The sequence below is a fragment of the Actinoplanes sp. NPDC051388 genome, from assembly GCF_055586225.1.
In genome coordinates this window covers 398,233-509,443 of sequence record NZ_JBVJIP010000004.1, presented here as the reverse complement: position 1 = coordinate 509,443, position 111,211 = coordinate 398,233, and the positions used below count along the sequence as shown (strand labels likewise).

Here is a 111,211-nt window from a genome sequence, read left to right as displayed (position 1 = left end):
ATCGGCACGGGCTGGCAGGGCTTCACGGCGCTGACCACCGGTGATCTGAACAGTGACGGGACCGACGACATCATCGCCCGCGCCGGGGACGGCACGCTGACGGTCTACCCCGGCAAGGGCGTGATCGCCACCGACGCGACGGTGAATGCGCCGGTGCGGATCGGCACGGGCTGGCAGGGCTTCACGGCGCTGACCACCGGTGATCTGAACAGTGACGGGACCGACGACATCATCGCCCGCGCCGGGGACGGCACCTTGACGGTCTACCCCGGCAAGGGCGTGATCGCCACCGACGCCACCGTCAACGCGCCGGTGCGGATCGGCACCGGCTGGCACGGCTTCACCGCACTGACCGTCGGCGACCTCAACGACGACACCGTCGACGACATCATCGCCCGCGCCGCCGACGGCACCCTGACCGTCTACCCCGGCAACGGCAGCATCGCCACCGACGCCTCCGTCAACGCCCCCGTGCGGATCGGCACCGGCTGGCAGGGCTTCACCGCACTCACGTGATCAACGTGGCTTGACCACCTCGAAAGAGCCGGGCGGCGATCACCGCGCCCGGCTCTTTCGTGTCCGACCATCAAACCCACGCCGCTTTGGGCCACCACCCGCACCGATACCTGCGCTGGCGTAACGCCAACGCCCGCCACCCCGACGTCCTGGCCGCCCAGCGCCGCGAACGCGCCCGCGTCGGCAGCGAACGCCAACACCGCTGGGAGGCGTTGCGTCACGGTCAGGTCGAGGCCGCGGGGCTGTGGATCTAAAGGTGTTTCCGGCCTGATCCGCCGGGCGGAGCCCGGCGAGGAAGGTGGCGTGCTGTGACGGCGACACTGGACGATGTGACCCCGAGGAAGAAGAAGCCGGAGCCGTCGGCGGAGGCCCAGGCGGCGGCAGAGTTGGTCCGGCTGGCCAAGGAACAGGGCTTGTCGTTGACCGGCCCGGACGGGCTGCTCAAGCAGTTGACCAAGACGATCCTGGAGACCGCCCTGGCCGGGCAGGCGCCGCTGCAGACGCCCGCCGCGGGAAACTACGTCCGGACCAGCACCGGGCTGCTCCAGGCCGTGCCCGGCACCAGCAGTCCAGGCCACATGTCGTTCGGGCCGAACCAGACCTTCGCTCCCGGCTCGTACAACGCAGAGTTCGTGATGCGGTCGAACAACCCGGCCGCCGGCACCCAGGTGGCCAACATCGAGGTGTACGACGCACGGACCGGCACGTCGATCGTCCCGCCGACGATCCTGACCGCCGGCAGCTTCGCCGTCGACGGCACCTACGACAGATTCATCCGTTTCACCCTGCCGTTCACGGTCTCGTCGGCCGACAACAGCCTGGAGTTCCGGGTCTGGTGGTATGGCGGCTCCAACCCGTTGGACATCGCGGAGATCCGCGTGCGATGAACCGTTGGTGACAGACATCGCCGACGGACGAAGGACCGCGACTGCGGCGGGCATCGATCAGATGCCCGCCGCTGTCCGCACTATGCGATTCGGCCACACCATCAATTGCGAGGCGATCGAGATTCACGGCATGGCGAACGTCAGTCAGGGTGACGCGGAATGAAGAGTCCGGCCCGTTTCCAGTCCAGCGTCATCCACTCTGGCAGGCCGCTACATCATTCGACGCCGGCGTATTCGACGAGCAGATCGACTACGAAGATCTCCTTCGAACTGATGAAGGCGACATCATGCGCAGGGTCGTGCCGATCGTGAAGCGGTGGCCTGCCGGAGGCTGCCGGTGAACGAGAGCCTGCGGGCGCCGTTGAGGTGTTTCGGAGTTTGTTCGATGCCAGCCTTCAGTTCATCGTCTGACGCACGGCACCGGCTCACGTCACAGCAGGGTCTCGACCTCGTCGGCAGCGGCGGATCGGCGAGCGCGTCCACAACCGACTGCAAGGTGGCGACCTGGTGGGGGTTCGGGGAAGCATTGGTCGGGGCGTTCCATCGTGTCTCGCTGAAGCCGTCGCCTGTTGAGCCGGGCCGTCGTATATCCGGCAGATGGACCGCCGTTATCTGCTAGTGGCGTCCGCCGGTCCGTTCCACGATGCAGTGTGTGGCTGAAAGAGCGCGTAGCCCCTCCCGCCCGGCGTCCGACGACCGCGCTGTCAACGACGGTGACCGTCCGGGAGCGACCTTGGTCCCCGGCGGCAATGCGGCGACGGCTCGGCTCTTCCGCTCCGCCGTCGGCCCCACGCCGGCGCCCGACGGATTCACCGACCGGCTGCCGTCCGGTGGGCGGCCGATCCCTGCTGGTGTCCGTCAGGAGCTGGAAGGCGGATTCGGCACGTCCATGGACGGCGTCCGGGTGCACACGGGGGCGACGGCGGCCGACCGGGCGGCTGATGTCTCCGCCCGCGCTTTCACCGTCGGCTCCGATGTCTACTTCGGCCAGGGCGAGTTCCGCCCCGAGTCGCCGGCCGGATATCGGCTGCTTGCTCACGAGGTCGCCCACACCCTGCAACATCACGCGGGCCCGCCGGCTCCGGCGACCAGTGCGATCTCGGTCAGCGAGCCGGAGTCACTCGCCGAGCGGGAGGCCGACGCGATCGCCGATGCTGTCGTCGCGGCCCGCGGCGCGGTGCCCGCGCTGGTTGGTGGGTACGCGCCCGCAGCGGGCGGCAACGGCGCCACCTCGCGGCTGATCGCCCGGCAGCCCGGGCCGCCTGCGGCCGCGGCGACGATCGCTCAGCTGGACGAGGCGCTCGCGCACTCGGACGTCGACGAGGACCGCGTGATCGACCTCCTCGGCCGCTTGTCGGCGCCTGACAAAGCGCGCGTTCTGGCCGGCGGCTACGCGACCCCACTGGCCGACGCCTTCAACAACGGCGAGATGGTGCGGGCGGTCAAGAATCTCGGCGCTCCGTTGTGGCAGGCTCTGGAGTGGGTCAAGGAGGCGGCGGGGAAGTGGTCGGACATCGACTACGACGAGATCGCCGGGCTGGTCCGGGCCGCCTCGCAGGCTGACCGTGACGTTCTCAAGACGACGGCGTGGCGCGACCGGTTCGTCGACATCTGCAGCAACGACACCATGTACCACGCGGTCATCGACCTGGCGTTCGACCTGGGGACAAAACTCGGCTGGATGCTCGAGGAGGGCACGAGTTATGGGGCGGTTGCGGCGGTCATCCGGATGACGCCGGCCGCCGAGCTCGCCGCGGTGGCCGCCAACACCGCTCTGATGAACAGCCTGCGGTCCGATCTCAGCAGCGACGACTATGCCACGGTCGACAAGATGCTGCGGTCCGGCCTCCTCGGCGAGAGCGACGTGGAGACCGAGTACGTGGGGAACGAGTGGCACGCATGGGCGGCGCTCACGCGCAGCGGGCTGACCCTGTCCAAACACTTCGAGTTCAAGAAGGCCGGCGGGTTGACCGACGCCCAGCTCGCCACGTTCAAGACCGATGTGCAGACCGCTGTCGCCCGGCACCTCAGCGGCAAGTGGCGCCTGCGGATAGCATCGATAGGGAGACCTCAGCAGGGCGACGGCGACTACCCGATCTCCTTCCAGATCATCGAAGGTTCCGGGTACCCCGTCACCGTGCACGCCGGGAACGGACGCGCGAGCGGCAACGAGGACAGTTCGGACTGGTACGAGCTGGGCCAGGTGGGTGACACCGCGGACACCCACATCGCTGCCCATGCCCACGAGCTGAGCCATATCATGATCGGTGCACCCGAGGAGTACACGCCCGCTCCGGGCGACACCCACGACCCCGGCCGCACCGTCACCAGTGACGACTCCATCATGGGACAGATCACCCCGGCGAACGCCCTGCGCCTGGAGATCAAGGATCGTGCCTTGTCGTTCCTGGCGTCGTGGGCGCACAGATACTTCCCCGGCAGGAGGATCTCGATCATACGATGACCGACTCGCTCAGTTTTCCGTTCCAGCACGCCGACACTGCCATCACCTACACGATCGGCGCCCCGCCCGGCGATTGGACCCACCTGCACATCGGCGCCGGCGGGGGCTTCGAGTTGCGCTCGACCGCGACGGCCGGCCGGCAGGAACACCACTTCTCCGGAACCCTGACCGCGGAACAGATCGGCCGCGTGACGGCGGAACTTCGCGACGACCGGCTCTGGGCCGTGGACCATGTCAAGAAACGGGGACCCGGCGAGACGGCGGCGCGGATCGAGTTGACCTACGCCGGTCGTTCGAAGTCGGTGGAGTTGTGGACCAGGGAGGTGGCGCTCGTGCCCGTCTTCCAGCGCGCCACCACCGTGCTGGTAGCACTGATCAACGACGTGTCCGGAGGCGTGGTCCGCGAACCGGGCCGTTGAAGGTTCGACACAACGCCTATCCGACAGCCGCGCCCCGGTGGATCCGGCTCAAAGCCCGTTTGGTTTGCCGCTGGGTCAGGGTTGCTGGCCACGGGCCGGCTGGCTCGGTGGCCGGGGTGGCGAGGATGAAGAGTCCAGGTTCGGTTTGGCTGAGGATTTCGCTGCTGACCAGGCGTTTGAGTAGAGTTTTGGGGCGGGCCGTGGTGGGTCCGCAGCGCCCGCGCTGAGTGCACCGACCGGGTGCTGATCTACAACGAGCGGCACGCTCGCAGCGTCCTTGCCGCGTACGAGCGCCACTTCAATCAGCACCGGCCACATCTGAGCGTCGACCAGCACCCGCCGAATCACGATCCGGCCATCGTCGTCTCGATCGACGCACCGGTACGGCGACGACGAGTACTCGGTGGCGTGGTCAACCAGTACTCACGAGCCGCCTGACCTGTTCAAACGAGCCGCAGGTCACAGGCCATGCGGCGAGTTTTGGCACGGCACACGATCACGGCCGGCTCAAGCGTCGGCTACGACCGATGCGCGGACTCCAGACCGATCGCACCGCTCAAGTGGTCATCGCCGGGCACGCCTTCGTGCAGAATCTGCGACGCGGCCATTACGACATCGCACTCGACAATCCGCCTGCCACAAGACTCGCCGCCGCGTTCACCGGACTCGCTCGAGCCATCTGACCAGCGGCGGCCAAGGAAGTCGTCGCGCTCGCCGAACAGACAATGCAACGGCCCCCGCGACTACCTCGACCGCCGCGCCACCCAAGGCCTGACCCGACGCGAGGCCATCCGCTGCCTCAAGCGTTACATCGCCCGCGAGATCTACCAACTGCTCCAACAACTCAGCCTCGCCACCGCCCCGTCAACGGCTTGACAAGCCATAGGGGCATCGGAGCCCTTCCAGGTGACCATCCCGATGTCAGCGCAGCCCAACGTCTGCCCGTCGAATGGCGTGGTCCGCAGTAGGCTAAGTCGTGACCACCGAAATCAACGACAGAACGCCCGCAACGGCCAAGGCCCGACGGACCCGGCGCCGTCGACGGGGCGGAGCAGATTCGATCGTCACATCGATCCTTCAGTCGGTTTCGAATCAACGACCGCCAGGTAGAACTGCATGATCAGGCGCCGGTTGTCGATGTCGTCCTGAGTCATGGTGTCGCGACCGCAAGCGACGAAGAACGCCTCATCCGGCGTCGCGCCAGAGAGAACACCACGCTCCCACAAGCCGTGCAAATATCCCTTCGCCTGGTCGGCGGCTTTCTGCCACGTGGCCTCATTGCTCTCCTCGAACAGGGTCCACCGTGTCCCCACCTCGATGGCGCGGGACACCATCAAATAGGTTCGCCTTTTCGCGAGATCACGGCGGTCCTCCTCAACGGCGCAGGTCTGCGAAGCACCGAGCGTCGAACCGACCACGCCGGTGATCAACGGGTTAATGCCCCGCCGGATCAGAACGTCGGCGTCGGGTACGGGTACGGCCACCACAGCATTTCGCACCGCCGTGCCGGCGATGCTTCTGTGCACCCCGATTTCGGCGTCGTGACGGGCGATGGCGCCGGCCACATGCCCGACCGGACTGACCGGAATCCTCTCGCCATTCGATGACCGCACCAGCACGGGCGGGTGGAAGGCCGCCGCGGAGGCGCTATCCAGATCGGGTTCATCCGGTCCTAACCCCAGAAGGGCCAGGCATTGCGCCGCCTCGCACGCCCGGACCAGGCGTTGCCGGGCCGCCCGCCGGTCGTCGGGCTGGTAACGGGGATGATCGGCGTCGGGGACACAGACCAGTCCTTCGCCGAGTGAGCGTAGGGTTTGATCGATGTCCCCGATCTGATCGTCGATCGGCGAAGCACCGTCCGCGCCGCCGGCCAACGCCCAACTGCCCCGCTCGGGTGCGGCCGGGGGAAGCGCCGTCGCCCACGCGAAAGAGACGTGATCCGATCGCACGGCGTCGGTGAGCGGATTGGGCCCATCGGGGTGAGTCGACAGATTGTCGTAGTCCTCAACTTGCCCGGACAGCGGCGACAGGATGACGCGTACGCCTCGCCGGCTCCCCTCGCCGATCTCGATCCGGAACCCGTTCGCCCAGGCGCCGCTGCTGCGCGCGGACACGATCAGTGCCTGCCCGGGATCGGTGGTCGGGATGCTGACAGATGCCACCGCAGCGCCGGCGTCCGCGGTGCGGACCACGTACGCCAATTGCCCTCCGTTCTCGAAGAACCCTTGAACCGCCGCGCCGAGGTACGAATCCGCCGGATCCAGCGGCTCCCCGAAGGCACGCCGGTAATCATCCCACTCGGTCAGCAGCATCGGCTGGTGAGAGCCGCGGCGCGTGCGCCCGATGAACACCGTCGTCGCATCGGCGACAGCCGTCGGCTCCGCCTGAATCGGAAGGACCTGATGACCTGCGGCGGCGGCCAGGTCCGACGACAGCACACTCACCGGGATGAACGCCGCCACATCAACGGACGGGTCGTTCTCCGCCTGCGCGAGGATTCCCAAGACCCGACCGTCGGGATCGAAGACGGGGCAGCCGCTGAACCCGGCCTGGAAACGGTAGCCGCCCGTACCCCGCACGCCCAGCTGCAGCCAGCCACCGACCATCGGCCCCGCACATACGATGTCGCGTTTCCACACCCCGTCGGGCCGGCCGCGGGGAAAGCCGAACAACGAGAGATCTTCGCTCGCCGCCGAAGTGGACGACAACGCCGCCGGGGTCGCGCCGGACGTGGCGGCGAGTTTGAGAAGCGCGATATCGCCGTGACCGAGCCGGGACAGGTGGGACCACACAACCACCGACGCTTCCACCGTTCCCCCGCCGGTCAGCGGAAAATCCAGGTTGATGCGCTCGCCGTGCGGCGCGTCGATCCTGTCAGGCGGCCGACCCAGCGCCGCGTTCACCACGTGCGCGCACGTCAGCACCAGATCGCCGACGACAAGGACGCCGCCGCCGACCGCACCGCCTTGCGGGTTGCGGAATCGCGCGACGCCAGGCGTCTCCGTCATCTTGCGGACTCACCGGACCACGACAACGTCACCGTGAAGTTGGCCTCGCCGGCCGTCTTGGCCAGGATGACACCTGCCTGCGCCGTCAGCTTCACTCCCACGGCCACCGTCAGCTCGTCCGGCGCCAACTGCTTGAGCCGCTCGCCGACAACGCGCAACGCCGGGATCAGTCGATCGACCGCGGCTTCGAACGATTCGGTCGCGACCGCCACCACCGCTCCCGGTTGGACGGAGGCCGGGGTGAAGCCGGCAAGCTGGTCATCACCCATCTCCACGACGATGCTCTCGCCTTCGGCGAGCGGGAATTCCACGAGGTACGCCATGCCACCATGGTCTTCTGCCGGGTGCCCGCGCGGTACCGACCGAATTGCCAACAATCATCCGCCGGTCGCTCCGGCACTGTGAGACAAGAGCACAACGGCGGCAGCGAGGGCGATGCTGGCATACATCATGGTGTGGACCTCCGTCACGCTCGAGCGAAAGACCGGGCCGGTCCGGCGCGCCTGGTCGGGTCACGTCGGACCGGCCCGCCGGGCCGTTAGTGGGTGAGGTAGCAGGACTTCGCCACGCCGGGCAGTGGGTCGCTGCCGAACGCGGCTGTGGTGCACGCGGCGGTTGAGGTGAAGCTGCGGTAGAGGTATTTGCCGCGGGCGCCGTAGGCGACGGTCTGCTGGCCGGTGAAGGTGCAGGTGCCGTTCTCGGCGGCGCAGGTGGTCCCGTAGCCGCTGGGGCTACCGGTGTGGGAGTAGCAGGCCTTCACCGTGTTGGCGATCGGGTCGCCGAAGGTGGTGTTCGTGCAGGAGACGTTTCCGATGGCCGTCGTGTAGGCGAACGCGCCGTTGGCGCCGTACGCGATGGGCTGGCCGCTCGCCGCCGGGCAGGTGCCGTTCTCCGCCGCGCACTGGGTCCAGCCGCCGGTGGGGCCGCCGGCCGGCGGCAGGTAGCAGGCTTTCGCGGTGCCGTTGAGCGGGTCACCGAACACGTTGTTGGTGCAAGCGGTGCCGCCGGTGAGCATCCGGTGGTTGAAGGCACCGTTCGCGCCGTAGGCGACCCGGCGGGTGTCGGTGAAGCCGCAGGTGTTGTTCTCCGCTGCGCACTGGGTGTAGCCGCTGGGGCCGCCGAGCGGCGCGACGTAGCACGACTTCACCAGGTTGGCGGCGGGGTCGCCGTTGAAGGCGGCGTTGGTGCAGGCGGTGCTGTCGGTGGCCGTCTTGTAGGTGTAGGTGCCGGCCCCGTAGGCAACCATGCGGGTGCCGGTGAACGAGCATTGCCCGTTTTCGGCGGCGCAGCGGGTGAATCCGGCCGGGAGGTCGCCTCCGGTCGGGGTGGGTGGCGCCGGGTTGCCCAGGCCGGTCGCGGTGAACGTGTAGGTGCCTGGGGTGACGCCGGTCAGGTACACGTACGCGTCGTCCTGGGTGCCGCCGCCGATGCCAGGTCGCGGCGTGAAGGTTCCGTTGTTCCAGACGACGGCGCCGTTGACGGAGACCGTGATGGTGCCGGTCAGCTTCGGGATGCCGATCCGGCCGGTGGTGCCGGTCGGGCTGGTGATCTGGGAGGTGAAGGTGCCCGCGGACGGATCGCGCGACCAGGCGGCGTTGATCGCGCCCTGTGGCATGGTGATGCGGCCTTCGACGCTGGTGAGGTCGCCGGGATGGGGCACGAAGCGGTACTGCCCGATGGTCGTCTCCGGCGCCGTGCCGAGGACGTCGAAGGTCAGCGCGGAGGTCGGCCCGGTCGACCAGCCGTGCGCCAGGCTCATGAACGACGGGTTGTAGGCGAGCCCGCCGTCGGCTTTGATCCCCTCCCACATCGTGCTCTTGGTGCCGATCGGGCTGTCGAGCATGTGACCCCAGGTGCGGCGGATCTGCGCTAGGGCGGTGTGGTCGTCGTTGGCGGTGAAGTGCGCGTGGACCTCCATCGAGCCGGGGAACGGGTGGATGTCGCCGTTCCACTCCGGCGTCGTCGCACCGTACGCGTTCCACCGCTGCGCGAGGCGCTGCACGATGCTGGTGTTCTTCGCCGTCGAGTCGGTGAGGCCGTACCAGACCGCCATGGAGTTGCCGTCTTGCGGGTACATCCCGCTGGTGGGGTTGTCCCGGTACATGCCGGTGGCGGCGTCCCAGAGCCGCGAGTTCGCGGCCGCCTTGAGTGTTGCGGCCCTGCTCGCGTAGGTGGCCGCCAGCGCGCCGTCTCCCTGGATCGCCGCGAGCCTGCTCGCGCCGGTGAGGGTGGCGTACATCAGGGCGTTGGCCTGGATGTTGAGCCCGCCCTGGCCGTTGCGGGCCCAGTCGGCGGTGTTCGTGACGTTCAGCAGCCCGCTGCTGTCGGTCTTGTTGATGATGTAGGTCATCGCGCGGGTGAACCTCGGCCACACGCTGTCGAGCCATGCCTTGTCGGCGGTGTAGGTGTAGTACGTCGACGTCACGTTCAGGGTCCACAGGTGGTAGGTGTCCGAGCCCCAGAGGTTGAATGGCGGGCCCGAGTAGGGCAGCTCGCCGGAGGCGTTCTGCATGTTGTAGATGGTGGTCAGGGCGTTGCGGCTGGATTCCAGCTCGTTGGTGGACGCGTACGCGGTCGGGGTTGCGATGCCCAGATCGCCCGGCCACACGTTGCGGTCCCGCTTCGCGGCGTCCGACAGCACCGCGGTGCCGACCCCGGCCACCGCGGCGTTGTTCCACAATGTCGCCGGGGCGGGCCACGCCCGGCCCTGGTTGGAGGCGATGGTGCTCATCTGCACGGTGTAGGCGCCGCCGTACCAGATGCGGTTGAGCAGGTTGTCGTTGGAGTAGAAGTAGTTCGCGTAGTCGGCTGGGTTGGCCTTGCCGGGTGCGGCGGTGAAGTTCAGCGAGACTCGGGTCAGGTCGACCCAGCCGGAGGTCCGCAGGAAGACCGTCAGGTAGCGGAATCCGCCGCGCAGGTATGGGGCCGGCATGGTGTAGGTGCCGTTCGTGGGCGCCGCGGCGGTGAGCGCGCCGTCCCCGCGCCCCTCATGAGTGGCGCTGGTGTCGCTGTCGTTGCCGACGAACAGCGACGACTCGCTGAACGCCAGCCCCAGTTGCTGGCTGCCGTTACTGGCGGCGCCGAAGTACAGGGTCGCCAGGCCGCCGACCTCTTTGCCGAAGTCGAGGGTGACCGACGAGTTCGCGCCGGTGATCCGCGTCGCGAGGCCGGACAGCACGTTCTGCGGGTTGGCGACCGTGCCGGTGGTGCGGTAGATCGCCGTCGGGCGGACCGTGCGGGACGTGGGCGACAGATTCAGCGCCTCGATCGCGCCGGGCGGCGGCGCCGCGGCCACACTTGCGGCCTGGACTGGTGCGGCACCGGCGGGCAGCAAAGCGGCCAGCACGGTGAGGCTCAACATGGTACTGATGCGGCGAATCGACACTTTACGCATACCGACTCCGGGTCCGACGAGAGGTTATAACGTTTCAGACCTTGACATCGTTGTCATTTGGTTGTCAATACATTGACCAACATCAGTTAATAATCCGAACTGTTAAACGTTCTGTCTAGTCTTGACCCCAGGCTCCGATGGGAGATATTCACGAGCGCTGATCTCCTGCTGTCCACCGAGGGATGGACGCCGTGTGCCCAGGCAAGATCCTGCTCATCGCCGCGCTGACGGCCGCGCTGGTCACGGCGCCGGCACCGGCCCGGGGGGCGAGCCGGCCGTCTCGGCCGAACCCCTGCGCATGCTCACCCTGATCACCGGAGACCGCCTGCTGGTCTCTGCCGACGGCGCCTCGGTGAGCCGGCTGTACGCGCCCGGCCGCGCCGACGTCCGCTGCTCCTCCATAACGAAGATCAACATTCCGGTCTCCACGGGATACGTCTCGCTGCAGTCGAAGGTGGTGCTCCACGATGGAGGAATGGTCGAGCAGAAGATCAGCCGGGCGTGCGCGTTAGGATAGGCGTCGGTTGGGGTCCGCCCGGCATGTACCAGCAGCGGCTTGTGCGGGGGATCGCCGTCCCGTCACGCTGGTGTTTATCGGGTGTCAATCACCTGAAGCGGGTCGACCTCAGACGACGCCGCAACCACACGCACGCGATCGGCGGATCCTCAGATCGGTGCGGTCCGGTTGTCCGCCGATGTGGCGAGGGCTGGCACCGGGCTGGCTGTCCGAGCGCGAACTCGACGTCGAGGAAACGACGCAGGACAACTACCGCAACCTGTTCCGCATGTACGTCATCCCGCACATCGGCGGCCGGCAGCTCTACAGCATCGACAAGCGCGCCATCCACGACATGTACAAAACGCTGCTGCGCGAAGGCGGCAACCGGAAGAAACCGCTGTCACCGACGACGGTGCGCACGGTGCACCGGGTCATCATGAAAGCGTTCCGGGACCCGGGCATCAATCTCGACGGGGTCCGGCAGCCCCGGCCGGCCGATCGTGAGAACCACGGTCGCAAAAGTGTCTGGACGCCGAACGAGTCCAAGACGTTCCTCAATCGTTTCGAAGCTCGAACGGGCGGCACGTCGAGAAGTGTGTCCGGTCGGTTTCATGGCCGGCTCCGGTTCAGGCGCCTCCGCCCGGCCGGGCGGAGGCGCCTCGCGGGCGAGGGGTTCGTCAGTGGATCCGGGCGAGCACCTGTGGATCGGCGTGCGTGCCGTCGCTCGCAGCGTCGTTGCCGGCCGGGCGTCCGGGTAGCACCCGGTCCAGCCATCCCGGCAGCCACCAGTTGGCCCGGCCCAGCAGCGTCATGGTCGCCGGTACCAGGACCATCCGCACCACCGTGGCGTCGATGAAGATCGCGGTGGCGAGGCCGAGCCCGAACATCTTGGCCGACGGGTCGTCGGCGATGGCGAAGGACAGGAACACCGGCCACCATGATGAGGGCTGCCGAGGTGATCGTCCGGGCGGTGCCCGAGATGCCCTGCACGATCGCCTTGTCGTTGTCGCCGGTTCGCAGGTACTCCTCCCGCACGCGGGACAGGAGGAACACCTCGTAGTCCATGGACAGGCCGAACAGGATCGCGAACAGGAACATGGGGATGAACGACACGATCGGTACCGTCGCCTCCAGTCCGATCAGCGCACCACCCCAGCCCCATTGGAACACCGCGACCATGACGCCGTAGGCCGCGCCGATGCTCAGCAGGTTGAGCAGCACCGCCTTCAGCGGTACGAGCACCGACCGGAAGGCCAGCATCAGCAGCACGAACGACAGCGCCAGCACAGCGCCGATGAAGATCGGTAGGCGTCGGCTGGTGCGACGACCCACATCGGACAAGCTGGCCGCGGCACCGCCGACGTGGGCGTTCGACGGGCCCTGCCCGACCGCGGTGGGGAGAACCTCGGCGCGCAGCCGGGCGACGGTATCGGCCGTGGCGCGCTCCTGCGGTCCGGTGGTGGGGAACACTACGAGGGTCGCGATCCCCGTGGCCTGATCGACTCGCGCCGGCGCGACCGAGGCGATGCCCGGGTCGGCGGCGACCGCTGCGGCGACCCGGCCCGCCGATCCTGGGTCGCCCGCGAGGTCGACGGCGATGATGAGAGGGCCGTTGGTGCCCGGGCCGAACCCGTCGGCGACGAGGTCGTACGCTCGGCGTTCGGTGCGGCTTTCCGGAAGCGAGCCGTCGTCGGGCAGCCCGACGCGCAGGCCGAGGACGGGCAGCGTCGCGGCTAGGAGCAGCCCGGCCGCGCCGATCGCGTACGACACCGGATGCCGGTTGACGTGTCCGATCCAGCGCCGCCAGCCGGACGCGGGCGCGGCGCCCGCCGCCGCTGCCCCGCCGCTGCCCGAGCCGACCCCGGCCGAGCAGCCGACCCAGCGTCCCGACTCGGGCCAGGCGTGGGCCGGCGGCGCCGAGGAAGGCCGGCAGCAGCGTCACCGACGCAACCACCATGATCAGCACAACGATGGAGACCGCGAGCCCGCCCATCGTCATGAACGGCACGTTCGACACCGCCCTGCCGAGGATCGACACGACGACGGTGCCGCCGGCGAAGACGACGGGTCGCCCGGCCGTGGCCACCGCTCGCCCGGCCGCCTCGTGGGGCTCGAGCCCGAGCATGAGGTACTCGCGGTGCCGGACGAGCACGAACAGCGCGTAGTCGATGCCAACCCCCAGCCCGACCATGCTGCCGAGTACCGGTGCGAATGTCGGGATCTCTGTCACCCGCGCGAGCACCGTCATCGTGGCGACGCCGACGGTGAGGCCGAAGACCGCCATACCGATCGGCAGCGCGGCGGCGGTGAGCGAGCCGAACGCCAGGATCAGGATCGCGGTCGCAGCGAGGAGGCCGATCAGCTCGCCGGTGCCGCCGCCGGTGTCGGAGAAGGCGAAGAACAGGTCCCCGCCCATCTCGATGCGTAGCGGCATCTCGCTGCGCAGCCGGTCCCCGAGGTCGACGAGGCGTCGAGGTCGTCGACCGACAGCCGGCTCTGATCGGGGTACTGCACGCGCACGACGGCGATCCGTCCGTCGGCTGACACCAGGCCGGCGCTGACGGCGGCGTCCGCGCCCCGGTCGAGCGCCTCTGCCGGGTCGCTGGTGTCGAGCACGTTCGGAAGTCGCCGTACTTCCGCCTGCAGCCGCGTCAACGCGGTACGCGGCGGGCCGCCGTCGAAGAAGGTTGCTCCGCTGTCGACGGGGGTGACGACCACCTGGGCGGTCATCCCCTCCTGGCCGGTGCCGGCCCGCTCGATCAATTCCGCGGCCCGTTGGGAGTCCAGTCCGGGAGGGCCGCTAACCGGAGCGGTTTCGGGTCGCGGTCGCGAGACAGGCGGTCGATCTTGTGCCCGCCGAGAAACATGCCCAACTCGCCGGTCTGCCCTGACCCTCTCCACCGGCATCGACTTCCCGCACGCCGCCCAGGCCATGCAGATCCGGCGCCGCCGCCGACGCCTCGACGAGCCGAAACAGTTCACGACCGAGATCGTCTACGCCATCACCGACCTACACGTCCACCAAGCCAAGCCCCACCAACTGGCCGCGTGGATCCGCGGGCACTGATCCATGTCGGCGGTCGTTGGTCGTCCGTGTCGGGCTGGCGGCATCGCTGCTCGGATGCCGCCAGCGCGATGGGTGGAGTCAGCCGGCGGCCTGCTTGATCAGGTCAGCGACGGCCTGCGGCTGGGACAGGTAGACCGAGTGGCTGGCCGCGGTTTCCGCGACGGTGGCGCCGGCCCGTTCGGCCATGGCGCGCTGGGCGGGTGGGGGGATCATCCGGTCGTCGGTGGCGACCAGGTACCAGCTGGGCTTCTGCCGCCAGGCGGGCTCGGTGACCGCGCCGGCGAGAGCGTCGAGGCCCCACGGGACCTGGGAGTCGGCCATGAACTGTGCCTCGTCGGACGGTAGGTCGCCGGCGAAGGAGGCGGCGAACTTCTCGCGGTCGAGGAACAGGAAGCCGTCCTGCGGCGGGAGGATCGGCGGCACCGGCGCGCCGGGCGGCGGGTCGGCGATCAGTGTGTTGACCGACTCGCCCTTGTCCGGGGCGAACGCGGCGATGTAGACGAGCGCGGCGACGGCAGGATGGGTTCCGGCCGCGCTGATGACCGCACCGCCGTACGAGTGGCCGACCAGCACAGTAGGCCCGTCCTGTTGCTGCAGCACCCGGCGGGTGACCTCGGCGTCGCCGTCGAGCGACAGGGTCGGGTTCTGCACGACGGTGACGGCGAATCCGTCGCGGCGTAGCAGGTGGTAGACCTTCTGCCAACCGGAGCCGTCGACGAAGCCGCCGTGCACGAGGACGACGTTTCTCGCTGTTGCCATGGTTTTCTCCCGTTCCGTTCGATGAGCGGATCTAGGGATGACGGTAGGAGCGGCGGCAGGGCGCGAGCCTCTGTCAAATGACCGGTCGATCAAGGCCGGCGAGCGCGTCGCGCAGCGCGGCCCGGGACGTGATCCCGAGCTTGGGGAAGATCTGGTACAGGTGGTAGCCGACCGTGCGGGCGGACAGGAACAGCCGTTCCCCGATCTGCTTGTTGGACAGTCCGGCCGCGGCCAGCTGGGCGATCTGCCATTGCTGCGCGGTGAGCCCGGCGTCGTGGGCGGGCCGGTCGCGGTGAACGCCGGTGGCGCGCAGCTCGTTCGCCGCCCGGATGGCCCATGGCTGGGCGCCGAGCTGGCCGAACGTGTCCGCCGCGGCGGTGAGGTGGGCGCGCGCCTCGGCCGGCGATCCGGTGCGCCGCAGGCGTTCGCCGTAGGCGAGGCGGATGCGGGCCAGATCGAAGGGCCACCTGTCGGCGTCCGGCGTGCGCAGCGCCCGTGCGAACAGGTCGGCGTGGTCGCTGTCGGCCGCGGCCATGGCGGCTGCGCCGGCGACGATGAGGGCCAGGCGGGGCGACAGCTCGTCGACGTGGGCCTGCCGGGCGGCGTCGACGTGGGCGACGGCCTCGGCGGGCCGGCCGGACCGGGCTGCCGCCTCGACCATCTCCATGATCAGCCACAGGGCGTTCGGCGCGTGGGAGGCCAGTCGTCCGGCCGGGCTGACCGCGCTCGCACACCGGTACGCGTCGTCGAAGTCGCCGTGGGACAGGGCGGTGATGGTCCGGACGTGCCAGGTGTACGCGGCCACGACGCCGATCCGGCGGGGCGCCGCCCAGCGGCTCATCTGCTCGGTCAGCGCGCGGCCGCTGGCGTGGTCGCCGCGGCTGGTGGCGACCAGGGCCCGCAGGAAGTGGCCGATCCAGCGCAGCAGCGAGTAGTCGTGCTTGTGGCTGAGCGCGAGGCCCTCGTCGGCGAGGGCCAGCACATCGTCCCACCGGCCGGTGAAATAGGCGTCGTTGCCGAGCAGGAACAGCGCCTCGATCGCGGAGGTCACCGCCCCGCCGTCCCGGCCGTGGCGCACGGCCCGCCACAGCGGCTCCCGGCAGCCGCCGATGCGGTCGAGATAGCTGGCGGCGATGGCGGTCCGCACGATGCGCGCCGGGCTGGTCTCCGTGCGCAGCCGCTCGATCGCGGCGTCCAGCCGGTCGAGCGCCGGATGGGCGAGCCGGACCGGGTCGCTGAAGGTACGGGAGAGGATCTCCAGCAGCTGCGGCGGTCGGGGTCGTAGCCGGGCAACCGCGGCGTGCAACGGCGGCCACAGCTGCTCGCGCCCGCCGAAGAACGACACCATGAGCAGGGTGTAGAGGGCCTCGATCAGCGTCTTGTCGTAGCCGTCGCCCGGATCCGGCAGGGCTTCGATCGCGCCGGTCAGCAGCCGGTACGCGTTGTCGACGTCGCCGGCCTCGTTGAGCAGGTGGTATGCGCCGGCCACCGCCCCGGCCAATGAGCCGCCGTGCTGGGGATCGGCACGGCGGGCGGCGTCCATCAGCGCGGGCACCTCCCGCAGGTCGCCGGTGACGATCGCGCCCAGGTAGGCGGCTTCGGCCAGACGGCTGGACCGGTCGGTGCCGGCCGGACTGAGGTCGGCGGCCCGCAACAGCTCGGTGATAGCGCCGACCGAGTCGCCGCGGAACAGGTTCGCGTGGGCGACCTGCTGCAACAGGGCGGCGACCTGCTCGTCCGGCCCGGTGCTCGCCTCCGCGAGGTGCCAGGCGCGGCGGGCGGGGTCGTCCCGGCGCCGCTCGGCGAGGATCTGGTGGGCGCGCCGGCGCTGCCCGGCGGTGGCAAGCTCCACGACGGCGGACCTGATCAGCGGATGCCGGAACGACAACCGGGCCGCGGCGCCGTCGACGGCGATCACCTGGGCCCGCTCGGCCGCCGCCAGGTCACCGGCCGGCAGGACGGTCAGGTCGCCGGTGCCGTCCAGGACGGCCAACAACAGCGCGTGCCGGGCCGGCTCCGGCAGGCCGCGTACGCGACCGGCGAACACGGTCTGCAGCCGCCGGGTCAGCGGCAGCGTGCCGCCGGTCCGGTCGGCGCCCTTGGATGCCAGAGCGACCGGCAGCTCCAGCAGCGCCAGCGGATTGCCCCGGGCCTCGTCCAACAACCGTCGCCGAGGGCGTAGGCCGAGCCTCGGGTACCGGCTGTCGAGCAAGGCTTCGGACGAGGCCTCGGACAGCGGCCGGAGCTCGTGCACGCGCAGGCCGGCGTCGTCGAACGAGCCCTCGTCACCGGTGCGCGCGGTGGCCAGGAAACCCACGGCGGTGCCGCCCGTGCGGCGGGCGACGAACCCGAAGACCTGCCCGCTGGCCTGATCCAGCCACGGGAGATCGTCGACGACGATGAGCACCGGGGTGATGGCGGCCGCCCGGGTGAGCAGCCGCAGCGCCGCATGGGAGATCATGATGCGGTCCGGGACCCCGCCGCCTTGCAGGCCGAGGGCGCTGCGCAGCGCCGTACGCGGCATCTCGTCCAATTCGTCGACGATTCCCAGCAGAGGAAACAGCAGCTGGTGCAGGCCGGCGAAGCTCACCCGCGCCTCGAACTGCGTGCCGGTGGCCCGCAGCAGACGAAGCCCGGCCGAGACCGCGTACGAACCGGCGTCCTCGACGAGCGCGGATTTGCCGACCCCCGCATCCCCCGAGATCAGCAGCGCGCCGCCACGCGCGGGAACCTCGTCGACGAAGGACCGGACCACCGCCCGATCGTCGTCGCGGCCCACCAGGCTCATCGCGGGCGCCGCTGGTCACGCAGCGCACGCTTGAGGACTTTACCCGCGGCCGAGACCGGCAGGGCGGCCACGAATTCGACGCTGCGTGGGATCTTGTACTCGGCCAGCCGCTCCCGGCAGAAGTCGCGCAGTTCGTCACCGGCGACGTCCGCTTCCGCGGCGCGTACCACGATCGCGTGGACCCGTTCGCCCCACAGCTCGTCCGGCAGCCCGATCACGGCACAGGCGGCCACCGCCGGATGCGCCGCCAGCGCGTTCTCCACCTCGACCGAGTAGACGTTCTCCCCACCCGTGACGATCATGTCCTTGAGGCGGTCGACGACGACCACGAAGCCGTGCTCGTCCATGCGTCCGACGTCGCCGGTGTGCATCCAGCCGTCCCGCAGTGCCGTGGCGGTCTCCTCCGGCAGCTGCCAGTAGCCGCGCATCACATGGTCGCCGTGCACGACGATCTCCCCGGCCGCACCCCGCGGCACCTCCACACCGTCGCCGTCGACGATGCGCACCCGCGCGTGCGGGGCAGCCCGCCCCGCGCAGCCCGCGAGCTCGGGCCGGTCGTGGTCCTCGGCAAGCAGCAGGGTCGCGACCGGCGCCAGCTCGGTCATCCCATACGCCTGAACGAAACCCACACCCGGGAACGCCTTGCGTGCCCGCGTCAGCAACGCCTCCGATATGGACGAACCGCCGTAGATCAGGCGGCGCAGACTCGACACGTCGAAACGATGCGCGTCCGGGTGGTCCACGAGAAGCTGAATCATTGTCGGCACCAGCAGCACGTCGGTCACCCGATGCCGCTCAACCGCCGCCAGCACGCCCTCGGCCGTGAATCCCGGCACCATCACGTGCGTGCTCGCGGTGAGCAGCCCGGCGATCCAGGTCGCGAGGTCGGCGAGGTGGAACATCGGCGCCGCGTGCAGCAGTCGGCCGCCCGGCGTGACGAACTGTCCCGTGGCGAGACTTCCCCAGGCCGACGCGAGCACGTTCGCGTGGGTCAACATGACGCCCTTGGCCCGGCCGGTGGTGCCGCCGGTGTAGAAGACACCGAAAAGATCCTCGCCACCGCGGCGGCTGTCGGCCATCGGCCGGTGGTCGGCGACCAACTCCTCGAAGGAGACGACATCGACCGGAACACGGTCCCCCATGACGACGGTGAGCGGCGGGTCCGCCAGCCCGTCGACGACGGCCACGAGACCCTCGTCGAAAATCAGGACGCGCGCGCCGCAGTCGTGCAACGCGAAACCGATCTCCGTGGCCGTCCAGCGGTGGTTGATCGGCGCCACGACGGCATCCGCCCAGGCGACCGCGAGCAGACACTCGTGGTAGCGATCCGAGTTCGTCCCTAGCAGCGCCACCCGGTCGCCGCGGCCGACCCCCGACGAGCGCAGCCCAGCGGCCAGACGCGCCACCCGGTCGGTGGACTCGGCGACCGACCGCACCCGATCCCCGAAAACCGTCAGCGGCCGCCGTTCATCCTGCTGCACCGCGGTGTGCAGCGCCTGGGTCAAATACATGCGGCGGCCCTCCCACCGCCAGCCTAGGACCGCCGTCAACGCACCCGACTTCCCGCTCGGGCGGCCCGCCACAGTCTGGCCTGTTGGACTGCGTCCCCTACGAGGTGCGGTCATGACCCGGCTTCGGCCCGTCGTCGACGCAGCAACTCAGCACCCATCGAGTAGGGCGGAAAGGCAGCTGACGATGGCAGGGCCGGGGGGACCGACCCTGCCATCGCTTTGATACGGGTCAGAATTTGCCCTGGGCGACGTCCGCGATGGTCACCCGGGTCACCTCGTAGTTGATGGTGAAATCACCGGCGGTGAACTTGATCGGCAAGCCGTTGTCGGCGTCGACCGTCAGGATCTCGTCGGTGCCTTCGTCGCTGGTGGTGGCCAGCGGACCGGCGGCAAGGGTGAGCACCGGCCGACCTCCGAGCGTGCTCTTGCCGACCTTGACCTCGGGCATCTGCCCGAGCAGCCTCAGAACTCCGGCGCGGACCGCCGGGCTGCCGGCGCCGTCCCGCAGCGCGCTCAGCGAGTTGTTCCAGACCAGATAGTCGGTCCGGTTGATCGGGTGATACGTGCCCTTGGTCAGCTTCAGCTTCTTCTTGGCCTCGGCCGACAGCGGCGGCGGCTGGGCGCCGGGAGCCTCGAAAGTCGGCTTGACCTTGGGATTCTTGGGAAGGTCGGCGACCGCCATCCGCTTCCGGGCCTCGTTCAGGTCGCCTTTGGCCGCGTACTCGGCCGCCGCGACCCCCTTCTTGCGCTCGGCCCCGCCTTCCTGCAGGCGCTTACCCTTCACCTGTGCCGGGAGGGCGCCGCGAGTCTTGGCGAAGTAGTAGTCCCCGTTGTCGGCGTGCAGGTCCCACACGTCGATCTTGGAGCCGTCCGCGAAAATCTGGTCCCGCAGCAGGAGCGTGGCATCGCCGGGGGGCGCTTCGGCGGTGGTGAGGTGGCCGACCAGTTGCAGCAGCGGAGCCTGCTCGGCCGCGCCGGACGTCGCCGGCTTCGGGGCGGCGAGGCCGGGCGCCGGAGCCTGGATCCCGGTGCCGCTGGTGGCCACGGCGACCGCCGCGACGGCGGCCACGGCGAAGGTGCCACCCGCGGTCGCGCGCCACGCCAGGCGGCGGCGCCGCAGCTGCCGTCCGCGGCTCTCGATCTGGTCGACGTCGGGCGCGTACGGCCGGTCCCCGACGATTCTGTTCATGGCCGCGCTCAGGCGGTCCTCGGTGTCGTATGACATGGTCAGATCTCTCCTCGGTGCAGAATGGACTTGAGCTTGATCAACGCCCGGCTCGTCTGGCTCTTGACGGTGCCTTCGCTGCACCCGAGGGCGGCGGCGGTCTCCCGCTCGCTGAGGCCTTCGAGATATCGCAGGACGACGGTCGCCCGCTGCCGTGCGGACAGCGACTGCAACGCCTGAAGCAGCTCAGCGCGGTTCACCACGCCGTCGGACATGTCGTCAACGGCGAAGTCGGCCAGGTTGACGTCGGGATGCGCGGTGGTGTGCCGGTTCCGGCGCCAGCTGCGGCGGGACTCGTTGATCAGGATGCGCCGCACGTACGCGGACGGGTTCTCGGCCTGTTGAACCTTGCGCCAGTGGCTGTAGGCCTTGGCCAGAGCCTCCTGCACCAGGTCGTCGGCCAGGTACCGGTCCCCGCACAGCAGGTACGCCGTGCGGTGTAACGATGCGGCGATCTCCTCGACGAAGAGCCGGAAGTCTTGCTCCGCGCCGTTCGCCGTCCCGGTCGGTCGGTGCTTCATCACGGTCGTCACACAGGGGAAGACAGATGTGCTGGCGCGAACGTTGTCAACGGGACCGCATTTTCCGGGCACAGATCGATCTCGACGACAACGTTCGCGCCAGCACGACTGTCTTCCCCAGTGCCACAACCGTAATGAACGCCCCAACCCCTAACGGAGGGTACTCATCCCATGCACTTGCGAAGACGTCCATTTTCGCTGCTGGTCGTAGGTACGACCGCTGTGCTCGCCGCGGGAACGGCGGTCGCGGTCGCCGGGACCGAGCCTTCGACGCCTGCAGCCGCACCGGTCCCGGCGTCCGTCAGACAGGCAGAGGAGAAGCCCGCCGTTGTCACTCTGATCACCGGTGACCGGGTAACGGTGTCCGCGAATGGCACCGCGTATGAGCGTGCGCCCGGCCGTGCCGGCATCAGGTCCGTAGGCTGGACCGCCGACGGTCATCAATACGTGGTTCCCACCGACGCGCTGCCGCTGATTCAGCAGGGTCGGCTGGACCCGCGGCTGTTCGATGTCACCATGCTGCGGGAGTTCGGCTATACCGGCGACACCGAATTGCCGGTGCTGGTGGCGTACCCGAAGACCGGTAAGAGTAAGGGGCCGGCGAGCGCGCGGGCTGCGATAGGCGCGACGGCTCGCCTCGACCGCGATCTCGCCGAGGTGGACCTGCTCGCGATGCGCCTGCCGCGCACCAAGCGAGCCGCACTGTGGACCAGCCTGACCAGCGGTACGGCTTCGGCTCGCGGGTTGCGCCCGGGCGTCGAGCGGGTCTATCTGGATGGCCGGCTCAAACCCGCCCTCGACGTCAGCGTTCGGCAAATCGGCGCGCCGGCGGCCTGGGAGCAGGGCCTGGACGGCACCGGCGTGACGGTGGCGGTGCTCGACTCCGGCATCGACGCCACTCACCCGGACTTCGCCGGCAAGATCGCGGCGAGCGAGAACTTCACCAGCGACCCCAGCACCGATGACCGGAGGGGGCACGGCACCCATGTCGCCTCGATCATCGCGGGAAACGGCGCTGGGTCGGACGGTAAGTACAAGGGCGTGGCGCCGGGTGCGAAGCTCGCCATCGGCAAGGTCTGCGGCGAGAGCGGTTATTGCGCGGAGTCGGACCTTCTGGCCGGCATGCAGTGGGCCGCGCAGACCGCCCCGGTTGTCAACATCAGTCTGAGCCAATACGACGACGCCGGCCTCGACCCAGTGGAGCAGGCGGTCGAGGACCTCACCGCAGAATACGGTGCCCTCTTCGTGATTGCGGCCGGCAACCGGGGCGCGCAGGGCAGCGGAACTGTCACCTCGCCGGCTACCGCGGACTCAGCACTGGCCGTCGGCGCGGTCGATGTTGACGATCAACTGGCCCTGTTCTCCGGTCAGGGCCCGCGCCAGGGCGACGGAGCGATCAAACCAGACATCACCGCCCCCGGCGTGAACATCACCGCGGCGCGGGCCACGAACGGCACGATCGGCGACCCGGCCCCCGACGGGTACGCGAACATGAGCGGCACCTCGATGGCCACCCCGCACGTGGCCGGCGCGGCCGCGATCGTCACCCAGCAGCACCCCGGCTGGACGGCGAGGCAGCGCAAGACGCTGCTCATGGGTGCCGCGAATCCGGCCGCGGGAACAGACGTGTTCGGCCAGGGCGCCGGACGCGTCGACGTGGCACGGGTAGTGCGTCAGACGGTGTCGGTCGACGAGGGCAGCATCAACTTCGGCCAGCAGTCATGGCCGCACGACGACGACGCACCGATCACCAAGACCCTCACCTACCGCAACGGCGGGACCGAGCCGGTCACCCTGACGATCGTAGTCGAGGGTGACACAGGCATCTTCTCACTGGCAGCGACCCGCCTCACGGTGACGGCCGGCGGCACCGCGACGACCACGGTCACCGCCGACACCAGCGGCGCGGGCACGGACGGGTTCAAGAGTGGCTGGGTCGTGGCCACCGCGCCCAGCGATGTCCGGATCGTGACACCGATCGTGGTCAACCGCGACGTGGAGAAATACAACGTCACGCTCCGCCACGTCGGCCGGGACGGCCAGCCCAACCTCGAGCATTGGGCCGCACTCATGCCGCTGAGCTACCGAGGCTATTCCGCCGAATTCTTCGATTACGAGTCGGAGCAAACGGTTCTGGTGCCCAAGGGAACGTACGGCCTCGGCAGCCTGATCTACGAGGCCGCCGGCTCCACCTTGCTGGCGCAGACCGAACTGGTCGTCGACCGCGACAAGACGATCACTCTGGACGCCAGACGGGGCCGGCCGGTGAAGATCACGCCTCCCCGTGCGGACGCCCGGCAGGCCAGCGCCTCGGTGAGCGCGCGTTGGATCAGCGACGCAGGTCAGATGGGTTTCACGGCAGACTCGGCAGCGCCGGGCGACCTGTTCACCGCGCAGATCGGCTCCAACCGGAGACCCGACGGGTTCTTCGGCTCTGTCAGCAGCGTGTTCGCGCAGTGGAAGAACGACGCCGAAGGCTTCCGCGACAGCCCGTACACCTACGGAACCGCATACTTCCGCAATGGTGATTTCTACACCGGATTCGACAAGAAGATCGACGCTGCGAAGCTGGCCGTAGTGAAGACCCGGTACGCCCGCGACGTGGAGGGTGCAACCGGCGAAACGTACCATTGGCCCACCCTGAACCGACTGTCCGGTTCGACCGTCGGCCTGCCGATCTCGTTGCCGTTCGAACGCACCGAATACCTCAACACCGACGGCGGGGCCACCTGGCAGAGCACATTCGAGCAGGAGATACAAACCGACCCGGAGTCTTTCCCGGAGACGTTCACCCACGCGTCCGGGCCAAAGCGGCAACTCCAGGCCAAGGCCTACCACGAGGACTGGAACCGCGGAGTGTTCGCGCCCTCGGTGGTCGGCGAGCTCGGTCTCGATCCAGCGGGCCCGGTCCGCAAGAAGAACATGATCGAGGTCTTCGTCCCGCTGTTCAGCGACGGCTCCGGGCACCTGAGCCGGTGCGGTCCCACCTACGACTCGTCCAGTTGCGGGCCTGCGGACACCGTACGGACCGCCCTCTACGCCGGCGACACGCTCCTCGGCGCGGCGAACGCCAGCAGCGGCGTGTTCGAGGTACCCGCCGAGCGAAAGGACTACCGGCTGGAGATGTCCGCCACCCGGTCCGCGCCGTTCCGGTTGAGCACCTCGGTCAGCGGTGTGTGGACCTTCTCCTCCGCGAGCGGCGACACCGTCCTGCCCCTGTCCACTGTGCGGTTCAGTCCGCGCCTGGACGACCACAACAACGCACCGCCAGGCAAGTTCACCATCCCGGTCACCGTCGAACGAGCTACCGCCTCAGCTGCCACCGCCAACCGTGCGCTCACCGCCGAGTTCTCCACCGACGACGGTAAGACGTGGCAGCCGGCCACGGTCAGAGGCACTGGCGACCGGCGGACCTTGCGCATCACCAACCCGGCGGGCGGCTTCGTGTCGCTGCGCGTCAACGTCACGGACACCGCGGGCAACACCGCCGCGGTAACCGTGATCCGGGCCTACGCGACTAAATGATCCACCGGGGCGGGTGTGCCAGGCCCGGCGCACCCGCCCCGGGATCGGCCGACGGCCGCTATCCACGGGCAGCGGCCGCAGGGAAACGAGGCGTCATCCACGCGGCGCTCGGGTGCGTAGTGGCAACGAGGATCCGGATACGGCGGCTGGCGTGCTCAATGACCCGAGAATGCGTCTTACCAGGACCGGCGCAATACTCGGCAGGTGCCGGGCTACGAACCGCTGCGGGCGAACGGTGAGCGGTGCATCTCCGGCGGCCAGTACCGGCTCGGCAGGATCATGTTGGACGTGGTCCGCTTCGGGTCGATGAGCAGCGGAAACAGCGAGTGGTTCAGGTAGCCGCCCGGCATGTGGGCACGGACCACGATGGTGCTCGTCAGATATACGTGACGCGCCCCGGCGAAGGCCTCCGGCACGGGCAGCCGCACGGTCGGCACGCGTTCCGCGCCAAGCTCGTCGGCGACCTCCTGATGGGCCCGGTCCGCCTGCGGCATGCGCTTGAGCGAGAACATCTCCTCGCCGATGGTCATCAGTCGCCGCGGTGTGGCGTCCATCGCCGGATCGAGGCTGAAGATCACGGAGGCCGGGTGGTCGTGGTCGCCCGGCTCGTGGAGCAGCTTGTTGGCCTGCACGGCGTAGCCCCACACGATCCGGCCGTCCCGGCACAGCGCGGCCTGGTCGGCCAGGATCTGGCGGTAGAAGGAGATCTTCGGCTGATGGTCGGTCACGAAGTGCGGCGGCTGGATCGTCAGGTATTCGGTGGTCCGCGCGTCCGGGAACGACCGGGGCGCCGGCCCGAACATGTCCCGGCACGCCTGCAACCGGGCCCGCATCATGCCGACCATCCCGCACTCCCGTGGAACGTCTGACTGGGTAGCCGCAGCACCACGGTGCCCGCCTCGGTGACCGCCGCGAGCCGCGTCGGACCCGGCTGGGGAGCCCACGCCACGCCGTACGCCGGCGATCCCAGGTCGATCCGATGGGGCAGGTCGTATCCGGCGGTGCGGAACGCGACGTTGTGCGCGGCGTCCACCCGTGTGCCGGTCGCCGGGTCCCACAGCCGCACGGTGCCGTCGCTGCTGGCGCTGGCGAGCACGGCCAGGGGCCCGGCCGACCCCGGCAGCCGGCCGAGCGACAGCCCCCATACCGGGCCGGTGTGCCCGGTCAGCGGTGCGCCGAACGGCTCACCGGTCAGCGCGTCCCACCGCCAGATCGTGTTGTCGTCGCTGCCGGCGGCGATCACGCACCGGCCCGCGACCTCGCCCATGACAATCGAACGGATCCGCGCGGCAGGCCCGCGCAGCGGCTGATACAGGGCCTCCCGTCCGATCAGGTCGAAGACCCCGATTCGACGCTTCCGTTCGGTGGCGATGAACACGTACACCAGTCTGCCGTCGGGCAGCGTTCCGGTCAGGCACGGCGGTTTCCAGTTCGGGTTCGCGTCGCCGGCCTGGCGCAGATTGTCCGGCGCCCATGCCCGCTGACCGTCCGCTCCGGCGGTGAGCAGCGCCGGCTCGCTGCCCACCAGTTCGAACCGTACGTCGACGACCGCCTCGGTGTGCCCGGTCAGCGGCGGCGCGAGCGGGGCGCCCGTGTCCGGATCCCACAGCCGCACCGTGCCGTCCTGGCCGCCGGTGGCCAGGAACGGGCGCGCGCGTCGGACGCCGTAGCCCACCGCGTACACGTCGCCGGTGTGCGTTGCCGGCGTGACCCGGGAGTCGAGATCCAGCCGGCGCACCCCGTCCCGCCCGTGCGCCAGCACGGTCCGGCCCTCGACGCGGCCGACGGCGAGGCTGGTGACCGCGGCGGTGTGCCGGATCGGCGCGCCGAGGGCGGCGCCGCCGGCCGGATCCCACAGCCGCACCATGTTGTCGGCGCCGCCGCTGACCAGGATCGGCCGGCCGGCCACCTCGGTCAGGGCCAGGGTCAGGACCGCGTCGGCGTGCCCGGCCAGCGGCGAGCCGGCGGGTTGCCCGGTGTCGGCGTGGTGAATCCGGATCAGTTGCCCGTCGGCGGAGACGATCACCGGCCGGCCGGCGACCTCGCCGCACGCCAACGCGGACACCCGACCGCCGTCGCGGTGCAGGTGCCCGACCGACTGCCCGGTGAGCAGATCCCACACCGCCACCACCCCGTCGTCGCCGCCGGACACGACGACGGGTCGGCCGCCGACGGCGATGACGGCCAGCGCCCGGATCCGCCCGGTGTGCCCGCCGATCGGCTCGCCGACCGGCCCGCCGGTGGCCAGATTCCACCGCCGGATGACGCCGTCGGCGCCGCCGGAGACGAGCAGGGTTTGGCCGCTCAGGTCGCCGACGGCCAGCGCGCGCACTGGCCCGCGATGCCCGCCGAGCGGGCCGCCGAGCGGGGTGCCGCTTGCCGGGTCCCACACCCGCAGCGTCCCGGCCAGGTCCCCGGTGACGATCACGGACCGGCCGTCGACCTCGGCGAACGCGAGCGCCAGCACCCCTTCGGCGCCAGGGCCGAGGTGACCAGCGCGGTCGAAGCCGAGCGGCGCCCCGGTGGCCGCGTCCCACACGTGGACCCCGCCGACCCCGCCGCCGTCGCGGATGACGGTGTGCGCGATCGCCGCCACCAGCGGTCGGCCGTCGACCTGGCCGAACGCCAGCGCCCCGACGTGCCCGACCGGGCCGTGGAGGGCGGTATCGGGCAGCGGGCCGCGCCACACCGCCCAGTCCGCCATCCAGGCCAGGCGCCGGCCGGTCGTGGCCGCCGTCGCGGCGATCGCGTCCGCCAGCCCGTCGGCGCCCGCGCACCGTGCGGCGAGGTGCAGGTACGCCGGATGGTGTTCCTCCGGTACTTCAGCGACCCGATCCTTGACCTGGCGATACACGCCCGTGACGGCGTCGCCGGCCGGGTCGCGCGGCTGCGTCGGCGCCCCGCCGAGGATCCGCGCCACCGCACGTCCCGCGTCGGCCACCGAGCTGTCGGCCGCAGCCTCTTCGAACGGGGACACCTCGAAATAGTGGTCCTCGAGCAACCCGGCGAGCCCGTCGGCGTACCCGTCGCCGTCGGTGTGCATCCGCCACCGGCCATCGGTGCGGTACAGGTCGAACACGTCCACGGCGTACTCCGTGGTGAGCCAGGTCAGCGCGAACCCGGCGACCTGGACCCCGCGGTGGTCGGCGACGCGCACCACCGGCGCCGGCAGCTTGCCGAACGGCGGGCCGTCGGTCGGCAGGTCCACGGCCACCATGATCTTGTTAACCTCGGCCGGCAGCCAGTCCAGGTCGATCTCCAACCGCCAGGGCTCACCCGGCGACGGCCGACGGCTGCGCACCCCCGGCGCCTGCGACCCCCGTACGCCGCCGTGAGCCAACTCTTGGCGACGGGTCCGCCGGAAGGTCAGGGCACTCAGCGCCGCGCCGGGCGGGCCGTCCACTGTCACCTCGAGCCGGCGGGCGGGCGGCTCGTAGTGGCTCCCTCGGGACAGATCAATGGGCACGACAACAACTACGCAGCAACGACAGGTACCGTTCACCACCCTCCCGAATTGGCGGATCTCGACGTAGCATCCGGCGGATGATCCCTACCGTTGAGGGCGCGGCGACGAAGCTGCGGTCCACCGAGCCGGCGACCCGAATCGACGGCGCGCGCGCCCTGGCCGACCTGGTCCGCGCCCACGGCCTGGACGCGCTGCCCGCGCTGCTCGCCTCCATCGACGCGGCCGCCACCGAGTTTCCTGGCGAGGGCAGGCAACCCGTCAAGGACCAGCCCCGCCCGTACGCGCTGTACGAGCCGCTGCACGAAGGGTGGCGGGCCGCCGCGACGGGTGACGCCGAGGTGGCCCACGAGTGGTACGCGGCGCTGCTGGACCGGGTCGAGTCGGCCGACCCGACGACCACCGCGCGGTTGCTGCACGTGCTGACCCAGGACCCGTGGACCAGCCCGAGCGGCCAGGGCTCGCCGTACGGCCCGTTGCTGGCGCCCCACGCCCAGCGGATGCTCGGGTTGCTGCGCCGGTTCGCGGAGGCGGGGATGATCGAAGCCTCGGCGCGCCTGCTGTTGGCGGTCCGCCAGCAGGCGACCCGGCAGGACCCGATCATGGCGGAGTTGGCCGAGCTGGCCCCGGCCCTACTCGCCCTGGACGCCGCCGGCGACCCGGACGACATGATCGAGCTGATCCTCGAGCGGCACCCCGACCCGCTCGGCGGGCTGGCCGCGCTGCTCGGCGCGCTGCCGCACTCGGGCCGCAACGGCCGGGCCGACTATCCGGCCGAGGTGCGGACGCTGCTGGTCACCACCGGCCGGGTGGACCTGCCGGCGCTGGCCGCCCGGCTGCGCCCGCACGCCGAGCGCTGGACCGACGAACAGCTACACATGTTCGTCGAGGACGTGCTGTTCGACACCGATGAGGGCCTGTCGACGGCGGACGCCAACGACCGGCCGCCGCTGGCGGTGGCGCTGCGCCGAGCCCCCGCCACCCGGGCGATCCCGGAGATGCTGCTCGGCCTCGGCCGGAGCACCTCCGTGCTGCGCAGGCTGGCGACGACGCTGGCCGACGCGCTCACACCGATGCCGGCCGCCGAGCCGCCCCGCGACCCAGGGGTGGAGTTCGCCGACGACAACTTCAAGTTCGTCGTCATCAACCACCTCATGTACGAGAGGTCGGTACTCACCCCGGAGTTCGACCGGGACGAGTTCCTCAAGAACTTCGACGCGTACGAGATCGAGGACAACGGATACTGCGAGGAGGTCGCCGACTGGTTCCGGGCGCTGCCGCTGACGCCGGCGCACCTGGCGCTGGTCACCGAGCTGGACATTGACGCGACCCTGGAGATCTGGTCGCAGATCGACGAAGGTTGGGGCGGCGAGGAGGACTACTTCAACCCGGAGACGTACGTCGACGTGGCGCTCCTGCCAAACCTGGAAAAGATCATGGTCGACTGCATGTCCGACGAGGACACCGACCTGTCGGCCCTGACCGCGCTGCGCCAACGCGGCGTCCAGGTGACGATCGAGGACTGATCAGAGGGTGGTCCGAGAAACTCACTTTTCAGGTCGAAGTAGCTAGCTGTAGCGACCAGGACCGTTGTTGACGCGGCTGATGGGTGGCTGGCCTCCGAAGCACCTCGACGCCGGGAATGACCGGTCGTGTCCCGGCGTCGAGGCGACGGGGGACACCCTGAGTTCCGGGACCGAGAACCACAACTCAAACTGCGGACGTTGGCGCCCGAACCTGAGCATAACGGCCGGGGCCCGTGCGACCGGAGTTCCGCCGCGGAGCTTCATTCTGGTCAGACCGCGGCGGCGGCGGCGACCTTCCAGCTGCCGCCGTCCCGGCGCATGGTGAGCACGACGCGGTTCTGATCCACCTTCTCACCGCTGATCTTGGCGTTGCGGCGGTACTGGTTGAGATAGACCAGCACGGTCACGGTCTCGCCGGAGATGTCCTCTACGCCGACTGCCGAGACTTGCGCCTGCACGATCGCTTGTTCGCTGGTGGCGAGTGGTTTGAGCCCGGCGGTCATCTTGACGTATTCGCCGGCGAACTGTCCGGTGGTGTAGCGGCTGCCGTTGGCCACGGCGGCGTCGAAACTGCGGTAGTCGTAGGAGAAGATCGCTTGCGCGGCGGTGCTGGCGTCGGTGAGGCAGGACCGGGCGGCCGCGGCCCGGGCGGCGGTGGCGTCGCGTTGTTGCCAGGCCCAGCCGCCGGCGCCGGCGGCGAGCAGCAGGGCGACGGCGAGGATCAGGGCCAGCCGGCGTAGCCGCCGCACCGGTGCGGGGAGAGCGGCGCGATCCGGGCGGGGGGAGTCCGGTGACGGGCCGGACGGTTCCGCGGCGGTGCGGCGCGACGGAAGCCGGAGTGGGGGTTTTCTCATCGGCTTCATCCGACGAATTGGAGTTGGGAGACGAGCCAGCGATCACTGTGCTGGTCTCTGGCCAGACCGACCCGGATCCGGTAGTGCGACAGCCGCCCGTTGGGCGCGCCTTTGTTCTTGACCGTGGCGTCGACGGCGACCAGGATGACGGCGCTGCGGGTGTCCCCGGAGACCAGCCCGGTGCGTAGGACAGTGCCCTGAGCGGCGACCTTGTTCTCCACGACGGCGGTGCGCACCTGGGCGGCGCCGCGGGTGAACTCCTCCCGGAAGTCGCCGGTGGCGCTGCCGGCGATCCGCTCGATGTCGTTGTCCACGGTGGCCGCACTGATCGACAGGAAGTCGACGGCGGCTTGCCGCGCGGCGGCCAGCGCCTGCTGGTGGGCGGTTTCGACCTGCCGCTTGTCGCGCAGGTCGCGTCCGATCAGCCCGGCGCCCACCAGGACGGCCGCGAGCAGCACACACAGGGCGGCGACCACCCGCCGCCACCGCCGGATCAGCCGGGCGGAGGCCGACGGATCCGCAGGGGACACGGGGGTCGCGCCGGTCGCGGGCGTGGGCTGCGGCGGTGCGTCTGACCGGGAGAGCAGCGTGGCGCCTCGGCGTGTCGCCGTGCGCCGCCGGACGCTGCGCGACACGGCCGGCCGCGCGGCGGCGGCGCCGCGTCCGGCGCCGGATTCCGGTTCTGCCATGGCTACCCTTCCATCGGGGCCGGTCTCAGGGTGCGAGACCGGCGAGAAGAAGCTGCTTCCAGGACTGGGCTCCGGCCGTCGCGTACTGGCCGCCGGTGCCGCCGAACTGCATCGGTTGCCCATCCGTGCCGGTGACCAGGCCGGTGCCCGGGTCGTACCCGGCGACCGCGGGCGCCGGCTCGGCGGCCGGCCCCGGCGAGCGCGCGCCGGGCCGGGGCGCATTGCGCTCGCTGCGTACTCCTGACCCGGCCGCCAGTTCGGCGTCGGTGCAGGTCTGCCGCCCCGTTTGGCGGTACTGGCAGGGTGGCGGATCGTTGAGGTTGACCACGAGTCCGAAGTGCACGGTGCCGTCGCCGGGCGCCACCGTGAAGCCGCCGGCCACCACGACCGGGTAGGTCACCAGGATCTGCTCGATGCCGGGCAGCCGGCGTACGGCGACGTCGTTGACCGTGATCAGGTTTCCCAGCAGCGTGCCCACCGTGGGGTCCAGGCCCCGCAGCAGCGCGGTCAGCTCGGTGGCCGCGGGCGGCCCCGCGGTCAGCAGCCGGCGCAGGTCCGGATCGGAGGCGCGCAGCGTGCCGCTGAGCCGGGCCAGCGCGGACGCCCAGCGGCGCAGTTGCGCCGACTGCTCGGCCTGGGTGGTCAGCACGGGTTCCGCGTCGTCGATGAGGGCCAGCGTCTGCGGCAGATACCTCTCGCCGCTGTCCAGCAGCGCGTCGGAGGAGTCGAGCAACACCTGCAGCGCCTCGGTGTTGCCCTCGAACGCGATGCCCAGCTCGGTGATCACCACGTTGAGGTTCTGTCCGTCGACCGAGCGCACCAGCTGGTCCAGGTTGGCCAGCAGCACCTCCACCGGCAGCGGGGTGCCGGTCCGGGCGGCCGGGATCACCGAGCCGTCGCGCAGGTACGGGCCGGTGTCGCGTTCCGGGCGCAGGTCCACGTACTGTTCGCCGACGGCCGAGCGCAATCCCACCACCGCGCGCAGGTCGGCGGGCACCCGGACGTCCCGGGGCAGGGTCAGGTCGACCCGCACGCCGGCGGCGGTGAGCCGGACGTCGGTGACTCGGCCGGCCGGCAGGCCACGGTAGGTGACCGGGGCGTTGACGAAGATCCCGCCGCCGCGCGCGAAGTCGGCGTGCACCACGTACTCCCGCCGGCCGAGACCCACGTAGGTGAGCCCGACGTAGCTGATGCCGAGAGCGCTGACCAGCAGGAACGCCAGCACCTGAAGCTTGGCCAGCCGGGTGAGGATCATGGCGGATCACATCCGGTGAGCAGGCCGATCGGCCCGCAGTCGCGGGTGGGCAGCGGCAACGGCAGTTCCGGCAGCCCGGGGAGCCCGGGGAGGCTGACCGAAATGCTGGGCAGCGGCACGCCGGGCACCTCCGGAAGGCCCGGCACGCCCGGCACGCCCGGCAGGCCGGGGATCGGCGGTGTGGCGGTCGGGGCGGGCGCCGATGGGGTGGCCGGCGTCCCGGGAGCGTCGGGAGACGCCGGGACCGACGGCTCCATCGCGCCGGTGTCCGGGTCGACCAGGAGGTTGGACAGCACCAGGGCGGCGTCCAGGTCCAGCGTCGCGTACAGGTTGACGAAGTTCGCCGAGATCGCGCCGCGCACGTTCGGCGGGAACGGGTAGGCGAGCATGAAGTTCAGCGCGTCCGGCAGGTCGTCGCCGGCGCGGACCAGCTGGGTCAGGATCGGCCGCAGGTCGGCGAGGGTGGCCAGGGTGGCGTCCCGGCTGGCGTTGACCACGCGGGTGCCCACGGTGGACAGCTCGCTCAGCGCGGTCAGCGCGTCGGTGAGCTGTTCCCGCTGGCCGGCCAGCACGTGCAGGCCCGGGTCCAGCGTGTCCAGGGCGGCGCCGATGGTCTGCCGCTGGGCGGCGAGCCGCCCGGACAGCGCGTCCAGCGCGTCGATCGCCCGGGTGATGTCGGCCTTCTGCGCGTCCAGCCCGCCGATGAACGTGTCCAATTGCTTCAACAGGTCGACGACCGCGGCGGAACGGCCCTGCAGCGCCTTGCCCAGTTCCACGTTGATGGTGCGCAGCTGGGCGAGCCCGCCGTTGTTCAGCAGCAGGCCGAGGGCGGCCAGCACCTCTTCCACCTCGGCGGTGCGGGTGGTGCGTTCCAGCGGGATGAGCGCGCCGCCCGCCAGGCTGCCGTGCGCGGGCTCGCCGACCGGCGACGCGAGCGAGACGAACTTCTCGCCGAGCAGGCTGCTCTGGCGCAGCTCGGCGGTGGCGTTGGCGGGCAGCCGCACGCCCCGGTCGACGCGCATCCGGACCCGGGCCCGCCACCCTTCGGCCAGCCAGATCTTCTGCACGCTGCCCACGGCGACGTCGTTGACCCGCACCGCGGCCCGGGGCACCAGGTCGAGCACGTCGGCGAACTCGGCGGTCACCTCGTAGGAATCCTCGCCCGCGGCGCAACCGCCGGTGGCCGCCACGATCAGCAGGACCGCTGCCAGCACGCGGGCCCTCATGGTTTCCTCCTCGGCAGGATGCCGCCCAGCGTGGGGTCGCTGGAGGACGTGGCCGCGGCCGCGGTGGGTGGCTTCTTCGTCACTGCCGGCGCCGGGGGCAGCCCGATCAGCCTGCGCAGGGCGTCCGGCAGCGGCAGCCCGCGCTTGTCCAGGTCGTACGCCAGGGCCCGGCAGACCTCCGGCACCTGCGCCACCGGCACCAGTCCGGCCAGCAGCGAGCACACGTAGGTGGCCGGGCCGTTCGGGCCGAGGGCATCGTCGCGGGTGTCGAGGGTGCCCGATCTCGGGTTGTAGGCCAGGTTCAGGTTCGACAGCGCCAGCGGGGCCACGTCGAGCACCTCGGTCAGCGCCTGCTGCTGGCGGACCAGCACGGTGGTCACGTCGGTGAGCGCGGCCACGTCCTGGATCAGCAGCTCCCGGTTCTCCCGGATGAACGTGCCCACCTGCGCCAGCGCGACGGACAGGCTGCGCAGGGTCGCGGCCAGCTCGGGGCCTTCGGCGGCCAGCTGCTCGCCGGCGTCGGCCAGCCGGTTGTTGAACTGCCGCACCAGCCGGTCGCTCTCGGCGAGCATGGTGGTGAACTGCTGCAGGTCGGCGACCGTGCCGAAGAGGTCGTCGCGCCCCTCGGCCAGGGTCGCCAGCGTCCGGCTCGCGCCGTCCAGGGTGTCGTGCAGCTCCTGCCCGTTGCCGTCGAGGTTGGCGGCGCCGGTGTCGATCAGGTCGCGCAGCGCGCCGTCGCGGTTGGCGCCGTCCGGGCCGAGCGCCCGGTTGAAGTCGTCCAGCGCCCGGTAGACCTCGTCCAGCTCCAGCGGCGCCGCGGTGCGGGAGGCGGGCAGGTCGGCGTTGTCCGGCAGCACCGGCCCGCCGGCGTACGCGGGACTCAGCTGCACGTACCGGTCGCTGACCACGCTGGGCGGGATGATCAACGCCTGCACGTCGGCGGGGATCGGCTGGCCGGCGTCGTACTCCATCGCCACCCGCACTGTGCCGCCCTGCGGGGTGACCTCGGTGACCCGTCCGATGTGTACGCCCAGCACCCGCACGTCGGAGCCGGCCGCGATGCCGACCACGCTGGTGAAGTGCGCGACCAGCCGGCGGGCCGGCGTCCGGTTCCCGAGCACGACGAAACCGGTCACGCCGGCCAGCACCAGCACGAGCACCGCGGCCGTCAGCCGTCGCCGGGCGCTCATCGCACCGGCCCCGGCTGGAACGGCTGGACCAGCCCGTCGAGGTACGAGTCGAACCAGCGCCCGTTGCCCAGCACGTTGGTGAACGCCTGTAGGAACGGCGCCATCGTCTCGATCGTGTCGCTGAGGTTGTCCCGGTTGCGTTGCAGCACGGTCAGGGCGCCCCGCAGCTCGCGCAGCGCCGGCGTCAGCCGGGCCCGATTGTCGGTGACCAGGCCGGACAACTGGTTGGCCAGCGCGGTGGTGGTGACCAGCAGCTGGTGGACGGCGTCCCGCCGCTTGATCACCTCGGCGAGCAGCAGGTCGCCGTCCGCGATCAGCTTGCGGAACTCCTCGTCGCGCTGGGCGAGCACACCGCTCACCCCGTGGGCGTGGCGCAGCAGGTCGCGCAGCTGCGCGTCCCGGTCGGCCAAGGATCGGGTGAGCCGCGACAGCGCGTCCAGCGAGGTGCGGACGTTGTCCGGGGTGTCGGCGAACGCCTCGGACAGGGCGTTGAACGCGGTGGCCAGCTGTTTGGTGTCGATCTGCTGGAACGTGTCGGCCAGCCCGGTCACCGCCTGCACGACGTCGAACGGCGACGCGGTGCGCGACAGCGGGATCTGGCCGTCGTCGGGCATCCGCCCGGTGCCCTGCGGGGTCAGCGCCAGGAATTTCTGCCCGAGCACGGTCTTGATCCGGATGGTCGCGCCGGTTTCGTCGCCGAGGCGCACGCCGTCGTCGTCCACCGAGAAGGAGACTCGGACGTAGGTCGCGCCGGACGCGGCGGCCAGCTTCACCGCGGTCACCTTGCCGACCTTGACCCCGGCGACGCGGACCTCGTTGCCGGGCGCCAGGCCGCTCGCGTCCCGGAACGCAGCGTGATAGGTGGCCCCGCCGAACAGCCGGGTCAGATCCTCCAGGTGGAACGCGCCGTAGATCAGCAACACCGCCACGGCCAGCGCGACGGCGCCGATCGGCGCCGGGTTGCGCTCCCGCAGCGGTTTCCAGCGCCGGCTCATCGCGTGCCCGCCGTCCGGCACCGGGCCTGGTCGGAGCTGAACGGCCCGACCGTCCGGCTGCCCGCCACGGGCAGCACGATGTGCCCGTCGAAGTCGCAGAGGAAGAAGTTGAACCAGGAACCGTCCGAGGCAGTGCCGGTCAGATCGCGGAACTGCCCGGGCAGCCGGGTCAGGGTCTGATCCAGCACCGCCTGGTTGTCCGCCAGCGTGCCGCTGAGCCGGCCCAGCTGGTCGATGTCGGCGCGCAGGTCGGGCCGGGCGTCCCGGAGCAGCCCGGCGGTGGCGCTGGTGACGCCGGAGATGTTGGTGACCGCGTCGCCGATCGCGACCCGGTCGGCGGCCAGGCCGGAGACGAGCTGCTGAAGTGCGGCCACGCTCCCGGAGAGCTGGTCGCGGCGGTCGTCCAGGGTGGCCAGCACGGTGGTCAGGTTGGTGATCACCCGGTTGATCACCGCCTCCCGGTCGGCGAGGGCCGCGGTCAGCGAGGCGGTGTGGGCCAGCAGGCCGGAGACGGTGCCCGCCTCGCCTTGAAAGACCTGGATGATTTCGTACGCCAGGGTGTTGACGTCGTCCGGGCTCAGCGCGGTGAACAGCGGCCCGAACCCGTTGAACAGCACGGTCAGGTCCAGCGCCGGGGTGGTCTGCGCGAGCGGGATCAGCCCGTCACGCTCCAGGCCGGGCGCGCTGCCGGCCTGATGGGTCAGCGCCACATACCGCTGGCCGACCAGGTTGCGGTAGCGGATGGTGGCGTGCACGTTGGCCGGCACCGGGATGGACTCGTCCACGGTGAAGGCGAGTTCCGCGGTGCCGTCGCCGGCCAGCCGCACCGCGGAGACCCGGCCGACCTTGACCCCGGCGATGCGGACGTCGTCACCGGGAAGCACGGCGGTGACATCGGTGAACCGGGCCCGGTAGCCGGTGCCGCCGGCCGAGAACGCACCCAGCGCGCCGGCCAGCAGCCCGGTCAGCACGATGGTGACTGCGGCGAAGACGGACAGCTTGATCAGCGGGGACAGCACGTTGCGGGTCTGGATCGCGCTCATCGCCCGTTCACCACCGTGCCGCGCAGCACCGGGCCCCAGAACAGCGCCGCGGAATCGGGCACCAGCTCGGGCGCGCCGCCGGTGGTCTGGGCGACGAGCACGTCGATCACGCCGCGCTCCTCCGCGGTGCCGGCGTAGCCCATCGCCGCCGGCGCCATGCCGCCCTGGCCGCCGGCCGGTGGCGGGGCGGGCACGTTGCTGGGCGGCCGGGGCTCGTTGCCCGTCGAGCCGTCGCCGACGTCGCGCCCGTCGAACGGCACTCGCGGGTTCGGCAGGCCGTAGCATCGCGGGCCGCCGGTTGCGTCGTATCGCGGGTCGTCGCGTCCCGCCACGTACTTGCCGCCGTCGCGGGTGGCCTCCAGGGTGATGTGCATGCGGCCGTCGCGGAACACGTCCTCGATCCGCGGCTGGAGGGCGACCAGGCCGGCGAGCAGGCACGGGTATTCCGGGGCGTACGTCGCGAGCAGCCGCAGCACCGGCTCGCTGACCTTGCCCACCTGGATGATGCGGTCGCCGTGCCGGTCCAGGAAGCCGCTCCCATACTCCGCGGCGTCGGTGGTGTCGGCCAGCAACGCGGCCAGCTGCTCCCGCTGGGTGCTCACCGTGGTCATCGTGACGGTGGCGTTGCGCAGCAGGGTGATCAGATCGTCGGCGGAGCCGTCGTACGCCTCGAGCGTGTCGGCCAGCCGCGCCAGGTCGGTGCGCAGCGTGGGGACGTGCGGGTTGAGCCGGATCAAATAGCGGTCCAGCTGCTCCAGGTTGGCGCCCAGTTGATCGCCGCGGCCCTGCAACGCCCCGGCCAGCGCGCCCAGGGTGGCGGCCAGGTGATCGGGGGCGATGGTGCGCAGCAGCGGCAGGACGTCGTCCAGCACCCGCTCCAGCTCCAGCGCGCTGCTGCTGCGGTCCTGCCCGATCACCGCGCCGTCGTCAATCGGAGCGCCCGGATTCGGCGGGACCTGCAGCGCCACGTACCGCTCGCCGAACAGGGTCTTGGGCAGCAGCCGGGCGGTGACGCCGGCGGGCACCCAGCGGGTGCTGTCCGGCCGCAAGGCCAGCCGCAGCGTGGCGGCGTCGCCGTCGGCCGAGATGTCGCGCACCTCACCGACGATCACGTCGCGCACCTTGACGTCCGCGCCGGGATTGAGCTGCAGCCCGGTGTGGTCGGTGTGCAGGGTCACCCACACCACCGAGGTGAAGGTCTTCCGGTACACCAGGGCCGCCATGGTCGCCGCGGCGAGGAGCAGCAGGACGAACGCCAGACCGGCCAGCCGCAATCGCATCGCCGTCACCCCGCGATCCGGACCGTGGTGCCGGCGCCCCAGATGGCCAGCGACAGGAAGAAGTCGATGATGTTGACCGCGACGATGGCCAGCCGGACCGCGCGGCCCACCGCCACGCCCACCCCGGCCGGGCCACCGCTCGCGGTGTAGCCGTAATAGCAGTGCACCAGCATCACCACCACGCTGAACACCAGCGCCTTGCCGAACGACCAGAGGACATCCTCCGGCGGCAGGAACAGGTGGAAGTAGTAGTCGTAGGTGCCCGGCGACTGCCCGAAGTAGACGGTAGCCATGGTGCGGGTCGCCAGGTAGCTCGACAGCAGCCCGATCACGTAGAGCGGGACGACCGCGATGAAACCGGCGATCATCCGGGTGGTGACCAGGAACGGCAGCGACGGCACCGCCATCACCTCGAGCGCGTCCACCTCCTCACTGATCCGCATGGCGCCCAGCTGCGCGGTGAATCCGCAGCCCACGGTGGCGGACAGGGCGATCGCGGCGACCAGCGGGGAGATCTCCCTGGTGTTGAAGTATGCCGAAATGAATCCGGTGAACGCGCTGCTGCCCAGCTGATTGAGCGCCTGGTAGCCCTGCAGGCCGACCTCGGTGCCGGTGAAGAAGGTCATGAAGGCGATCACGCCGACGGTGCCGCCGACAACGGCCAGCGCGCCCGAGCCGAAGCTGACCTCGGCGAGCAGCCGCACCACCTCCTTCTTGTACCGGCGCAGTACCAGTGGCACGGCCGCGACGACGCGGCCGTGGAAGGCGAGCTGGGCGCCGAGGTCGTCGAGGATCACCTCAGCTGCCCTTCTGCGGGACGACCTGGAAGTAGACGGCCGTGACCAGGAAGTTGAGCGCGAACAGCAGCATGAAGGTGATCACGACGCTCTGGTTCACCGCGTCGCCGACGCCCTTGGGCCCGCCGCCGGCGTTCAGGCCCTTGTACGACGCGACCAGTGCCGCCGCGGCCCCGAACACCAGCGCCTTGATCTCCCCGGCGACCAGATCGGCGGGCTGGCCCAGGGCCTGGAAACTGGCCAGGTACGCGCCCGGCGTGCCACCCTGCACCAGCACGTTGAAGACGTACCCACCGGCCACCCCGACCACGCTGACCAGGCCGTTGAGCAGCACCGCGACCAGCATCGAGGCGATCACCCGGGGCACCACCAGGCGCTGCACCGGGTCGATGCCGAGCACCCGCATGGCGTCGATCTCCTCGCGGATCGTGCGGGCGCCGAGATCCGCGCAGATGGCCGAGCCGCCCGCGCCGGCGATGATCAGCGCGGTCACGATCGGCCCGGACTCGCGGACCACGGCGAGCACCGACGCGGCGCCGGTGAACGACTGGGCGCCCAGTTGCCGCACCAGCGAGCCGAGCTGGAGCGCGATCACCGCGCCGAACGGGATGGACACCAGCGCGGCGGGCAGGATCGACACCGAGCTGATGAACCAGGCCTGCTGGATCAGCTCGCGCACCTGGAACGGCCTTTTCGTGAAGGCCTGCGCGGTCTGCAGGATGAACGTGACGAACTGTCCGGTGCCGGTGAGAAGTGTCATGCGGCGACCCGGCCCTCGAACGATCCGGCCGGCGGCACCACGTCGTTGTCGGCGCACCACTGGCCGGGCGTGCGTTCGGCGGCCCGGGGGCGGCCGTCCGAAGGCTGCAGCTGCACCGGGATCGGTGGCAACGGACCCAGCACCTCGCCCGACTCGGCCTCGGCCGCCAGTTCGGCCTCGTCCTTCTCCTCGGACATCCCGATCGGGCCGACCCGCTGGGCGTTGAGGAACTGCCGCACCACCGGCTCGGTGCTGGACAGCAGCATCTCCCGGGGCCCGAACATGGCCAGGTGGCCGTGGTGCAGCAGGCCGATGTTGTCCGGCACGGTCCGCGCGGTGTTGATGTCGTGCGTGACGATCAGGAAGGTCGCGCCGGTCTGCTGGTTCAGGTCGATGATCAGCTGGTTGAGGTAGGCGGTGCGGACCGGGTCGAGCCCGGAGTCCGGCTCGTCGAACAGGATGATCTCCGGATCCAGCACCAGCGCCCGGGCCAGGCCGGCCCGCTTGCGCATCCCGCCGGAGATCTCACCGGGCAGCTTGCGCTCGGCGCCGGCCAGCCCGACCATCTCGAGCTTCTCGGTGACGACCTCGCGGACCTGCGACTCCGTCTTGCGGGTGTGCTCGCGCAACGGGAACGCCACATTGTCGTAGATGTCCATCGACCCGAACAGCGCGCCATCCTGGAACAGCACGCCGAACAGCCGCCGGATGGCGTACAGATCCCGCTCGGAGAGCGTGGGCAGGTCCTGGTCGTTGATCCAGATCGAGCCGCGGTCGGGCCGCAGCAGCCCGACCAGGGTCTTGAGGAAGACCGACTTGCCGGTCCCGGACGGGCCGAGCAGCACCGAGATCTCCCCGGCGGGCAGCGTCAGCGTGACGTCCTCCCAGACGAGCTGGCGGCCGAAGTGCTTAGTCAGCCCCTCGACGGTGACGGCCACACCCACCTGGCACCTCCCCGCTACGAATCCGTCGCTGAGGTATAACACCCCAGCTCCCGCGCCGCACGTCCACTGTGCAGATTCATGATTCCTACGTGGCCGGTGGCAGCTCGCGGACGATGACCTTGCCGGTGGCGGTGCGGGGGAGTGCCGGCAGGAAGACTATGTCCCGCGGGACGCAGAACCGCGCCCGGTGCCGGCGCACGTGCTCACGCACCGCCTCGGCGCTCAGCGCCGCACCGTCGTGCAGGACCACAAAGGCGGCAAGACGCTGACCGTACGCGGCGTCCGGAACGCCGGTCACCGCGACCTCCCGCACCTCGGCCAGATCCGCCAGCAGGTTCTCCACCTGGGCCGGGAACACGTTCTCGCCGCCGGAGACGATCATGTCGTCCGCGCGGCCGTCGACGAACACGCGCCCGGCCTCGTCGAGGTGCCCGACATCCCCGGTGGCCAGCGCGCCCGCATCCCGATCGGCTCCGCCGGTGTAGCCGTCGAAGAGCATGTCGTTGCCCACGAAGAGGCCGCCCGGCCGCCCAGCGGGCAGGTTCCGGCCGTCGCCGTCCCGGACGGTGACCACGGTGCCGTGCGGAGGCCGGCCGGCGGTGCCCGGCGCGGCCCGCAGATCCGCCGGGGTGGCGATGGACGCCCAGGACACCTCGGTCGAGCCGTACAGGTTGTAGAGCACGTCGCCGAAGCGGTCCATGAACCTGGTCGCCAGCCCGCCCGGCAGCGCCGACCCGCTCACCGCCACCACCTCCAGCGCCGGCAGGTCCCGGGGCGGCAGCTCCATGATCCGTTGCAGCATCACCGGCACGGCGACCCAGCCCGCGCACTGCTGCCGGGCCAGCTCGTCCAGGGTGGCCGCCGGATCGAAGCGGCGGCGCAGCACGATGGTGGCGCGCAGCGCCAGGGCGATCTGCAGGGCGGCGAAGCCCCAGGTGTGAAAGAGCGGTGCGGTGATCATCATGCGCGTCCCGCTCCGCAGCGGGATCCGATCGATGATCGAGCAGAGCGGCCCGAACCCGGCCGGGGTGGGCCGCCGCGCGCCCTTCGGCGTGCCGGTCGTGCCCGACGTGAGCACGATGGTGCGGCTCGGCCGGCCGGGCGGCCGCAGCGGTGGCGGCGCCACGCCGGCGATCCGGTGCTCGAGCTCGGAGAGCGGCAACGCGACCTCGCCCGGGACCTCGGTGAAGTCGTCGTCGTGCACGACCAGGCGCAGTTCCTGGTCCTTCGTCAAGCGGGCGACCTGCTCGGCGGGCAGCCCGGTGTTGATCAGCACCGGGTCGGCGCCGAGCTGGGCCACGCCGACGAGCGCCTCGAGCATGCCGGCCGAGTTGCGGCACAGGATGCCGATCCGGTCGCCGGCAACGGCGGGCAGGGCGCGGGTCAGGCGCGTCGCGCGGTCCAGCAGTTCCGCGTACGTGACGGCGCGGTCGTCGTCGATCACCGCCACGCGTCCGGGATCGCGTGCCGCGGCCTGCCGCAGCTCACCGGCCAGGCCGTAACCCCACCGCCGCAGCGCGCGCAGCTGATGCGCCACGCGCAGCGGCGGCCCCGGGCTCAGCAGTCCGCGCCGGGCCATCGTGCCGGCGATGAACGCCGCCTCCATCAGCGGATGTGGACGCCGGAGATGGCCCGCGAGATGACCAGGCGCTGGATCTCCGACGTGCCCTCGAAGATCGTGTAGATCTTGGCGTCCCGGTACATCCGCTCCACCGGATGGTCGCGGACGTAACCGGCGCCGCCGAGGATCTGGACCGCCTTCTCGGTGACCCGGACACCGACCTCGCCGGCCTTCAGTTTCGACATCGAGCCCTCGGCGGCGGTGAACGGCTGCTGGTTGGCGCCCATCCACGCGGCCCGCCAGACCAGCAGCCGGGCCGCGTCGATCTCGGTACGCATGTCCGCCAGGGCGAACGCGATGGCCTGGTTCTCGATGATCGGGCGGCCGAACTGCACGCGGGTCTTCGCATACTCCAGCGCGTACTCATAGGCGGCGCGGGCGATGCCGAGAGCCTGCGCGCCGACCGCCGGCCGGGACAGCTCGAACGTCCGCATCGCGGCCTGACCGGCGGACCGCTGCCCGCCACGGGCGCGGGCCAGCCGCTCGTCGAGCGCGTCCTTGCCGCCGAGCAGGCAGCTGCCCGGCACCCGGACGGAGTCCAGGAAGACGTCGGCGGTGTGCGACGCGCGCAGGCCCAGCTTCTTGAGCTTCCTGCTGCCCTCGAGGCCGGGCGTGCCGGGCGGGATGACGAACGCCGCCTGGCCGCGTGCCCGGAGTTCGGGGTCGATCGAGGCGGTGACCACGTGCACGTTGGCGATGCCGCCGTTGGTGGCGTACGCCTTCTGCCCGGTGATCTCCCACTCGTCCTTGGCCTCGTCGTAGACCGCCCGGGTGCGCATGGCCCCGACGTCCGAGCCCGCCTCCGGCTCGGTCGTGCAGAACGCGCCCACCTTGGGGTCGGCCGCGTCGCCGAAGCACTGCGGGACCCACTCGGTGAGCTGGTCGGGCGTACCTGAGCCGTAGATCGCGGCGACCGCGAGCGAGGTGCCGGAGATCGCCATGCCGATCCCGCCGTCACCCCAGAACAGCTCCTCGTTGGCCAGTGGCAGCGACAGCCCGCTGTGATCCGACCAGGCGGTCACCAGGAACTCGAACCCGTAGAGGCCGATCTTCGCCGCCTCCTGGAGCACCGGCCACGGCGTCTCCTCGCGCTCGTCCCACTCGGCGGCGGCCGGCCGGATCACGTTCTCGGCGAAGCCGTGCACCCACTCCCGCAGGTCCGTCTGCTCTTCGTCGAGGCCCATCCAGAACTCCATGGGTTGCTCCCTTTCCGTCGAGAACGGATACCTACTGGTCGGTAACCTTAGGGCGGAGTGACCCGCCCGGCAAGATGAGGGCCGCTGCCGTCCAGCCGGAAATCCCATCCTTCGCCGGTGTGGACGGCGCTGAACGCGACCCGCGCCGGCAGCAGGATCGGCCGCTTGAAACGCACGTCCACCGTGTAGCCGCCGGGCAGGCGCCCGGTCAGCGCCGCCAGGCAGCGCGCCGCGCTCCACATGCCGTGCGCGATCGGCCGCGGGAAGCCGAACAGCCGCGCGCCCAGGCGTGAGGTGTGGATCGGGTTGCGGTCACCGGAGACCGCGGCGTAGTCGGCGCCCACCCGCGCCGGGATCCGCCAGGTGGCGGACGGTTCCGGCGCCGGTGGCGGCTCGCGCTGGTCGCTTCCCGGCCGCTGCTTCCGCAGGTACGTGGACACGCCCGTCCACACCTGCTCGCCCGCCACGGTGGCGCTCGCGATGACGTCGAACTGCCGCCCGCGGGCGTGCTCGCGCAGGTTCGCCGCTCGTACCGTGAAGTCCAGGGGTTCGTCGGCGGACAACGGACGGCGCAGCGTGATCCGGTTGGCGACATGGATCAGCCCGACCACCGGGAACGGGAAGTCGGCCGCCGACATCAGTCGCATCGCCGGCGGAAACGCCAGCACGTGCGGGTAGGTGGCGGGCAACGCGTCGGTGAGCGGGAAGCCGCACACGTGGTCATAGCGCGCGAGATGAGCGCGGTCCACCGGCACGGCCTGGTGCACCTGCACCGTCGCGGGCAGGCCGGCCGGGCGCCGCCGGGGCAGCAGGCTCAGCCCGGCCCGCAGGTAGACGGCCACCGTCACGCCCCCAGCAGGCTCTGCCCGCAGACCCGCACGACGTTGCCGGTGACCGTGGCGGACCCCGGCGCGGCGAACCAGGCGATCGTCTCGGCCACGTCGATCGGCAGGCCACCCTGGGCCATGCTGTTCATCCGGCGCCCGGCCTCGCGCAGCGTCAGCGGCATCTTCGCGGTCATCGCCGTCTCGATGAACCCGGGAGCCACCGCGTTGACCGTGATGCCGCGGCCGGCGAGCGCCGGCGCGGTCGCCTGCACCAGCCCGATGACGCCGGCCTTGCTGGTCGCGTAGTTCGTCTGCCCCCGGTTGCCGGCGATGCCGGCGATCGACGCGACCCCGACGATCCGCCCGCCGTCGTGCAGCAGCCCGCGGTCGAGCAACACCTCGTTGATCCGCTCCGGGGCGGACAGGTTCACCGCGAGCACCGAGCCCCACCCGGCCGCGTCCATCTTCGCGATCGTCCGGTCGCGGGTGATCCCGGCGTTGTGCACCAGGATGTCCAGGCCGCCCGGCAGGTGCCCGAGGAGCCGCTCGGCCGCGTCCGCTGTGGTCAGGTCGAGCTGCACCGCCCGGCCGCGGACGTCGTTGGCCACCCCGGCGAGCGCGTCCCCGGCGGCGGCCACGTCGAGGGCGATCACCGTGGCGCCGTCGCGGGCGAGCACCCGGGCGATCGCCGCGCCGATGCCCCGGGCGGCGCCGGTGACCAGGGCGGTGCGGCCGGCGAGCGGGCGGTCCCAGTCGGCCGGTTCCGGCGGTGTGCCCGCGCCGATCCGGATGACCTGGCCGCTGACATACGCCGAGCGGCCGCTCAGCAGGAACCGCAGGGTCGACTCGACGGCCGGCTCGCCACCGGACGCCACATACACCAACTGGGCGGTGATGCCGCGGCCGAACTCCTTGCCCACGCTGCGGGTCAGCCCCTCCAGCGCGCGCTGGGCGGTCGCCTCCTGCGGCGTCCCGGCGTCCTCCGGCGCGGTGCCCAGAACGATCACCCGGCCGCTGCGCAGCAGGGACCTCGCATGCGGATGGAAGAAGTCATAGAGGGCCGCCAACTGCTGCGATCCGGTGATCCCGGTGGCGTCGAAGATCAGCGCGCCGTGCAGTGGGGCGGCCGCGTCGAGCACCTCGGCGCCCGCTCCGGTCAGCACCTTGCGCACCGGTCCGGCGAGCCGCCCGCCCGCCGCCGCGCCCAGCAGGACCGGCCCGGTCGTCAGGGGATCGCCCGGCCGGTGCCGGCGCAGTGCGGGAGGATCGGGCAATCCGAGCCGCTTGACCACGGCGCGGCCCGGTCCGGAGTTGGCGAAGCTCGCATATCTGTCGCCCATCCGCGTAGCCTACTCGCGAGTAGCTTAATCCGCCGGGCGTTCCTCGGGAGGTGGAGATGCGCCGAGTCGCGATCTTGGGTGGGAACCGGATTCCCTTCGCCCGCTCCAACGGCCGCTATGCCGCCGCGTCCAACCAGGACATGCTCACCGCGGCCCTGGACGGGCTGATCGCCCGGTTCGGGCTGGCCGGCGAGCGGCTGGGCGAGGTGGTCGCGGGGGCGGTGCTCAAGCACTCCCGCGACTTCAATCTCACCCGCGAGGTGGTGCTCGGGTCCCGGCTCGACCCGCGGACGCCCGCGTACGACATCCAGCAGGCCTGCGGCACCGGCCTGGAAGCGGCGATCCTGGTCGCCAACAAGATCGCCCTCGGCCAGATCGACGCCGGCGTGGCCGGCGGGGTGGACACCACCTCGGACGCGCCGCTGCAGCTCAACGAGGACCTGCGCCGGACCCTGCTGGAGCTGAACCGGGCCCGCTCACTGGGCGCCCGGCTGCGCGCCGCCGCCCGGATCCGGCCGCAGCAGCTGGTGCGGCCCGAGATCCCGCGCAACGCCGAGCCCCGCACCGGCCTCTCCATGGGTGAGCACGCCGCGATCACCACTCGCCACTGGCAGATCGGCCGGGAGGCGCAGGACGAGCTCGCCCTCGCCTCACATCAGCGGCTGGCGGCCGCGTACCAGAGAAGTTTCTTCGACGACCTGATGACGCCCTATCTCGGGCTGACCCGCGACCAGAACCTGCGCGCCGACACCACGGCGGAGAAGCTGGCCGCGCTCGAGCCCGCCTTCGGCCGCGGGGCGGACGCCACCATGACGGCGGGCAACTCCTCTCCGCTGACCGACGGCGCGGCCACGGTGCTGCTCGCCTCCGAGGAGTGGGCCGCCGCACGGGGGCTGCCGGTGCTGGCCTTCTTCGCGGACTGCGAGACGGCGGCCGTCGACTATGTGCACGGCGACGAGGGTCTGCTGATGGCGCCGGCGTACGCGGTGCCGAGACTGCTCGCCCGCAACGGCCTGACGCTGCGGGACTTCGACTACTACGAGATTCACGAGGCGTTCGCAGCGCAGGTGCTGGCGACGCTGGCCGCCTGGGAGTCGCCCGAGTTCTGCAAGGATCGCCTCGGACTGGACGCGCCGCTGGGCGCCATCGACCGGGCCAGGCTGAACGTGACCGGATCCTCGCTCGCCGCCGGGCACCCCTTCGCGGCGACCGGCGGCCGGATCGTGGCGACCCTGGCCAAGCTGCTGGCCGAACGAGGCGCCGGCCGGGGCCTCATCTCGATCTGCGCGGCCGGTGGTCAAGGCGTCGTCGCCATCCTGACCCGTGAGTCCGCGCCCGCCCGCTAGACCCGCCGGCGCAGATCGCCCGCGCCGCGGGCGTCGACAAAGCCGGCCTCCTGAGCGTCTTCGGCGACAAGGACGCCGTCCTCGCCGCCGGCCGACCTGCTACAGCGTGACCACGGCCGGCGGCGTGTTGTGGTCCATCGGCCAAAACGACGTAGCCTCATTCAACGGCCACACCTGGCATCGCGTCGAATAACGACCCAGCGGGGAGCGGGTGCTCCCGCCGAGGACCTTCTGCTCGCTGAGCGTCGCGCGAGTCGCCGGGATTCTGCACCACGACGACGATCGGCGGGCTTTGGACGGTCGTCGTGCCGTTCACGGCGTAAGCGCGCAGTTCGTAGGAGCCATTGGCCATCACCGTCGTGTTCCAGAAGACGAACCCGCGTGTCGTCGTCGAACCCACCGGCGTGCGGTTCGGGTCCCCGACGCGGTTGACGTGGTATTCGAGCCGGGTGACCGGGGCCGGGTCCGGGACGTAGGCGGCCAGCGGCACGAACGATCCGCTCACCGTCCCGCCGTCGAGCGGCGCCCGCATCTGCAGCGTCGGCCACAGCAGTGCGCCGCGGTTGACGGCCGCCGTCGCCGCCGGGACGCCGATGGCGTCGGCCACGGCCGCCGGCAGCGGCTCGCCGCTGCGGCGTGCCGGGCTGCCGGCCTGCAACGAGAAGTCGCCGTCGACCGCGTTGACGAAGAAGGGATCCGCCGCCTGATCGAAGGCCAGGCCGTGGTCATCGGCAGCGGTGAAGAACTGCAGCGAAGCCAGGGTGGCGTGGTTGACATGGAATGGGCCGCCCTCGGCCGCCGGGCGCGGATGGAGCCACCCGGCGAAGGTTGCCGGCGTGGGCGCGCCGGCCGTGGTCAGCGTCCGGTGATAACCGTTGAAGTCCATGGCGGTGATGAAGGTGTCGGCCGGCACCCGGGCCGCCGGCGCCGTCACTCCGGTGGAGGCGTTGAACAGCCGCGTCGCCTTCGTACCCGCGGTGAGGTTGTTCTTGATCGTGATGTTGCGGGTCCGCCAGCGCTCGACGCAGCCGGGAAGAACGCAGTCGGGACGCAGCAGGTCGAACACGACCAGCTCGGCCCCGAACAGCTCTCCGGTGGAGGTGCTGCGGTTGCCGTAAAGCGTGTTGTTGTAGACCTGCACCCCGTCCGAGCCGCCGATGCTCAGCCCGGCGAGACCGTTGCCGGTCAGTACGTTGGAGGCGATGATCGCCCGCTGCGAGATCTCGATGAAGATGCCATCACGCCGGTTCGAACGGGCGATGTTGCGCGTGATGGTGGCGTCGCGGCAGTCGAGATCGCACCAGAGGCCTGCTCCGTCATTGGCGTCGAAGACATTGTCGCGGACGTTCAGCGGGGCGGTGGAGGTGATCTTCACGCCTGCCGCGCCCTCGGCGGCGCCGTCCATCTCGGTGTCGTGCAGGCCCTCGGCGTTGTTGAGGAACACCCGGTTGCCGTCGAAAGCGATCCCGGGCGCACGCGGAGTGCCGTCCGCCGCCGTGGTGCCGGTGATGTTGGCTCCGACGTAGCCGTTGACGGCCAGCAGGTTGTCGCGGATGACCGCCTGGTATGCCTTCACGGCGGTGAGGGCGGTGGCCGCCGACTGGGTGATCGTGTTGTTCTCGAAGCGGGTGTTCGAGGCGTTGACGATGAGAACCGCCCCGGCCTTCGACGGGCGTTCGGTGCTGTACGACCCGGTCTGCTGCTCGGAGGCGTAGTGCTTGAAGCCGAGCCCCCTGATGGCCGTACCGCTACCGCCGGTTCCGGTGCCCCAACCCACGATGTGCAGGGCCAGGTCGTGATTGGACGCCTCCACGGTGGCCCCGGCCGGCGAATCGCCGATGTAGAGACTGTCGGTGGCGGGGTCCACCAAGAACTTGCCGGGACCCACCTCGCCGACGCCGGCCACCTGCCGCAGTGCCGCCCCGTTGCGGAACACCATGTCCTGGGCGCCGGCCATCGGGTAGGTCGGATTCGTCAGCGCCGGATGCTTGCAGAACCGGTCGCTGCCGGCGTCGACGGGCCGCTGGCAGAAGCGGGTGGTCCACCTGGTGCGCCAGCGGGTGGCTCCGTCGGCCGTCCAGCCGGTGACCTCGACGCTGCCCTTGAGCCATACCTTCTCGGCGCGGTGCGGCTGGATGGTGACCGGGAAGTCGATGGCGTAGGCGCCGGTGGAGCCGGCGGCCGTGGCGCCTTCTTCGTAGGTGCCGCCGCGCAGCACGATGGTCGCCGGTCCGGGCCCCGCCTTGGCCACCACCAGGGCCTGTCTCAGACTGCGGAACGGCGTGGTGAGCGACCGGCCGTCGGCGGTGTCGCTTCCCGTCGTGGAGACGAAGTACACCGATCCCGCGGTCGGCACGGGGTAGTCGATGTTCTTGGGGTTCGGCTCGATGGTGGGCGCCGTGGACGCCACCTGGTCGAAGGGCGCCGTTTCGGCGAACGCCGCGGTCGTCGGCTCCCACACGGCGAGCGCCAGCACCACCGCCACCGAAGCGGGGATGAATCGAGACATGCTCATGGGTTCTCCTCTGCAGGCGGCGACGCCCCGGGCGACCCGGCTCCTCACCGCTACTCCACCGACGAAGCCTTCGATCAGCTCATCAACCACCACGCCTGTCGCCGGGGTCGATGACCTGGGTGTTGCTCACCCATCTCAGACCCCCCCAGAGCCATTTCCATCCTGGTTTGACGGCGCCGCCGATCACCGGGACGATCGCGAGGCAACTGAGAAATGCCTGGCTGTAATCGGTGGTAAGGAGGTCGTATATGCACAACACCCCGTTGACGACATCGCCGGCTATCGGCACGATGCCGATGAATTCGAAGAATGGCCGCTGGGCTCGCAGTTCTGAAAACATGGCGTCGAGTCCCACGACGTATTGCATGACGACCTCGTTGTCGACCTGAGCCTGCCTCGTGTTGACGACGACGTCGGCGATGTTGTCCAAGCACCGGGTCGGCTTGCTCTGATATCCCTCGTATAAAACGCGGTCTGAATCCATGTACATGTACGGTGCTATGTCGTTCGCCTCGCACGGCCTGTTCTCCGCGGGCACGGGCACAGTGACCTCGCCGGTCGTGCCCTCTTCCTGTGCGGCCCTGCGCCGCGCGGCGTCCTCGCCGGCCACCCTCTGCATGGCAATCTCTGCGGCAGCGCGACCTGCCTCGGAGGCCTCGGCGGCGCTCTTGCCCGCGGCGAGGGCGGACGCGGCGGCGTCGAGCGCCGCGGCGCGGGCAACGTTCGCGCTGGAACGGGCGCTGCGGGCGGACATGGCGGCTTGATTGGCGAACGAGCTCGCCCGCACGGAGGCATGTTGGGCTTGGCGGGCGGCGTCGAGCGCTGTTCGTGCTGACGCTGCCGCCTGCGCTGCGGATGCTTGGGCTCGTAGGGCGTGTCGATTGGCACGTGCGGCGTGTTGGACGGCGGTGTCGGCGTGTTGCTGGGCGGCTTGGGCGTATCCGGCGGCCTCGTCGGCGGCCCCGCGTGCGGTGGCCGCGGCTTCGGCGGCCTTGGCGGCGTCCTGGCGTGCGGTCGCGGCGGACTGGTCGGCCTTCCCGATCAGCGCATCGATCGCGGCGGCATGGGCGGCGGCATCGGCATCGCGCTGGCGGGCCTTGTGGAGATCGAATTGCAGGAACGTGCTCATCCAGGAGTCGGGGGCGGAGAGCACAGCGCTGGCGGCGGCCACCACCTCCGGGCCCTCGTCGGCGATGAGCTGGTTCAGCACCAGGCGTTGGTCATGGGTGCGGGCCCCGTACTGGTCGGTGGCGAGGAACGCCACGACGTCGGCCATCGTCCCATTGAGCGCCAGGCTCGCCCCGCGGCGCACCTCCGGCCCACCGGCGCTCATGATCTGGTTTACCCGTATCCGGTAGTCGTGCTCCTGGCCCTGGTACGCGTAGGTGCGCAGGAACTGGCGGATGGCGTCGCCGTCACCGTCGAGCGCGGCAACGGCGGCGTCGCGCTGGGCGGCGCTGTCCGTCGCATCGGCGATCATCCCGACGCTGGTCCGGTCGTCCTGCTCGTGGCCCCGGTCGAGGCCGAGCGTGACGAACATCTTCATGTCCTCGTCGCTGCCGGCGAGCGCCGATTTGGCCGCCGCGACCGTCCACGGTCCACCTCGACCGAGCAACCGTGCCGCGACCTTGCGGCCGTTGCCGATCACGACCCCTGGGTCGGCACCGGGCTGGCGAGCCTCGGTCAACAACCGCTCGGACTCTGCTTCGAGCGTTGCTTGCTGCCCGGCTCTCCACGCGGCCTCGGCCGCGGCCTGGTCGTCGGCCAGCCTGGCGTCCGCGGCCCTGGCCAGGTCCTTGGCGCTGCGTTGTGCGAGTCGCTCCGCGTCGGCTTTGCGGGCGGTGATCGCCACCTGGCGGGCCTGGTCGGCGGCGGCTTCGGCATCACCGGCGGCGCGGGCGGCTTCGTCGGCCGCCGTCTGCGCTGTCGCCGCGGCCCTCGACGCATCACCGGCGTGACGGGCCGCCTCTTCTGCTGCGGTGGCGGCGGCCTCGGCATGGGCGGCCGACTGCAGGGCGGCGGCCTTGGCCTCGCGGGCAGCCGCGGCGGCTTCGGCGGCGATGGTCTGGGTGGCACGCGCGGCGCGGGTCGCCTCGTTCGCGAACATCCGGGCTCGATCAGCCGCACGGCGGGCCTCACCCGAGCTGGCACCAGCGCCGGCGGCGGCCTGGTCGGCCCGGGCCGCGGCGTCGGCGGCCGCCGACGCGTTCTGCGACGCGCCCGCGGCCGCAAGGACGGCCCTGCCGGCCTCGTCTGCGGCGGTGCCGGCGTGCTCGGCCGCTTGTCCCGCGGTGCGTGCCAACGACGCCGCCATGCGCGCCTGCTCGGCGGACCGATTCGCCGCATCGGCCTGGCCGGCGTCCAGCGCCGCCGCGGCCGCCGCCCGGCGGGCCTGATTCGCGCTGCGACTGGCCAGCGCGGCGGCGTTCGCCGCCTGCGCCGCGGCCGCCGCGGCCTGACGGGCGGCGTTGTTGGCTGCCACGGCCGCCGCGATCGCCGTCTGCGCAGAGCGCGCCGCCCGGTTCGCCGCGTCCGCCGCCCGTCCCGCGGCCTCACCGGCCCGGTCCGCCGACGCGGCCGCCGCTCTCGTCTCGGCTTCGGCCCGCAGAGCCGCGTCCTTGGCCAGCCGAGCCGATTCCACCGCGGCGGCGGCAGCTTCCGTGGCGACCCGGGTCTGTTCCCGGGCCCGTTCCCCCGCGGCGGCCGCCTGCTCGGCGAGCTGCGCGACCGACGCCGTCTCGTGATCGCGCGCCGCGGCGACCTCCCAGCCGTTCTCGAGGAACTCGAGCACGTCCTCGTCCGAGCCGTTCAGCGCGACGCTCGCCATGCGCCGCACCTCGGGGCCACCCGTCGCCATCAGATGGTTGACGCGAATACGGTTGTCATGGCCCTGATGGACCAACAGGTCGACTTGCTGAAAGTGCCGCAGCGCCTCCACGGTCCCGGCGTTCAACGCCCGGCTGGCGGCCTCACGAACGCCAGGTCCTCCGGTCGACAGCGCCCGCACCACTCGCAAGCGCAGGTCGTGTTCCGACGGTGCCTTCCACCCGGCGTCCAGGAACGACTCGACCTCGGCAAGCGGCTTGGTCAGCACCTCCGTTGCGGCCTGCCGAACCGCCGGGCCGCCGACCGCCACCAAGGTCTCCACCTCGGCCCGCTTGTCGGCCTCCCGGGCACCCGGGAGATCCTCGGCGAAGAACGCCGCCAGGCCATCATCGGACCCGGCCAGCACCCGTTCCGCGGCCCGCCGGACCGCGGAGCCCTCCTCCTCCCACAACCTGACAACCGCCGCCCGGGCGTTGGCATCGACCGCGGCTTGTGCCCCGGCGGCGGGCGCCGACGAGATCGCGGTAACGCTCGGCAGCGCGGTGGTGAACGCCAGCGCGAACGCCATGCGGCGCCGTATCCGGCTGTCGGTAAGCAGTTTCATTCCAGTCCCTTCACGACTCGCTGCGGTCACACCAGGATTTGCTGGAGCCTCGCGGCTATTCGAGTCGCCACTTCTGGTTCCAGGGAGTGCCGGCGACGCAGTCCCAGAGCTGTAGGAGGGTGCCTTCGGCGCTGTTGGCTTCGGTGATGTCCACGCACTTGCCGGACTGCGGGTTGCGAATCGTGCCGTCGTCGCGGAGCACCCACCGCTGGCTCGCCTGCCCGTCACACCCGGCGACGAGCACGTACGTGCCGTTGTCGGACTTTTTCTGGTAAAGGTCGAGGCACATGCTCAGCTCGGGATTGCGGATCGTCCCGTCGCCGGCCACCAGCCACTTCTGCAGGCCGTTTCCGTTGCCGCACACCCGGATCCACAGCAACCTCAGGGCGTTGACTTCGGCACACTTGCCGGTCTGTGGGTTCACGAGACGGCCGTCGACCGATCGAGTCGTCCACATCTGGTTCCATCGACCGTGGCAGTCATAGAGTGTCAGGGGCGTGCCGTCGGCGGTGCCGGGGCCGACGATGTCGACGCACTTGTTGGACTGCGGGTTGCGGATCGTGCCGTCGCCGGCCGGCGTCCACACCTGATTCCAACCGCCATGACATTCCCACAGATGGAGGGGTGTGCCGTTGGTGGTGGCCGCGCCGGCGATGTCCACGCACTTGCCGGACTGCGGGTTGCGAAGCGTCCCGTCGCTGGAGAACACCCATTTCTGGTTCCAGAGGCCGTGGCAGGTCCAGGTTTGAAGTTTGGCGCCGTTGGCGGTGTCGAAGGCGGCGAGATCCAGACATTGGCCGGTGTGGGGTGTGCGGAACTCGCCGCCGTTCGACCTGAGCGTCCACAACTGGTTCCAGTCGAGGTGGCACGTGAATATCCAGAGCACGGCGCCGGGCTGCAGGTTCCGGTCCGCGATGTCCACACACTTGCCCGACTGCGGGTTGCGGACCGTGCCATCGGCGTTCGCCGTCCATCTCTGGTTCGCCGCACCGGTGCACCCGATCGCCCGGACATAGGTGCGGTCGGCGGGATTGCCGTCTGTGAGATCAACACAAAGATCCGGCTGCGCGTTGTTCCGGATCGTCCCGTCGCTCCGCATCGCCCACTTGAGACGTGCGCCGCCATTGCAGGTGACGGTCCACAGCACCTTGAACGGAGAGATGTCCAGGCACAAGGTGCTGCGTGGATTCACGAGATACCCCGTCGACGCCCCCACTTCGGTGGTGATCCACGCCTCGACGTCATCCACGCGCGCGGAAACCGCCTCGGCCGTCGTGTCCGTCGCCCCATGGCAGCCCTGCTGGCCCGACCCGGTGAGCACCGCCAGCACCCTGCCGCCGGCATCCAGCAGCGGTCCTCCAGCGCCACCCTTGCAAACCGGGCCCGACGTGGACAACTCAACCGTCGACGCCGCCACCCCCGTCACCGTCGCCCCAGACTCATGAACCGCCCTCGGCGTCCACTCCGTGCCTGTCCGGCCGAAACCCACGGCCCGCACCGACTGCCCGCTCGCCGGCGCCGACGTCGCGAGCACGCCTGGAGCCACCCCGAGGACCTCCACGTCAACCCTGGCCAGCACGACATCCCGATCGGCGCGGGGCACCAGATGTACGACGTTCCTCGAACCGCGTCCGGGCACCTCGACCGTGGCGGCGACCGGTGGGGCGCCGACTGCCAACGCGGCGGGATCGCCGAAGCAGCTCGCCGCGCTCAACACCCATTCCGGGTCCACCAGCGTGGCGCTGCAGCTGCGAGCCCCCGCTCGGCCCGGCGTTCCCACTGTCAGGCGAGCCACCGAGGGATTCGCGGCCGGCGGTGGCAGCAGTGCGGGACCGCCCCCTGCCACGGCCCGGACGTCCAACTCCAGGAGCACCGCTGCGTCAGCCTCGTCGCCCGTCTCGCCGTGACCGATCGGGTTCCAGCAACCCGGCGTCTGCGGTGTGCAGGTGGCGTCGTCGCGCGCGAGAACGACTGACGACTCGACGCCATCGGTGATCCGGCGCAGTTTCGCCCGGATCATGGTGTCGTTCGTTTCGATCGTGTACACGTTGGGCAGTTCGAGGGCAAGATAGCCGGCCGGGCCGTCGACGCGGAAGCAGACCAGATCGTCCACATCCGACGTCCAGAGTCGGATCAGGCCATCGGTGACGTCCATGCCAGGTGGGCAATCCGCGAGGCGCACATTTCCGTCACCGGTGATCAATCGAATCCCGCGATCGGCGAGAATGGCATCTGCGTCCGGGTAGGCAAAATCCTCCACCGCCGACGGCGCCGTCACCACCTGGGCTGTTGCCGGCCCGGCCGGCAACAGCCCACCGAGCCCTGCAGCCATCGTCATCGCCGAAACGACCAGCACAACGCGCCACCGAGAACGCATTCTCCGCCAATGCATCAGTTGCATCCTTAGTTAACAAATCCTCAATGCGTCGACGGGCTTCCTCGTCGTGCGAAACGCGTTGTCATAGGCCCCGTTGGGGGCAGCCAAGCAGGTCGCCGGGTTGTCCTCCAGGGGTCAATCCGCAGGACAACCGCCTCATGCCCGCAAGACCGGAACTCGAGAGTCGTAGACGTGACCCAAAGGCTGTGTCGGCGGGGAGGTCCCGGATAGCGTTGACGACGCTCGATTTGATTCAGGGTCACGGGGGAGGCGGTTGTGCCGAGGCCGGAGCGGGTCGTTGATCCCACGGCGGGTCCGGTTCAGGCGTTGGCTGCGTCGCTGCGCGAGTTGCGCGAAGCGGCGGGCAATCCGGGTTATCGGGAGATGGTCCGGCGCGTCGGGTTCTCCACGACGGCCCTTTCGGAGGCAGCCGGTGGACGCCGGTTGCCCGGGCTTGCCGTGACGCTCGCCTATGTACGAGCTTGCGGTGGCGACGTCGCGCAGTGGCAGGAACGCTGGCAGGCCGTCGTCGCCGAACTGGCGGACAACGGCGAGGATCCGCCTTATCTGGGTTTGGCCAGCTTCCAGGTCTCCGACGCCGCCCGGTTCTTCGGCCGGGAGCGGGTCGTCGAGGATCTTCTGGGACGACTTGCCGAGGGTCGTTTCCTGGCCGTGCTGGGCGCGTCGGGCAGTGGAAAGTCCTCGCTGCTGCGGGCCGGCCTGGCAGCGGCGGCGCAGTCTTCGGGCATCGACGGCCGGGCCCGGCGGGTGGTCATCTTCACCCCCGGTTCGACACCGGAAGAGGAATGGCGGACCCGGCTGAGTGAGGTGCGCTCCGGCGGGGCGCTGGTCATCGTGGATCAGTTCGAGGAGTTGTTCACGCTGTGCCAGGATCCCGGCTCGCGCGAACGGTTCGTCGCGCAGATGCTTTCCGAGGCCGGTTCGCGCGAGCGGGACACCACGGTGGTGCTCGGCATACGGGCAGACTTCTGTGCGGCGTGTGCACAGTTCCCCGGCCTGACATCGGCGATGGCCGGACGCACCGTACTGATCAGTTCACTGGACGACGACGACCTGTCCCTGGCGATCACCAAGCCTGCGAGGTTGGCGGGACTGATGGTGGAGCGGGCGCTGGTGACGCAGGTGCTGGCCGACGCCGGCCGGCGTCTGGGAGCGTTGCCGCTGGTCTCGCACGCGCTGCTGGAAACCTGGCGGCACCGGCAAGGTGCCACGTTGACACTGGCTGGATACGAAACCGCGGGTGGCGTCCGCGGTGCCGTTGCCCGTACAGCCGAGCGGACCTACCACCAACTGGATGTCCGGCAGCGGGCTGTGGCCCGTCAGATCCTTGTCCGGCTGATCGCCCTCGGGCATGGGACCGAGGACACCAGGCGGATCGTCCGGCGCGCCGAGCTTGAGCTGGACCACGCCGACGAAGTCATCGACGCGCTGGTCCGGGCACGGTTGGTCACTGTCAACGGCGACGCGTTCGAAATCGCTCACGAGGCGCTGATCGGTGCCTGGCCCCGTCTTCGCGACTGGATGATGAGCGACCGTAACCGTCTGCAGACCCAACGGGAGCTCATCGAGGCGGCGGCGAGCTGGCAATCGCTGAACCGGGACCACGGCGCACTCTATCGAGGCAGCAGGCTGGCCGTGGTCCGGGAATGGGCGGCCGACGACGACCTGCGTGGCGAGTTGACCGCCACTGAGCGGGAGTTCCTCGACGCCAGCATCCGCGCCGACCGGCGACGCTCGCGGCAGGTGAAGACGCTCGCGGGCACCCTGGCAGCGCTCCTGGCACTCGCGCTCGCCGGCGGTTCCACCGCCGCGTGGCAGTGGCACGGTGCGGTCGAGGAACGCGAGCAGGCGATCTCACGCCAGTTGGCCACCCAAGCGCTGGCGATCTCCGGCACCGACGTACCGGAGGCGATTCGGCTCAGTGTGCAGGGGTATCGCACTGCGCCCACCGTGGAGGCCCGAAGCGCGCTGCTCAGCCTGGCCAGCCAGCAGGCGTACACCGGCCGCCTCAGCCACAGCGGCATGGTCAAGGATGTCGTATTCAGTCCGGACGGGACCAGCCTCGCCACCGCCGGGCAGGACGGACGGATCTCCATCTGGGACGTGGCGACCAGGAGCCGGCGGGCCACCCTGGCCGGCCACAATGCGGCGGTGCGCTCCCTGGCCTACGCGCCGCACGGTGGGTGGCTGGTCTCCGGCAGCCTCAACGGTACGGTCATCGTCTGGGACCTGCGGCGCCAGGCGGAGGCCCGCCGGCTGCATACCAAGGGCGGGCTGATCGACAGTGTGGCGGTCAGCCCCGACGGCGCCACAGTGGCCGCTCTCGGCGAGGAACGCCGGATCATGCTGTGGCGCGTCGCCGACGGCGCCGACCTGGGCGAGCTCACCGGACACGGCGGCGAGTTCGCTGAGGTCGCGTTCAGCCCGGACGGCAAGCTGCTGGTTTCCGCCGGTGACGACGGCGCCGCCGTGCTGTGGAACCTGTCGAGCCGGACGAGGCTGCGGACCCTGGCGGCCAGCGATCAGCCGGTCTACACAGCCACCTTCAGCCCGGACAGCGCCACCGTTGCGGTGGCCGGCGAGGACCGCGCCATCACGGTCTGGTCGGTGACCACCGGCGAGCGGCTGAAGGTCTTGCGCGACCACAGCGCCCAGGTGCGCAGCGTGGTCTTCGCCCGCGACGGCGCCCTCGCCTCGGCCAGCTACGACGGCAGCGCCGCATTATGGGACGTACGCCGCGGCAAACGGATGACCACGCTCAACGGGCACACCAGCGCGCTGTACGCGGTCGCCGTGAGCCCGGACGGACGCACCGTGGCCAGCGGCAGCCGGGACCGCCAAGTCCTGCTCTGGGACCGCAACCAGATGCCGATGACAGCGCATGTCGACGAGGTGCTCGCCGTCAGCGTCACCCCAGACGGCCGCAGCATCTCCTCGGCCGGCAAGGACGGCACGGTGGTGCTGTGGGACGCGACCTCGCGGCAGGTGCGGACCGTCCTCCCGAGCAGCGTTCCGCCCCATGGCGCGCCCAACTCGGCGTTCTACATCGGAGCCACCGACGCGGCGTTCGACGGCGACGGCGGCCGGGTGTTGTCCGTCAACCGAGACCGGACCGCGCACATCTGGGATGCCGCGTCCGGGCGTTTGGTCCGGACCATGACCGGCCACACCGGTCCGATCCTGACCGCCGCGTTCCATCCCGGCGGGACGATCGCGGCCACCGGTGGCCTGGATCGCACGGTGCGAATCTGGGACACCCGGCGGGGTGTCCAGCTTGCCGCCTTACCGCACTCGGGTCAGATCCAAGAGGTGGCCTTCACCAGAGACGGCCGCAGCCTCATGTCGGCCACCTTGGACGGCGCCGTCACCATCTGGGACTCTCACACGTGGAGGTCTCATGCGCTGCTGCCGGAGAAGCCCGGTCTGGTGTCCGCGGCGCTCAGCAGGGACGGCGCCCTCGTCGCCGTCGGACGCGCGGACGGCACTGTCGCTGTCTGGAACATCGCACGCCGCACCGAGATCGGGCTGCTGCACGGACATTCCGGACCGGTGAACTCCCTCGACTTCAGCCCCGACGATGCCATGCTGGCCACCGCCGGACTGGACGGCACCGTCCGGCTGTGGTCCTTTCCCGACCGTCTACCGTGGGCAACCCTCGCCGGGTCCCAGAGCGGCGTCAACGACGTGACCTGGAGCCCTGACGGTCAACATCTGTACACCGGCGGAGGAGACCAAACGGTCAGCCATTGGTACGTCAACCCGGCGGAGGCCGAACGCGCCGCCGGCGAGCAACTGAAACGCGGCTTCCCGGATTACACGCGGCTCACCTGGCCGGGCCCGTGAGCGCCCGCTCCGGCGTGTTCACCGATCAACGGCCGCCCAACGCCACGGCCACCGGTCCCTGCCGTCGCCAACCTCGCCTCGGCGCGGTTCCGTCGAAGGAAGATCCTCAACGGACTGATCAGCGAATACTCGCAGGCAGCGTAGCCCGAACCGAGTCTCCGAGTACAGGTCTTCCTGCCGTCGCGCGGCAACCTGGCGCGGTTCGGACGGCCGGACACAGAGGAGCCGACCCCGTCAGGCCGGTGAAGCAGTGACACAGCCTTCAGGAGTCGTTGCCAGGGCGACGAGTGCGGCGGCTACGTCACGTACCTTGCGGTTGGTGTCCTGAGAGGTCTTGGACAGGATCGCGAATGCCTCGTCGGCCGTGCATCGCCGTTGAACCATGACCATGCCCTTGGCCTGTTCGATCACCGCGCGGCTGTGCATCGCGGCCCGCATGTGCTGGGCCAGGGTCCGCTGAGTTTCGTACAGGTGGGCGTTGGTCATCGCTACGGCGGCGTAGTCGGCGAAGGTTTGCCCGAGGAGCACCGCGTCGTCGCAGAAGGCTGCGGGCCGGGCGGCGTAGACGTTGAGCGCGCCGGTGACAGCCTGGTACATCGGCAGGCCGATCGACAGGGAGCTGTACACGCCGGCGGTGACGGCTTCGCCGGCCCATTGCGGCCAGCGGCTCTCGGTCGCCGTGTCGGCCACGTGCACGGTGGTGTCGTACACCGCGGCCGCCAGGCAGGGCCCGTCGCTCCGCTTGTACTGTGCTTCATCCAGGGCGAGGGCGAGTTCACCGGTGACAGCGGCGGTGTGTGCGCCGCCGGAGCCGACCAGCGTGATCGAAACTTGATCGGCGCCGGAGATGGTGCGGGTGGCCAGTTGCGTGACCCGGGTCAGGAGACCGCCGAATGTCGTCTCGTTGAATTTGATGCGGCCCAGCTCAGCGAATGCGTTGGCAGGACCGGCGGACTTCGTGTCGGGCATGATGGGTGTCCCTTGAAAGGGCACGTCACGGACGACATAACCGAGGCCGGGGCATGCGGATCGCTGCAGGGCATCGACAAAGGAAGACCCTCGAACGCGCCGCTTCATGACGCCGGATCGCCGGCACCCACATGGGGGCATCGACTACAGATACCCCGAGCACAGGCTCTGCGGCCCGATGACGCACGGCGAGCACTCAGGCCCAGGTCAGGGCGACGGTCAGCTCTCAAGTCGTCGATCCTCATCCTCGCGGTACCTGGCTCCGCCGTCGGACTCGCTGGTCCCCGGCCGGGCGCCGCCTTCGGGTGGTCCGGCGGGGGACTGGTCGCCGGCCGCGAGTTCGGGGTACTTCGCGTCGAACGCCGGGCGTTCGGAGCGGATGCGCGGCATCCGGTCGAAGTTGCGCAGTGGCGGCGGGGTGGTCGTGGCCCACTCGAGGGAGTTGCCATGCCCCCACGGGTCGTCGACGGTGACCAGTTGGCCGACCTTGTAGGACTTCCACACGTTGTAGATGAACGGCAGGGTCGACACGCCGAGGATGAAGGACCCGATGGTGGACACCGTGTTCAGCGCGGTGAAGCCGTCGTCGGGCAGATAGTCGGCGTACCGGCGGGGCATGCCCTCGGCGCCGAGCCAGTGCTGCACCAGGAAGGTGGCGTGGAAGCCGAGGAAGGTCAGCCAGAAGTGGATTTTGCCGAGGCGGTCGTCGAGCATCCGGCCGAACATCTTCGGGAACCAGAAATAGATCCCGGCGAACACCGCGAACACGATCGTGCCGAACAGCACGTAGTGGAAATGCGCCACCACGAAGTAACTGTCGTGCACGTGGAAGTCGATCGGCGGCGCCGCGAGCAGCACCCCGGACAGTCCACCGAGCAGGAAGGTGACCAGGAAGCCGATGGCGAACAACATCGGCGCCTCGAAGCTGATCTGCCCGCGCCACATGGTGCCGATCCAGACGAAGAACTTCATGCCGGTCGGTACGGCGATCAGGAAGCTCAGGAAGCTGAAGAACGGCATCAGCACCGCCCCGGTGCCGAACATGTGGTGCGCCCACACGCTCATCGACAACGCGCCGATAAGCAGGGTCGCCGACACCAGGCCCTTGTAGCCGAACACCGGCTTGCGGCTGAACACCGGGATGACCTCGGTGATGATGCCGAAGAACGGCAGCGCCACCACGTACACCTCGGGGTGGCCGAAGAACCAGAACAGGTGCTGCCACAGCAACGGGCCACCGGTCTCGGGGTTGAACACCTGGGCGCCCAGGATGCGGTCGGCGGCCAGGGCGAACAATGCGGCGGCCAGGAAGGGGAAGACGAGGATCACCAGCAGGCTGGTGACCAGGATGTTCCACGTGAAGATCGGCATCCGGAACATCGTCATGCCCGGCGCCCGCAACGTCAGGATGGTGGTGATCATGTTGACGCCGCCGAGGATGGTGCCGAGCCCGGAGAGGGCCAGGCCGACCACCCACATGTTGCCGCCGACGCCGGGCGAGTGCAGGGCGTCGCTCAACGGTGTGTACGCGGTCCAACCGAAATCGGCCGCGCCTCCGGGTGTCAGGAATCCGCCGACCGCGATCATCCCGCCGAACACGTAGAGCCAGTAGGCGAATGAGTTGAGCCGCGGGAACGCCACGTCGGGCGCGCCGATCTGGATCGGCACCAGGTAGTTGGCGAAGGCGAAGACGATCGGCGTCGCGAAGAACAGCAACATGATCGTGCCGTGCATGGTGAATAGCTGGTTGTACTGCTCGGGGGACAGGATCTGCATGCCGGGGCGGGCCAGCTCGGCCCGCATGATCAGCGCCATCAGCCCGCCGATCATGAAGAACCCGAACGCCGAGACCATGTACATGATCCCGATCTGTTTCGCGTCGGTGGTCCGCAGGATCCGCGCGATCGCGGAACCCTTGACCTGGCGCCGGATCGGGTACGGCCGGGTGACAACGGGGCGGGGGACAACGGTCGTCATGAGTTCTCCTCAAGCCGTACGGAAGCGGCGGCCGTCTACCCCGTCAGGCCGTCCTCATTCGGCCGGTCTTCGTTTTTCTTCCCGGACCATCCCGGCTGGTCGCGACCGGGCTTCTCGGTTGCTGTCGGGGCCATCGGTCAAGAAGGTGCCGGAGTCCTCAGCGCGTTCTGCGTGTGACTGCCCTCTTGCCGGTGCAGGCGTGTGGTCCGCGTGGTCGCGCTCTTCCTCGGATACGCGATTCCGACGATCCTGGGGGAGATCCGCCGCCACTTCCGCGACCGCAGATCGGCGTCTCACAGATGCAGGAGTCGCGGTTGCTTACCGCCGCGCTACGCACGCTGCGTACCCAGCTCGGGCCGGACGCCGGCTGACCGTTCGGCGCTGTGGTGCCGCTCGCCTTGTCGGCCGAGCGGCACCACAGCCTTCACCGTACCGAAGCGGTACGGCGTGTGGTGAGCAGCCCGAGTGCGATCATGCCGAGGCCCAGGAACAGGTGCAGCCAGTTGTCGGCGCCGTTGATCGGTACGAAGTTGGCGGCGCTGTCGTGGTCGATGACCAACCCGTACAGCCACAGAACGAGGTAGACGGCACCGCCGCCGATCAGGTAGAGCCGGGCGTTGGCGACGGTGCGGGCCATGGCCAGTCCGGCGATGCCGAAGAGCAGGTGTACCAGGTTGTGCAGGATGGACACCTCGAAGACGCCGAGCAGCTTCGCGCCGGATTCGTGTCCGGCGAAGGTCATCAGGTCGTAGTCGGTGGTGATGCCGGGGATGAACCCGAGCACCCCGACCAGCAGGAAGGTGGCGCCCACGGCGAGGGCCGCGGTCTGAACGAGTGCACGGCGAGAGTGGGTCCGTGCAGGGGACGTAGTCATGGAAACCTCCGTTGTGGGATTGGCGGAGTGCGCGTACCCCGGCAGTTGGCCGCCATGCGGATGGATGTCAATGATTTGCCGCTCGCTGTTTCAAACTGGGGATGACCCATCGGATAAGCGGCCCGGCATAATGGCCGCCGCCTTTCCGTCCGAGCCGAACCCGTTTGACCTGTGCCCTACGGGGAACGCCGGGGCATGACCGACGAGAGCGATCCCATTGGCCGCAGTGGCACGGACGAGCCCGACGGCACGCCTGCCTTCGCCGCCTCCCTCCGGCCGCCGGGCGCGTCCATGACCACCGCACCGGACGACGGCGACGATCTTGCACCCGAAGAGGACGAGGCCGGCTCGGCGTCGGTCGACGGCCGGGCGGGCTACGACGCCGAGGCGGTTTCCGGCGACACCGGTGAGTACCGGCCCGATTGACGGCCTCAGCCCTATCCGAGGAGGGACAATGCGGGTAGCGAACAACGGGGCGACAGCGGTCATCTCCGGTCAGCACGAGTTCAACGCGCCCGCCGAGGTTGTCTTCGGCGTTCTGACCGATCCGGACCGTACGACTCGATGGCTTCCGCTGGGTATGAGCACGGAGTCCGCGAGCGTCGATCAGGTCCGGGTCAGGGCAGACGGGCAGACCTACGACTACGGCGTCAGCTCGAAACCGGATGAGCTGCGAGTGGAGTGGTGCTCACCGGTTTCCGGCGGTTTACAAGCTGCAGCGTGGGTGCGCGACATACCGGCCGGTGGCTGTGCGGTGCACGCCGAGGTGACGGTTTCCGGCGGGCGTGCCGAGCGTCAACGGGCGGAGGAACTGATGGCGGAGGCGATGCGGCACCTGCAGCACGATGTCAGCGACAACTTCAACGCTGGTTGACCGTACGGCCACGAATAATCGCGTTCTCGCGGGGAAGCACAGGCAAGCCCCTTTCCCTGATCTGAGAGGCAACATCGTGTCCGAGGACCAGTACGCCAAGCAGAACCCGCAGGACCAGTTCCGCTCCCCGGATGAGCAAGAGAGCGACGAGATCTCGCACCCGGGCGTCACCGGCGAGATGGACGTCGAGCCCGACCACGGTGAGGACAGCTACCGGGGCACCGGCCGGCTGACCGGCAAGCGGGCGATCATCACCGGCGGTGACTCCGGGATCGGCCGGGCGGTCGCCATCGCGTTCGCCCGCGAGGGTGTCGACGTTCTCATCGCCTACCTGCCGGAGGAAGAGGACGACGCCCAGGAGACCGCGCAGCTGATCGAGAAGGCCGGCCGGAAGGCGGTCACCGTGCCGGGTGACATCCGCGACGAGAAGCACTGCACGACCATCGTCGAGCGCGCGGTGAGCGACCTGGGTGGACTGGACATCCTGGTCAACAACGCTGCCTACCAGATGGCCCAGCCCGGCGGTATCACCGACATCAGCACCGAGCAGTTCGACCGCGTCATGAAGACGAACCTGTACGCCATGTTCTGGCTGAGCAAGGCGGCCGTGCCGCATATGCAGCCCGGTTCGACCATCATCAACACCGCATCGATCCAGGCCTACCAGTCGTCGCCGGAACTGCTGGACTACGCCACCACCAAGGCCGGAATCGTCGCCTTCACCAAGGCTCTCGGCGCGAGCCTGGCCGAGAAGGGCATCCGGGTCAACTCGGTGGCGCCCGGTCCGATCTGGACCCCGCTCATTCCGGCCACGATGCCGGACGAGAAGGTCGAGTCCTTCGGTGAGCAGACGCCGATGGGCCGGGCCGGTCAGCCGGCCGAGTTGGCTCCGGCGTACGTCTTCTTCGCCTCGCAGGAGTCCAGCTATGTCACGGGCGAGGTTCTCGGTGTCACCGGCGGCCAGCCGCTGTCCTGAACGACGTCGGCCATCTAGCGTCAAGCAGCGGCGCGGCAGCAGGAGCCGTCTCGGAGGGCTCCAGAAGACTTGTACGCAGGGCGCCATCCCGCACTGTGTGTGCTCGCCCCGAAGGGCTGGCACATGACCCAGCACCCCCTCATGAAGCCCACCGACGCGTTCGCTGACCTCGGCCGGATCGCGTTCGCGCTCTCCACACCTTGGGCCCTGGCGGATCGCCCATCTCTGCAGCTCGGCCACGAATCCGCGGGCGAGATCGTCGAGGTGCGCCCGGGTGCCGAGCAACCCGCGGCGGCGGAGGCGGCCGCCGCCACGGCGAGCCGGATACGCCCGCAACTGAGATGCCGAGTCTCAGGAGGTTCGTGACAGATCTGTCTCGGGACGTGGCTGACACGTCCGCCTAGGAATCTGTTGTGTGAAGCGTATCGGCGTTGCGGCGTTGCGGCGTTGCGGCGTTGCGGCCGGGCTGCGCGGTTTGTTCGGCGATGGCGTGACGCCAGACTTTGATCGATGACAGGACCAGCAGCAGTGCGAGGCCGGGGACGAGGATGGCTTTGGGGACGACGTCGAGTAGTAGCCCGCCGAGGATGGTCCCGGCGATCGAGCCGAGTGCCAGGACGATGCCGAGGCGGGCGTGGCGGCGCAGGACGGTGAAGCTGCCGTCGCGGCTGTAGCGGGCGAACGCTACCAGCATGGTCGGCAAGGAGACGGCGAGTGACAGGCTGCCGGCGATTTTGATGTCGGTGCCGAACAGCAGCACGATGGTGGGGATGAGTAGTTCGCCTCCGGCGACGCCCATGATCGCGGCGATGACGCCGATGAAGAACCCGGCGATGACGCCGACCAGGATGGTGACCGCGGTGGGCATGGCAACGTGGTGCAGGGTGCCGACGTGGTTCGCGATCAGGGCGGCGGCGATCAGGACGAGCAGCACGGCCAGGACGCGGTAGAGGTTGGATGAACGCATCCGGGTGGCCCAGGACGCGCCGACCCAGGCCCCGGCGAGGCTGCCGAGGAGCAGGTTGAGCACCACCCCCCAGTGCGGAGTCAGTGCGGACAGCGGCACGGCCGCGAGCCGGGCGGGCAGGGCGGTGGCGACCACGACCAGGCTGAGCGCTTTGTTCAGGATGACGGCTTGCAGGGCGGCGAACCCGAACAGCATGATCAGAAGCGGGAGGCGGAACTCGGCCCCGCCGAGACCGATCATCCCGCCGAGCACCCCGACGACAGCTGCGGCGGCGAACGCCAGCGGCAGCGACGACCGGACGACGGTGCGGCTGCTGGCTGGGGGTGTCGGCACGCCTCCCACCCTAGAGACCGCAGAAGCTGAAGCCGTTGCAGCCGGAGTTCTCGTATGCCTGCCGTACGCCTCGGTGGCCCAGATTCCATATCTCCGGTAGTGCTGAACGAGGTCCGCCGGGCAGGTGCCCTTTGTCGGCCGAACTGCGACACCCATCGCGTTGATCGGCATGCATCCATTCAGTAGCCATGTGCGCAGGTCGAACACACTGATAGTGCCCACCCGCCAGCAGCGCCGATGCTGCTCGTGGATCGGATCAGTCTGGCGGCGCTGCGGTGGGTGATCAGCGGTGAGCTTGTTCAGGGCATGCGTCGGCGGACGGCCGCTAGCGTCGCGATTGGCCCCTGAGCAGTGTGAATGCGGTTCGGGTAGTGCCACATCCGGTCTACGGCTGCACCTGAAGTTGACCAACTGCGCGGTGTGACGGTGGGCGGCCCGGCGGCGTCCGGTAGCCGAGATTGGTGCATCCGATCTTGCTGCATCTGCTGGCGGCTCGGCGATTTGCAGGTTGAGGTCTGCTTCACCGACCTGGTTCGACGCTGACCAGAATCTGGGAGGGGCTGGGGGTGGGACGGTCGTGCGGGGTCGGCCCGTCGCCATGCTTGGCGTTAAGCAGTGCGGCGGTGACGAGAGCGCAGATTGCGGCGGCCGCCGCGCACCATGCAAGCAGGGCCCGGCGGGGCCGGTGGACGGTGACGAAGCGGCTGGGGGTGTCGTGGACCGGCCATGCGGTGATGGTCGACCGGAGGAGGAACGCCGTGGAAGTGGCTGTGGTGAAACGGTCCTCGTCTTCCAGGTACCGGCGGTAGATGGCAGTGATGCGGCCCTGGCCGCGTCGAGGTCGGTTGTGGCGGGTGTCTCGATCTGGCCGGCTGTGCAGACGAATCCGTACATGAGCCGCAGCGGCCGGCCGTGCTCGTCTCGCGGCTGGGTTACGTCGGCGGCACTGACGAGGTGTGTCGCGTCCGGTGAGCTGCGTTGAGCGGCCAGGACGTCGGGGTGGCGGGCGTTGGCGTTACGCCAGCGTAGATATCGGTGCAGTTGGCGGCCTAGCTCGGCAGCCCAGGTTCTCCCTACACTAATGATCGCCTTCGCTGTTGAATTGAACGGCTACTTTCGATACGTGTCCGAATCGGACACACATGGTGCCGCGGTCAAATATGTCAACTCTGATGAACGACGCCAGACGGTCAGGAACGAGGCGTCCGCAAATAGGTTGAGATATATCTATTTGATCGTCGGGCTATGCTTCGCCTTTGCAGTCATTCTGGGTGAGACGGCTGCCGTGACCACGTTGATTTGGGGTGTCGACGGATGGCTTCCTCTTGCTGCCGGCCCGATATGCGGATTCGTGATGATCGCCGGAACGATCATCGTCCTAGCTCTCCCACTCATTTTCTTCGCATTTCAGAGCGACATAACGATAATTGAGAAATTGTAACTGGCGCAGAAACCATCTGAGCGGTAGAGAACCTGTGCCGTGCCGAAACTCGTCCCATGGCCCGTGACCTGCGGCTCGTTTGATCCGGTCAGGCGGCCTGTAAGCACTGGCTGACTATGCAGCCGAGAACCCGCCTACGCCCGCACCGGTGCGTCCATCGCGACGACCACATTGGAGTCATGGGTTGGGTGGGTGCTGCTCCAGGCTCTGGTGTGGACGGTGATCGTTGAAGTGACGCTCGTACCGCGCCGAGCCCGGTACGAGCGTGCCACTCACTGTAGATCAGCATTCGGCTCGGACGCTGCGGACGAACCGTTCGGCACAACAGTTCGCGCGAGGCGTCCGGAGTGGGGTCTTGACGACCTGGACGTTCTCGGCGGCGAACACGGCGTCGAACGAGTGGGCGAACCTCGCGTCTCGGTCCCGGATCAGGAACCGGAAGTTGCTGATCCGATCGCCGAGGTCCGTGACGAGGCTGCGGGCTTGCGGGGTGCCGGGCCGATCCTGGCGGCGGCGAGGATCCGGCGGATGGTGCCTGCGCCGACCCGGTGGCCGAGACCGACCAGTTCGCCTTGCACGCGGCGGTGTCCCCAGCCGGGATTCTCCCGGGCCAGCCGCAGGAAGAGGTCGCGTAGCTCGTCGCTGATTGTCGGGCGTCCGGGTCGATTCGGGCAGGTCCAGTGTCGACCGACCAGCCGTCGGTGCCAGGACATCAGCGTAGCCGGGGTGACGATCCGATGCTTCCACAGGTCGCGGGGAAGGGCGCCGGCTGCTCCTTGCCCGCTGCCTCTCCATGCATCCAAGCCTCGAGCGCTGAGTCGACAGTGCCGTATTTCTGTCAGAAGGTTGCTTTGAAATCGGTGAAGTTCGATGCTTAGCGACGTCGTGAACCGGCACTCGATTCAGCCGACGGGGATCCCATGACACATCGAGTTCGTTTCAGCAAGCTGCTTGTCGCGGCGGTTGTGGCCGCGCTCGGCCTGACCGTCCTGACGCCAACCGCGGCGTTGGCACGGTCGGCGGCCCAACCCAACGCCGTCCTCACCTGGAACATCCACGCTCAGACCGCTATCTACGAGGTTGCCCGGCAGTCGCCCACCGCGGGCACCCGCAGCTTCGCCATGGTGCAGGGCGCCGTGTACGACGCGGTCAACGCGATCGCCGGCGTACCGTACGAGCCCTACCTGGTCGCGCCCCGAGCCCACCGCGGTGACTCGACTCCCGCGGCGGTGGCTACCGCGGCCCATCGCGTACTTCTCTCGCTCTTCCCGGCCCAGGCCGACGCGCTGCGCGCGCAGTACGACGGAGCGCTCAACGTGATCTCCGACGGCCTCGCGAAGCGCCGCGGGATCAGGATCGGCGAGGCCACGGCCGCAGCCATGATCGCGGATCGTCGCAACGACGGCGCGTTCTCCGACGCGACCTGGCCGGTCGGCACTGCCCCCGGCGTGTACCGCCTGACGCCACCCGGATTCGTCCAGGCCGGAGCCTGGTTCGCGTTCCTGAAGCCGTTCGCCGTCGACGACCCCGCTGCCTACCGCGTGCCCGGACCGCCGGCCCTGGACGGCGCCGACTACGCACGCCAGCTGAACGAGGTCAAGTCGGTCGGCTCGGCCGCCAGTACCACCCGCACGACGGACCAGACCGAAGCGGCGACCTGGTGGGACGACTACCGGCAGGTGGAGTGGTACATCAAGCGCGGCCTCGCCACCGACCACAACCTGAGCCCGCTGGAGACGGCACGCATGCTTGCGATGGTTGACGTTTCCACCGCCGACGCGCTGATCTCCTGCTACCAGCAGAAGCGACGCTGGAGTTTCTGGCGGCCGGTGACTGCGATCCCGCTGGCGGACACCGACGGCAACCCGGCCACCGTCGCCGACCCGGCCTGGACGCCGCTGCGGGTCACCGCGCCGTCGCCGGAGTGGCCCTCCGGACACGCCTGCTACACCTCCTCGATAATGACCGCTCTGCGGAAGTTCTTCGGCCGCGACAACCTGTCGTTCAGCGCCTACAGCGCCGATTCCGGCACCACTCGGAGCTTCGGCAGCCTGTCCTCGGCCCGGGCGGAACTGATCGAGGCGCGGATCTGGGCCGGGGTGCACTACCGCGGTGCGACCGTGCACGGCGACCGGCTCGGCGAAGCGGTCACACGTGAGGTCCTCGCCAACGAGTTCGGCCGCCGCCACTGACCCAAAGTGTCCGGCTCGGTCTCAGTGTGACGGCGGATCGAGCCACAGGTCCGGGGCGGGGACCAGAGCCTCGAGCTCCGCCCAGAGTTCGGCGGGGATCGACGTGCCGGCGAGGTCGAGCGTCTGTTGTACACGCTCGGGGGAGGACACGCCGACGACCGTTGAATCGACGAACGGCGCGCGCAGCGAGAACTGCAACGCGGCTGCGGCGAGCGGTACCCCGAACCGGGCCGCCGCGGACCCCATCGCGGTGGCCGCTGCGGCGATCCTGTCGTCGCGGTCGCCGTAGGCGTACTTCGCCTGTGCGGCCGGCCCCTTGGCGAGCATGCCCCCGCCGTACGGCGCCGCGTTCAGGACCCCGATGCCTCTGTCCTGCGCTGCCCGGAACAGCGGCTCGGCCGATCGGTCGAGCAGCGTGTACCGGTTGTGCGTGAGCACCACCTCGAACACGCCGGTGTCCAGGTATTGCTGCATCAGGGCGACCGGGCCGCCGGCCACGCCGAGGTGCGCCACGAGTCCCTGTCGTTTCAGGTCGGCGAGCGCCTCGACCGGGCCGCCCGCCGCGGTGGCCTCGGCAAAACTGATCCGTTCGGGGTCATGCAGGTGCAGCAACTGGATGTGGTCGACACCGAGGCGATGCATGCTCTCCTCGAGCGACGCCCGTACCCGCTTGCCGGAGAAATCGCCGGTCCGCGGATCCGGGTCGACCTTGGTGGCCAGGACCGTGCCGGCGGGCAGGCCGCCCCTGTTCCGCAGTGCGGTCCCGACGCGCCGCTCGGCCGAACCGTTCACGCCATATCCGTTGGAGGTGTCGATGAAGTTGACGGCAGGACTGTCCAACGCCGCGTCGATCGTGGCGACCGCGCGCTCCTCACCCACCTCGTACCCGTAGGCTGCGGCATGTTCGCCAGCGGGCTGGTGCCGACGCAGACGGCGGTCACGGCCAATCCGCTGGCGCCGAGTGGCCGGGCGGTCACGAGGTCGCTCGGGCGGCGAAGACGTCCCGGGCGGCGTGGTACGCGCCGACGATCCGGGTGAGCACGGCCTCGGTATCCGCGTCCGGCTTGGTGGTGTCGAGGTGGTCCCGTCGCCACTGGATCATCCGCGACGCCGCGCGGTGGAAGGTCAGCCGGGGGGAGAAGCCCGGCACGAAGGTACGGATCTTCGTCATGTCGAACACCGCGCTGTGTCCGATGTCGCCGACCATCTCACCCGACCAGAACCACTCGGGCGCTACCAGGGGGTACATCTCCGAGGCGACGTGGACCAGCCGGGGTGCCACGCCCAGCGCGTCGGCGATGATCGTGTAGATCTGGTCCCAGGTGTAGATGTCGGAGCTGGTGATGTTGAATGTCTCGCCGATCGTGCGTGGGTTGCCGAGCAGGCCGACCAGTCCCTGCGCGAAGTCCTCGGCGTGAGTGAGGGTCCACAGCGATGTGCCGTCGCCGTGCACCGGTATCTCCTCGCCGCGCGCGATCCGGTCGATCACGGTCCAGCCGCCGGGCAGCGGCGGGTTGGCGTCGTCGTAGGTGTGCGACGGCCGGACCACGGTGAGCGGAAAGCCTTGTGTCGCGTGCGCATCCTGGAGCGCCTGCTCGGTGCGCCATTTGGCGGTGGCGTACTCGAGGGCCGGGTTCGGTGCGGTCGGCGTCGATTCGGAGATCGGTACCTGCCGCACCGGCTTGGCGTAGATCGAGCCGGAGCTGATGTGCACGTACTGACGGGTCCGGGAGCCGAACAACGCCACCATCCGGCGCGCGTCGGCGGGGTCGTAGGAAAGGAAGTTGACGACGGCGTCGAAGGTGCGGTCGCCGATCGCCGCGAGCAGCGCCGCATCGTCGGTGACGTCGGCGATCAGCGTCTCGACTCCTTCGGGCAGGCTTCGAGCCTGGCTGTTACGGCCGCGGTTGACCACTGTGACGAGCATGCCGGTGTCGGCCGACAGGCGAACGCAGGACGTGCTGATCGTTCCGGTTCCGCCGAGGTACAGCACGCGAAGATGCGCTGAGTCCTGGTGCAACATGGTGTTCCTCCTCGGTGCTCAGATCTTGCCGGCGTACCAGTCTTCGAACCCGTTCTCGGTGAGGCTGATGAGAACGTCCTGCGGGCGAATGCCGAGCGGCTCGAGCTTGTCCACCACCGCTTTGAAGAACACCTGCTTGGTGGCCGCAGGGTACATGTGCACGGCGGTGACCCGGATGACGAGCAGGTTGCGCCGATCGACGCCGTTGTAGCCGGCGTCGAACTTGAGTTCGCCGGGGTCGTGTGGCTGGAAGATCTGGAACCGGTCGTCGGCGGGAATGCCCAAGGCCTCGATTTGCGCGTCGTGGACGGCGTTTCCGATGTCCTCGTGGGATTTGGCGAACAGCTCGCGATCGAGGTGTACGTGAATGAGGGGCACAGCGGTCACCTTTCCCAGTGAAGATGGTGAAGGGCGGTTGGACGGGTCTGGTGAATCACTTGATCGCGCCGGCTGACAGGCCGCGCTCGAACAACCGCTGCAGACTCAGGTACGCGATCACCTCGGGGATCGCGGTGATGACCGCCGAAGCGAGGATCTTCGTCTGGTCGTTGCTGAACTGCCCGACGAAGAACTGCGGCACGAGAGTGATCGTCTGCAGGTCCGGTGACTGCAGGAAGACCAGCGGGAAGAGGTAGTTGTTCCAGGCCGCCACGAGAGTGAAGATGATGACCGCCGCGGCGATCGGGCGGGTCAGCGGCACGACCAGATGGATGAAGCCGCGGTACGAGTTCGCGCCGTCCACCCGAGCCGCCTCGAACAGTTCGTCCGGCAGCCCGTTGATGAAGTTGCGGGTGAGCAGCACCGCGAACGGGACCTGCAGCGCGGCCAGCGGCAGGACCACCGCCCAGTACGTGTCGTACACCCCGAACCGGGTCGCGGTGGCGAACAGCGGCGCGAGCAGCACGACCTCGGGCAGGGTCAGGCAGGCCAGCAGCAGCCAGAAGTAGACCTCGCGGAACCGGATGTGCAGCCTGGAGAAGCCGAACGCGGCGGTCATCGTCACCGCGTACACCAGCACGATGACAACCGCGGCGATGATGAGGCTGTTGACGAAGAAGCGCCCGAAGCCGGGCACCTGAAGCACCGCGGTGAAGTTCCGGAGTCCTTCGCCTGCGAACGCGCCCTCGACCATCACCACGAGGGGAAACAGGAACGGAATGATGAGGAGCGTGGCGACGAGCTGCAGTACGACGCGGCCGGCCCGGGTGCGGATCTCGAACATGGCTCACCTCGTCTCTCGGTCGCGTCCGGCGAACTGCAGGATCACGGCTGCGACCAGCGCGACCACGAGCAGGATGATGGACAGCGCGCCGCCGTATCCGACGTGGCTGAGCGGGATCGTCTGACGGTAGATGTAGGTGCCGAGGAACTCGGTCGCATAGTTGGGCCCGCCGATGGTGACCAGATACGGCACGTCGAACGTTTTCAGTGCGCCGATGGCGCCCAGCATCGCCAGCGCGATCGTGGTGCCGCGCATCTCCGGCCAGATGATGCTCACCAGAGTCCGGACGTTGCCCGCGCCGTCCATCCGTGCCGCTTCCAGAACCGACGGCTCGATCTGGGTCATCGCGGCGTAGTAGAGGACGAACGTGACACCGGTCCACTCCCAGATCGTGATGAACATGATGACCGGTAACGCGGTGCTGGTCTGGCCGATCCAGGGCTGCGCGAGCGAGCCGAGGCCCACGAAATGCAGGACGGAGTTGAGCTCGCCGTCCGGGGCGAACATATGCCGGAACACCGGTGCCATGATGGCCGGCGCGAGCACCACCGGAATGAAGATGATCACCTTGTACAGCGCCGCCAGCCGCAGCCGCGCGTGCATCAGCACCGCGAGAACCAGGCCCAGCAGCGTCTGAATGACGAACGTGACCACGAAGAACACGGCCGTGTGGCGCACCGCGGTCCAGAAGACCGCGTCGTGGAAGATGCGCGTGTAGTTCTGACCGCCGACACGCGGTGGGTCCGGGCTGATCCCGTCCCAGTTCAACGTCGAGATGTACGCGGTGTACCCGATGGCGTAGTAGATCAGTCCCACACTCAGGACCAGCGCGGGCAGGATCCAGGGCAGGCCCGGCGGGCGCCGCAGGCCGCGGCGGCCGGAGTGGCCACCGCCACCCGAGAACTCGGTCTGTTCCGTGGGGGCGCCCGGCTTTCGCGTCGATGTCTCGGTCATCACGACTCCGCGGGTTCGGCCTCGTCCTTCGAACTGCCGGTCACTTGAAGGTCACTCCGGCGGCCTCGGCGGCCTGCTGCAGCGTCTTGGCCGCGTCCTGCGGGGACGCCTTGCCGGTCGCCACGGAGGTCGCCGCCGCGAGGATGCCGTTCTGCACATCCGCGCTCAGCAGAGCCTGACGCGGCTCGGTCACGGCACTGGCCTTGGCGATGAGCTCCTGGACCGCAGTCTTCTGGATCGCCGGGTCCACGAGTTCGACGTTGTCGAAGTTCGGCTTCACGGAGGTGAGCGAAGGCAGGTCGTTGAGCTGGTCGGCGATCACCTGCTGACCCTCGGTCGAGGTCGCCATCCACTTGACGAAAGTCTCTGCGGCGGGCCGGACCTTCGACTTCGTCGAGATGGCGAGGCCGAAGTCGGCGTCGCCGTACATCTCACTGGTGTTGCCGGCGCCGGCGACATCGGGGAAGGCGACCGGCAGGATCGGGAACGGCTTGGCCCCGCTGACTCCGGCCGCCGAGAGCGCCGCGGTCATCGCCTTGGCCGTGGCGTACTGGGTGTACCAGGTGCCCATCATGACCATGCCGTACTTCCCGGTCAGGAAGTCGTTGTTGGCGTCCGGGTACTGCTGGTAGCCGATCGCGCCGGGCTGCATGATCCCGCTGTCGAAGAGGTCTTTCCAGATGGTCAGCGTCTTGACGATGCCGGGGTCGGTCCACCTGGCCTCACCGTTGGACACCTTGGTCCACAGTCCGGGCTGGACGGAGTTCGCGATGGACTGCAGGGTGTCCTGGTCGAAGCCCTCCTGGGCGGCGCCCTGAACGAAGCAGCCCACCTTGTTCTGCTTCAGCACCTGGCAGACCTGCTTCCACTCGGAGAGCGTCCTGGGTGGCTGCAGGTTGTACTTCTTGAAGATGTCCGCGTTGATCCACAGCATCCCGGCGTAGACCTGTCCGACCGACATCGCGGTGAGTTTGCCGTCCGCGCTGAGGCCGCTGATGCCGATGGGCGCGACCTTCGTCTTCCAGTCACCGCCCAGGGTCTGCTCAGCTAGTGCGGTCTGGTCGACGGCGAATGATTTGAACTGTGTGACGTAGGCGCCCGGTTGCATGTCGAAGACGTCGGGGCCCTTGCCGGAGGCCAGGGCCGGGCGGAGCGCGGCCACCCAGTCGGAGATGTTGACGAGCTTGTAGTTGATCCTGATGTTCGGATACTGCTTGTTGAAGGCCGCAATGTACGTATTGGCGGTCGCGGTGTCGGTGGGCGTCCAACCCCACCAATTGACGGTTCCGGACGTCGCGCTCCCGGTCTGCGGTGGATCTCCGGAGTCTCCGCCGCAGGCCGCCGGGGTGGTGACGGCCAGTGTCGCAGCGGCAAGGATGGTCAGCGATCGAAGTCGCACTCTTGGTGTCGGTGAAGGGCGCATTTGTCCCTCTCCATTCTCCATGGAGTTAAGAAAGTTTCGGCCCGGGACGGGCGTCGTGAACTCAGGTGGCCCGGCGTCAGCGCGGGCGGTGAAGCGGTCGCGACCCACCTGAAGCCGCTGTGGGCGAGAGCCGACTCGGCATCCTCATCAGATGTGGCACAGGCTATGCCGGTCGCAACTTTCCCGTCAAGGTTTCGCTACGAGCCGGAAACTTTCGTGCGCGACGTGCGCGCCGCCGGTGCCGCCGTGCTGCCCCGCACGACGAGTGACGTGTCGATGTCGATCCGGGTGAACGTCAGGTCGGGCTCGTCGGCCAGGCGGGTGACCAGCTCGACCGCCTGCTCGGCCATCGCGCGCAGCGGCACGTGGATCGTGGTCAGCGGCGGGCCGGCCCACTGGGCGATGCGCAGGTCGTCGTAGCCGACCACGGAGAGATCGCCGGGGATGGTGCGGCCGAGTGACCTGGCCGCCTCGTAGACCCCCAGTGCGTACAGGTCGGAGGACGCGAAGATCGCCGTCGGGCGGTCCCGCAGTGACAGCAGCGCCCGGCCCTGGGTAAGCCCGTCGGCGTGGTGGAACTCGCCCGGCCGGATCAGCTGCGGATCGCTCGCGATCCCGGCGGAGTCCAGTGCCGCTCGGTATCCGGAGAGTCGGGCCGTGGACGCGAGCATGTCCGGCGGCCCGGTGATGATGCCGATGCGGCGGTGGCCCTGCTCGATCAGGTGCCGGGTGGCCAGATAGCCGCCGTTCCAGTCGGCCGATCCGATCGACGGCACGTCCGGTCCCGGGTTGCCGGCCGGGTCGACCATGACGAGCGGGATGTTGCGGGAGCGCAGTCGTTGCTTGTCCTTGGCCGGCAGCACGCAGGCGACCAGGATGATCCCGATCGGCTGGCGCCGCACCACGTCGTCGACCCAGAACGGGTCGGGCAGATGCCGCTCGGTGGCCCCGGTCAGCACCATGCCGATGCGCCGACGGCGTGCGACCTGGTCGATGTTCGCCAGCAGATCGCTGGCGAACGGGCTGTCCACCTCGTAGCAGAGCACCTCCAGCAACGGCGCGGGCTGCTGCTTGACGGCGCGGCGGTTGTACTGGTGTCCCTGCAGTATTTCCTCGATGCGCCGGCGGGTTTCGCTGGACACGCCGGCGCGCCCGTTGAGCACCTTGGAAACCGTGGAGACCGAGACCTCGGCCAGCGACGCCACCTCGGACAACGTGGCGCGCGAACGGATGTCGTCGGCGGCGGGGTCGCTGGGCATGCGCATCAGCCTATCTGTGTGTCGCCGGGCTCCTTGACCGCACGACGCGGGTCATCCTATGCTGCCTTCCTCTTCGATAATTTCGCAATCAGAGAGAAACTTTTTAAGAGGTAAGCCGGTTGACGACCTCCGGCCTTGGTGCTGGACCACACCCGTGACCGGCATTGCCGGGTCACCGTTACGGAGGAACGGGACAGTGCCTGACGAGAGCATGCAGCACCGGATCGGCGAGGTCACCCTCACTGTGCTCGGGACGGACCGGCGGCCGCTCACCGACCGGGTCGTCATGGTGGCCCAGCAACGACACGCGTTTGCTTTCGGCAACATAGGCTTCGACTTCGTGGGTCTCATCGGTGGCCCGCCGCCCGACGTGGCCGGGCCGGTATTCGGTGGCGCTACGGCTCTGAACCTGGACCAGTTGGGTGACTTGTGGCTCAACCTGTTCAACACCGCGACACTGCCGTTCTACTGGGGGCCGTACGAGCCGCAGCAGGGCACGACCGACGTCGAACGTCTGACGAGAACCGCACACTGGCTCGCCGGCCGCGGCGTCACTGTCAAGGGTCACCCGCTGGTCTGGCATACGGTGCAGCCGCCGTGGCTGCTGGACCTCGACCTCGACGAGGTGGAACGGTTGCAGCGCAACCGGATCCGGGAGCTCGTCGGCGGATTCGCCGGCGTGATCGATCTCTGGGACGCCATCAACGAGGCCGTGATCATGCCGGTCTTCGCGAACGGGGACAATGCCATCACCCGGCTCGCCCGCGCTCGGGGCCGCATCGCCATGGTGCGGATGGCGTTCGAGGAGGCACGTGCGGCCAATCCGGCGGTCACCCTCGTGCTCAACGACTTCGACCTGAGTTCGGCGTACGAGTGCCTGATCGAGGGAGTGCTCGAAGCCGGCATCCGGATCGACGCGATCGGGTTGCAGACTCACATGCATCAGGGATACCGCGGCGAGGAGTACATGCGGAGCATGCTCGACCGGTTCGCCCGCTACGGCCTGCCGTTGCACCTGACCGAGAGCACCCTGGTGTCCGGGCACCTCATGCCGCCCGACATCGCGGATCTCAACGACTACCAGATCCCGGACTGGCCGACGACCCCCGAGGGAGAGGCCCGCCAGGCCGACGAGATCGTGCGGCACTACCGGTCGCTGATGGCCCACCCCGCCGTCGCATCGATCAACTACTGGGGGCTCACCGACGACGGCGCCTGGCTGGGTGCGCCGGTCGGGCTGGTGCGCGCGGACGGCGGCCGCAAGCCGTCGTACGACGCATTGGAGGGCCTCGTCAAGGGACAGTGGTGGCTGCCGCCGACCGAGATGCGGACCGGCTCCGACGGCACGGTCGTGGTACGCGGCTTCTTCGGCGACTACACGGTGTCCGGAACCCCGTTCGCCATCCGCCCCGGCCAGGCCACCGAGTCCGTCCACCTCGACGAATAGCCCGCCCGGGTCCATCAGCCCGGCCGTCTCCGGCGGGCGGCGAGCAGGAGGAAGGCGGCAGTTTTGGAGCGCGTTACCGCAGCGAAGCGGCCGATACCGATGGCCCGGCGCGCGGTGTGCTGGTGATGGCTCGATCCGTGTCTAGGCTCTGGGCGTGAGAGCTATCGTTGAGCGGCGCCTGCGAAGCGTTCTTCTGGCCGGCGATCCCGTCCTGCGGGCGCCTGCGGACGTCGTGCGATGGTTTGGGGCGGTGCAGTCGCAGGACTTCGGGCCGGCCAAGTGGTCGCTTGGCGAGCGGCTGCCCGGCATCACCGACGCCGAGGTGCAGCGTTCCTTCGACGCGGGTGAGTTTCTACGTACCCACGTGCTGCGGCCGACCTGGCACTTCGTGACGCCCGACGTACCTGCTGATGCACGCGGAGCTCGACGGCCTCATATGCAGTGGGCCGGTGCGCGGGAAGCTGCACACGTACACGCTGCTGGAGGCGCGCGTGCCGCCCGCGCCCGAACGCGACTTGGACGAAGCGCTCGCCGAACTCGTCACCCGCTACTTCACCAGCCACGGCCCGGCCACCGCCAAAGATCTCAGGTGGTGGTCCAGCCTCACACTCGCCGACATCGCGCGGGGCGTGGAACTGGCCGGCGACCGTCTACGCCACGACGTCGTCGACGGGGTGTCCTACTGGTCCGGATGGCATGAGAACGCTGTCCTGGCGTCACCCACCGTCCATCTGGTGCAGGGGTACGACGAGTACGTGGTGGCGTTCACGGAGAGCAAGTTTGTGCTCGATGCCTCCGGCGCCGCGCGCGCGTTGCGACCCGGCACGGCGGTGCCGAACGGAATACTGCTGCTGGACGGGCAGGTGGCGGGGCACTGGCGGCGCACCTCCACAAAGGAGACCCTGTCGGTCGAGGCGGTGCTCTACCGCGCGCTCACGCGGGCCGAGTCGGAGGCACTCGACGCGGCGGCGGAACGGCAGGCGACCTTCCTCAACCTCCGCCCACAGGTCGTCACCAGCCTGCTCACCGGACGTACCCAATAGCGTCAGGACGAGGCTGGCCAGGCTATCCTGCGGAGGTTACGGCTTCGGGGCGACTCCCATACCCGAGATCAGCGTCGAGTGCCCGGCGCCGACGACCGCACCGGCCACGACGTCCGGGCTGCCCGTCTCCGAGTTCCCGGCCGGGCCGGTGCTGGCCGAGGGATACCTCGACCGGCTGCAGGCGATCATGTTTTCGGTGGCGCCGCGGCAGGAGATGCTCAACAACCCTGGGAAGACTCATCCTTGCTCGCTGCATTCACCGATATGATTCGATGGTGGAACCCTCCGCTGAGGTTCGCGCCGCAGCCGAGACTGCGGGGCTCGGCTCGCTGCGCCGCACGCAACGACTGGTCAGAATGTTCTTCTACTACCAGACGATCGCCACGATGGTGCTCCTCAGTATCGCCGGCATCGTATTCGTCGGCTGGCTGCTGAACAGTGGCCCCGCACCGTTGTGGTTGCAGACGGTCATGGTCCTGCTGGCGCTCGGCGGGGCCGGAATCGCGATCTGGATTGTCGCCGTCGGACTGGCGCGGGCCCGCACGGTAGGCGCGGTCGACCTTTTTGAGTACGAGGGCGGTTTCGTCCGGGCGTCCCGGTCCGAAATCGCGGTACTTCCCTGGGCAGGAGTGGACCTGGTCGAGACGTTCATCGTCACCGGCGGGGCTCAGGGCAGCGGGTCCCGACGGCGGGCCCATCTCCTGCGGCAGCAAGGAGACGCAGGCCGGATTACCGAATCTCTGGAAGTCAACCGCGACATTGATCGAATCACCGACCTCATCACGGCCGCGGCCCTGCCCGCAGCCGTCGATTCGGCCCTTTCGCCGACGGGAGCTCAGTTCGGTGCGTTGGCTGTCGGGCCATCCGGCGTCACCGCCCGCAACGGGATGACGCTTTCCTGGCCGAAGGTGGAACGAGTGGTTCGCGAACAGGACCAGATCCGGGTCTACCACGTCGGCCTACCGACGCCATGGGCACAGGAGCCAATCCATGAGGTGCCCAACGTGCCGGTGTTGCTGGCAGCCGTCGAGCAACTCCGGGACCGACTCAGAGCTACGTAGTGAAGGATCCCCGCATCGCAGGAACGACCTCCGCCGAACAGGGAACGCCGAGCCCACGGATCTGCCGGCTGCGCCGCGAGCTTACGGATCACGGGCTTCGCGTCCGACTCGCGACACAGCCGCACAGCGCGTTGCCTCAGCTCCATCAAAGCGGGGGAACTCAGACGTACGGGGTCTGGGTGAGCAGGTGGGCTTTGAAGCCTTCGCCGACTCCGGGTTCGGGTGTGCCGGCCCAGTCCTTGATGAGTACGGCGCCGGTGGTGCAGCCCCATGGGTTCCAGGTCCAGGCCAGGTATCCCATGCCGTGCTCGTCGGCCCAGTCGACCAGCCGCTGCATGTAATCGAAGGCGCAGTTGTCCTGGCCGAATTCACCCAGGACCACCGGCACCTGCTGTGCCAGCGGGGCGATCTGGGTGTCCCAGCAGGACTCGGTGGCGCAAGCGTTGAAGCTGTAGGCGTGCCACGACGCGGCGATGTTGTTCAGCGGGTCGGTCGGCTTGTAGGCCAGCCACTCGCGCATGTCGTTGGTCCATTCGAGCCCGCTGACCATCAGCATGTTGGTCGCGCCGGTGGCGCGGACCGCGTCGACCAGGTCCTGCATGCCGGCCACCTCGTAGCCGATGCCGGTGCAGGTGCCGCCGTCGCGCAGGCACTGCCAGCCGAGCGTCTTGTTCCAGTCGCTGGCGATCTCCGGGTACGGCTCGTTGAACAGATCGAAGACGACCGCGTCGTTGCCCTTGAACGTGTTGGCCACGCCGGTCCAGAACTGGGGGGCGTAGCGTGCGTCGGGCACCGGCTTCTGGCAGGTGGCGTGCTCGTCCGTGCAGTGCCATTCCGGGCCGGTGGTGTAGGCGCCCCAGGTCCAGTGCAGGTCGAGGATCACGTTGACGCCGTTGGCGACCAGCAGGTCCACGTAGTCCTTGACGCCCTGCTGGTAGGTGGCGCCGCTGGGGGAGCCGTTGACTCCCAGCCAGCATTCCTCGTTCAGTGGAATGCGTACGGCGTGGATGTTCCAGGTCTTCATCGCGTCGACGGACGCCTGATCGACCGGCCCGGAGTCCCAGAGTCCCTTGCCCTGGACGCAGGCGAACTCGCCGCTGGAGCGGCTCACACCCAGCAGCCGGTAGGCCCGGCCGTCCGCGGTGACGATCTTGTTGCCCGAGACCTTGAGCTTCGGAGCGGGTCCGTCGGTCGGCGGAGTGCTGGGCGGCGTGCTCGGAGGGGTGCTGGGCGGGACCACGGAACCCGTGCACGCGGTGCCGTTGAGCGAGAAGGAGGCCGGCACCGGATTCGTGCCGCTCCACGCGCCGGCGAAGCCGATCGACGTGGACGCCCCGGTGCCGAGCGACCCGTTCCAACTCAGGCTTGCCGCCGTGACCCGGGCGCCGGACTGTGCCCAGGCAGCGCTCCAGCCCTGGCTGACCGTCTGGCCGGTGATGGGGAAGTCGAACGCCAGCGTCCAGCTCGTGACCGCCGAGCCGAGGTTCGTGATGCCCACGTTCGCGGTGAACCCGCCGGACCATTGGCTCTGCACCGTGTAGGTGACCGCGCAACCGGTGGCTGCCGCCGCAGCCGGGAGCGTTGACATGGCCACGGCGCCGGCCACGAGCGCCGCGGCAGTGCCAGCGGCCAGTAACGTACGACGAGATCTCATCATCTGGTCTCTCCTGAGTCTCCAGAGCCAATCCTCATGGGAGCGCTCCCAAACCCTATTCAGGGCATCCATCAAAGTCAATGTCCCGCCAGGGGGGTGCCGCGGCCTGGAGCGCCTACGCGCTCCGGCGATCCACCGCCGCCAACGCTTCGTCCAGGTCCGACGGCATCAGCCCGAACGTGCGCTCGGTCAGCGAAGCGTCCAGCACGAAGGGCCGCGCGAACTGGTAGTAGGTCGCCCGCAGCTCCCGCATCATCGGCGAGATCAACCCCGCACCCCACAGCATCGGGTACGGGATCCGGGCCAGCCGTGGCGCCGGGGCGCCGTGCACGCGGGTGAACCGGTCGGCCAGCTCACGCACGGTCATCGGGGCCTGCGACGGCACCAGCCACGCCCGGCCCCACGCCCGCTCGTCGGTGGCCGCCGTGGTCAGCGTGCGGGCCACGTCCTTGATCGACGTCCAGGTGTGCGGGGCGTCGAGCGCGCCCGGCACCAGGGTGCGCCGGCCGGCGAGCAGCGGCCCGGCGAGGCCCTCGGCGAGCAGTGACTTGGCCTCGATGTAGTCGCTGCCGCGCACCTCGGTCATCCGGATCCGGCCGGCGTCGTGCAGTGCGAGGGCGGCCCGCCACATGTCCGCGCGGACGCGCAGCTTCGGGTCGATGGCGGCCAGCGGGGTGTCGGCGGTGATCGGGCCGTCGACCGGCCCGTAGCCGTAGAGATTGCTTGTCACGGCGAGCGTCGCGCCGGTGCGCTCGGCGGCGGTCAGCATGGCGGTGGCCAGCGGTGGCCAGTCGGTGAGCCAGCGGTGATAGAGCGGGCTGGCGCAGTTGTAGAGGGCGGTCGCGCCGGCGGTGAGCTCGGTGAGCCGGTCGCCATCGGTGGCGTCGGCGGCGACCCGCTCGATCGCGGGGTGCTCGGGCCCGCCGCCGCTGCGGGTGACGACCCGGACCTGCTCGTCGCGGCCGGCGAGGAGCGAGGCGGTGGCGCTGCCGACGCGGCCGGCACCCACGATGACGTGCAGAGACATGATGGCTTCCTCCCGTTGTGAGAGCAGCGCTCTCGAAGGAGGTCAATGCTTCTGGAGTGCACCGCTTCCTGTCAAGAGCGGTGCTCTCGACGTGTGCCATACTGCGTTCATGGAGCCGAAGACCGCCGGGGGAATCCGGGCCCGGGTGCGCGCGGAGATGATCGGTGAGATCAAGTCCGCCGCGCGCCGTCACCTCGCCACCGACGGCGCGAACCTGTCGTTGCGCGCGATCGCCCGCGACCTCGGCGTCGTTTCGTCTGCGCTGTACCGCTACTTCGCGAGCCGCGACGAGTTGCTCACGGCGCTGATCGTGGATGCGTACAACGATTTGGGGGAGACCGCCGAGAAGGCCGATGCGGCCGTCGCGGACCGCGCCGATCTCCGCGGCCGATGGCTTGCCCTGACCCGAGCGGCGCGCGCCTGGGCGGTGGCCAATCCGGCCGAGTACGCGCTGCTCTACGGCTCGCCGGTGCCCGGTTACACGGCGCCCGCCGACACCATCTCGCCGGCGAACCGTCCGTTGTTCGTGCTGGCCGGGATCCTCGCCGACGCCGGGCCACTGGACGGCGCCGGATGCACGCTGGGGCCGGCGCTGAGCGCGGAGATCCGGCGCATGGCGGAGGCCGGATCGCCCGATGTGGACGACGCGACGATCGTGCGGGCGCTGACCGCCTGGACGCAGGTCTTCGGTGCGATCAGCTTCGAACTCTTCGGCCACCTCAACCAGGTCATCGACGAGCGCGACGAGTGGTTCGACCAGCAGACGCGGGCGATGGCGGCGTATATCGGGCTCGCCTGAGCGAGACACTCAGGCGAGCGACCGACGGCCGGTGTCCCGGAAACCAGTTGACTGCCCTCCAACAGGATCTGCTGCTACGATCCGCGCCCCATGAGCGGAGGAGAACAGCGTGGGTTCCAAAGTCATGACCGTCTACGTTTGCGACCTCGGCCAGGTCACTCAGTTGCTGGAATCGCGGGACGGCACGGCCGTGCAGGACATCGTCGCCGCAGCTGACCGACCACTGGCAGCACCCGAGTCGGAGGCGCTGCGGATGCTCGTTGAGCGCACCTACGTCCGCGATCCTCGCACGTTCGTGTCGGACAACGGTGACGTGCTCATCTGGGCGTTCGAGCGGGTCTGCCGCCATCTGTGCTCGGTCCACGCCGACGTGGAGATGTACGAGGACGAGGACGAGACACCGTTGCTGTGGAAATTCGTCTGGGACGGAGAGAACCCACTCGACTTGCCGATGTCGCCCCACGGCACGCCGGCCGTCGGTTGGCACGACCCCGAGCGGACCGCGCACTACCTGACCGGGTTCTCGCGTCTGCGCACGGACGATTCGATCGACGAGCAGTTCCTGCAGCAGGAGGAGCTCGACGACCTCATCGGCCTGCTCGCCGCGGCCCAGGCACAAGGCCGGGGCGTCTTCGTCTTCCGCGAGGACTGACGCGAGGACTCCCACCGCCCTTGCCGCCGGGCACCGCCTGGTGGGCCGCCCGGCCCGTTCAGCCGATCAGGCGGGCCGCGGCCCGGCCCGCGACACGCAGCGGCGCCGGGTCGCCCGCGGTCCGCGCGAGCAGCAGCGCACCCTCGATCAGGGCGAGGACCGCGGTGGCGTCGTCATCCGCGTCGGCCGGGCGGGCACCGGCCCGGCGCAGGTGCCCGGCCAGCACGTCGCGCCACAGCGCGAACGCCCGCGCCGCGGCCGCCCGCAGCCGTGGACCCGCGTGTACGGATTCGAGCGCCACCGGCGCGACCGGACAGCCGTCGCGCGGGTCCGCCGCCAGTGCCGCGGCCAGCCCGTCCGTCCACCGGGTGAAGGCGGCGGGGAGGTCCGTCGCCGACCCCAGAAGGCGGTCGAGCGAGGCCGCCACCACGGCCGCCGCCGCATCGAGCGCGGCCTCCGCCAACTGCTCCTTGCCCTCGGGAAAGTGGTGGTACAGCGAGCCGGTGCTGGCGCCGCTGTCGGCGAGCACCTGCGCCAGGCCGGTCGCTGCGTAGCCCTGCCGGCGCAGGAGCGTGCCGGCGGCATCGACGAGCGCGGGTCGGCTGCGATCTGGTCTCGGCATGCCTTGACGATACTAGAACGATCGCTCTAGCGTGTTGTGTATCAGTCACTCCACAATCGTTGGAGGCACGCATGCGGCACCTCGTCTACGAATCACCTGGGCACTACCGCTGGCGGGAGACTCCGGACCCGGCACTGCGAAGCGAGGACCAGGCCCTCGTCCGTCCGTTCGCCGTCGCCTGCTGCGACCTCGACGTCGCGGTGGCGCGGGGCCGGGCGCCCCTGAGCCCCGGCTACGCCCAGGGCCACGAGGGTGTAGCCGAGGTCGTCGAGGTCGGTTCCGCCGTCACCTCGGTCCAGCCGGGTGACCGGGTGATCGTGCCGTTCCAGCTCAGTTGCGGCACTTGCCGCGAGTGCCGGCGCGGCCTGACCGGTTCGTGCGGATCGCTACCGGCGCGCGCGATGTACGGACTCGGCACCATCGCCGGGCTGGACGGCGGCGGGTTCCTCGCCGACCTGGTGGCCGTGCCGTACGCGGACGCGATGCTCCTCCCACTCCCGTCTACAGTGGACCCGATCGCCGCCGCCTCGCTGTCGGACAACATCCCGGACGGCTGGCGGTGTGTCGGCCCGTACGCGGACGAACTCGCCGCACTCGACCCCGGCGACCGTCGGGTCCTCGTGACGGGTGGGCTGTCGATCGGGGTGTATGCGACCGCAACGGCGGTCGCCCTCGGCGCTACGGTGGACTACGTCGACACCGATCCGCAGCGGCTCGCGGCTGCTGCGCGGCTCGGTGCCACCGTGCACGACCGGATCGAACCCGACGCCGCCTGGACGCCGTACCCGGTGACGGTCTCGACGTCGGCGCGGCCGGAGGCCCTTGCGGCGACGGTGACCCGCACCTGGCCGGGCGGGGTGTGCACCGACACCGGCATCTTCTACGGCGGGGCGGTGCCGATGCCGATGCTCGCCATGTACGGCACCGGGGTGCGGTTCGTGACCGGGCGGGTCAACGCCCGCGCGGACCTGCCGCACGTGCTCGACCTCATGGCCGGCGGACTGGACCTGCGCCCGGTCGTCGAATCGGTGGTCGACTGGGCCGACGCGCCGAAGGCGTGGGCGGACCTGCGCGGCAAGACGGTCGTCATCCGGGACTGACCTCCACCGGATAGCGTTCTTCGGGCTGGAAGCGGGTCGGCTCAGCCGAACCGCCCACCCGGCCGAACAGTTCCTTGTGAGCGCCATCGAGGAAGTGCTGCACGACAGCAAGCGCACCAGGGTCGTCCGGATTCATCCCGCCGACGGCTCCGCCCCGATCATCCGTAAGGAGCCCCTCGGGCTCGGCGCGGCCGGACGGCTCCGCAACGAGCTGGCGATGCTGCGCCGTCTCGACGGGATCGACGGCATTCCGCGGTTGGTTCCGGAGGCGCCGGACGGCACGCTCGCCTACGCCGACACGCCGGTCGGGCCGCTGGCCGCGTTGCCCTTGCCGTGGGACGTGGGACCTTTGCTCCTCCTTGCTCACCGGCTGGCGACCACGCTCGCGGCGGTCCACCGGCAGGGCGTGGTGCACCGCGACGTGAGCCCTGCGAACATCCTGGTCCCGCTGGTGGACGGGCGGCCGGCGCCCGAGGGGCAGCCCATGCTGATCGACTTCGAGCTGTCCACCATGATGGCCGAGGATCGGTTCGCCACGGTTCTCGAGGAGGGACTGGCCGGGACGCTGCCCTATCTGGCGCCCGAACAGACCGGGCGCACTGGCCGGCCGGTCGACCACCGGGCTGATCTCTACGCGCTCGGCGCGACCCTGTACGAGCTCGAGACCGGCCGGCCGCCGTTCGGCCGGGACGCCGATCCGCTGAGCCTGGTGCATGATCATCTTGCCCGCATGCCGGTGCCGCCCGCCGAGCTGAATCCCGACGTTCCGGCTCTGCTGTCCGAGATCACGATGCGACTGCTCGCGAAGGAACCGGATCGGCGGTACCAAAGCGGTGAAGGGCTCGCCTACGACCTCGCCCGGCTGCGCGACGGCGCCGGCGGGTTCCCGCTCGGCGAGCGGGACTTCCCGATGCGGCTGGCACCGCCGACCCGGCTCATCGGCCGCGACGAGCCGCTCGCGACCCTGCGCGCCCTGTTCGCCGAGGTGGTCACCGGCCACCGATGCGTAGCCCTGGTCACCGGTCCGCCCGGGGTCGGCAAGACCGCGCTCATCGCCCGGCTCCGCCCTGCTGCGGCGGCGGCCGGCGGCCGGTTCGTCAGCGGCAAGTTCGACCAGTACCGTCGCGACCTGGGTGCGGACGCCGTCGGGCAGGCGTTCACGGCGCTCGGCGTCCAGTTGCTCGCCGAGCCCGAGGAGGAGGTGGCCCGGCTGCGCGCGCGCCTGCTCGTGGAGCTCGGCGCCACCGCCGGGCTGGCCGCCGCTCTGTTCCCGCCGTTCGCGGCGCTGCTGGGCGTGCCGGCCGAGGAGGAAACCGACGACACTCGGACGGTTGGGGCCCGGATTCGCCAGATGGGCCTGGGCCTGCTGCGGGCCATCGCGAGCAGCACGCATCCGGTCGTGTTCTTCCTCGACGACCTGCAGTGGGCCGCGCCGACCGCATTCGGCTTCCTCGATGCCGTGCTCGACGAGCCCGATCTGCCCGGCGTGCTGGTGCTCGGCGCGTTCCGCGAGGCGGAGGTGGACGAGGCGCACCCGCTCACGCCCATCCACAACAGGCTCCGGCAGGCCGGCCGGGAGATTCGGCTGGACAACCTCCTGCCGGGCGACCTCGGCGAGCTGCTCGCCGAGATGTTGCGGCTGCCCGGCCCCGAGGCGGCGCCGCTGGCCGAGCTGTTGGCGGCCCGCACCGCGGGGAACCCGTTCGACACGGTCGAGCTGGTCAACGCCCTGCGTCGGGAGGGCGCCCTGGTGCCCGACGGGGAGGGCTGGCGGTGGGATCCGGGAACGCTGCGCCGGTTCGTGGGCCGCGGCGACGTGGTCGACCTGCTCAGCAGCCGGATCGAGCAGCTGCCGCCGGCGAGCCGCGAGCTGCTCGAGGTGATGGCCTGCCTCGGCGGCGAGGTCGAGGTCGAGCTGCTGCGGATGGCGTCCGGTCTGCCGGCCGGTGCTGTCGGCCTCGGCCTGCTGCCAGCGGCCGAGGACGGCCTGGTGGTGGTGAGCCGGGAGGGGATCCCGGTGGTGAGCTTCCGGCACGACCGGGTGCAGCAGGCCGCGTACGGGCGGCTGAGCGCGTCCGCCCGGGCACGGCTCGGCCTCGATGTCGCCCGCCGACTCGCGGCCGATCCGCGGTACGCGGCGGCGGCCGCCCAGCAGTACCTGCCGGCCCTGGACCTGCTCACCGACGTGGCCGAGCGGCACACCGTTGCCGGCCTGCTGCGCAGCGCCGCCACCACCGCCCGGATGGTCAGCAACCACGTCGCCGCCGAGACGTTCCTCGCCGCGGCTCTCGACCTCCTCGACCCCTCCGACGACAACTACCGTGCCGTCCAGGCGGAGTGGCACGTCGCGCTGTGCGGACTCGGCCGGTTCGCCGAGGCCGACGTCGTATTCGAGGTGCTGGAGGCGGCCGGACAGGATCCGGTGCGGCACGCCGGAACGGTCTGCGCGCAGATCGTCGGTTACACCAACCGCGGGATGGTCGTGGAGGCGGTCCGCCTCGGGCTCGACCTGCTCCCGCGGCTCGGCGTGCCGGTGCCGGCGCCCGCCGAGATGGGCGCGGAGATCGGCGCGGGCGTGGAGACGCTGTACGCGTGGCTGGCCGACGGCGACGCCGAGGACGACCTGCGCCGGCCCGACTTCACCGACCCCCGCCTGCTCGCCGTCGCCCGGGTGATCAACCGGCTGATGCCGCCCGCGTTCTTCTCCGACAAGGTGACGTTCGCCTGGCTGGTGATGAGGGCGGGCGAGGTGTGGATCCGGCACGGCGCCGCGGCCGAACTGGTCGGGCCGTTCGCCCACGTCAGCTTCGTCACGATCCCGGTGCGCGGCGACTACGCGGCGGGATACCAGGCCACGCGCCGGGTGATCGCGGTCAGCGAGGCCCGCGGGTACGAGCCGGACACGTCGCAGGCGAAGTTCCTGCACGCCCTCAGCACGATCGCGTGGTTCGAGCCTGTCGAGCACGGCGTGCGCCTGGGGCGCGAGGCTCACGACGGGCTGCTGCGCGGCGGCGACCTCCAGAACGCGGCTTCCACCTACTACGTGACGCTGCCCCACCTGGTCGACTGCGGTCCCGACCTGGACGTGCTCGACGCCGAGGTGGACGCGGCCCTGGCACTGTGCGATCGGATCGGCTACGACCACGCCGGCGCGGCCTTCGTCTCCTACCGTCAGCTGTGTCGGGCCCTGCGCGGCGAGACCGCCGGCCCGGGCCGGTTCACCGACGACACCTTCGACGAGGAGTCCCACCTTGAGGCGGCGGCCGCGAACCCGACCGCGCTGGTGAACTTCCACATCGTGCGGGCTTTGGCCGCGGCGGTCTTCGGCGACGACTCGGCACTCGCCCGCCACGCGGCGGCGGCGGTGCCGCTGCTGCCGGTCATCACCGCGACCTACGGCAACGCGACGGCGCACATCCTGGCTGTGCTCGGGGCCGCCCACCGGGCCCGCACGGCGAGCGGCGCCGAGCGGGAGGCCGCGATCGCCGACCTTCGCACGAGCCGGGACTTCCTGGCCGCCAGGGCGGCCGATCAGCCCGGAAACTTCCGGCATCTGCTGCGTCTCGCCTCGGCCGAGGACGCGGTGCTGGCCGGGGACTTCGCCGCCGCGGCGGCCGCCTACGACGCCGCCGTGGCGGACGCCTCGGTGGCCCGCCGTGCCTGGCACGCCGGCCTGATCTGTGAGCGGGCCGCGAGCTTCTTCCATGGCGTTGGCATGGAGCACACGGGCGATCGGCTGTTATCGGATGCGTGGGGTGCGTACGCCCGATGGGGCGCGATCGGTAAGACCCGCCAGCTGGAGCGCGACAACGGATTCCTGGCAGCGGCGCCCGCCCGGACCGGCGACCCCGGAGCGCTGACCACGTCGAGCAGTCTCAACGTCTCCACGGGGGTGATCGACCTGCTCGCCGTGCTGGAGGCCGCCCGGGCGCTGAGCTCGGAGACCGACCTCGACCGGCTGCGCCTGCGGGTCGAGCAGGTGCTCAGTGCGATGACCGGCGCCACCGCGGTACGGGTGCTGCTGCGGGACGAGGCGGGCGGCGGGTGGATCCTGCCCGCCGACGCGGTCATCGGCCGTCCCGCGCTCCCCGCGGCCGAGGCTGCCGGCTTGCTGCCGCTCACCGCCGTGCGTTACGCGGAGCGCACCGGCGAGCCGATGCTGGTCGAGGATGCCTCGCGCGACGACCGGGTCGCCCGCGACCCGTACTTCACCGGCCTCGACCACTGCTCGCTCCTCGTCGTCCCGGTGCTGAGCCAGGGCGTACCCAAGGCGATGTTGGTCCTGGAGAACAGGCTGACACGGCAGGCCTTCACCACCGGCCGGTTGGACTCGGTGCTGCTAGTCGCCGGTCAGCTCACCGTCTCGCTCGACAACGCGCTGGTCTACGCCTCGCTGGAGCGCAAGGTCGCCGAGCGCACCGAGGAGCTGGCGGAGGCGAACTCCCGGCTCGAGCAGCTGACTCTGACGGACCCGCTGACCGGCTTGGCCAACCGCCGGCGGCTCACCGAGGCGCTCGAGGCCGAGTGGCTGCGAGCCCTGCGATCCGGCGAGCCGATCGGCCTGGCGATGATCGACATCGACAACTTCAAGATGTACAACGACCGCTACGGCCACCAGGGCGGCGATGAGTGCCTGCGGCGGGTGGCGAGAGCCTTGGCCGCCAGCGTACGCGGCACCGACGTGGTGGCCCGATACGGCGGCGAGGAGTTCTCGATCATCATGCCCGGGACCAACCTCGCAGGCGCCTGTCAGGTCGCCGAACGGGCCCGCCTGGCGGTGGCCGAGCTCCGCGAACCGCACACGCTGTCCGACGGAGGCATCGTAACGATCAGCGCGGGCGTCACCGCGATCGCTCCGGCGACCGGCGCCCAGCCGGACAGCCTGATCAAGATGGCCGACGAGGCCTTGTACGACGCCAAGCGAGCCGGTCGCAACCGCGTCGTCACCACCTGACCCCAGCTGTCGATGCCGAACGACGAGATGCCGCCTCATCCGGCCATCGTGAGTGCTGCAGCGGGTCGGCCGGCGCATCCACACGCAGCGGATGGGCCGGCCGAGGTGCCGCGAGACGGCCTACTTACAGTGTTACCGGCCTGCCGCCGAGGGTGACCACGAGACGGCCGTCCGCCGCGAAGGACCAGGCGAGAGCGCCGCTGTAGGTGGCGCAGCGGGATCCGTTGGAGCCAGCCCAGAATTGGTTCGAGCTGTCGCTGTTGCCGACGATTCTGTCGTTCGAGCCGCTGTCGCATGAGGTGTTGTTACGGAAGACTGAGCTGCCGGCGTCGAAGTTGAAGTTGCGTTCGGTGTTGTTGATGGACAGGTTGTTCGAGATCGTCATCGTGCCGGGGTTGCGGTTGTAGGTGAACCCGTGCTGGCCGTTCCCGAAGGCGATCGTGCGGCGGACGACGTGGTTGACCGCGATGTCCTCACCGCCGAGCTTGAAACCGTTGCGGTCACCGTTGCCGGCCTGACCGCCGTTGCTGAGCGTGCCGTTGTTGTAGGCCAGGGAGTCCTCGATGGTCACCGCACCGATGGCCCCGGTGTCCGACTTGGTGTAGAGGTCGTAGCCGTCGTCGATGTTGTTGTGGGACACGGTGTATCGGAACACGTTGCCGGATCCGACAGTGAGTTTCGGGGCGAAGCCGTCGGCATCCTCGCCGTCGGAATCTGCGTTGTCGTGCGACTCCGCGCTCAGGATGAGGTTGTTGGACGGCCACTGGGCGCTGGGCGCGTCGGCGATCAGCCGCGAGAGCTGCAGGCCACTGTCGCGGTTGAAGCGGGTGATCGTGCGCTCGATGATGTTGTTGCTGCCGCCCAGCAGGATGCCGTTGTCGCCGGCCCGTTCGACGACGATGCCGCGGATGTGCCAGAACGACCCGCCCACGGCGAGCCCGCGGTTGGCCGGGTCCTCGCTCTGTGCGGAGAAGTTCAGCACCGGAGTCTCACCCGGGTAGGCGTACAGGTTCTTGCGGGCGCTGGAGGTGCCGTTGTTGCCCTGCGCGACAGTGACGGTCTGCGAGTACCGGTACGTCCCACCGCGCAGGTAGATCGTGCCGCCGGCGGAGACGCGGGTGATCGCGGAGGTGAGCGTCGTCGGATTCGCCTGCGTGCCGGCGGCGTCGTCGGTGCCGGTCGGCGACACGTACAGCGCGTTGCCCGGCGGGGGAGTGGAGGGCGGTGGTGTGTCGCCCGTCGTCAGGTCGATGTAGTCGATGTTCGCCAGGCCTGCCGAACTGGTGGGGCTGAGCCGGACCGTGTTGTTGCCCGCATTCACGTTGACGGTCAACGTCTTGGTCGCCCAGGTGTTCCAGGCGCTGGTGCCTTCGAACGGCACCGACTGTACGGTCGTGCCGTTGACGATCAGGTCCGCGGGGCGGCTGCTGCCAGTTCCGTTGGCGAAACGCACCGCCAGCGTTGCGGCACCGGCCGCCGGGGCGGCCACGGTGAACAGGGCGTAGCCGCCCGTCGCGTTGTCGCCGTTACAGAAACCAGAACCGGAGAACCCGGAATGGTTGCTGTCGATCGTACCGGTGCAGACCGCCGGTGAGGCTTCCGCCTCGTAGTGCGCGGTCGCGCCGAACGCTGAACCGGCAGCCCACACGCCGACCACCCCCGCTATCACGGAGGCGGCGACAACAGCTTTGAATCTCATGGTCTTTCTCCCAGGTTGTGAGCGTGACGCACGTGGTTTACTCCGCTGCTCTGACGCTGCATGCGGTCGCGTGTTCCCGCGTCCCTTGGGCCCGTTCAGGAACCGAAACATCGATGTGACACAGCCTAAGGAAAGCGCTTTCCAGGCTCAATAGATGGAGTTTGCAGGTTTGTTGCAGGCGTTCGGTCCGGCCCAATTGTGATCGACTTCAGTCAATACGACTGTATGTGGAGAAGACGCCATAACGCCGGTCGGCCGGCCGTGGCACTGCACGCCAAGGCCGCCACTAGCTGCTATGTCTGGACTGTCCAGGCACACTTGGGCCGTGGAACGTCACGAGTTCGGCGCCGCGGTGCGCCAGTTGCGGCTGAGCACAGCCCCTGTTGCTGTCGGGCTACCGGTCGGCCGTCGGCGGGTGCAAGGGTTACGGCGGGAGGAGCTCGGCGAGCTCGCGGGAATGTCTGCGGACTACGTACGCCGGTTGGAGCAGGGGCGCAGCCATCCCTCGGCCGGGGTGGTGAACGCCATCGCCCGCGCGTTACGGATCGGGCGGGCTGAGTACGAGCGGCTCTGCGCGCTGGCCGGGTACGCCGCCGTGGACGGGCAGGTGCCGAACGAAGTCGGTCCGGGTGCGACGCGGCTGCTGGAGCGGTTCGCGGACACTCCGATGTTCGTCTCCGACGCGGCGATGAATTTGATCGCCGTGAACAGTGCGTTCATGGCCCTGGGGCATTGGGTTCCCACCGGGGACCCGTGGGAGTGGAACATCGCCTGGCGTAGCTTCTGCGATCCGTTCAGTCGTTTCCAGCAGTCCGCGGCTGACGCAACCGATCATCAGGCGATCCTCGTTGCCCGCCTGAAGAGCGCGCTGTTGCGTTATCCCGCCGACGCGTCGCTTGCCGCGCTGGTGGACGAGATGCGGAGCCGAAGCCGCCTGTTCGACACCTTGTGGCGCACGCCGCGACCGGTGGCGGCCTACGAGAGTAGTGCCACGTTCATTCATCCGGAGGGCGGCTCCGTCACGCTCGTCGGCAGCCTGCTCGCCATCCCGGGCGACGATCTGGCCGCTCTGGTGCTCACCGCGGCGCCGGGCTCGGCCGATGCGGCGCGTCTCGCTGAGATCGTCGGCGACGCCGGGGAGCCGACCATCATCAAGGTGGGCCAGCCCGGCCCAGGCTAACCGCGCCGGATCCTGCGAAGTTTAGTGACGTCTCCAGCCACCGCGGACCCAGTGGCAGCCTCCGGGCGGCCCTGGTGACGCCGGGGCTGGACGCCTTCGCAACTCGAAGCAATGCCGCAACCTCTGCGTCGGTATTGCTTCAAGTTCGGAGCACATCGACGGCGCAAACGGAAGCAGGTGCAGCAATGAAGGCAGTGCGTTTTCACGAGTTCGGCGGTCCCGAGGTCCTGCGCTACGAAGACGTCGCGCAGCCCGTCCCCGGCGCCGGCCAGGTCCGGATCCGCGTCGCCGCGACGTCGTTCAACGGCGTCGACGGCAACATCCGCGCGGGATACATGCAGGGCCCGATCCCGGTCGAGCTGCCACACAGTCCCGGCATCGACGTCGCCGGCACGGTCGACGCGCTCGGTGACGGCGTGGACGACGTCGCGGTCGGCGACCGGGTGATCGGCTTCCTGCCGATGACCGGGGCCGGGGCGGCCGCGGAGTATGTGATCGCGCCGGCGGAGATCCTGACGGGGGCACCCAAGAACATCCCGTTGGCCGACTCGGCGGCGTTGCCGCTGGTAGGCCTGACCGCGTGGCAGGCGCTGTTCGACCACGGCAACCTGACCGCCGGTCAGCGGGTGCTGATCAACGGCGCCGGCGGAGCGGTCGGCGGATACGCCGTGCAGCTGGCCAAGGAGGTCCGTGCCCATGTGATCGCCACGGCCGGCCCACGCAGCGCCGAGCGTGTCAAAGCCGCGGGCGCCGACGAGGTGATCGACCACGCCACCACCGACGTGACCGCGGCGGTGATCGAGCCGGTCGACCTGGTACTCAACCTCGCACCGGTCACTCCGGAACAGCTGGCCGCGCTGGTCACGCTGATCCGTGACGGCGGCACCCTCGTCAATACCACGGTCTGGATGCCGGCCCCTTCCGACGAGGAGCGCGGTGTGCGCGGTATCGACCTGTTCGTCCGCAGCGACGCCGACCAACTCGCCGACCTGGCCGCTCGGGTCAGCACCGGTGAGCTGCGCGTCGAGGTCGCCCAGCGGGTCCCTCTCGCGGAGCTGCCGGCCGTGCACGCCCAGGCCGCCGCGGGCGAGCTGCCCGGCAAAACCGTCATCGTCGCTCCCACCGCCTGATCCGAAACAGCGAGGGCGGCGCGGTCGCCTGGGCGCTGCTGACCGACGGCGAATTCACCGTACGGGTGGTGACCCGCGACGCCGCGTCGCCCAAGGCGCGATCTCTGGCCCGCCTCGAGCCCCATCACCGACGAGGGCAGCCGGCGCGACCTCGGCGCCGCCCTCATCTCGGTCACGACCGGACGAGGCGCACGCCGGTCGCGAGCAGCCAGACGAGCCAGGTGGCGAACCCTAGGAGCCCGACGAAGATCAGCGCCGAGCCGTCGGCGATCGCGAGGTTGCCGAGCCCCGCGGCGAGGAGCAGGCTCCCGCCCACCAGGCCCAGCAGGCGCTGCCAAGTCGGAGTCAGCCCGCTCGCGTGCGTGGCGAGGGCCGCGCCGAGGAAGGTGGTGCCGAGCATCGGCAGCGCCAGCGCGAACGCTGCCGCGTGAACCTGCCAGACGAGCTCGAACGCGGGCGTCGGCTCGGCGAGCCCGCCGGCGGAGAGCGCGAGCCCGATCTGCAGGACGTTGACAAGCACGAAGATGGCCGACAGCGTCGCGCCGGCGGCCAAGGCGAGGCGTGACCAGTCAGCGCCCGCTCCGCCGCGCCGCTCCACGAGGCCGTGCAGGCCCGTCACGAACACGAGCAGCAGCGGCAGGTACAGGGCCACCTGACCGGACGCGATCGCGACCGAGTCGCGGTTGGCCGCGTAGTAGGCCAGCACTTCCTCGATCGGAGCGCCGAAGGCCGGCGCGCCCGTTCCCGCCAACACCGCGTTCTCTATCACCACCGACACCACGAACGCGATCGCCGCGGCGCCGACGAGCCGGCCTCGAACGAACCAACTGCGGGCTGGCGTGGTGGCGGTGTTCTCCGGTGATCTCATCTCTTACTCCTTCGTTCAGTCGGATGGCGGGTTGTCGAGCAGGTGCGGGGTGTTCGTTTGGATGGTCATCGGTTCTCTCCCTGGTTCGTACACTGTACGTCGTACGCTGTACGATGGGCGTACGCTGTACGATTGTCAAGCCGCTTAAGGGAGCGAGGGGACCGGTGTCTGTGAGGAAGCAACGCCGGGTCGCGTCAGACGCGGGGCTTAGCAAGCAGCGGGTGGTGGTCGAGGCGGTCCGGCTCGCCGACGGCGAGGGGGTCGACGGTCTGAGCATGCGACGGCTGGCTGACGCGCTCGGCGTGGGCGCGATGTCGCTCTACCACTACGTGGCGAGCAAGGAGGTGTTGCTGGACGCAATGATCGACGTCGTGTTCGAGGAGATCGAGCTCCCGCCCGAGGACACCGACTGGCAGTCGGCGATGCGACGGCGGTCGGTATCCGCCCGACAGGTTCTCGCTCGCCACCCGTGGGCGATCAGCCTGATGGAGTCGCGGACGTCGCCGGGACCCGCGCACCTCCGCCACCGCGAAGCGGTCACCGCCTGTCTGAGGAGGGCTGGCTTCACGGTTCTGATGGCGACGCACGCCAACTGGTTGCTCGACGTCTATGTCTACGGGTTCGCCTTGCAGGCAGCCAGCCTGCCGTTCGACACCGCCGATGAGTTCGCGGACATGGCCGAGGACGTCTTCCTGCCCCAGCTTCCTCCTGACGAGTTCCCCTACCTCAACGAGTCCGCCGCGGCGCTCGTCGCTGCCGGCTACGACCCGGCAGAGGAGTTCATCTTCGGCCTCGACCTCGTCCTGGCCGCCCTCGAGCCCCTGAGAGCCTCCGCATAGCAACGCTACGGACCGTCGCGCGGCCCGCTGCACCTAGCCGGTGGTGGCAGCGCCCAGCAGCCGGCTCGCGCGTCTTGTCGGCGGCAGTTGCGGACGTTCTGTCGGAGGGTCGTGCCACAATCCCGCCCATGCCCGAGATCGTCACCGCAGCGCTAGTTCGCGAAGGTCAAGTCCTGCTCGTCCACCGAAGTCCGAATCGCCATGTCTACCCGGACGTGTGGGATCTGCCCGGCGGACACATCGACGCCGGCGAGACAGAACTGGTCGCGCTCGCCAGGGAGATGCACGAGGAGCTCGGCGTGCGGATAACAACAGGCTCGGCAATCCACCTGTCTCGGCTGGAGGTCGGCCGCGGAGAGCAGCACGTGCGCCTCAGCGCCTGGCTTGTCGCCGAGTGGGAGGGGGCACCGACAAACGTCGCTCCCGATGAACACGACGAGATTCGCTGGTTCCGGTCTGAGGAGTTGCCGCCGCTCATCCACGAACCCGTACGCACGGCGTTGGTGGAAGCGATGCGGGGCGCCCGCGCCTGAATTTCAAAGCACTGCCCAGCAGTCGATGGTCAACCTGCCGATACTGGGTTCGGTCAGGTGTGTGTGATGGTCTCGGTTGCATCGTTCCAGCGCCAGGGCACGTGGTGCCCGCGTAGGTGCACCCCACCGATCCAACGGTCGATGCCGTTGAGTGTCACGTGGTCCGCCGCGCCGGTGAGCACCCGTGCTCCGGTGTCCGTCAGGCGGAGGCTGGTTTCGTGGTCAACCGGACGGTCCGCCGGGTCGGCATCAAGGAGTGGGACCGGGGCGTGTGACATCCGGTCCATCATGGCGTATGACCAGGTGTCTGCCAGGTACGGGCGGGTTTCTCGCGCGGCGGCGCGGACGAACGCCGGGCCCGCCGCGGCGGCACCGTCGGCGACCGCGGCCAGGATCCGCCGTTCGGTCAGCGACAACCCGTCGCGGGTCGACGGATACTCCCTGCTGAGCCGGTCGAACGCCTCTGCCAGGAAGCGCAACTCACGCGATCGGCTGCCGGCGATGGCGGACAGCCGGTCTGGCGTCGGCGCCCGGAAAGCGGCCCACGCATCGGTAGCGACCTGGAGCGCAGCGGGTGTGAGCTGGGCGCACGCGTTCGTTGCGGGCAGTGCGCGGAGTTGCTCGGCGCTCAGCTCCCCGAGACCGCCGAAGCGGGCGATGCCGGCGTGTTCACCGATGCAGATCAGCGTGATGCGTGGCGCCGGCACGCCGAGGTCGGCAAGGCGAGCGAGGATCTGGATGATCTGGAGCTGGTCGTAGAGATCCGCCTCGAACCACAGCACGTACTCGCCGTCGCGGTTGGCCGCCAGACTCCGGTCGCGCCCGGCGAACATGTCTGGCCCCTCCGCGTGGTCGTCCACGCCCGCCCCGACAAGGAAGGCGGCTCTGATCCGGCGCAATTCCTTGGCGCCCACGGCCGGCACCGGTCCCTCGTGGAGCGAGTCGCGCCAGTACAACACCCGCGACGCGAGCCCGGTCCCGGCCAGATCCGTGCTATCGCCGTTGCTCACGTGCAGAGCTGCGAGCATCGTCTGGTCGGCGGGCACCGGCAGGCCCGGCTGCTCGGCGAGCACCTTGCTGCGGGCGGTCGCGTAGGACTCGCCGGTCTTGGCCATCCGGGCGCGCACGCGCTTCTTGAAATCGGCCTGCTTGGTCATCGTTCGTCTCCCGCGGCCCGTCGCGGATCCCCCAGCGACCGGTGCAGCGGACGCACGATCGACAACAATGACCCGGCCGAGAGGTAGACCTCCCTTTGCCTCCTGGGATGACCCGGCTGGGGCGGATCGCCGAAGGTTGGGCGCGGACGGACGCCTCGGCCAGGCTACCCGCCGGAGCTGAGCCGAGCGTCCTCGCATCGGCTACGTCGGTGAATCCCAAGCGATAGGGCGTCCGCGTCAGTGGGAGGCTTCGTCGGGCCGTGTCGATGAACCGCCTCGTTCCGGGTCGGATCAGTCTGGCGACACTGCGGCGTGATCATGGTCGCGCTTCGTGTCCGGGGTGGCTGCCGCTGTTCAGGGCACCACGGAAGTCCGACGACGGTCGGTGGGGTCGATGTCTGACGGTCTCGAAGCATTTTTCGAGGGCCTCGAGATTGCGAGCACAGTCCGGACCGTGGGGATCACCGGAGACCGCACTACGCATCGAGGGTTGCCCGCAGCGTGGCGAGGGCGGTTTCGATGATGTCGTAGAGCCTGCGGTCGTCGTCGGTCTCGAGCCATGCGGTGACCGACACGTACATCAGGGTCGCCGACGTCTCGGCGAGCAATGCGGCCCGGGTCGGATCGAGGCCGCGGGCGTGGAAACCGTTCCGCATCGCGGTGGCCAGCGCGGCCCGCTTCTGCAGCTCACGCTCGTGCAGGCCGGCGTCGGTCGCGACGATGGCGCGCCACTGCCGGATGGTGTCCTTACGGCCCTCGAACCGAGCCTCGGCGACGGCACGCAGACCCTCCAGGATGATGGCCAGCGGGCTGGTGTCGGCAGGCGCCTCGGCGACGAGCTGTTCGGTGTATGCGGGCAGTTCGGCCTCGTCGGCGAAGAGCACCTCGCGCTTGTCGGCGAAATGCCGGAAGAAGGTGCGCGTCGTCAGGCCTGCCCGCGCGGTGATCGCCGGCACCGTGGTCGCGGCGAAGCCCTGTTCGGCGAAGAGCTCGAGGGCAGCCTGCTGCAGCCGCTCGCGCGCGTTGGGTTGCCATCGTGCCATCCCGGAATTGTACCCACGATGACATGGCATGTCATTGGCGATATAGTCACGACACGGCGTGTCGTCAACGGGATGCTCGCCGCACCAGGGCGGAGCTGTGCCATGACAGACGTGTGGATTCTCGGCGGGACCGGCCGCAGCGCCCGGTCGATCGCCGCCGAACTACAGCACCGGGGCATCCGGCCGGTACTGGTCGGTCGAGACGCCGGCCGGCTCGCGGCCGCGGCGAACGGCTTGCCGATGGTGGTGGCCGGATCCGTCGACGAGACGGCGGACGCGATCCGGCGGGAGCGGCCGGCCGTGGTCGTGAACACGATCGGGCCGTTCACCGACACCGCCACGCCGCTGCTGGACGCGTGTCTGCCGTCAAGCGACTATCTCGACCTGGCCAACGACCTCGCCGCGGTATCGGCGACCCTCGGCCGCGGCGACGCGTTCGCGGCCGCGGGGCGCACCGCTGTCACCGGTGCCGGGTTCGGCGTGACCGCCACGGAGAGCATCGTGGCGAAGCTGTGCGACGGACGGCCGATCCCGCGGCGGGTCCGAGTCGACATGGTGCCGTCGCTGATCGTCGAGGCCGGCGTCGTGGGCGACGCGCTCGCGGGCACCCTCGTGGAGGGCCTGCCAGGGGTCGAGGGCGGCGGGAGGTTCCAGGGCCGGCGGTACCGCGATGGCCGACTCGTGCCCGACAAACTCGCCGGCGACCCGATCCGGCTCGTCCTGCCAGACGGTTCGACCGTCACCACGGCGAGCATGCCCCTCGGCGAGCTGATGGCCGCCCAGCGGGCCAGCGGCGCCGCGGACGTGGTCTCCGCGTCCAGCGAGGCCCCGGCATCGCCGGTCGCACGCGCGATCCTGCCGGCGGCGACCGCGCTGCTTAACATCGGGCCGGTCCGCGCCTTCGCGCGCCGGCGGCTTGCCGCGGTGCGGTTCAAGGCGGCACCGAAGCCGCGCGAGCACTCGTGGGGCCACGCCGTCATCGAGTGGGCGGACGGCAGCACGCGCGAGGGCTGGCTGCGCGTCGGCGAGGCCCAGGCCTGGACGGGTGCGGTGCCGGCCGAGGTGGTTCGCCGGCTGCTCGACGGACAGAGCAGGCCGGGCGCGTACACCCCGGCCGCGCTTTTCGGCCCCACACTGGCCGAGTCCTGCGGCGGCGAGTACCAGATCCTCGGCGCATAACCGCCGACAGTCGCCGCCCGCACCAAAGCCGGGGTGGCCCGGTGTCCACCGGAAACCGGCTCACGGCCGGGTCACGTCGAACTGGTCGCCTGACGGTGATCAGGTGCGCTGTACTCGGCTAAGGAGCGCAAGAGCGAAGCCTGGGGGATTCGAGGCAGTTGCCGTCTCGGGCGTCGTTTAGTTGGTGCTGTCAAGAATCGGTAGACGGCCGAGGACGTCCAGGATCTGGCGCACGACGCCGTGGGCATTGCGAACCTGCATGCTCTTGCCAACCCGATGGGCGGCTGTCATCGAGAAGCCGTCGATGTATCAGCAGCACGGCATCGTTCTCAGCCCGATCGGTGCCCACACACCTCGCGTAGTTGCGCGACCGGGCCCTAGGAGACGCCGAACTCGTCCTTCATAACCTTGGCGACCTCTGAATCGGGCCTTGCCCGTGGCAGGCCGTCGACGGTCACGTCGACAACCTCGTCGAAGAAGGCGACCAGACCGGCGAGCGGCGACGCGTCAGGCAGAGGGTCCGGGTAGGTCCAGGCCAGATTCTCTCCGACCGCGAACGACAGATACGTGGCACGGCCCTTGTACGGACAGGCTGTCACCATGTCGCTGGGCAGAACCTCTGCCTTGACGTCCTCGCGGGGCAGGTAGAACCGTGGGTGCAGCTTCGTCTCGAACACCAGTGTCGGGGTGTGGGACTCAGCGAGTAGCACGCCGTCCCGCTCGATGCGCACGTGCCGGCTGCTGCGCCGCGCGTCGACGCGGGAGAACGGGTCGCGCGGGTGCGAGAACACGGGCTCGTCCTCCTCTGTCCAGTCGAACGCGTCGAAGTCGAACACGACGTGACCGGCGAGGTCCACGTCGTCCGGCCGGAACGCGGCGCGCTCGCGGACGTCGTCTCCGACGCGGACGTCGTATGTCTGCCCGGGTGTCGAGTGCACGGCGAACGGGATACCGGGGTGCAGCACCGGTACGTCGCTCTGCGGGGCCGGCTCGACGGGTACGAGATCGGCTCGGACATCCGAGTCAGGCACAGCGTAGGTGGGCACGATGCGGCGCGGTTCCCACAGCAGCAGCGCGGTACGGCTGTCGACGACCAATTGTCCGCCGAGCCGGGCGCGGACCCATTTGTCCGTCGGCTCGTGCCGCAGCACGCCCAACAGCCTCATCATTTCGTCACCGACGTTCAGACTCATGCCGGCAAGTCTTACCGCTACACCCGCGCTCGGGCGCCTTTCATCAGATTCTCGACATCCCGCAACGACGCATCGACGTGTCGCCGGGCGCCGTCATTGCCGGCGCGGCGTGCGCGGCGCCGCACTCGACGGTGGCGGCGAGCGTGCTGCACACGATGGGCCGATTCGGCGACTTCGGCCTGCTCGGCAATTGGTAAATCATGGGCGGGCTGACCGTCGTGCTGATCCTGGGCTGGGAACTGATCGAGACGGCCGTGCGCATCAAAGTAGATGGTCGGTGCGCGGCCTTACCATCGGAGGATCCCTGACCTGAAGGAGATCCGGCGATGCTGAGCCGCGTCAATCGAGAGACCGTCGACCTGTCGTCCTATCCCGACCTGGTGGTGGTCTATCTGGGTATGCGCGTCAACCGGCTCTACGGCCTGCGTACGCTGATGGCCCGCGGCCCGCGGATCGGCCGGTCGGACGACAAGCCGGAGGGGCTGCTCGCGCACGAGCCGCTCCTCTGGTCGTTGTTCCCCATGCACCTCGGCATCCGCCAGTACTGGCGGGACCTACCCACGCTGCTGGCCTGGGCCCGCTCCGAGCCGCACCGCCTGTGGTGGCGCGACTTCCTGCGCGACAGCGGCGGCACCGGCTTCTGGCACGAGACCTACCTGCTGCGCGGCGGCATGGAGGCGGTCTACGACGACATCCCGCAGCGCCGCGGCTTCGCATCCTTCGCCCCGGTGCACCCGGCCCGCGGCGCGATGTTCGGCTCGGCCGCGCGGGTCGGCCGCCCGGAGGACGACGTCGCCCCGGTCGTCACCGAGGACGACCTCTACACCCCCGGGACCGGGCACTAGTAGGGCTCTGTCATGGTCCTCGTCCTGCGCGCTGGATGCGTTGCGGGAAGCGGGTTTGGCAGGTTGGGCAGGTGCCGATCAGTCGGGCGAGCAGGGCTTGCAGGCGTCGAAGTACGGCGCGGTCACGCTCGCTGGATCGTAAACTCTGCGACCAGCCCGTGCAGGGTGGCTGCCGTCTCGGCGAGCGTGCGGGCCGACTCGGCCGAGTCGGCGGTGACCTCTGTTGTGGCGCCGGCGGCGTCGGCGACGGCTGTCACGCTTCGTGAGATTTCGGCGGTCGTGGCGGTCTGCTCGTCGACCGCTGTGGCGATCGCTGTCGCAATGTCGTTGATCTGCTGGACGATCTCGGCGATCTGTGCGACCGCCGCGGCGGCGGCCGAGGAGCCGGTCTGGATGCTCTCGACCTGGCTGGTGATGGCCGTTGTGGCCTGCGCGGTCTGCTGCGCCAACTCCTTGACCTCCTCGGCGACCACGCCGAAGCCCTTGCCCGCGTCACCGGCGCGGGCAGCTTCGATCGTCGCGTTGAGGGCCAGCAGATTCGTCTGGGAGGCGATCGTCTGAATCAGCCCGACAACGCTGTTGATCTTGTCGCTCGCATCCGACAGGGTGGCTATGACCTCACCGGCGCGGGCGGCGGTGGCCACCGCGTCGACAGCCACCCCGGCCGCATGATTCGTGCTGCGAGAGATCTCGGCGATGCTGGCTATCATCTCCTCGCTGGCTGCCGATACGGAGTCGGCCTTGGCCGCGGTGCCGTGGGAGTTCTCGATGAGCACCGCGTTACCGTCGAGCAGTTGCTTGCTGGAGAGGGACAGTTCCACACCGCAGGCATGGATTTGACTCACCGTCGAGTTGAGGCGGGCGACGGTGTCGCGCATCGCGTTGCCGAGCAGGTCACGGTCGCCGAGCGGCTGGATGTTACGCGTGAGGTCGCCGTGGGCGAGGGCGGAGACCGACTCCGCCGACTCGCGCATGTAGGCGGCAAGACGCCGGAACGAGCCGGCAAGCTGGCCCAATTCGTCGCGGGATGCGTAGTCCACCGTACGGGAGACGTCGCCGGCAGCCATGTTTTCGGCGACGGCGGCCACCTGCCGGAGCGGCCGGGTGATCGAGATGACCACCAGGACCGCCATCCCCAAGGTCAATGCCAGCAGGACCCCGGTCAGGACGATCACCACGATCGCGGTCCGGCTCGCGTCCCGCATGGCCGTGTCGGCCAGCGCCTGGATCGCGCCGGATTGGTAGTCCTCCACGTCTCTGTACAGGTTGATCTTGTTGGTAACGACCTCGAACCAGTCGCCGGCGGCCACACCGAACCCGCCCGCGGCCGCCTTGTCGAGCGCGATCTTCTCCAGGGCCGCGACCTTCGCGAACACTTCAGACGCCTGGATGTCGGACCACCGTTGGAGGACTTCGGGGCTGGCCGCCCGTTCGAACACAATCAGGTATGCCCGCTGCGACGCGATGAGCGATACGACAGTCGCATGCTGGCCCGTTGCGAATCTGTCCGTGGTGAACACCGTCGCGAGCTGGGCTCGCTCCAGCCCGGTGTCCTCCTTGGCGCTCAGCAGCGCGAGGTATGCCTGGAGCTGAATGCCGATCGCGGGGTTGCGGTTCTGCCTGACGGCGACTGCGATCGAGCCGAGCAGAGTACGATTGATCGCCGTGTACCCGGCGATGATCGGCCCCGGAACCTGCAGTGCGGCGGCCCGCGACCGCAGATCGGCCAGGCCGGCCAGCGATCGGCGCAGATCGACGAGGGAAGCCTGGACCACCGCCGGCCCGTCCTCGGTGTGGTCGCTGATGAACGCGCCGAGCTCGGCCAGCCGCGCGTCGGTGGTCACCTGCTGGGCCTTCAGCTCTGGGCCGAACGCGGCACCCTTGGAGCTGATGAACTGGGCGGTCCGGCCACGCTCGCGCTGGGTCTCGTGCAGGAGGTCGGCGATCTCCACCGACAGTCCTGCCAATGTTCCGACGCTGGCCGACTCGGCCGCCAGCCGCTGATTGTCAACGATCAAAGCGGTAGCGAAGCACGCCATCCCTGCGGCGGCCACCAGTAGGCCCGATATGACCTTGGTGCGAATCTTCGCGTTCCGCCACAGTCGCATCCGAACTCCACGGGTTGGATCTTGATAGCGGGTGTCGGCCCGTCCCCACTGAGATCATCCTTCGGCGATGGCGGCTCCGTGCGGGTATTCGCGAGACCGCTCCGAGTCATCGAGATCGACGAACAGGCGCCGGCTCGAACAGAAGCCGGATGACAGCCGAGCCACGGATTCCGTCAAGCGTGATAAGCCGCCGCTTTCAGCGATACCGACGAGGACCGCGCCGCGACACGCCAGATCACGAGACAACCATGCTCAGCAGTCGCTTCCGTCACTCCTGGACCGTCGATAGTGCCGTCGTCAGCGGATAGGCGAATGGTAGGAGCCGCGGGCGGCTGTGTGGCCCCACTGCAGCAGGTCGTCCGCCACGGCCTGCCACTGCGGGGTGGCGGTGATGTCTTGGCCGCCGGCGAGGTGGATCAGCAACCGGTTCCAGACCTGGGAAGTGCGCGGATCCTTCGTGCTGAGCGCGTGGTAAGGATCCACCGGCCGAGGCTTGAGCAGCTCCGTCAGGATCCGCTCGAAGCGGTACCTGACGGACTGCGAGGAGTAGTAGGGCGGCGGTCCCCGCCGCGGTATGCCCGGATAGTAGTCCTCCGGTATGCCGCAGGACCGCATCTCGTCGCCGATGCGTTCCCACGTCGTCTCGGACCACGGTCCGAGGCCAACCGAGTGGAGGAGTATCTGCCGCATCCAGGCGGCGCGCGCCTCGTTGACCGTCGTCGCCAGCGCCCATGCGCGGACCGATGAGCGTGGCGGTATGTGAACGATGGCGTCGGGCGCAACGGCGGATTCCATGCGTACCGGTGACAAGTTCGGCAGGTACGCGCTGTTGTGGGTCGAGACGAACCGAACGTAGGTGAAGTCCGGCAATGCCAGCTGATGCAGCATCCGGCGGCGCGGAAGCGGCCAGTGGCCCGGCGCCACCGTCCACCTGTCGATCCACAATGTGCGTCCGTCGAACCACACACGAGTCCGCCCAGACCGCACCGCCAGTGGTGGGGGCATAGTCCCATCGTGACATGTGGATCCCGGATCGGTCCGGCGGGGACGGCGTACTTGAGCTTCTTGGCCTTGGCGTCCTTGACGAATGCCTTGGAGACGCAGCCGGCCCCTATCCAGACGGCGTACTCGTGGCGCGCGTGGACTTCTTGATGGTGCCGCGGGCCGTCTTGATCTCAAGCGAGAGCTTGACGACGTCGTGGCGCGGAACGAAGAACCCGACCGAGGAGCCGTATCGGCGACCGTCGACACCGGTCGTCGTGTCGACATTAGCGTCGAGCGACAGAAGAACTGGGCCGACGGCATTGGCGGGCGTGGCCACGCCGACCAGGCCGAGTGCGGCGATGAGAGCAACGAAAATCGTCGAGGCTTGGTCCGGCCGCTACAGTCGGCAGATGCGGCCGGCCGAGGGCGAGTCGATCATCGACGTGCGCGATCTGCGGATGCGCTACGGGTCCAACGACGTACTGAAGGGTGTCGACTTCACCGTGCGCAGGGGTGAGGTCATCACTCTGCTCGGGCCTAACGGGGCCGGAAAAACCACGACGATCGAGATACTCGAAGGCTTCCGGCTGCCCTCGGCCGGCGCAGTTGATGTGCTGGGAGTCGATCCGGCGCACGGCGACGAGGACTGGCGAGCGCGCGTCGGTGTGGTGCTCCAGTCGTGGCGCGACCACGCGCGCTGGACTCCACGGAAACTCCTCGCCCACCTGGGGAGCTACTACGTGCCGTACTCCACGTCCCAGCGCACCCGCCCGTACGACGTGGCGGAGCTGATCGCGATGGTTGGGTTGGGTGAGCAGGCGGACCAGAAGGTTCGCACTCTGTCCGGCGGGCAACGTCGCCGCCTCGATGTCGCGATCGGCATCGTCGGGCGGCCCGAGTTGCTGTTTCTCGACGAGCCGACGGCGGGATTCGACCCGCACGCCCGGCGTGAGTTCCACGAGCTGATCCACCGCCTGACCGATCTCGAAGAGACGACGATCCTGCTGACCACGCACGATCTAGACGAGGCGGAGAAACTGGCCGACCGCATCCTGATCCTGGCCGGCGGGCGGATCGTCGCCGACGGCAGCGCCGAGCAACTTGCCCGGCAGGTGGCCGGCGAGGGCGAGGTGCAGTGGAGCCTCAACGGCCGGCACTTCGTGGAATCCACGCCGGATCCCACCACGTTCGTGCGGGAGCTTTTCGCCCGGCACGGCGTTGAGGTCGCTGATCTGATGGTGCGGCGGGCCAGCCTCGAGGACACCTACCTCATGATGGTCCAGCAGCACGAGTCCGGCCGCGCTGACCAGGCGGCGACCGCGTTCGGTACGGCCGAGGCGAAGGTCGACACGGAGGGCGCCCCATGAATCGCACTGGACAGCGCACGCTGCACGCGATCCGCGTGGGCCTCGCCCGCGGCTGGACGGAGTTCGTCCTGAGCATCCGGAGCCCGCAGGATCAGGGCTTCTACCTGTTTGTGGCGGTCGCCGTCGTCGGCTACTTGTTCCTGCGGCGTAACACCCAGGTCGAGGGGACGTCACTGCTCTTGCCCTCGGTGTCGATGCCGAGCATCCTCGGCGGTCTGGTGGCCTTCGGCGTGATCATCGGCCCGGCCTACGCGCTGGCCATGGAGCGTGAGGACGGCACACTCCTGCGCGCCAAAGCAGTGCCTCGCGGCATCCTGGGCTATGTCAGCGGCCAGGTACTCTTCCACTCGCTCGGTCTGTTCCCCTCCCTCCTGACCATCCTGATCCCCAGCTTCCTGCTCTTCGACGACCTGGTCCACCGTGGCGCAGCGGGATGGCTCACGGTCGCCTGGGTGCTCATCCTCGGGCTCCTCGCCACCATGCCGATCGGCATCATCATCGGTTCGCTGGTGCCGAACGTGCAGAAGGTCGGCACCTGGGGCATGCTCCCAATCATGGTGCTCACCGGCATTTCCGGCATCGTCTACCCGATCCAGGCGCTGTGGGGCTGGGTCCAGATCGTGGCCCAACTCTTTCCGGTGTACTGGCTCGGGCTCGGCATGCGCTCCGCGTTCCTGCCGGAATCCGCGGCAACGCTGGAGATCGGCGACTCGTGGCGCACGCTCGAGACGATCGGCGTGCTCAGCGCCTGGGCGATTGCCGGGGTGCTGGTTGCCCCGATCGTGCTGCGCCGGATGGCCCGTCGGCAATCGGGGTCCCAAGTGGAAGCGGCTCGCCAGGAAGCCGTTCAGTGGGTGCGGTAGATCATCGATCCCTGTCCGCGCCCAGCTCTCAGCACCTCATCGTGGGTACCCGCCGGCGACCACCGATATAGGCAACTCGCGGCAGATCCGCGCGGTTGGTCAAGCGCCTGCGGTGCTTCTCGCACGTCGAAAGTCGGTTGCCGTCGATGGGACGGTTGAGGTTGAGTCCGGGGATGGTTCGAGCTCTGCATCCCGACGAGATTCTGGTCGACGTCGAGTTGGTCCGGGCTCTGGTGGGGCGGGCGATGCCTGGGTACGCCGACGCCCCGGTGCGCCGATTGGCGTCCAGCGGCTCGACGAACTCGCTGTTCCGTCTCGGCGAGGAGTTGCTCATACGGTTGCCGCGCCAGCCTGGAGGATCGGCGACCATCTCCAAGGAGGCCACCTGGCTGCCGGTGCTCGGACCGGGATTGCCGGTTTCGGTACCCGACGTGGTTGCCGTGTTCGAACCGGACTGCGACTATCCCGAGCGCTGGTCGGTGGTCCGCTGGATCGACGGTGAACACCCTGAGGTGGTTGATCCGGGGACGTTGGTCGACCCGCGACGGGAAGACCTGGCGATGGATCTTGCCGCTGTGCTGGAAGCCCTGCAACGGGCGGAGGTACCTGCGGACGCCGTCAACGACCCGAACCTGCGGGGATATCGAGGCGAGCCACTGGCGACGATGGATTCGGCGACCCGGGAGAACATCGAGCGTTGCCGGTCGCTGGAAAGCTTCGGGTTCGACCTCGACGCCGCCGAGCGAATCTGGGACGAAGCCATGACGCTGCCTGCAGCCGCGGGGCTTACGACGCCGCGGTGGTACCACGCAGACCTGGCGGCCGAGAATCTGTTGGTGCGGGACGGGAGACTGACGGCGGTCTTGGACTTCGGCGGTCTCTCGGTCGGGGATCCCGCCGTCGACCTTGTGGTGGCCTGGGAGATTCTCGATCCCCCCGCCCGGGAAGTGTTGCGACGGCAGCTTGGCGTCGAGGATGCGACGTGGTTGAAAGGCCGGGCGTGGGCTTTGAGCATCACGCTGATGATCTGGTACTACTGGACGACCATGCCGGACAGGCGGGCCAGCCGCATGGCTGTGGGTCGCAACATTCTCGCCGACGCGGGTTATTCGGTGTAACGCCAACAGCCGCTCAAGTGCTGGGCTCATCACGCCGAGCATCCGTGACCCGGACGGCGGCGCCGCGAGTCGGCGCCGCCGTCCGGACGGCCAGGCTACGGGCGGACGGCCTTGACCGCCGGGGTCCAGGAGCGGTCGTTCGCGACGTCGGCCAGCTTGACCGACTTGGCGATCTTCGTCAGCTCGGCGTCTGGCAGGTCGGTGCGGGAAGGGGTCGAGCTCCTCGACGGCGTGCCGGCACCGCCGGCGGCGATCTCGATCACCACCTTGCCGTCGGCACTCATGACGCTGCACGCGTGCCACTTGAAGCACTGGGTCTTCCCGGCCTCGACCGGTGTGTTGGCCTTCTCGATGGGCAGGACCGTGATCGTGAAGGTGCCGCTAGGCCGTGCCCCCTCACCCTGCTCCCAGGGCTTGGTCAGGCCGGTGGTCGGCCGCGCCTCGCGGCCGTACTCGACGGCACCGTAGACGCCGTCGCGGGCCAGGTAGATGCCGCCCAACCCGATCGACGCGTGCGAGCTGACCTGCACCGCCTGGTAACCGTCGGGCACGTAACCCACGGTGAACGGCAGCGTGGCCAGCCGCCCCGGGCTCTGCTTCAGGCCCGGTACCAGCGTGCCGAGGTCGGCGAAGGAGGGCTCGTCGGCGTCGTTGGACTGCGACGTCACCGTCGCCCAGGCGTTGTCGGCGTACTCCCAGGCGAGCAGCTTGTCGCCGCCCGCGACGGCCGGCGGCTCGGAGTAGACCTGGGTCGTCGCCTGCACCGCCCGATGGCCAGCCACGGTCAGCTCGGTGCCCCTCTCGATGCCCGTGGGGTCGAACGCGCCGGGCCGGTAGACGGTCAGGAAGGCGTTCAGCCTGGGCCGGGACCTGTTGTGAGCCAGGGTGGAGGTGCTGACCTCACCGGAAACCGACTGATCGTTGGTGAACCGGCCATCCATGTAAATCGTGGACATCTGGTACGCGGTGGACACCACGATCGGGTCCTGGACGTGGAGCTTGCCCGCGTCGTACCCGTGGTAGGTCAAGTCGAACGCGGGGACCCGGGCCGTCGCCGCCGCGGTCAGGCCCGGCCCGTCGGCCTGTTCAGCACCCGGGGACGGCAGCGCGAACGCGCCGGCCACGGCCACCGCGACCAGTCCGGCCGCGCCCGCCGAGGCCAGCCCGGCCCGGCGCCGCTGCTCTTTCCGCCGGCCGGCCTTGATGATGTCGTCCGCGCTGTGGGCCAGCGGCGGCTCGTCGGCGGTCACGGTGTCCACGAACTTATGCAGGTGCACTGGTCCACTCCTCGATCGTTTCCCCGGTGAGATTGATGCCATCCACCGCCAGCAGCTCGCGCAGCTTGGCCAGCCCACGCGCGGCCTGGCTCTTGGCGGTGCCGACGGTGCAGCCCAGGACCCCGGCCGTGTCCTCGAGGCTGAGTCCTAGGTAGTGCCGCAGGACCACGGCGGCCCGCTGGCGGGCGGGCACCGCCGCCAGCGCCGACCGCAGGCGCATCCGCTCGGCGATCCCGCTGCTCGCGTCGCTCAGCGCGACGTCCGGCAGGGCGTCGCCCGCCGAGCGTTCCCGCCGCCACGGACGGCGTCTCTCGTCGATCGCAGCCCGGTAGACCATGGTCTTGGCGTACAGGTCGGGCCGGTCCAGCTTGTGCCAGCGCGGATAGAGCTTGACCAGCGTGTTGGCCACGGCGTCCTCCGCCATGTGCCAGTCGCCGCAGGTCAGGTAAGCCAGCTTGCGCAGCGAGGCCATCTGGGAAGTAACGAACTCCCGGAACGCCTGCTCGTCGTGGGCTTTCAATCGGCTGCCTCCTCATGACGGAGGTGGAACGGTGCCGTCCCGCCAAAAGGTTGCACGACCGGGAAAGAAATGATGCTGGGTCTCGTTCGAGACCCGCCAGCAGCGGATCTCGATGGCGGCGGCCGAACCCCGGCCGCAGGCACTACTCGCTTGGCTCACCTGCGCCACGGCGACATCTATACGCGCCTCGCCGAGGCAACGTCGAGGTTGCGTTTGGCATACTGAGTATGCATACTCGGTAGCTATGTCGATCAGGCACGGTCTCCTCGCCCTTCTCGAACGCGGTCCGATGTACGGCTACCAGCTGAGGGTGACGTTCGAGGAATCCACGGGCGGCACCTGGC

General features: G+C 69.6%; 86 protein-coding genes and 7 pseudogenes (1 of these 93 cut by a window edge). 38 read left to right on the top strand and 55 right to left on the bottom strand.

All coding sequences use genetic code 11. The annotated features are described in order from the left end of the window. The 8 genes and pseudogenes from ACZ6TI_RS14045 to ACZ6TI_RS14010 form a co-directional block, all read left to right on the top strand. A partial coding sequence (locus tag ACZ6TI_RS14045; protein WP_465345415.1) for an FG-GAP repeat domain-containing protein occupies positions 1–516 on the top strand: 516 nt, incomplete at its 5' end. A 59-nt stretch (positions 517–575) separates the two neighbouring features. Further along, the gene (locus ACZ6TI_RS14040; RefSeq protein ID WP_465345458.1) at positions 576–770 is read left to right on the top strand and encodes an integrase; all 195 of its coding nucleotides are present in this window, start codon (positions 576–578) and stop codon (positions 768–770) included. A 54-nt stretch (positions 771–824) separates the two neighbouring features. Then, positions 825–995 (top strand): annotated as a pseudogene (locus ACZ6TI_RS14035) (IS256 family transposase); the annotation flags it as partial. Between the two features lie 415 nt (positions 996–1,410). Then, positions 1,411–1,566: a hypothetical protein gene (locus ACZ6TI_RS14030; RefSeq protein WP_465345414.1), complete on the top strand. Its 156-nt coding sequence runs from the start codon at positions 1,411–1,413 to the stop codon at positions 1,564–1,566. A 489-nt stretch (positions 1,567–2,055) separates the two neighbouring features. After that, the gene (locus ACZ6TI_RS14025; RefSeq protein WP_465345413.1) at positions 2,056–3,867 is read left to right on the top strand and encodes an eCIS core domain-containing protein; all 1,812 of its coding nucleotides are present in this window, start codon (positions 2,056–2,058) and stop codon (positions 3,865–3,867) included. Next, on the top strand, positions 3,864–4,286 hold the full coding sequence (locus ACZ6TI_RS14020) for a hypothetical protein (RefSeq protein WP_465345412.1): 423 nt from the start codon (positions 3,864–3,866) through the stop codon (positions 4,284–4,286). The genes ACZ6TI_RS14025 and ACZ6TI_RS14020 overlap by 4 nt, the downstream gene beginning before the upstream one ends. 222 nt (positions 4,287–4,508) lie before the next feature. Continuing rightward, positions 4,509–4,724 (top strand): annotated as a pseudogene (locus tag ACZ6TI_RS14015) (integrase core domain-containing protein); the annotation flags it as partial. Positions 4,725–4,780: 56 nt separating this feature from the next. Beyond that, positions 4,781–4,969 (top strand): annotated as a pseudogene (locus ACZ6TI_RS14010) (DDE-type integrase/transposase/recombinase); the annotation flags it as partial. 381 nt (positions 4,970–5,350) lie between these two features. Here the strand turns inward: ACZ6TI_RS14010 and ACZ6TI_RS14005 are convergent. The 3 genes from ACZ6TI_RS14005 to ACZ6TI_RS13995 all read right to left on the bottom strand — a co-directional run bounded on the left by ACZ6TI_RS14005 (position 5,351) and on the right by ACZ6TI_RS13995 (position 10,655). Continuing rightward, on the bottom strand, positions 5,351–7,294 hold the full coding sequence (locus ACZ6TI_RS14005) for a trypsin-like peptidase domain-containing protein (protein ID WP_465345411.1): 1,944 nt from the start codon (positions 7,292–7,294) through the stop codon (positions 5,351–5,353). Then, a complete protein-coding gene (locus ACZ6TI_RS14000; protein ID WP_465345410.1) occupies positions 7,291–7,617 on the bottom strand; it encodes a CU044_2847 family protein in 327 nt (108 codons plus the stop codon). The genes ACZ6TI_RS14005 and ACZ6TI_RS14000 overlap by 4 nt, the downstream gene beginning before the upstream one ends. A gap of 215 nt (positions 7,618–7,832) precedes the next feature. Next, the gene (locus ACZ6TI_RS13995) at positions 7,833–10,655 is read right to left on the bottom strand and encodes an alpha-L-rhamnosidase-related protein (RefSeq protein ID WP_465345409.1); all 2,823 of its coding nucleotides are present in this window, start codon (positions 10,653–10,655) and stop codon (positions 7,833–7,835) included. A 331-nt stretch (positions 10,656–10,986) separates the two neighbouring features. On the opposite strand from ACZ6TI_RS13995, the gene ACZ6TI_RS13990 reads away from it, so the two are divergent. Together ACZ6TI_RS13990 and ACZ6TI_RS13985 are read left to right on the top strand one after the other, a co-directional pair. Further along, positions 10,987–11,205, top strand: coding sequence for a hypothetical protein (locus tag ACZ6TI_RS13990; protein WP_465345408.1), 219 nt, complete (start codon positions 10,987–10,989; stop codon positions 11,203–11,205). 178 nt (positions 11,206–11,383) lie between these two features. Beyond that, a pseudogene (locus ACZ6TI_RS13985) lies at positions 11,384–11,542 on the top strand (tyrosine-type recombinase/integrase); the annotation flags it as partial. Between the two features lie 254 nt (positions 11,543–11,796). Here ACZ6TI_RS13985 and ACZ6TI_RS13980 read toward each other — a convergent pair. From ACZ6TI_RS13980 to ACZ6TI_RS13945, 8 genes and pseudogenes are all read right to left on the bottom strand, one after another. After that, positions 11,797–12,957: an MMPL family transporter gene (locus ACZ6TI_RS13980; protein WP_465345407.1), complete on the bottom strand. Its 1,161-nt coding sequence runs from the start codon at positions 12,955–12,957 to the stop codon at positions 11,797–11,799. 190 nt (positions 12,958–13,147) lie between these two features. After that, positions 13,148–13,603 (bottom strand): annotated as a pseudogene (locus ACZ6TI_RS13975) (MMPL family transporter); the annotation flags it as partial. Further along, entirely contained in the window at positions 13,546–13,917 is a 372-nt protein-coding gene (locus ACZ6TI_RS13970; RefSeq protein WP_465345406.1) for a hypothetical protein, read from the bottom strand. The gene ACZ6TI_RS13970 and the pseudogene ACZ6TI_RS13975, both read right to left, overlap by 58 nt. A gap of 415 nt (positions 13,918–14,332) precedes the next feature. Beyond that, positions 14,333–15,013 (bottom strand): alpha/beta hydrolase, encoded by a 681-nt coding sequence (locus ACZ6TI_RS13965; protein ID WP_465345405.1) that lies wholly within the window; start codon positions 15,011–15,013, stop codon positions 14,333–14,335. Between the two features lie 73 nt (positions 15,014–15,086). Beyond that, positions 15,087–17,801: an ATP-binding protein gene (locus ACZ6TI_RS13960; RefSeq protein ID WP_465345404.1), complete on the bottom strand. Its 2,715-nt coding sequence runs from the start codon at positions 17,799–17,801 to the stop codon at positions 15,087–15,089. After that, the gene (locus ACZ6TI_RS13955; protein ID WP_465345403.1) at positions 17,798–19,312 is read right to left on the bottom strand and encodes a long-chain-fatty-acid--CoA ligase; all 1,515 of its coding nucleotides are present in this window, start codon (positions 19,310–19,312) and stop codon (positions 17,798–17,800) included. The genes ACZ6TI_RS13960 and ACZ6TI_RS13955 overlap by 4 nt, the downstream gene beginning before the upstream one ends. 229 nt (positions 19,313–19,541) lie before the next feature. Then, a complete protein-coding gene (locus ACZ6TI_RS13950; protein WP_465345402.1) occupies positions 19,542–20,537 on the bottom strand; it encodes a hypothetical protein in 996 nt (331 codons plus the stop codon). A gap of 2 nt (positions 20,538–20,539) precedes the next feature. Further along, entirely contained in the window at positions 20,540–21,070 is a 531-nt protein-coding gene (locus tag ACZ6TI_RS13945) for a SigE family RNA polymerase sigma factor (RefSeq protein WP_465345401.1), read from the bottom strand. A gap of 435 nt (positions 21,071–21,505) precedes the next feature. On the opposite strand from ACZ6TI_RS13945, the gene ACZ6TI_RS13940 reads away from it, so the two are divergent. After that, positions 21,506–24,583: a S8 family peptidase gene (locus tag ACZ6TI_RS13940; RefSeq protein WP_465345400.1), complete on the top strand. Its 3,078-nt coding sequence runs from the start codon at positions 21,506–21,508 to the stop codon at positions 24,581–24,583. 212 nt (positions 24,584–24,795) lie between these two features. On the opposite strand, the gene ACZ6TI_RS13935 is transcribed toward ACZ6TI_RS13940, so the two are convergent. Continuing rightward, positions 24,796–25,428 (bottom strand): hypothetical protein, encoded by a 633-nt coding sequence (locus ACZ6TI_RS13935; RefSeq protein ID WP_465345399.1) that lies wholly within the window; start codon positions 25,426–25,428, stop codon positions 24,796–24,798. Next, positions 25,416–28,049 (bottom strand): TerD family protein, encoded by a 2,634-nt coding sequence (locus ACZ6TI_RS13930; RefSeq protein WP_465345398.1) that lies wholly within the window; start codon positions 28,047–28,049, stop codon positions 25,416–25,418. Before ACZ6TI_RS13930 ends, ACZ6TI_RS13935 begins: the two co-directional genes overlap by 13 nt. A gap of 77 nt (positions 28,050–28,126) precedes the next feature. On the opposite strand from ACZ6TI_RS13930, the gene ACZ6TI_RS13925 reads away from it, so the two are divergent. Next, positions 28,127–29,572, top strand: coding sequence for a DUF6892 domain-containing protein (locus tag ACZ6TI_RS13925; RefSeq protein WP_465345397.1), 1,446 nt, complete (start codon positions 28,127–28,129; stop codon positions 29,570–29,572). Between the two features lie 269 nt (positions 29,573–29,841). Here ACZ6TI_RS13925 and ACZ6TI_RS13920 read toward each other — a convergent pair whose 3' ends face one another. From ACZ6TI_RS13920 to ACZ6TI_RS13850, 15 genes are all read right to left on the bottom strand, one after another. Beyond that, positions 29,842–30,426: a hypothetical protein gene (locus ACZ6TI_RS13920; protein ID WP_465345396.1), complete on the bottom strand. Its 585-nt coding sequence runs from the start codon at positions 30,424–30,426 to the stop codon at positions 29,842–29,844. Positions 30,427–30,431: 5 nt separating this feature from the next. Further along, the gene (locus ACZ6TI_RS13915) at positions 30,432–31,115 is read right to left on the bottom strand and encodes a hypothetical protein (protein WP_465345395.1); all 684 of its coding nucleotides are present in this window, start codon (positions 31,113–31,115) and stop codon (positions 30,432–30,434) included. A gap of 25 nt (positions 31,116–31,140) precedes the next feature. Further along, positions 31,141–32,370 carry an MCE family protein gene (locus tag ACZ6TI_RS13910; protein ID WP_465345394.1) on the bottom strand — a complete coding sequence of 410 codons (1,230 nt, stop codon included), beginning with the start codon at positions 32,368–32,370 and terminating at the stop codon, positions 31,141–31,143. Continuing rightward, a complete protein-coding gene (locus tag ACZ6TI_RS13905) occupies positions 32,367–33,596 on the bottom strand; it encodes an MCE family protein (protein WP_465345393.1) in 1,230 nt (409 codons plus the stop codon). The genes ACZ6TI_RS13910 and ACZ6TI_RS13905 overlap by 4 nt, the downstream gene beginning before the upstream one ends. Further along, positions 33,593–34,786 (bottom strand): MCE family protein, encoded by a 1,194-nt coding sequence (locus tag ACZ6TI_RS13900; RefSeq protein WP_465345392.1) that lies wholly within the window; start codon positions 34,784–34,786, stop codon positions 33,593–33,595. Before ACZ6TI_RS13900 ends, ACZ6TI_RS13905 begins: the two co-directional genes overlap by 4 nt. Beyond that, entirely contained in the window at positions 34,783–35,781 is a 999-nt protein-coding gene (locus ACZ6TI_RS13895; RefSeq protein ID WP_465345391.1) for an MCE family protein, read from the bottom strand. The genes ACZ6TI_RS13900 and ACZ6TI_RS13895 overlap by 4 nt, the downstream gene beginning before the upstream one ends. Continuing rightward, on the bottom strand, positions 35,778–36,824 hold the full coding sequence (locus tag ACZ6TI_RS13890; RefSeq protein ID WP_465345390.1) for an MCE family protein: 1,047 nt from the start codon (positions 36,822–36,824) through the stop codon (positions 35,778–35,780). The genes ACZ6TI_RS13895 and ACZ6TI_RS13890 overlap by 4 nt, the downstream gene beginning before the upstream one ends. After that, complete coding sequence (locus ACZ6TI_RS13885) at positions 36,821–38,104, bottom strand: MCE family protein (RefSeq protein ID WP_465345389.1); 1,284 nt, start codon at positions 38,102–38,104, stop codon at positions 36,821–36,823. The genes ACZ6TI_RS13890 and ACZ6TI_RS13885 overlap by 4 nt, the downstream gene beginning before the upstream one ends. A 5-nt stretch (positions 38,105–38,109) precedes the next feature. Next, complete coding sequence (locus ACZ6TI_RS13880) at positions 38,110–38,901, bottom strand: MlaE family ABC transporter permease (protein WP_465345388.1); 792 nt, start codon at positions 38,899–38,901, stop codon at positions 38,110–38,112. Position 38,902: 1 nt separating this feature from the next. Beyond that, positions 38,903–39,661, bottom strand: a complete 759-nt coding sequence (locus ACZ6TI_RS13875; protein ID WP_465345387.1) for an MlaE family ABC transporter permease — start codon at positions 39,659–39,661, stop codon at positions 38,903–38,905. Then, positions 39,658–40,605, bottom strand: a complete 948-nt coding sequence (locus ACZ6TI_RS13870) for an ABC transporter ATP-binding protein (RefSeq protein WP_465345386.1) — start codon at positions 40,603–40,605, stop codon at positions 39,658–39,660. Before ACZ6TI_RS13870 ends, ACZ6TI_RS13875 begins: the two co-directional genes overlap by 4 nt. Positions 40,606–40,690: 85 nt before the next feature. Further along, the gene (locus ACZ6TI_RS13865) at positions 40,691–42,211 is read right to left on the bottom strand and encodes an AMP-binding protein (protein ID WP_465345385.1); all 1,521 of its coding nucleotides are present in this window, start codon (positions 42,209–42,211) and stop codon (positions 40,691–40,693) included. Beyond that, positions 42,211–43,422, bottom strand: coding sequence for an acyl-CoA dehydrogenase family protein (locus ACZ6TI_RS13860; protein ID WP_465345384.1), 1,212 nt, complete (start codon positions 43,420–43,422; stop codon positions 42,211–42,213). The genes ACZ6TI_RS13865 and ACZ6TI_RS13860 overlap by 1 nt, the downstream gene beginning before the upstream one ends. 47 nt (positions 43,423–43,469) lie before the next feature. After that, complete coding sequence (locus tag ACZ6TI_RS13855; protein WP_465345383.1) at positions 43,470–44,270, bottom strand: MaoC family dehydratase; 801 nt, start codon at positions 44,268–44,270, stop codon at positions 43,470–43,472. Beyond that, on the bottom strand, positions 44,267–45,589 hold the full coding sequence (locus ACZ6TI_RS13850) for a 3-oxoacyl-ACP reductase (RefSeq protein WP_465345382.1): 1,323 nt from the start codon (positions 45,587–45,589) through the stop codon (positions 44,267–44,269). The genes ACZ6TI_RS13855 and ACZ6TI_RS13850 overlap by 4 nt, the downstream gene beginning before the upstream one ends. A 56-nt stretch (positions 45,590–45,645) precedes the next feature. Here ACZ6TI_RS13850 and ACZ6TI_RS13845 point away from each other — a divergent pair, with 56 nt between their 5' ends. Further along, positions 45,646–46,935 (top strand): acetyl-CoA C-acetyltransferase, encoded by a 1,290-nt coding sequence (locus ACZ6TI_RS13845; RefSeq protein WP_465345381.1) that lies wholly within the window; start codon positions 45,646–45,648, stop codon positions 46,933–46,935. Positions 46,936–47,092: 157 nt separating this feature from the next. Here ACZ6TI_RS13845 and ACZ6TI_RS13840 read toward each other — a convergent pair whose 3' ends face one another. The 3 genes from ACZ6TI_RS13840 to ACZ6TI_RS13830 form a co-directional block, all read right to left on the bottom strand. Further along, positions 47,093–49,450 carry a right-handed parallel beta-helix repeat-containing protein gene (locus tag ACZ6TI_RS13840; RefSeq protein WP_465345380.1) on the bottom strand — a complete coding sequence of 786 codons (2,358 nt, stop codon included), beginning with the start codon at positions 49,448–49,450 and terminating at the stop codon, positions 47,093–47,095. 82 nt (positions 49,451–49,532) lie between these two features. Next, positions 49,533–52,880 (bottom strand): ALF repeat-containing protein, encoded by a 3,348-nt coding sequence (locus ACZ6TI_RS13835; protein WP_465345379.1) that lies wholly within the window; start codon positions 52,878–52,880, stop codon positions 49,533–49,535. A 55-nt stretch (positions 52,881–52,935) separates the two neighbouring features. After that, complete coding sequence (locus ACZ6TI_RS13830) at positions 52,936–55,236, bottom strand: ricin-type beta-trefoil lectin domain protein (protein WP_465345378.1); 2,301 nt, start codon at positions 55,234–55,236, stop codon at positions 52,936–52,938. A gap of 348 nt (positions 55,237–55,584) precedes the next feature. Here ACZ6TI_RS13830 and ACZ6TI_RS13825 point away from each other — a divergent pair, with 348 nt between their 5' ends. After that, positions 55,585–59,121, top strand: a complete 3,537-nt coding sequence (locus ACZ6TI_RS13825) for a WD40 repeat domain-containing protein (protein WP_465345377.1) — start codon at positions 55,585–55,587, stop codon at positions 59,119–59,121. A gap of 234 nt (positions 59,122–59,355) precedes the next feature. On the opposite strand, the gene ACZ6TI_RS13820 is transcribed toward ACZ6TI_RS13825, so the two are convergent. The 3 genes from ACZ6TI_RS13820 to ACZ6TI_RS13810 all read right to left on the bottom strand — a co-directional run bounded on the left by ACZ6TI_RS13820 (position 59,356) and on the right by ACZ6TI_RS13810 (position 62,941). Then, positions 59,356–60,090: a GAF and ANTAR domain-containing protein gene (locus tag ACZ6TI_RS13820; RefSeq protein ID WP_465345376.1), complete on the bottom strand. Its 735-nt coding sequence runs from the start codon at positions 60,088–60,090 to the stop codon at positions 59,356–59,358. A gap of 219 nt (positions 60,091–60,309) precedes the next feature. After that, a complete protein-coding gene (ctaD, locus tag ACZ6TI_RS13815) occupies positions 60,310–62,067 on the bottom strand; it encodes an aa3-type cytochrome oxidase subunit I (protein ID WP_465345375.1) in 1,758 nt (585 codons plus the stop codon). 424 nt (positions 62,068–62,491) lie between these two features. Then, positions 62,492–62,941: a DUF4383 domain-containing protein gene (locus tag ACZ6TI_RS13810; protein ID WP_465345374.1), complete on the bottom strand. Its 450-nt coding sequence runs from the start codon at positions 62,939–62,941 to the stop codon at positions 62,492–62,494. Between the two features lie 195 nt (positions 62,942–63,136). On the opposite strand from ACZ6TI_RS13810, the gene ACZ6TI_RS13805 reads away from it, so the two are divergent. The 4 genes from ACZ6TI_RS13805 (at position 63,137) to ACZ6TI_RS13790 (ending at position 65,157) form a co-directional block, all read left to right on the top strand. Beyond that, complete coding sequence (locus tag ACZ6TI_RS13805) at positions 63,137–63,367, top strand: hypothetical protein (protein ID WP_465345373.1); 231 nt, start codon at positions 63,137–63,139, stop codon at positions 63,365–63,367. Between the two features lie 28 nt (positions 63,368–63,395). After that, positions 63,396–63,815, top strand: coding sequence for an SRPBCC family protein (locus tag ACZ6TI_RS13800; RefSeq protein WP_465345372.1), 420 nt, complete (start codon positions 63,396–63,398; stop codon positions 63,813–63,815). 76 nt (positions 63,816–63,891) lie between these two features. Further along, complete coding sequence (locus tag ACZ6TI_RS13795) at positions 63,892–64,791, top strand: SDR family oxidoreductase (protein ID WP_465345371.1); 900 nt, start codon at positions 63,892–63,894, stop codon at positions 64,789–64,791. A gap of 141 nt (positions 64,792–64,932) precedes the next feature. Beyond that, on the top strand, positions 64,933–65,157 hold the full coding sequence (locus tag ACZ6TI_RS13790) for a hypothetical protein (RefSeq protein ID WP_465345370.1): 225 nt from the start codon (positions 64,933–64,935) through the stop codon (positions 65,155–65,157). Positions 65,158–65,191: 34 nt separating this feature from the next. Here ACZ6TI_RS13790 and ACZ6TI_RS13785 read toward each other — a convergent pair whose 3' ends face one another. Together ACZ6TI_RS13785 and ACZ6TI_RS13780 are read right to left on the bottom strand one after the other, a co-directional pair. Then, positions 65,192–66,313: a sulfite exporter TauE/SafE family protein gene (locus tag ACZ6TI_RS13785; RefSeq protein ID WP_465345369.1), complete on the bottom strand. Its 1,122-nt coding sequence runs from the start codon at positions 66,311–66,313 to the stop codon at positions 65,192–65,194. A gap of 753 nt (positions 66,314–67,066) precedes the next feature. Next, positions 67,067–67,144: pseudogene (locus ACZ6TI_RS13780) on the bottom strand (integrase); the annotation flags it as partial. A gap of 70 nt (positions 67,145–67,214) precedes the next feature. On the opposite strand from ACZ6TI_RS13780, the gene ACZ6TI_RS13775 reads away from it, so the two are divergent. Further along, the gene (locus ACZ6TI_RS13775) at positions 67,215–67,532 is read left to right on the top strand and encodes a hypothetical protein (RefSeq protein WP_465345368.1); all 318 of its coding nucleotides are present in this window, start codon (positions 67,215–67,217) and stop codon (positions 67,530–67,532) included. A gap of 920 nt (positions 67,533–68,452) precedes the next feature. Then, positions 68,453–69,724: a vanadium-dependent haloperoxidase gene (locus tag ACZ6TI_RS13770; protein ID WP_465345367.1), complete on the top strand. Its 1,272-nt coding sequence runs from the start codon at positions 68,453–68,455 to the stop codon at positions 69,722–69,724. Between the two features lie 21 nt (positions 69,725–69,745). Here the strand turns inward: ACZ6TI_RS13770 and ACZ6TI_RS13765 are convergent, their stop codons facing one another. The 7 genes from ACZ6TI_RS13765 to ACZ6TI_RS13735 form a co-directional block, all read right to left on the bottom strand. Further along, positions 69,746–70,603: an aldo/keto reductase gene (locus tag ACZ6TI_RS13765; protein ID WP_465345366.1), complete on the bottom strand. Its 858-nt coding sequence runs from the start codon at positions 70,601–70,603 to the stop codon at positions 69,746–69,748. 94 nt (positions 70,604–70,697) lie between these two features. Next, positions 70,698–71,747, bottom strand: a complete 1,050-nt coding sequence (locus ACZ6TI_RS13760) for an NAD-dependent epimerase/dehydratase family protein (protein WP_465345365.1) — start codon at positions 71,745–71,747, stop codon at positions 70,698–70,700. A gap of 18 nt (positions 71,748–71,765) precedes the next feature. Further along, positions 71,766–72,134, bottom strand: a complete 369-nt coding sequence (locus tag ACZ6TI_RS13755) for a tautomerase family protein (protein ID WP_465345364.1) — start codon at positions 72,132–72,134, stop codon at positions 71,766–71,768. 46 nt (positions 72,135–72,180) lie between these two features. After that, on the bottom strand, positions 72,181–72,969 hold the full coding sequence (locus tag ACZ6TI_RS13750) for a carbohydrate ABC transporter permease (protein WP_465345363.1): 789 nt from the start codon (positions 72,967–72,969) through the stop codon (positions 72,181–72,183). A gap of 3 nt (positions 72,970–72,972) precedes the next feature. Beyond that, complete coding sequence (locus ACZ6TI_RS13745; protein WP_465345362.1) at positions 72,973–73,923, bottom strand: carbohydrate ABC transporter permease; 951 nt, start codon at positions 73,921–73,923, stop codon at positions 72,973–72,975. Positions 73,924–73,963: 40 nt separating this feature from the next. Continuing rightward, a complete protein-coding gene (locus tag ACZ6TI_RS13740) occupies positions 73,964–75,322 on the bottom strand; it encodes an ABC transporter substrate-binding protein (protein ID WP_465345361.1) in 1,359 nt (452 codons plus the stop codon). Positions 75,323–75,543: 221 nt separating this feature from the next. After that, entirely contained in the window at positions 75,544–76,605 is a 1,062-nt protein-coding gene (locus ACZ6TI_RS13735; RefSeq protein WP_465345360.1) for a LacI family DNA-binding transcriptional regulator, read from the bottom strand. Between the two features lie 196 nt (positions 76,606–76,801). Between ACZ6TI_RS13735 and ACZ6TI_RS13730 the strand changes: the two genes are divergently transcribed. From ACZ6TI_RS13730 to ACZ6TI_RS13715, 4 genes and pseudogenes are all read left to right on the top strand, one after another. Further along, entirely contained in the window at positions 76,802–78,052 is a 1,251-nt protein-coding gene (locus ACZ6TI_RS13730) for an endo-1,4-beta-xylanase (protein WP_465345359.1), read from the top strand. 154 nt (positions 78,053–78,206) lie between these two features. After that, positions 78,207–78,533: pseudogene (locus tag ACZ6TI_RS13725) on the top strand (DNA glycosylase AlkZ-like family protein); the annotation flags it as partial. After that, positions 78,463–79,095, top strand: a complete 633-nt coding sequence (locus ACZ6TI_RS13720) for a DNA glycosylase AlkZ-like family protein (RefSeq protein ID WP_465345358.1) — start codon at positions 78,463–78,465, stop codon at positions 79,093–79,095. The pseudogene ACZ6TI_RS13725 and the gene ACZ6TI_RS13720, both read left to right, overlap by 71 nt. Positions 79,096–79,370: 275 nt before the next feature. Further along, the gene (locus tag ACZ6TI_RS13715) at positions 79,371–80,156 is read left to right on the top strand and encodes a DUF6585 family protein (protein ID WP_465345357.1); all 786 of its coding nucleotides are present in this window, start codon (positions 79,371–79,373) and stop codon (positions 80,154–80,156) included. A 160-nt stretch (positions 80,157–80,316) separates the two neighbouring features. Here the strand turns inward: ACZ6TI_RS13715 and ACZ6TI_RS13710 are convergent, their stop codons facing one another. Together ACZ6TI_RS13710 and ACZ6TI_RS13705 are read right to left on the bottom strand one after the other, a co-directional pair. Further along, entirely contained in the window at positions 80,317–81,744 is a 1,428-nt protein-coding gene (locus ACZ6TI_RS13710) for a cellulase family glycosylhydrolase (protein WP_465345356.1), read from the bottom strand. A gap of 181 nt (positions 81,745–81,925) precedes the next feature. After that, entirely contained in the window at positions 81,926–82,837 is a 912-nt protein-coding gene (locus ACZ6TI_RS13705; RefSeq protein ID WP_465345355.1) for an NAD-dependent epimerase/dehydratase family protein, read from the bottom strand. A gap of 109 nt (positions 82,838–82,946) precedes the next feature. Between ACZ6TI_RS13705 and ACZ6TI_RS13700 the strand changes: the two genes are divergently transcribed. Together ACZ6TI_RS13700 and ACZ6TI_RS13695 are read left to right on the top strand one after the other, a co-directional pair. Then, entirely contained in the window at positions 82,947–83,636 is a 690-nt protein-coding gene (locus ACZ6TI_RS13700) for a TetR/AcrR family transcriptional regulator (RefSeq protein ID WP_465345354.1), read from the top strand. Positions 83,637–83,760: 124 nt separating this feature from the next. Beyond that, complete coding sequence (locus ACZ6TI_RS13695) at positions 83,761–84,288, top strand: DUF7691 family protein (protein WP_465345353.1); 528 nt, start codon at positions 83,761–83,763, stop codon at positions 84,286–84,288. A gap of 58 nt (positions 84,289–84,346) precedes the next feature. Here ACZ6TI_RS13695 and ACZ6TI_RS13690 read toward each other — a convergent pair whose 3' ends face one another. Next, positions 84,347–84,910 (bottom strand): TetR/AcrR family transcriptional regulator, encoded by a 564-nt coding sequence (locus ACZ6TI_RS13690; protein ID WP_465345352.1) that lies wholly within the window; start codon positions 84,908–84,910, stop codon positions 84,347–84,349. Between the two features lie 71 nt (positions 84,911–84,981). Here ACZ6TI_RS13690 and ACZ6TI_RS13685 point away from each other — a divergent pair, with 71 nt between their 5' ends. Beyond that, positions 84,982–86,010, top strand: a complete 1,029-nt coding sequence (locus tag ACZ6TI_RS13685) for an alcohol dehydrogenase catalytic domain-containing protein (RefSeq protein ID WP_465345351.1) — start codon at positions 84,982–84,984, stop codon at positions 86,008–86,010. Between the two features lie 76 nt (positions 86,011–86,086). Further along, positions 86,087–90,964, top strand: coding sequence for a diguanylate cyclase (locus ACZ6TI_RS13680; protein WP_465345350.1), 4,878 nt, complete (start codon positions 86,087–86,089; stop codon positions 90,962–90,964). A 124-nt stretch (positions 90,965–91,088) separates the two neighbouring features. Here ACZ6TI_RS13680 and ACZ6TI_RS13675 read toward each other — a convergent pair whose 3' ends face one another. Further along, entirely contained in the window at positions 91,089–92,663 is a 1,575-nt protein-coding gene (locus ACZ6TI_RS13675; RefSeq protein WP_465345349.1) for a carbohydrate-binding protein, read from the bottom strand. Between the two features lie 325 nt (positions 92,664–92,988). Between ACZ6TI_RS13675 and ACZ6TI_RS13670 the strand changes: the two genes are divergently transcribed. Both ACZ6TI_RS13670 and ACZ6TI_RS13665 read left to right on the top strand, forming a co-directional pair. After that, positions 92,989–93,843 carry a helix-turn-helix domain-containing protein gene (locus ACZ6TI_RS13670; RefSeq protein WP_465345348.1) on the top strand — a complete coding sequence of 285 codons (855 nt, stop codon included), beginning with the start codon at positions 92,989–92,991 and terminating at the stop codon, positions 93,841–93,843. 185 nt (positions 93,844–94,028) lie between these two features. Next, positions 94,029–94,973 carry an NADP-dependent oxidoreductase gene (locus tag ACZ6TI_RS13665; RefSeq protein ID WP_465345347.1) on the top strand — a complete coding sequence of 315 codons (945 nt, stop codon included), beginning with the start codon at positions 94,029–94,031 and terminating at the stop codon, positions 94,971–94,973. Between the two features lie 172 nt (positions 94,974–95,145). On the opposite strand, the gene ACZ6TI_RS13660 is transcribed toward ACZ6TI_RS13665, so the two are convergent. Then, on the bottom strand, positions 95,146–95,841 hold the full coding sequence (locus ACZ6TI_RS13660) for a hypothetical protein (RefSeq protein ID WP_465345346.1): 696 nt from the start codon (positions 95,839–95,841) through the stop codon (positions 95,146–95,148). Positions 95,842–96,065: 224 nt separating this feature from the next. On the opposite strand from ACZ6TI_RS13660, the gene ACZ6TI_RS13655 reads away from it, so the two are divergent. Beyond that, positions 96,066–96,680, top strand: coding sequence for a TetR/AcrR family transcriptional regulator (locus tag ACZ6TI_RS13655; protein WP_465345345.1), 615 nt, complete (start codon positions 96,066–96,068; stop codon positions 96,678–96,680). A 128-nt stretch (positions 96,681–96,808) separates the two neighbouring features. Beyond that, on the top strand, positions 96,809–97,213 hold the full coding sequence (locus tag ACZ6TI_RS13650; RefSeq protein ID WP_465345344.1) for an NUDIX domain-containing protein: 405 nt from the start codon (positions 96,809–96,811) through the stop codon (positions 97,211–97,213). Positions 97,214–97,266: 53 nt separating this feature from the next. Here the strand turns inward: ACZ6TI_RS13650 and ACZ6TI_RS13645 are convergent, their stop codons facing one another. Then, a complete protein-coding gene (locus ACZ6TI_RS13645) occupies positions 97,267–98,370 on the bottom strand; it encodes a hypothetical protein (protein WP_465345343.1) in 1,104 nt (367 codons plus the stop codon). Between the two features lie 476 nt (positions 98,371–98,846). Beyond that, positions 98,847–99,413, bottom strand: coding sequence for a TetR/AcrR family transcriptional regulator (locus tag ACZ6TI_RS13640; protein ID WP_465345342.1), 567 nt, complete (start codon positions 99,411–99,413; stop codon positions 98,847–98,849). 102 nt (positions 99,414–99,515) lie between these two features. Here ACZ6TI_RS13640 and ACZ6TI_RS13635 point away from each other — a divergent pair, with 102 nt between their 5' ends. Next, complete coding sequence (locus ACZ6TI_RS13635) at positions 99,516–100,592, top strand: saccharopine dehydrogenase family protein (RefSeq protein WP_465345341.1); 1,077 nt, start codon at positions 99,516–99,518, stop codon at positions 100,590–100,592. 377 nt (positions 100,593–100,969) lie between these two features. On the opposite strand, the gene ACZ6TI_RS13630 is transcribed toward ACZ6TI_RS13635, so the two are convergent. Then, on the bottom strand, positions 100,970–101,758 hold the full coding sequence (locus ACZ6TI_RS13630) for a DUF427 domain-containing protein (protein WP_465345456.1): 789 nt from the start codon (positions 101,756–101,758) through the stop codon (positions 100,970–100,972). 353 nt (positions 101,759–102,111) lie between these two features. On the opposite strand from ACZ6TI_RS13630, the gene ACZ6TI_RS13625 reads away from it, so the two are divergent. Then, positions 102,112–102,630, top strand: coding sequence for a monooxygenase family protein (locus tag ACZ6TI_RS13625; protein WP_465345340.1), 519 nt, complete (start codon positions 102,112–102,114; stop codon positions 102,628–102,630). A gap of 122 nt (positions 102,631–102,752) precedes the next feature. Here ACZ6TI_RS13625 and ACZ6TI_RS13620 read toward each other — a convergent pair whose 3' ends face one another. Continuing rightward, complete coding sequence (locus ACZ6TI_RS13620) at positions 102,753–104,738, bottom strand: methyl-accepting chemotaxis protein (RefSeq protein ID WP_465345339.1); 1,986 nt, start codon at positions 104,736–104,738, stop codon at positions 102,753–102,755. Between the two features lie 297 nt (positions 104,739–105,035). Next, positions 105,036–105,704, bottom strand: a complete 669-nt coding sequence (locus ACZ6TI_RS13615) for a hypothetical protein (protein WP_465345338.1) — start codon at positions 105,702–105,704, stop codon at positions 105,036–105,038. Between the two features lie 428 nt (positions 105,705–106,132). Between ACZ6TI_RS13615 and ACZ6TI_RS13610 the strand changes: the two genes are divergently transcribed. From ACZ6TI_RS13610 to ACZ6TI_RS13600, 3 genes are all read left to right on the top strand, one after another. Then, positions 106,133–107,089, top strand: a complete 957-nt coding sequence (locus ACZ6TI_RS13610; RefSeq protein WP_465345455.1) for an ABC transporter ATP-binding protein — start codon at positions 106,133–106,135, stop codon at positions 107,087–107,089. Beyond that, the gene (locus ACZ6TI_RS13605; RefSeq protein ID WP_465345337.1) at positions 107,086–107,952 is read left to right on the top strand and encodes an ABC transporter permease; all 867 of its coding nucleotides are present in this window, start codon (positions 107,086–107,088) and stop codon (positions 107,950–107,952) included. The genes ACZ6TI_RS13610 and ACZ6TI_RS13605 overlap by 4 nt, the downstream gene beginning before the upstream one ends. Before the next feature lie 173 nt (positions 107,953–108,125). After that, a complete protein-coding gene (locus tag ACZ6TI_RS13600) occupies positions 108,126–109,070 on the top strand; it encodes an aminoglycoside phosphotransferase family protein (RefSeq protein ID WP_465345336.1) in 945 nt (314 codons plus the stop codon). A gap of 95 nt (positions 109,071–109,165) precedes the next feature. On the opposite strand, the gene ACZ6TI_RS13595 is transcribed toward ACZ6TI_RS13600, so the two are convergent. Beyond that, positions 109,166–110,347, bottom strand: a complete 1,182-nt coding sequence (locus ACZ6TI_RS13595; protein WP_465345335.1) for a hypothetical protein — start codon at positions 110,345–110,347, stop codon at positions 109,166–109,168. Next, positions 110,334–110,867 carry a SigE family RNA polymerase sigma factor gene (locus ACZ6TI_RS13590; protein ID WP_465345334.1) on the bottom strand — a complete coding sequence of 178 codons (534 nt, stop codon included), beginning with the start codon at positions 110,865–110,867 and terminating at the stop codon, positions 110,334–110,336. The genes ACZ6TI_RS13595 and ACZ6TI_RS13590 overlap by 14 nt, the downstream gene beginning before the upstream one ends. Positions 110,868–111,111: 244 nt before the next feature. Between ACZ6TI_RS13590 and ACZ6TI_RS13585 the strand changes: the two genes are divergently transcribed. Beyond that, a protein-coding gene (locus ACZ6TI_RS13585) for a PadR family transcriptional regulator (RefSeq protein ID WP_465345333.1) crosses the window boundary here: on the top strand, positions 111,112–111,211 show its beginning. The gene runs 491 nt beyond the window's last position; the window shows 100 of its 591 coding nt (coding positions 1–100); it begins with the start codon at positions 111,112–111,114; its stop codon lies off the right edge, out of view.

What these genes read in the sequence shown, in the direction of transcription:
- ACZ6TI_RS14020 (WP_465345412.1), top strand. Translation starts at nt 3,864, where the DNA reads ATGACCGACTCGCTCAGTTTTCCGTTCCAGCACGCCGACACTGCCATC.
- ACZ6TI_RS14005 (WP_465345411.1), bottom strand. Translation starts at nt 7,294, where the DNA reads ATGACGGAGACGCCTGGCGTCGCGCGATTCCGCAACCCGCAAGGCGGT.
- ACZ6TI_RS14000 (WP_465345410.1), bottom strand. Translation starts at nt 7,617, where the DNA reads ATGGCGTACCTCGTGGAATTCCCGCTCGCCGAAGGCGAGAGCATCGTC.
- ACZ6TI_RS13995 (WP_465345409.1), bottom strand. Translation starts at nt 10,655, where the DNA reads ATGTTGAGCCTCACCGTGCTGGCCGCTTTGCTGCCCGCCGGTGCCGCA.
- ACZ6TI_RS13990 (WP_465345408.1), top strand. Translation starts at nt 10,987, where the DNA reads ATGCTCACCCTGATCACCGGAGACCGCCTGCTGGTCTCTGCCGACGGC.
- ACZ6TI_RS13970 (WP_465345406.1), bottom strand. Translation starts at nt 13,917, where the DNA reads ATGACCGCCCAGGTGGTCGTCACCCCCGTCGACAGCGGAGCAACCTTC.
- ACZ6TI_RS13965 (WP_465345405.1), bottom strand. Translation starts at nt 15,013, where the DNA reads ATGGCAACAGCGAGAAACGTCGTCCTCGTGCACGGCGGCTTCGTCGAC.
- ACZ6TI_RS13960 (WP_465345404.1), bottom strand. Translation starts at nt 17,801, where the DNA reads ATGAGCCTGGTGGGCCGCGACGACGATCGGGCGGTGGTCCGGTCCTTC.
- ACZ6TI_RS13955 (WP_465345403.1), bottom strand. Translation starts at nt 19,312, where the DNA reads ATGTATTTGACCCAGGCGCTGCACACCGCGGTGCAGCAGGATGAACGG.
- ACZ6TI_RS13950 (WP_465345402.1), bottom strand. Translation starts at nt 20,537, where the DNA reads ATGTCATACGACACCGAGGACCGCCTGAGCGCGGCCATGAACAGAATC.
- ACZ6TI_RS13935 (WP_465345399.1), bottom strand. Translation starts at nt 25,428, where the DNA reads ATGGTCGGCATGATGCGGGCCCGGTTGCAGGCGTGCCGGGACATGTTC.
- ACZ6TI_RS13925 (WP_465345397.1), top strand. Translation starts at nt 28,127, where the DNA reads ATGATCCCTACCGTTGAGGGCGCGGCGACGAAGCTGCGGTCCACCGAG.
- ACZ6TI_RS13920 (WP_465345396.1), bottom strand. Translation starts at nt 30,426, where the DNA reads ATGAGAAAACCCCCACTCCGGCTTCCGTCGCGCCGCACCGCCGCGGAA.
- ACZ6TI_RS13915 (WP_465345395.1), bottom strand. Translation starts at nt 31,115, where the DNA reads ATGGCAGAACCGGAATCCGGCGCCGGACGCGGCGCCGCCGCCGCGCGG.
- ACZ6TI_RS13910 (WP_465345394.1), bottom strand. Translation starts at nt 32,370, where the DNA reads ATGATCCTCACCCGGCTGGCCAAGCTTCAGGTGCTGGCGTTCCTGCTG.
- ACZ6TI_RS13905 (WP_465345393.1), bottom strand. Translation starts at nt 33,596, where the DNA reads ATGAGGGCCCGCGTGCTGGCAGCGGTCCTGCTGATCGTGGCGGCCACC.
- ACZ6TI_RS13900 (WP_465345392.1), bottom strand. Translation starts at nt 34,786, where the DNA reads ATGAGCGCCCGGCGACGGCTGACGGCCGCGGTGCTCGTGCTGGTGCTG.
- ACZ6TI_RS13895 (WP_465345391.1), bottom strand. Translation starts at nt 35,781, where the DNA reads ATGAGCCGGCGCTGGAAACCGCTGCGGGAGCGCAACCCGGCGCCGATC.
- ACZ6TI_RS13890 (WP_465345390.1), bottom strand. Translation starts at nt 36,824, where the DNA reads ATGAGCGCGATCCAGACCCGCAACGTGCTGTCCCCGCTGATCAAGCTG.
- ACZ6TI_RS13885 (WP_465345389.1), bottom strand. Translation starts at nt 38,104, where the DNA reads ATGCGATTGCGGCTGGCCGGTCTGGCGTTCGTCCTGCTGCTCCTCGCC.
- ACZ6TI_RS13875 (WP_465345387.1), bottom strand. Translation starts at nt 39,661, where the DNA reads ATGACACTTCTCACCGGCACCGGACAGTTCGTCACGTTCATCCTGCAG.
- ACZ6TI_RS13865 (WP_465345385.1), bottom strand. Translation starts at nt 42,211, where the DNA reads ATGGAGGCGGCGTTCATCGCCGGCACGATGGCCCGGCGCGGACTGCTG.
- ACZ6TI_RS13860 (WP_465345384.1), bottom strand. Translation starts at nt 43,422, where the DNA reads ATGGAGTTCTGGATGGGCCTCGACGAAGAGCAGACGGACCTGCGGGAG.
- ACZ6TI_RS13850 (WP_465345382.1), bottom strand. Translation starts at nt 45,589, where the DNA reads ATGGGCGACAGATATGCGAGCTTCGCCAACTCCGGACCGGGCCGCGCC.
- ACZ6TI_RS13845 (WP_465345381.1), top strand. Translation starts at nt 45,646, where the DNA reads ATGCGCCGAGTCGCGATCTTGGGTGGGAACCGGATTCCCTTCGCCCGC.
- ACZ6TI_RS13840 (WP_465345380.1), bottom strand. Translation starts at nt 49,450, where the DNA reads ATGAGCATGTCTCGATTCATCCCCGCTTCGGTGGCGGTGGTGCTGGCG.
- ACZ6TI_RS13835 (WP_465345379.1), bottom strand. Translation starts at nt 52,880, where the DNA reads ATGAAACTGCTTACCGACAGCCGGATACGGCGCCGCATGGCGTTCGCG.
- ACZ6TI_RS13820 (WP_465345376.1), bottom strand. Translation starts at nt 60,090, where the DNA reads ATGCCCGACACGAAGTCCGCCGGTCCTGCCAACGCATTCGCTGAGCTG.
- ctaD (WP_465345375.1), bottom strand. Translation starts at nt 62,067, where the DNA reads ATGACGACCGTTGTCCCCCGCCCCGTTGTCACCCGGCCGTACCCGATC.
- ACZ6TI_RS13810 (WP_465345374.1), bottom strand. Translation starts at nt 62,941, where the DNA reads ATGACTACGTCCCCTGCACGGACCCACTCTCGCCGTGCACTCGTTCAG.
- ACZ6TI_RS13805 (WP_465345373.1), top strand. Translation starts at nt 63,137, where the DNA reads ATGACCGACGAGAGCGATCCCATTGGCCGCAGTGGCACGGACGAGCCC.
- ACZ6TI_RS13800 (WP_465345372.1), top strand. Translation starts at nt 63,396, where the DNA reads ATGCGGGTAGCGAACAACGGGGCGACAGCGGTCATCTCCGGTCAGCAC.
- ACZ6TI_RS13790 (WP_465345370.1), top strand. Translation starts at nt 64,933, where the DNA reads ATGAAGCCCACCGACGCGTTCGCTGACCTCGGCCGGATCGCGTTCGCG.
- ACZ6TI_RS13770 (WP_465345367.1), top strand. Translation starts at nt 68,453, where the DNA reads ATGACACATCGAGTTCGTTTCAGCAAGCTGCTTGTCGCGGCGGTTGTG.
- ACZ6TI_RS13760 (WP_465345365.1), bottom strand. Translation starts at nt 71,747, where the DNA reads ATGTTGCACCAGGACTCAGCGCATCTTCGCGTGCTGTACCTCGGCGGA.
- ACZ6TI_RS13750 (WP_465345363.1), bottom strand. Translation starts at nt 72,969, where the DNA reads ATGTTCGAGATCCGCACCCGGGCCGGCCGCGTCGTACTGCAGCTCGTC.
- ACZ6TI_RS13745 (WP_465345362.1), bottom strand. Translation starts at nt 73,923, where the DNA reads ATGACCGAGACATCGACGCGAAAGCCGGGCGCCCCCACGGAACAGACC.
- ACZ6TI_RS13735 (WP_465345360.1), bottom strand. Translation starts at nt 76,605, where the DNA reads ATGCCCAGCGACCCCGCCGCCGACGACATCCGTTCGCGCGCCACGTTG.
- ACZ6TI_RS13720 (WP_465345358.1), top strand. Translation starts at nt 78,463, where the DNA reads ATGCACGCGGAGCTCGACGGCCTCATATGCAGTGGGCCGGTGCGCGGG.
- ACZ6TI_RS13710 (WP_465345356.1), bottom strand. Translation starts at nt 81,744, where the DNA reads ATGTCAACGCTCCCGGCTGCGGCGGCAGCCACCGGTTGCGCGGTCACC.
- ACZ6TI_RS13705 (WP_465345355.1), bottom strand. Translation starts at nt 82,837, where the DNA reads ATGTCTCTGCACGTCATCGTGGGTGCCGGCCGCGTCGGCAGCGCCACC.
- ACZ6TI_RS13700 (WP_465345354.1), top strand. Translation starts at nt 82,947, where the DNA reads ATGGAGCCGAAGACCGCCGGGGGAATCCGGGCCCGGGTGCGCGCGGAG.
- ACZ6TI_RS13695 (WP_465345353.1), top strand. Translation starts at nt 83,761, where the DNA reads ATGACCGTCTACGTTTGCGACCTCGGCCAGGTCACTCAGTTGCTGGAA.
- ACZ6TI_RS13690 (WP_465345352.1), bottom strand. Translation starts at nt 84,910, where the DNA reads ATGCCGAGACCAGATCGCAGCCGACCCGCGCTCGTCGATGCCGCCGGC.
- ACZ6TI_RS13685 (WP_465345351.1), top strand. Translation starts at nt 84,982, where the DNA reads ATGCGGCACCTCGTCTACGAATCACCTGGGCACTACCGCTGGCGGGAG.
- ACZ6TI_RS13675 (WP_465345349.1), bottom strand. Translation starts at nt 92,663, where the DNA reads ATGAGATTCAAAGCTGTTGTCGCCGCCTCCGTGATAGCGGGGGTGGTC.
- ACZ6TI_RS13665 (WP_465345347.1), top strand. Translation starts at nt 94,029, where the DNA reads ATGAAGGCAGTGCGTTTTCACGAGTTCGGCGGTCCCGAGGTCCTGCGC.
- ACZ6TI_RS13660 (WP_465345346.1), bottom strand. Translation starts at nt 95,841, where the DNA reads ATGAGATCACCGGAGAACACCGCCACCACGCCAGCCCGCAGTTGGTTC.
- ACZ6TI_RS13650 (WP_465345344.1), top strand. Translation starts at nt 96,809, where the DNA reads ATGCCCGAGATCGTCACCGCAGCGCTAGTTCGCGAAGGTCAAGTCCTG.
- ACZ6TI_RS13645 (WP_465345343.1), bottom strand. Translation starts at nt 98,370, where the DNA reads ATGACCAAGCAGGCCGATTTCAAGAAGCGCGTGCGCGCCCGGATGGCC.
- ACZ6TI_RS13640 (WP_465345342.1), bottom strand. Translation starts at nt 99,413, where the DNA reads ATGGCACGATGGCAACCCAACGCGCGCGAGCGGCTGCAGCAGGCTGCC.
- ACZ6TI_RS13635 (WP_465345341.1), top strand. Translation starts at nt 99,516, where the DNA reads ATGACAGACGTGTGGATTCTCGGCGGGACCGGCCGCAGCGCCCGGTCG.
- ACZ6TI_RS13630 (WP_465345456.1), bottom strand. Translation starts at nt 101,758, where the DNA reads ATGAGGCTGTTGGGCGTGCTGCGGCACGAGCCGACGGACAAATGGGTC.
- ACZ6TI_RS13625 (WP_465345340.1), top strand. Translation starts at nt 102,112, where the DNA reads ATGCTGAGCCGCGTCAATCGAGAGACCGTCGACCTGTCGTCCTATCCC.
- ACZ6TI_RS13620 (WP_465345339.1), bottom strand. Translation starts at nt 104,738, where the DNA reads ATGCGACTGTGGCGGAACGCGAAGATTCGCACCAAGGTCATATCGGGC.
- ACZ6TI_RS13610 (WP_465345455.1), top strand. Translation starts at nt 106,133, where the DNA reads ATGCGGCCGGCCGAGGGCGAGTCGATCATCGACGTGCGCGATCTGCGG.
- ACZ6TI_RS13605 (WP_465345337.1), top strand. Translation starts at nt 107,086, where the DNA reads ATGAATCGCACTGGACAGCGCACGCTGCACGCGATCCGCGTGGGCCTC.
- ACZ6TI_RS13600 (WP_465345336.1), top strand. Translation starts at nt 108,126, where the DNA reads ATGGTTCGAGCTCTGCATCCCGACGAGATTCTGGTCGACGTCGAGTTG.